This window comes from Streptomyces sp. NPDC094034 (genome assembly GCF_040303865.1).
Lineage (GTDB): Bacteria > Actinomycetota > Actinomycetes > Streptomycetales > Streptomycetaceae > Streptomyces.
The window spans coordinates 1-115,343 of the sequence record NZ_JBEOUD010000003.1; the positions used below are offsets into that span (position 1 = coordinate 1).

At 70.3% G+C, this 115,343-nt stretch carries 85 protein-coding genes, 1 tRNA gene, 2 pseudogenes and 1 riboswitch (1 of these 89 running past the window's edge); of the genes and pseudogenes, 32 read left to right on the plus strand and 56 right to left on the minus strand.

The features are described 5' to 3' along the window. Window positions 1-136: 136 nt before the first annotated feature. A complete protein-coding gene (hemE, locus tag ABTZ59_RS04280) occupies window positions 137-1,201 on the minus strand; it encodes a uroporphyrinogen decarboxylase (protein ID WP_503002007.1) in 1,065 nt (354 codons plus the stop codon). Between the two features lie 91 nt (window positions 1,202-1,292). Here hemE and ABTZ59_RS04285 point away from each other — a divergent pair, with 91 nt between their 5' ends. From ABTZ59_RS04285 to ABTZ59_RS04305, 5 genes are all read left to right on the plus strand, one after another. Next, window positions 1,293-1,982 carry a DUF3000 domain-containing protein gene (locus tag ABTZ59_RS04285; RefSeq protein ID WP_351390282.1) on the plus strand — a complete coding sequence of 230 codons (690 nt, stop codon included), beginning with the start codon at window positions 1,293-1,295 and terminating at the stop codon, window positions 1,980-1,982. Between the two features lie 272 nt (window positions 1,983-2,254). Beyond that, window positions 2,255-2,914 (plus strand): helix-turn-helix transcriptional regulator, encoded by a 660-nt coding sequence (locus tag ABTZ59_RS04290; RefSeq protein ID WP_030350743.1) that lies wholly within the window; start codon window positions 2,255-2,257, stop codon window positions 2,912-2,914. Window positions 2,915-2,990: 76 nt separating this feature from the next. After that, entirely contained in the window at window positions 2,991-4,289 is a 1,299-nt protein-coding gene (locus tag ABTZ59_RS04295) for an HRDC domain-containing protein (RefSeq protein WP_351390289.1), read from the plus strand. Between the two features lie 302 nt (window positions 4,290-4,591). Beyond that, window positions 4,592-5,812: a thiolase family protein gene (locus tag ABTZ59_RS04300; RefSeq protein ID WP_351390292.1), complete on the plus strand. Its 1,221-nt coding sequence runs from the start codon at window positions 4,592-4,594 to the stop codon at window positions 5,810-5,812. Continuing rightward, window positions 5,809-7,950: a 3-hydroxyacyl-CoA dehydrogenase NAD-binding domain-containing protein gene (locus ABTZ59_RS04305; RefSeq protein ID WP_351390295.1), complete on the plus strand. Its 2,142-nt coding sequence runs from the start codon at window positions 5,809-5,811 to the stop codon at window positions 7,948-7,950. Before ABTZ59_RS04300 ends, ABTZ59_RS04305 begins: the two co-directional genes overlap by 4 nt. Before the next feature lie 124 nt (window positions 7,951-8,074). Here the strand turns inward: ABTZ59_RS04305 and ABTZ59_RS04310 are convergent, their stop codons facing one another. Then, window positions 8,075-9,235 (minus strand): PLL family lectin, encoded by a 1,161-nt coding sequence (locus ABTZ59_RS04310; RefSeq protein ID WP_351390298.1) that lies wholly within the window; start codon window positions 9,233-9,235, stop codon window positions 8,075-8,077. Window positions 9,236-9,352: 117 nt separating this feature from the next. On the opposite strand from ABTZ59_RS04310, the pseudogene ABTZ59_RS04315 reads away from it, so the two are divergent. After that, window positions 9,353-9,724 (plus strand): annotated as a pseudogene (locus tag ABTZ59_RS04315) (PIN domain-containing protein); the annotation flags it as partial. A gap of 20 nt (window positions 9,725-9,744) precedes the next feature. On the opposite strand, the gene ABTZ59_RS04320 reads toward ABTZ59_RS04315, so the two are convergent. From ABTZ59_RS04320 to ngcE, 10 genes are all read right to left on the minus strand, one after another. Next, window positions 9,745-11,379, minus strand: coding sequence for a glycosyltransferase family 39 protein (locus ABTZ59_RS04320; protein ID WP_351390301.1), 1,635 nt, complete (start codon window positions 11,377-11,379; stop codon window positions 9,745-9,747). 92 nt (window positions 11,380-11,471) lie between these two features. After that, complete coding sequence (locus tag ABTZ59_RS04325; protein WP_351390304.1) at window positions 11,472-12,971, minus strand: amino acid permease; 1,500 nt, start codon at window positions 12,969-12,971, stop codon at window positions 11,472-11,474. Window positions 12,972-13,124: 153 nt separating this feature from the next. After that, window positions 13,125-15,038 carry a 1-deoxy-D-xylulose-5-phosphate synthase gene (gene dxs / locus ABTZ59_RS04330; RefSeq protein ID WP_351390309.1) on the minus strand — a complete coding sequence of 638 codons (1,914 nt, stop codon included), beginning with the start codon at window positions 15,036-15,038 and terminating at the stop codon, window positions 13,125-13,127. Window positions 15,039-15,228: 190 nt separating this feature from the next. After that, a complete protein-coding gene (locus ABTZ59_RS04335) occupies window positions 15,229-16,554 on the minus strand; it encodes a sugar ABC transporter permease (protein WP_503002013.1) in 1,326 nt (441 codons plus the stop codon). Beyond that, entirely contained in the window at window positions 16,551-17,339 is a 789-nt protein-coding gene (locus tag ABTZ59_RS04340) for an ATP-binding cassette domain-containing protein (RefSeq protein ID WP_351390314.1), read from the minus strand. Before ABTZ59_RS04340 ends, ABTZ59_RS04335 begins: the two co-directional genes overlap by 4 nt. Before the next feature lie 244 nt (window positions 17,340-17,583). Next, on the minus strand, window positions 17,584-18,684 hold the full coding sequence (locus ABTZ59_RS04345) for a substrate-binding domain-containing protein (protein ID WP_351390946.1): 1,101 nt from the start codon (window positions 18,682-18,684) through the stop codon (window positions 17,584-17,586). Window positions 18,685-18,817: 133 nt separating this feature from the next. Beyond that, window positions 18,818-20,017: an ROK family transcriptional regulator gene (locus tag ABTZ59_RS04350; RefSeq protein WP_351390317.1), complete on the minus strand. Its 1,200-nt coding sequence runs from the start codon at window positions 20,015-20,017 to the stop codon at window positions 18,818-18,820. Between the two features lie 201 nt (window positions 20,018-20,218). Further along, on the minus strand, window positions 20,219-21,154 hold the full coding sequence (locus ABTZ59_RS04355; RefSeq protein WP_351390320.1) for a carbohydrate ABC transporter permease: 936 nt from the start codon (window positions 21,152-21,154) through the stop codon (window positions 20,219-20,221). Next, on the minus strand, window positions 21,154-22,077 hold the full coding sequence (locus ABTZ59_RS04360) for a carbohydrate ABC transporter permease (RefSeq protein ID WP_351390323.1): 924 nt from the start codon (window positions 22,075-22,077) through the stop codon (window positions 21,154-21,156). Before ABTZ59_RS04360 ends, ABTZ59_RS04355 begins: the two co-directional genes overlap by 1 nt. A 105-nt stretch (window positions 22,078-22,182) precedes the next feature. Beyond that, window positions 22,183-23,628: an N-acetylglucosamine/diacetylchitobiose ABC transporter substrate-binding protein gene (ngcE, locus tag ABTZ59_RS04365; RefSeq protein WP_351390327.1), complete on the minus strand. Its 1,446-nt coding sequence runs from the start codon at window positions 23,626-23,628 to the stop codon at window positions 22,183-22,185. A 422-nt stretch (window positions 23,629-24,050) separates the two neighbouring features. On the opposite strand from ngcE, the gene ABTZ59_RS04370 reads away from it, so the two are divergent. Further along, a complete protein-coding gene (locus ABTZ59_RS04370) occupies window positions 24,051-27,896 on the plus strand; it encodes a GH92 family glycosyl hydrolase (protein ID WP_351390330.1) in 3,846 nt (1,281 codons plus the stop codon). Window positions 27,897-27,980: 84 nt separating this feature from the next. Here ABTZ59_RS04370 and acnA read toward each other — a convergent pair whose 3' ends face one another. Beyond that, the gene (gene acnA, locus ABTZ59_RS04375) at window positions 27,981-30,695 is read right to left on the minus strand and encodes an aconitate hydratase AcnA (protein ID WP_351390333.1); all 2,715 of its coding nucleotides are present in this window, start codon (window positions 30,693-30,695) and stop codon (window positions 27,981-27,983) included. A 488-nt stretch (window positions 30,696-31,183) separates the two neighbouring features. Continuing rightward, the gene (locus ABTZ59_RS04380) at window positions 31,184-32,101 is read right to left on the minus strand and encodes an NADP-dependent oxidoreductase (RefSeq protein ID WP_351390338.1); all 918 of its coding nucleotides are present in this window, start codon (window positions 32,099-32,101) and stop codon (window positions 31,184-31,186) included. Window positions 32,102-32,252: 151 nt separating this feature from the next. Here ABTZ59_RS04380 and ABTZ59_RS04385 point away from each other — a divergent pair, with 151 nt between their 5' ends. Further along, a complete protein-coding gene (locus ABTZ59_RS04385; protein WP_351390341.1) occupies window positions 32,253-33,116 on the plus strand; it encodes an oxidoreductase in 864 nt (287 codons plus the stop codon). Window positions 33,117-33,146: 30 nt separating this feature from the next. Here the strand turns inward: ABTZ59_RS04385 and ABTZ59_RS04390 are convergent, their stop codons facing one another. The 3 genes from ABTZ59_RS04390 to ABTZ59_RS04400 form a co-directional block, all read right to left on the minus strand. After that, a complete protein-coding gene (locus tag ABTZ59_RS04390) occupies window positions 33,147-33,764 on the minus strand; it encodes a TetR/AcrR family transcriptional regulator (RefSeq protein WP_351390344.1) in 618 nt (205 codons plus the stop codon). 142 nt (window positions 33,765-33,906) lie between these two features. Further along, window positions 33,907-34,539 (minus strand): histidine phosphatase family protein, encoded by a 633-nt coding sequence (locus ABTZ59_RS04395; protein ID WP_351390349.1) that lies wholly within the window; start codon window positions 34,537-34,539, stop codon window positions 33,907-33,909. Then, window positions 34,536-36,014 (minus strand): FGGY-family carbohydrate kinase, encoded by a 1,479-nt coding sequence (locus ABTZ59_RS04400; protein WP_351390354.1) that lies wholly within the window; start codon window positions 36,012-36,014, stop codon window positions 34,536-34,538. The genes ABTZ59_RS04395 and ABTZ59_RS04400 overlap by 4 nt, the downstream gene beginning before the upstream one ends. 310 nt (window positions 36,015-36,324) lie before the next feature. Here ABTZ59_RS04400 and ABTZ59_RS04405 point away from each other — a divergent pair, with 310 nt between their 5' ends. The 3 genes from ABTZ59_RS04405 to ABTZ59_RS04415 all read left to right on the plus strand — a co-directional run bounded on the left by ABTZ59_RS04405 (window position 36,325) and on the right by ABTZ59_RS04415 (window position 39,773). After that, window positions 36,325-37,110: a DeoR/GlpR family DNA-binding transcription regulator gene (locus ABTZ59_RS04405; protein ID WP_351390357.1), complete on the plus strand. Its 786-nt coding sequence runs from the start codon at window positions 36,325-36,327 to the stop codon at window positions 37,108-37,110. Between the two features lie 130 nt (window positions 37,111-37,240). Then, window positions 37,241-38,257 carry a 2-hydroxyacid dehydrogenase gene (locus ABTZ59_RS04410; protein WP_351390360.1) on the plus strand — a complete coding sequence of 339 codons (1,017 nt, stop codon included), beginning with the start codon at window positions 37,241-37,243 and terminating at the stop codon, window positions 38,255-38,257. Window positions 38,258-38,270: 13 nt separating this feature from the next. After that, window positions 38,271-39,773: an FGGY family carbohydrate kinase gene (locus tag ABTZ59_RS04415; protein WP_351390367.1), complete on the plus strand. Its 1,503-nt coding sequence runs from the start codon at window positions 38,271-38,273 to the stop codon at window positions 39,771-39,773. 36 nt (window positions 39,774-39,809) lie between these two features. Here ABTZ59_RS04415 and ABTZ59_RS04420 read toward each other — a convergent pair whose 3' ends face one another. The 5 genes from ABTZ59_RS04420 to ABTZ59_RS04440 all read right to left on the minus strand — a co-directional run bounded on the left by ABTZ59_RS04420 (window position 39,810) and on the right by ABTZ59_RS04440 (window position 50,349). Continuing rightward, window positions 39,810-43,979: a glycosyl hydrolase gene (locus ABTZ59_RS04420; RefSeq protein WP_351390372.1), complete on the minus strand. Its 4,170-nt coding sequence runs from the start codon at window positions 43,977-43,979 to the stop codon at window positions 39,810-39,812. Between the two features lie 121 nt (window positions 43,980-44,100). Next, entirely contained in the window at window positions 44,101-44,967 is an 867-nt protein-coding gene (locus ABTZ59_RS04425; RefSeq protein ID WP_351390376.1) for a carbohydrate ABC transporter permease, read from the minus strand. Next, a complete protein-coding gene (locus tag ABTZ59_RS04430; RefSeq protein ID WP_351390382.1) occupies window positions 44,964-45,983 on the minus strand; it encodes a carbohydrate ABC transporter permease in 1,020 nt (339 codons plus the stop codon). The genes ABTZ59_RS04425 and ABTZ59_RS04430 overlap by 4 nt, the downstream gene beginning before the upstream one ends. Continuing rightward, entirely contained in the window at window positions 45,980-47,290 is a 1,311-nt protein-coding gene (locus tag ABTZ59_RS04435; protein ID WP_351390386.1) for an extracellular solute-binding protein, read from the minus strand. The genes ABTZ59_RS04430 and ABTZ59_RS04435 overlap by 4 nt, the downstream gene beginning before the upstream one ends. Next, a complete protein-coding gene (locus ABTZ59_RS04440; protein ID WP_351390389.1) occupies window positions 47,287-50,349 on the minus strand; it encodes an alpha-L-rhamnosidase in 3,063 nt (1,020 codons plus the stop codon). Before ABTZ59_RS04440 ends, ABTZ59_RS04435 begins: the two co-directional genes overlap by 4 nt. Before the next feature lie 404 nt (window positions 50,350-50,753). On the opposite strand from ABTZ59_RS04440, the gene ABTZ59_RS04445 reads away from it, so the two are divergent. Both ABTZ59_RS04445 and ABTZ59_RS04450 read left to right on the plus strand, forming a co-directional pair. Continuing rightward, window positions 50,754-52,364 carry an alkaline phosphatase D family protein gene (locus tag ABTZ59_RS04445; RefSeq protein WP_351390392.1) on the plus strand — a complete coding sequence of 537 codons (1,611 nt, stop codon included), beginning with the start codon at window positions 50,754-50,756 and terminating at the stop codon, window positions 52,362-52,364. Window positions 52,365-52,591: 227 nt separating this feature from the next. Next, on the plus strand, window positions 52,592-54,121 hold the full coding sequence (locus ABTZ59_RS04450; RefSeq protein ID WP_351390396.1) for a helix-turn-helix domain-containing protein: 1,530 nt from the start codon (window positions 52,592-52,594) through the stop codon (window positions 54,119-54,121). A 292-nt stretch (window positions 54,122-54,413) separates the two neighbouring features. Here the strand turns inward: ABTZ59_RS04450 and ABTZ59_RS04455 are convergent, their stop codons facing one another. Beyond that, window positions 54,414-55,139, minus strand: coding sequence for an alpha/beta fold hydrolase (locus ABTZ59_RS04455; RefSeq protein ID WP_351390399.1), 726 nt, complete (start codon window positions 55,137-55,139; stop codon window positions 54,414-54,416). A gap of 182 nt (window positions 55,140-55,321) precedes the next feature. Here ABTZ59_RS04455 and ABTZ59_RS04460 point away from each other — a divergent pair, with 182 nt between their 5' ends. After that, window positions 55,322-55,720 (plus strand): winged helix-turn-helix transcriptional regulator, encoded by a 399-nt coding sequence (locus ABTZ59_RS04460; RefSeq protein ID WP_351390403.1) that lies wholly within the window; start codon window positions 55,322-55,324, stop codon window positions 55,718-55,720. A gap of 98 nt (window positions 55,721-55,818) precedes the next feature. Here ABTZ59_RS04460 and ABTZ59_RS04465 read toward each other — a convergent pair whose 3' ends face one another. The 3 genes from ABTZ59_RS04465 to ABTZ59_RS04475 all read right to left on the minus strand — a co-directional run bounded on the left by ABTZ59_RS04465 (window position 55,819) and on the right by ABTZ59_RS04475 (window position 58,715). Next, complete coding sequence (locus tag ABTZ59_RS04465; protein ID WP_351390949.1) at window positions 55,819-56,745, minus strand: RNA polymerase sigma-70 factor; 927 nt, start codon at window positions 56,743-56,745, stop codon at window positions 55,819-55,821. Window positions 56,746-56,774: 29 nt separating this feature from the next. Then, a complete protein-coding gene (locus ABTZ59_RS04470) occupies window positions 56,775-57,248 on the minus strand; it encodes a carboxymuconolactone decarboxylase family protein (RefSeq protein ID WP_351390405.1) in 474 nt (157 codons plus the stop codon). A gap of 261 nt (window positions 57,249-57,509) precedes the next feature. Next, window positions 57,510-58,715, minus strand: coding sequence for a glycosyltransferase (locus ABTZ59_RS04475; RefSeq protein ID WP_351390409.1), 1,206 nt, complete (start codon window positions 58,713-58,715; stop codon window positions 57,510-57,512). A gap of 557 nt (window positions 58,716-59,272) precedes the next feature. Here ABTZ59_RS04475 and ABTZ59_RS04480 point away from each other — a divergent pair. The 3 genes from ABTZ59_RS04480 to ABTZ59_RS04490 all read left to right on the plus strand — a co-directional run bounded on the left by ABTZ59_RS04480 (window position 59,273) and on the right by ABTZ59_RS04490 (window position 63,647). After that, complete coding sequence (locus ABTZ59_RS04480) at window positions 59,273-60,154, plus strand: GNAT family N-acetyltransferase (RefSeq protein WP_351390414.1); 882 nt, start codon at window positions 59,273-59,275, stop codon at window positions 60,152-60,154. A 346-nt stretch (window positions 60,155-60,500) separates the two neighbouring features. Beyond that, window positions 60,501-61,829: an L-seryl-tRNA(Sec) selenium transferase gene (gene selA, locus ABTZ59_RS04485; protein WP_351390419.1), complete on the plus strand. Its 1,329-nt coding sequence runs from the start codon at window positions 60,501-60,503 to the stop codon at window positions 61,827-61,829. A 6-nt stretch (window positions 61,830-61,835) separates the two neighbouring features. Beyond that, on the plus strand, window positions 61,836-63,647 hold the full coding sequence (locus ABTZ59_RS04490; protein WP_351390422.1) for a SelB domain-containing protein: 1,812 nt from the start codon (window positions 61,836-61,838) through the stop codon (window positions 63,645-63,647). Between the two features lie 39 nt (window positions 63,648-63,686). Here ABTZ59_RS04490 and ABTZ59_RS04495 read toward each other — a convergent pair. Next, window positions 63,687-63,780 (minus strand) — tRNA-Sec (locus tag ABTZ59_RS04495). 182 nt (window positions 63,781-63,962) lie between these two features. Here ABTZ59_RS04495 and selD point away from each other — a divergent pair. Continuing rightward, window positions 63,963-64,991 (plus strand): selenide, water dikinase SelD, encoded by a 1,029-nt coding sequence (gene selD, locus ABTZ59_RS04500; RefSeq protein WP_351390426.1) that lies wholly within the window; start codon window positions 63,963-63,965, stop codon window positions 64,989-64,991. A gap of 72 nt (window positions 64,992-65,063) precedes the next feature. Here selD and nrfD read toward each other — a convergent pair whose 3' ends face one another. The 4 genes from nrfD to ABTZ59_RS04520 form a co-directional block, all read right to left on the minus strand. Next, a complete protein-coding gene (gene nrfD, locus ABTZ59_RS04505) occupies window positions 65,064-66,116 on the minus strand; it encodes an NrfD/PsrC family molybdoenzyme membrane anchor subunit (protein ID WP_351390430.1) in 1,053 nt (350 codons plus the stop codon). After that, window positions 66,113-67,132 (minus strand): 4Fe-4S dicluster domain-containing protein, encoded by a 1,020-nt coding sequence (locus tag ABTZ59_RS04510; protein ID WP_351390433.1) that lies wholly within the window; start codon window positions 67,130-67,132, stop codon window positions 66,113-66,115. The genes nrfD and ABTZ59_RS04510 overlap by 4 nt, the downstream gene beginning before the upstream one ends. Continuing rightward, complete coding sequence (gene fdh, locus ABTZ59_RS04515) at window positions 67,129-70,464, minus strand: formate dehydrogenase (protein WP_351390436.1); 3,336 nt, start codon at window positions 70,462-70,464, stop codon at window positions 67,129-67,131. The genes ABTZ59_RS04510 and fdh overlap by 4 nt, the downstream gene beginning before the upstream one ends. 256 nt (window positions 70,465-70,720) lie before the next feature. Continuing rightward, window positions 70,721-71,101, minus strand: a complete 381-nt coding sequence (locus tag ABTZ59_RS04520; RefSeq protein ID WP_351390439.1) for a hypothetical protein — start codon at window positions 71,099-71,101, stop codon at window positions 70,721-70,723. Window positions 71,102-71,294: 193 nt separating this feature from the next. Here ABTZ59_RS04520 and ABTZ59_RS04525 point away from each other — a divergent pair, with 193 nt between their 5' ends. Further along, window positions 71,295-72,005, plus strand: coding sequence for an ABC transporter ATP-binding protein (locus ABTZ59_RS04525; RefSeq protein ID WP_351390442.1), 711 nt, complete (start codon window positions 71,295-71,297; stop codon window positions 72,003-72,005). A 248-nt stretch (window positions 72,006-72,253) separates the two neighbouring features. Here ABTZ59_RS04525 and ABTZ59_RS04530 read toward each other — a convergent pair whose 3' ends face one another. Both ABTZ59_RS04530 and ABTZ59_RS04535 read right to left on the minus strand, forming a co-directional pair. Next, window positions 72,254-72,454: a hypothetical protein gene (locus tag ABTZ59_RS04530; RefSeq protein WP_351390445.1), complete on the minus strand. Its 201-nt coding sequence runs from the start codon at window positions 72,452-72,454 to the stop codon at window positions 72,254-72,256. 414 nt (window positions 72,455-72,868) lie between these two features. Then, a complete protein-coding gene (locus tag ABTZ59_RS04535) occupies window positions 72,869-76,231 on the minus strand; it encodes a S8 family peptidase (RefSeq protein ID WP_351390449.1) in 3,363 nt (1,120 codons plus the stop codon). A gap of 386 nt (window positions 76,232-76,617) precedes the next feature. Here ABTZ59_RS04535 and ABTZ59_RS04540 point away from each other — a divergent pair, with 386 nt between their 5' ends. Next, a complete protein-coding gene (locus tag ABTZ59_RS04540; RefSeq protein ID WP_351390452.1) occupies window positions 76,618-78,222 on the plus strand; it encodes a hypothetical protein in 1,605 nt (534 codons plus the stop codon). A gap of 91 nt (window positions 78,223-78,313) precedes the next feature. Here ABTZ59_RS04540 and ABTZ59_RS04545 read toward each other — a convergent pair whose 3' ends face one another. Then, a complete protein-coding gene (locus ABTZ59_RS04545) occupies window positions 78,314-78,712 on the minus strand; it encodes a RidA family protein (protein WP_351390457.1) in 399 nt (132 codons plus the stop codon). Continuing rightward, window positions 78,709-79,902 (minus strand): acyl-CoA dehydrogenase family protein, encoded by a 1,194-nt coding sequence (locus ABTZ59_RS04550; RefSeq protein WP_351390460.1) that lies wholly within the window; start codon window positions 79,900-79,902, stop codon window positions 78,709-78,711. The genes ABTZ59_RS04545 and ABTZ59_RS04550 overlap by 4 nt, the downstream gene beginning before the upstream one ends. A gap of 125 nt (window positions 79,903-80,027) precedes the next feature. Between ABTZ59_RS04550 and ABTZ59_RS04555 the strand changes: the two genes are divergently transcribed. Further along, window positions 80,028-81,737, plus strand: a complete 1,710-nt coding sequence (locus ABTZ59_RS04555; RefSeq protein ID WP_351390463.1) for an AMP-binding protein — start codon at window positions 80,028-80,030, stop codon at window positions 81,735-81,737. A gap of 9 nt (window positions 81,738-81,746) precedes the next feature. Then, entirely contained in the window at window positions 81,747-82,595 is an 849-nt protein-coding gene (locus ABTZ59_RS04560; protein ID WP_351390466.1) for a PaaX family transcriptional regulator, read from the plus strand. Here ABTZ59_RS04560 and ABTZ59_RS04565 read toward each other — a convergent pair. Both ABTZ59_RS04565 and ABTZ59_RS04570 read right to left on the minus strand, forming a co-directional pair. Then, window positions 82,582-84,873, minus strand: coding sequence for a bifunctional salicylyl-CoA 5-hydroxylase/oxidoreductase (locus ABTZ59_RS04565; protein ID WP_351390954.1), 2,292 nt, complete (start codon window positions 84,871-84,873; stop codon window positions 82,582-82,584). The genes ABTZ59_RS04560 and ABTZ59_RS04565 overlap by 14 nt on opposite strands. Further along, window positions 84,873-85,706 carry an enoyl-CoA hydratase family protein gene (locus ABTZ59_RS04570; RefSeq protein WP_351390469.1) on the minus strand — a complete coding sequence of 278 codons (834 nt, stop codon included), beginning with the start codon at window positions 85,704-85,706 and terminating at the stop codon, window positions 84,873-84,875. The genes ABTZ59_RS04565 and ABTZ59_RS04570 overlap by 1 nt, the downstream gene beginning before the upstream one ends. Before the next feature lie 328 nt (window positions 85,707-86,034). On the opposite strand from ABTZ59_RS04570, the gene ABTZ59_RS04575 reads away from it, so the two are divergent. Continuing rightward, window positions 86,035-86,442 (plus strand): ATP-binding protein, encoded by a 408-nt coding sequence (locus tag ABTZ59_RS04575; RefSeq protein WP_351390472.1) that lies wholly within the window; start codon window positions 86,035-86,037, stop codon window positions 86,440-86,442. Between the two features lie 96 nt (window positions 86,443-86,538). Here ABTZ59_RS04575 and argF read toward each other — a convergent pair whose 3' ends face one another. From argF to ABTZ59_RS04620, 9 genes and pseudogenes are all read right to left on the minus strand, one after another. Then, window positions 86,539-87,555 carry an ornithine carbamoyltransferase gene (gene argF, locus ABTZ59_RS04580; RefSeq protein WP_351390475.1) on the minus strand — a complete coding sequence of 339 codons (1,017 nt, stop codon included), beginning with the start codon at window positions 87,553-87,555 and terminating at the stop codon, window positions 86,539-86,541. Between the two features lie 131 nt (window positions 87,556-87,686). Further along, the gene (locus ABTZ59_RS04585) at window positions 87,687-88,919 is read right to left on the minus strand and encodes an arginine deiminase (RefSeq protein WP_351390478.1); all 1,233 of its coding nucleotides are present in this window, start codon (window positions 88,917-88,919) and stop codon (window positions 87,687-87,689) included. A 123-nt stretch (window positions 88,920-89,042) separates the two neighbouring features. After that, complete coding sequence (gene mmuM, locus ABTZ59_RS04590; protein ID WP_351390480.1) at window positions 89,043-89,957, minus strand: homocysteine S-methyltransferase; 915 nt, start codon at window positions 89,955-89,957, stop codon at window positions 89,043-89,045. Window positions 89,958-90,040: 83 nt separating this feature from the next. Beyond that, a complete protein-coding gene (locus ABTZ59_RS04595) occupies window positions 90,041-90,964 on the minus strand; it encodes an LLM class F420-dependent oxidoreductase (RefSeq protein ID WP_351390483.1) in 924 nt (307 codons plus the stop codon). Between the two features lie 145 nt (window positions 90,965-91,109). Beyond that, window positions 91,110-91,595: pseudogene (locus ABTZ59_RS04600) on the minus strand (DUF6099 family protein); the annotation flags it as partial. Window positions 91,596-91,739: 144 nt separating this feature from the next. Further along, window positions 91,740-92,090 (minus strand): nucleotide pyrophosphohydrolase, encoded by a 351-nt coding sequence (locus ABTZ59_RS04605; RefSeq protein ID WP_249952969.1) that lies wholly within the window; start codon window positions 92,088-92,090, stop codon window positions 91,740-91,742. Beyond that, a complete protein-coding gene (locus ABTZ59_RS04610) occupies window positions 92,087-93,232 on the minus strand; it encodes an AAA family ATPase (RefSeq protein ID WP_351390487.1) in 1,146 nt (381 codons plus the stop codon). Before ABTZ59_RS04610 ends, ABTZ59_RS04605 begins: the two co-directional genes overlap by 4 nt. Window positions 93,233-93,287: 55 nt before the next feature. Further along, on the minus strand, window positions 93,288-93,692 hold the full coding sequence (locus ABTZ59_RS04615) for a cell division protein SepF (protein ID WP_351390491.1): 405 nt from the start codon (window positions 93,690-93,692) through the stop codon (window positions 93,288-93,290). A 234-nt stretch (window positions 93,693-93,926) separates the two neighbouring features. Beyond that, complete coding sequence (locus ABTZ59_RS04620) at window positions 93,927-96,020, minus strand: amylo-alpha-1,6-glucosidase (RefSeq protein WP_351390494.1); 2,094 nt, start codon at window positions 96,018-96,020, stop codon at window positions 93,927-93,929. Window positions 96,021-96,176: 156 nt separating this feature from the next. Here ABTZ59_RS04620 and ABTZ59_RS04625 point away from each other — a divergent pair, with 156 nt between their 5' ends. From ABTZ59_RS04625 to ABTZ59_RS04655, 7 genes are all read left to right on the plus strand, one after another. After that, window positions 96,177-97,226, plus strand: coding sequence for a LacI family DNA-binding transcriptional regulator (locus tag ABTZ59_RS04625; protein ID WP_351390497.1), 1,050 nt, complete (start codon window positions 96,177-96,179; stop codon window positions 97,224-97,226). Window positions 97,227-97,333: 107 nt separating this feature from the next. Then, window positions 97,334-98,581 carry a sugar ABC transporter substrate-binding protein gene (locus ABTZ59_RS04630; protein WP_351390500.1) on the plus strand — a complete coding sequence of 416 codons (1,248 nt, stop codon included), beginning with the start codon at window positions 97,334-97,336 and terminating at the stop codon, window positions 98,579-98,581. A 5-nt stretch (window positions 98,582-98,586) separates the two neighbouring features. Continuing rightward, complete coding sequence (locus ABTZ59_RS04635) at window positions 98,587-99,750, plus strand: carbohydrate ABC transporter permease (RefSeq protein ID WP_351390504.1); 1,164 nt, start codon at window positions 98,587-98,589, stop codon at window positions 99,748-99,750. Continuing rightward, window positions 99,747-100,688, plus strand: a complete 942-nt coding sequence (locus tag ABTZ59_RS04640; protein ID WP_351390507.1) for a carbohydrate ABC transporter permease — start codon at window positions 99,747-99,749, stop codon at window positions 100,686-100,688. Before ABTZ59_RS04635 ends, ABTZ59_RS04640 begins: the two co-directional genes overlap by 4 nt. Before the next feature lie 218 nt (window positions 100,689-100,906). Continuing rightward, a complete protein-coding gene (locus ABTZ59_RS04645; RefSeq protein WP_351390509.1) occupies window positions 100,907-101,518 on the plus strand; it encodes a ferritin-like domain-containing protein in 612 nt (203 codons plus the stop codon). Next, entirely contained in the window at window positions 101,515-102,246 is a 732-nt protein-coding gene (locus ABTZ59_RS04650) for a ferritin-like domain-containing protein (RefSeq protein WP_351390511.1), read from the plus strand. Before ABTZ59_RS04645 ends, ABTZ59_RS04650 begins: the two co-directional genes overlap by 4 nt. A gap of 125 nt (window positions 102,247-102,371) precedes the next feature. Further along, window positions 102,372-103,241 (plus strand): endo alpha-1,4 polygalactosaminidase, encoded by an 870-nt coding sequence (locus tag ABTZ59_RS04655; protein WP_351390514.1) that lies wholly within the window; start codon window positions 102,372-102,374, stop codon window positions 103,239-103,241. 39 nt (window positions 103,242-103,280) lie between these two features. On the opposite strand, the gene ABTZ59_RS04660 is transcribed toward ABTZ59_RS04655, so the two are convergent. From ABTZ59_RS04660 to ABTZ59_RS04675, 4 genes are all read right to left on the minus strand, one after another. Next, window positions 103,281-104,417 (minus strand): DUF5954 family protein, encoded by a 1,137-nt coding sequence (locus ABTZ59_RS04660; RefSeq protein WP_351390518.1) that lies wholly within the window; start codon window positions 104,415-104,417, stop codon window positions 103,281-103,283. 134 nt (window positions 104,418-104,551) lie between these two features. Continuing rightward, window positions 104,552-104,992, minus strand: a complete 441-nt coding sequence (locus tag ABTZ59_RS04665) for a hypothetical protein (protein ID WP_351390521.1) — start codon at window positions 104,990-104,992, stop codon at window positions 104,552-104,554. 246 nt (window positions 104,993-105,238) lie between these two features. Then, window positions 105,239-105,931: an HAD family hydrolase gene (locus ABTZ59_RS04670; RefSeq protein ID WP_351390524.1), complete on the minus strand. Its 693-nt coding sequence runs from the start codon at window positions 105,929-105,931 to the stop codon at window positions 105,239-105,241. Between the two features lie 227 nt (window positions 105,932-106,158). Continuing rightward, a complete protein-coding gene (locus tag ABTZ59_RS04675) occupies window positions 106,159-107,079 on the minus strand; it encodes a ScbA/BarX family gamma-butyrolactone biosynthesis protein (protein ID WP_351390527.1) in 921 nt (306 codons plus the stop codon). A 128-nt stretch (window positions 107,080-107,207) separates the two neighbouring features. Here ABTZ59_RS04675 and ABTZ59_RS04680 point away from each other — a divergent pair, with 128 nt between their 5' ends. Further along, entirely contained in the window at window positions 107,208-107,921 is a 714-nt protein-coding gene (locus tag ABTZ59_RS04680) for a ScbR family autoregulator-binding transcription factor (RefSeq protein WP_351390532.1), read from the plus strand. Between the two features lie 184 nt (window positions 107,922-108,105). Here the strand turns inward: ABTZ59_RS04680 and ABTZ59_RS04685 are convergent, their stop codons facing one another. Then, window positions 108,106-108,690 (minus strand): prolipoprotein diacylglyceryl transferase, encoded by a 585-nt coding sequence (locus ABTZ59_RS04685; protein ID WP_351390535.1) that lies wholly within the window; start codon window positions 108,688-108,690, stop codon window positions 108,106-108,108. 227 nt (window positions 108,691-108,917) lie between these two features. Here ABTZ59_RS04685 and ABTZ59_RS04690 point away from each other — a divergent pair, with 227 nt between their 5' ends. Continuing rightward, window positions 108,918-109,718, plus strand: a complete 801-nt coding sequence (locus ABTZ59_RS04690; protein WP_351390540.1) for an SAM-dependent methyltransferase — start codon at window positions 108,918-108,920, stop codon at window positions 109,716-109,718. A 138-nt stretch (window positions 109,719-109,856) separates the two neighbouring features. Here the strand turns inward: ABTZ59_RS04690 and ABTZ59_RS04695 are convergent, their stop codons facing one another. The 5 genes from ABTZ59_RS04695 to ABTZ59_RS04715 all read right to left on the minus strand — a co-directional run. Beyond that, complete coding sequence (locus ABTZ59_RS04695) at window positions 109,857-110,675, minus strand: LysM peptidoglycan-binding domain-containing protein (RefSeq protein ID WP_351390543.1); 819 nt, start codon at window positions 110,673-110,675, stop codon at window positions 109,857-109,859. 4 nt (window positions 110,676-110,679) lie between these two features. Beyond that, window positions 110,680-110,834, minus strand: a riboswitch (cyclic di-AMP (ydaO/yuaA leader). A gap of 803 nt (window positions 110,835-111,637) precedes the next feature. After that, window positions 111,638-112,552, minus strand: coding sequence for an NAD-dependent epimerase/dehydratase family protein (locus ABTZ59_RS04700; RefSeq protein ID WP_351390547.1), 915 nt, complete (start codon window positions 112,550-112,552; stop codon window positions 111,638-111,640). Next, window positions 112,549-113,457, minus strand: a complete 909-nt coding sequence (locus ABTZ59_RS04705) for a carbohydrate ABC transporter permease (protein ID WP_351390551.1) — start codon at window positions 113,455-113,457, stop codon at window positions 112,549-112,551. Before ABTZ59_RS04705 ends, ABTZ59_RS04700 begins: the two co-directional genes overlap by 4 nt. Further along, on the minus strand, window positions 113,454-114,467 hold the full coding sequence (locus ABTZ59_RS04710) for a carbohydrate ABC transporter permease (protein ID WP_351390554.1): 1,014 nt from the start codon (window positions 114,465-114,467) through the stop codon (window positions 113,454-113,456). Before ABTZ59_RS04710 ends, ABTZ59_RS04705 begins: the two co-directional genes overlap by 4 nt. Further along, window positions 114,464-115,343, minus strand: partial view of an ABC transporter substrate-binding protein gene (locus tag ABTZ59_RS04715; protein ID WP_351390557.1) — the 3' portion only. The gene runs 446 nt beyond the window's last position; 880 of the gene's 1,326 nt are visible here — the last part of the coding sequence; its start codon lies beyond the right edge, outside the window; it ends in the stop codon at window positions 114,464-114,466. The genes ABTZ59_RS04710 and ABTZ59_RS04715 overlap by 4 nt, the downstream gene beginning before the upstream one ends.

The window sequence follows — 115,343 nt, forward strand, 5'->3', positions numbered from 1 at the left end:
CGGGGTGGAACGCCGCCGCACCCATCCCTCCAGCGCAGCCCGTTCCTCGTCCGACAGGATCAACTCGGCCTTCGGCCGCCCAGTACGCGCCACCCCACAACCCTACACATCTGAACAGAATTCCAGACTCAGAAGACTAGCGGGCGGTCTGGGTGTGTACGTACTCCACGAGCCGGGTCAGGGCGTCCGGGTCCATGGTCGGCAGCACCCCATGGCCCAGATTGAAGACATGGCCCTCCAGACCGGCCGCCGCGTCCAGTACCTCGCGGGTCTTGGTCTCCACCGCCGCCGTCGGGGCGAAGAGCACCGCCGGGTCGAGGTTGCCCTGGAGCGCCTTGCCGGGACCGACCCGGCGGGCGGCCTCGTCCAGCGGGACCCGCCAGTCGACGCCGACGACATCCGCGCCCGCCTCGCCCAGCAGACCGAGCAGTTCGCCCGTACCGACCCCGAAGTGGATGCGCGGGACGTCGTACGGCGCGATGGCCTCGAAGACCTTCGCCGAGGCGGGCAGGACGGAATGGCGGTAGTCGACCGGTGCCAGGGCGCCCACCCATGAGTCGAAGAGCTGTACGGCGCTCGCGCCCGCCTCGATCTGCACCTTGAGGAAGGCGGAGGTGATGTCCGCGAGCCGGTCAAGCAGATCGGCCCACAGCTCCGGGTCGCCGTACATCATCGCCTTGGTGTGCTCGTGGTTTCGGGACGGGCCGCCCTCCACGAGATAGCTGGCGAGCGTGAACGGCGCGCCGGCGAAGCCGATGAGCGGGGTGGCGCCCAGCTCGCCCGTGAGCATGCCGATCGCTTCGGTCACATACGAGACGTCGTCCGGGGTGAGGTCGCGCAGCCGGGCGAGATCGGCGCGGGTCCGGATCGGCTCGGCGACGACGGGGCCGACCCCGGGCTTGATGTCGAGGTCGAGGCCGATGGCCTTGAGGGGGACGACGATGTCGCTGAAGTAGATCGCGGCGTCGACCTTGTGGCGCCGTACCGGCTGGAGGGTGATCTCGGTGACCAGTTCGGGCCGCATGCAGGATTCCAGCATGGGAATCCCCTCACGCACCTTCAGATACTCCGGCAGCGAGCGCCCCGCCTGTCGCATGAACCAGACCGGTGTGTGGGGCACCGGTTCACGCCTGCACGCCTTCATAAAGGGCGATTCGTACGGCTTCGTCTGCTGGCCCGAGGGGCGGTCAATGGCGCTCACGACCAGAATCTTCGCATGTACGGGGAAGCCGCTGCCCCGGGCCGGGTGTCCTTCCCTGCGCGAGACGCGCGTTCCGCCTACTCTTCCCCGCATGGCTGCGGCTCAGGGACAGTTTTCCGATCATTCCAACGGCACCGAGGGAACGGGGGGCGCGGAGGGGGATTCCGGTCCGGCCACGTTCCGTTCGGCGGTCGAAGCACTGCGAACGGCACGGCCGCGTCCCGAGATCGAGGTCGACCCGACCCCGCCGCCCAAGCGGCTGGCACCGTACGCGTACGCCCTGGAAGCGGCGGTCGTCGACGGTGACGACGATCTGGCGGACGGCCGGCTCATCCTGCTCCACGACCCGGCCGGACATGACGCCTGGCAGGGCGCCTTCCGGCTGGTGACGCTCGTACGGGCGGAGCTGGAGCCGGAGATGGCGGCGGACCCGCTGCTGCCCGAGGTGTGCTGGTCCTGGCTGACCGGTGCGCTGGAGGCGCGCGGACTGTCGTACGGGGAGGCCAGCGGCACCGTCACGCGCGCCGGGTCGCACTACTTCGGCGGTCTCGCCGAGCGCAGACCGGCCACCCAGATCGAGATCCGCGCGTCCTGGACTCCGCGCGAGGGCCGGGGCGGGGTGCCCGACGCGGCGGCACATCTGGCGGCCTGGTGCGATCTGCTCTGCCAGATCGCGGGGCTGCCACCGGCCACGACGGGACCGGTCGCCGGCGGGACGGACCCGGGCGCCGGCGCGGGTGTGGTGTCACTGCCCCAGCGGCGCGGGCCGCAGGTGTCCTGACCGCCCGCACCACGCCGCCTCGGGTGGGGCCGGCCGTCGCGTCCGGCCATGGCGTCCGGCCGTGGGATCCAGTCGTCGGGTCCAGTCGTGGGGGCACAACAGGGAATGATCGATCACTCGTCCGAATTGCCCGAATTGTTACTCACCAAATCGTGATCTTTCTCTAAAGGCGGGCGGGATTGCTGCCGAAGAGGTCAATGACCCTTCAAGCACGGATCGCCCCGGCTTCATCCCCAGAGCCGGCCCCGTCCCGCACCTTCCCAGGAGGCCTGGTGTCCGTTCTCCTAGAGCAGCCCGCAAGCCTGGTCGCCTACCGCCCGAACAAGCCGACGGCCATGGTCGTCGTGGCCGACCCACGCGTCCGCTCCACCGTCACCCGCCACTTGTGGGCCCTTGGAGTACGTGACGTCATCGAGGCGTCGTCCATCGCGGAGGCCCGCCCCCGCGTCGGCAACCCGCGCGACATCTGCGTTGCCGACGTCCATCTGCCCGACGGTTCCGGGCTGACCCTGCTGTCCGAGACCCGAGCCGCCGGCTGGCCCAACGGCCTCGCCCTCTCCGCCGCCGATGACATCGGCGCGGTGCGCAATGCCCTCGCGGGCGGTGTCAAGGGCTATGTCGTCACCGGCACCCGTACGAACATCGGCCACCCGGGCCGTCCCGGCGCCGCCCCCATCGGCGCCGGCCAGCGGATGCACCGCCGTCCTCCGGGGGCCCCGAGCCACCCGGGCGGTTACCGCGAGCTCTCCGGCCGTGAGGTCGAGGTGCTCCGGCTGGTCGCCGAAGGACAGTCCAACAAGGCCATCGGTGTCTCGATGGGCCTGTCCGCACTCACCGTCAAGAGCCATCTCGCCCGGATCGCGCGCAAGCTCGGCACGGGCGACCGGGCGGGGATGGTCGCCGTGGCCCTCCGTACCGGAATCATCCACTGACCACTTCTCGCCCCCACCGCCCGTCGACGGAACGTTCCGTCGACGGGCGCCTTCCGTTCACGGATACCCTTGACAGGTGACCGACGCCCAAGAGACCGCAGCAGAGCCAGCACTGCGAACCACCGGGGGCCAGGAGCGGCAGCCGCTCATGTCGCTGCCCCCGGACGACGTCGAAACGGCGCCGATCCCCTTGCTGGAGCCCCGCGAGGGCATTCCGCCGGTAGTCGCCACCGACAAGGCGCTCGCCGAGGTGATCGCGGCCTTCGCCGCGGGCACCGGCCCCGTGGCCGTCGACGCCGAGCGGGCGTCGGGTTACCGCTACGGCCAGCGCGCCTATCTCGTCCAGCTGCGCCGCGAGGGCGCGGGCACGGCGCTGATCGACCCCGTCGGCTGCCCCGATCTCTCCGGTCTCGGCGAGGCGCTCGCCGGGACCGAGTGGATCCTGCACGCGGCGACTCAGGATCTTCCCTGTCTGCGCGAAATAGGCATGACGCCCACCCGGCTGTTCGACACGGAACTGGCAGGCCGGCTGGCGGGCTTTCCCCGGGTCGGCCTCGGCGCGATGGTCGAGAACGTCCTCGGCTACGCCCTGGAGAAGGGCCACTCCGCCGTCGACTGGTCGACCCGTCCGCTCCCCGAGCCGTGGCTGCGCTACGCCGCGCTCGATGTGGAGCTGCTCGTCGATCTCCGGGACGCGCTGGAGAAGGAGCTGGACCGCCAGTCCAAGCTGGACTGGGCGCACCAGGAGTTCGACGCGATCGCCACGGCCCCGCCGCCGCCCCCGCGCAAGGACCCGTGGCGCCGTACGTCGGGGATGCACAAGGTGCGCCGCCGCCGTCAGATGGCGGTCGTACGGGAGCTGTGGACCACCCGCGACCGGGTCGCGCAGCGGCGTGACGTCTCCCCCGGCAAGGTGCTGAGCGATGCCGCGATCATCGAGGCGGCGCTGGCGCTGCCGGTGAACGTGCACGCGCTGACCGCGCTGACCGGCTTCGGCCACCGGATGGGACGCCGCCAGCTGGAGCAGTGGCAGACGGCGGTCGACCGGGCGAGGGCGCTGCCCGACGTGGAGCTGCCCCAGCCGGGGCAGCAGGTGGCGGGGCCACCGCCGCCGCGCTCCTGGGCGGACAAGGACCCGGAGGCGGCGGCCCGGCTGTCGGCCGCGCGCGCGGCGGTCTCGGAGCTGGCCGAGCGGCTGAACATGCCGCAGGAGAACCTGATCACGCCGGACACGGTGCGCCGGGTCTGCTGGGAGCCGCCGCACGAGCCGACGGTGGCGAAGGTGGCGGACGCGCTCGCGGGCCATGGGGCGCGCGCCTGGCAGGTCGAGCAGGTGGCGCCGCTGCTGACGCGCGCGCTGACGGTGTCCGACTGACCGGCGGCCGTGCCGTACTGACGCTGCGCCTCGCCTTCCGGCGGGGGCCGGGGGCGGTCGGCCGGCGAGTGAGCCGAAGGGGCGCGTCGACGTCGAAAGGGAGAGCGCGCGGAGGTTCGTGAGGAACGAGCGAATCGAGCACGGTCGACTGTCGACGTCGGCGGAAAGCGCCCCGGAGGCGAACCGAGCCCTAAAAACTTCAGCCCGGGCTGGGCAGCATGGTTACCCGCAAGTAGCATAGATGCGGTAGCGCGCCTCAGCGCGCCCCGCAGTGCCACCCCGCACCCTGGAGGAGAGCCATCGTGCCTCGTACCGTCAGGGATGTCGTCTTCGTCGACGGCGTCCGTACCCCGTTCGGCAAGGCGGGCCCGAAGGGCATGTACCACGAGACCCGTGCCGACGATCTCGTCGTGAAGGCGATCCGGGAGCTGCTGCGCCGCAACCCGGACCTCGACCCGGCCCGGATCGACGAGGTCGCCATCGCGGCCACCACCCAGATCGGTGACCAGGGCCTCACACTCGGCCGTACCGCGGGGATCCTCGCCGGGCTGCCGCAGTCCGTGCCCGGCTACTCGATCGACCGGATGTGCGCGGGCGCGCTGACCGCGGTGACCAGCACCGCGGGCTCCATCGCGTTCGGCGCGTACGACATCGTCGTGGCCGGCGGCGTCGAGCACATGGGCCGCCATCCCATGGGCGAGGGCGTCGACCCGAACCCGCGCTTCGTCTCCGAGAAGCTCGTGGACGACTCCGCGCTCTTCATGGGGATGACCGCCGAGAATCTGCACGACCGCTTCCCACATCTGACGAAGGCACGCGCCGACGAGTACGCGGTGCGCTCGCAGGAGAAGGCCGCCAAGGCGTACGCCAACGGCACGATCCAGCAGGACCTGGTGCCGATCTCCATCCGCCGCACCAACCCCGAGACGGGCGAGACCGGCTGGGGGCTCGCCACCGCCGACGAGCCGATGCGCCCGGGGACGACGCTGGAGACGCTGGCCGGGCTGAAGACCCCGTTCCGGCCGCACGGCCGAGTCACCGCGGGCAACGCGGCGGGGCTCAACGACGGAGCGACCGCCTCGCTGATCGCCGCCGAGGACTTCGCGCGCGAGCAGGGCCTGCCGGTCAGGATGCGGCTGGTCTCGTACGCGTTCGCGGGCGTCGAGCCGGAGGTCATGGGGTACGGCCCGATCCCCTCGACCCAGAAGGCGCTCGCCAAGGCGGGGCTGTCGATCTCCGACATCGGTCTGTTCGAGATCAACGAGGCCTTCGCCGTACAGGTGCTGGCCTTCCTGGACCACTACGGCATCGCGGACGACGACGAGCGTGTCAACCAGTACGGCGGCGCCATCGCGTTCGGCCACCCGCTGGCCTCCTCCGGTGTCCGGCTGATGACCCAGCTCGCGCGGCAGTTCGAGTCGCACCCGCACGTCCGCTACGGGCTGACCACCATGTGCGTCGGCTTCGGCATGGGCGCGTCGGTCATCTGGGAGAACCCGCACTTCGACGGAGGCACCAAGTGAGCACCAGCACCGCCGAACTCCTGAAGGGCGCGGCCGAACTGTTCCCCGGCGAGGTCGTCACACAGGCGCACGTACGCCATCTCGATCTCCCCGCGGGTGCCGGGCGCTTCGCGCTCATCACGCTGGACAACGGCCTGGACCACACCAAGCCGACCACCTTCGGACCGCAGTCGCTGGCGAACCTCAGCGCCGCGATCGACCAGGTCGACAAGGAAGCGACCGACGGTACGGTCGTCGGCGTCGGGATCACCGGCAAGCCGTTCATCTTCGCGGTCGGCGCCGACCTCAAGGGTGTGGAGCTGCTGACGCGCCACGAGGACGCGCTCGCGATCGGCAAGGGCGGTCACGAGGTCTTCAAGCGGCTCGCCACGCTGGCCGTGCCGACGTTCGCGTACTACAACGGCGCGGCGATGGGCGGCGGTGTCGAGGTCGGGCTGCACTGTCAGTACCGCACCGTCTCGGCCGCGCTGCCCGCGTTCTCGCTGCCCGAGGTCTTCCTCGGCCTCGTCCCTGGCTGGGGCGGCTGCACGCTGCTGCCGAACCTGATCGGCGCGGACCGCGCGGTCTCGGTCGTCATCGAGAACTCGCTCAACCAGAACAAGCAGCTCAAGGGCGCCCAGGTGCGTGAACTGGGCATCGCAGACGCGATCTTCGAGGGCGCCGACTTCCTGGAGCGGTCGCTGAGCTGGACCGCGTCGGTGCTGAAGGGCGAACTGACCGTCGAGCGCGCCGAGGTGGACCGCGGCGAGGCCTGGGACCGCGCGGTGGAGCGCGGCAGGCAGATCGCCGACTCCAAGGTGCACGGCGCCGCCCCGGCGGCCTATCGCGCGCTGGACATCATCGCCGCCGCCAAGGACGGCGACCTCCAGGCCGGCTTCGACGCCGAGGACCAGGCCCTCGCGGATCTGATCATGGGCGGCGAACTGCGCGCCGGTATCTACGCGTTCAACCTGGTGCAGCGGCGCGCCAAGCGGCCGGCCGGGGCCCCCGACAAGGCGCTGGCGCGCCCGGTCACCAAGGTCGGCGTCGTCGGCGCGGGTCTGATGGCCTCGCAGTTGGCGCTGCTCTTCCTGCGCCGGCTCGAAGTCCCGGTCGTTCTCACGGACATCGACCAGGAGCGGGTCGACAAGGGCGTCGGGTATGTCCACGGCGAGATCGACAAGCTGCTGCTGAAGTCCCGTATCAACCAGGACAAGGCCAACCGTCTCAAGGGCCTCGTCTCGGGTGTGCTGGACAAGGCCGAGGGCTTCTCGGACGCGGACTTCATCATCGAGGCCGTCTTCGAGGAGATGGGCGTCAAGCAGAAGGTGTTCGCGGAGGTCGAGGCGGTCGCCCCGGCGCACGCGATCCTCGCCACCAACACCTCGTCGCTGTCCGTCTCCGAGATGGCCTCGAAACTGAAGAACCCCGAGCGGGTCGTGGGCTTCCACTTCTTCAACCCGGTCGCGATCCTTCCGCTGCTGGAGATCGTGCGCGGGGAGCGGACCGACGACGCCGCGCTGGCGACGGCGTTCGGGGTGGCGAAGAAGCTCAAGAAGAGCGCGGTACTGGTGAAGGACGCCCCGGCGTTCGTCGTCAACCGCATCCTCACCCGCTTCATGGGCGAGATCCAGAACGTCATCGACGAGGGCACTCCGGTCGCGGTGGCGGAGCGCGCGGTCGAGCCGCTGGGGCTGCCGATGTCCCCGCTGGTGCTGCTCGAACTGGTCGGGCCCGCCATCGGTCTGCATGTCTCGCAGACCCTGCACGGCGCGTTCCCTGACCGCTTCAAGGTCTCCGCGAACCTCGCGGCGGTCGTCGAGGCGGGCAAGCGCGGCTTCTACGTCCATGCCACCGACGGTGCGGCAAAGCCGGAGCTGGACCCGGAGGTGGCCGCGCTTCTCCAGCAGGGCGACATCGTCCTCACCGAGGAGCGGACGCGCGAGCGGGTGCTGGACGCGGTGGCCCAGGAGATCGGTCTGATGCTGGCCGAGGGTGTCGTGGCCGAGGCCCAGGACATCGACCTCTGTCTGCTCACGGGCGCGGGCTGGCCCTTCCATCTGGGCGGCATCACCCCGTACCTGGACAGGGAGGGCGTCTCGGAGCGGGTGAACGGCAAGCGGTTCCTGGCGCCGGGTGTGGCGAGCGTCCCGGCGTAGCGTTCACGGGTGGACGGCCACCGGGCCGGTACGGAAGGGGACTTCCGTACCGGCCCGGTCCGTTGTGCCCGCCACGCGCGCCCGTACGACATGGCTTCCGTACGACGTGGTTTCCGTACGGCGCTCAGTTCCGGGTCCACGCCTCCAGCGCCAGGCCCGGCTCCGCCTTCTGACGGGCCGTCCGCAGGGCGCCGTCCTCACCGATCACCGCGAGGATCACCCGCCCCCGGCCGTCCAGCGCCAGCGCGGGCGCGCCGGAGCAACGCTCGCCGGTCGGGGTCCAGTGGAGGCCCGCCGCCTCGTTCTCCGTCGGGTAGGCGGCGATGTGCGGGCGGCCGTCGGCGCCGCGCTGGGCGAGGATCGTGCAGTCGTGGCCGTCCACGGGGGTACGCAGCAGGGCGAGTGGGCCGGTGCCGGGACCGCCCAGCCGCGCCGGTCTCATCCCGGGGCGCCAGGCGTGGACGGTGCCGTCGCCCGCGTCGCGCCAGAAGTGGGTGAGCCGTCCGCCCCCGGTGGGCCAGGCGGTGATGGTGCCTTGTTCGACCCTGCCGTCCGGTTCGTCCTCGGCGCGCTCCAGTTTCGCGTCGGGTTTCGGGCGCAGCCAGCGGACCACGGTGTCCCCGGCCGGGACGAGGACATCGATCAGTCCGTGGTCGGTGACGGCGGCGGCCGTCTCACCGGTCAGCGCCGTGTCCTCGGCGTTGGCGCCGCCCCAGGGCTGCCAGCGGCCGGTGGGCGACTGGTGCTTGGCCGAGAGTCCGCCGTTGGTGTTGCGGAGGAACAGATGCACCGAGCCGGTGGCGTCCAGGACCGCGGACGGCAGGCCGATGTCCACGGCTTTCTCACGGTCCTTCCCGTGCGGGTTGCCCAGTGACTGCCAGTCCCGCAGCGGGCGGCCCGTCTGGTACTGCACGGCGTGGACGAGATCGGTGTCGGCGGGTCCTTCGGCGCGCGGGCGTTTCCGTACCCCCACGAGATGGACGAAGCCCTCGGCGCTGCGCGCGACCGACAGATACGGCAGCAGGCCCCGGGCGGCCAGTCGCTCGGGGCCCGACCAGTCGGGGCCGCCGGGGCGGGTCTCCGTCCAGCGGAGCACCGCGTCGGTGGTCGGCGCGTACGCCGTGAGCCTGCCGTCCTTGCCGCGCAGCAGCCAGCCGGTGGTCGCGGGGAGGGCGTCGTCCCCGAGGGGCGCGGGCGGCGTGCGGAGTGGCCTCGTGCCAGGGTCGGGGGCCTGGCTCGCGCTGTCCCCCGATCGCTTGGACGTCCGTCCGGACCGCGGTGTCATGGCCCACTGCCACCTTCCCGAGCGCGGAAAACCCAGAGCTCGATAGTACTCAGGGGCGTCGGCGGGGGCTCCGGAAGGCGGTACGGCCCGGCGCTGTGCGAGGCTGCGGCTGTGCTGATGCGGTTGATCGTCGACGCGGCGAATGTGGTCGGATCCGTTCCCGACGGGTGGTGGCGTGACCGGCGGGGTGCCACCGAGCGGCTGCGTGACTCCCTGGTGCCGTACGCCGCGCGAGGAGCGGCGGGGCATCCGGGGCCCGTTGAGGTCGTGCTCGTCGTGGAGGGCGCCGCGCGGGGCGTGGAGTCCGTACCGGGGGTACGGGTGGCGGCGGCGGCCGGTGGCGGGGACGACCTGATCGTGGAGCTGGCCGCGCGGGCGGCGGCGGACGGCGCGGGCTGTGTCGTCGTCACGGCCGACCGCGAACTGCGCCGGCGGGTGGCCGCGCACGGGGCGGAGTGCGCCGGGCCCAGGACCGTACGCCGGGCACCGGATCGCCGGGCGCCGGAGGGTCAGCCTCCGGCCCCTGACACGGCCCCGGACCAGACCGGGGACCGGACGACGGACCTGAGTACGGGCGCGCCGCCGGACGGGCCCCCGGACAGGCCGTCGGGCGGCTCGCCGGGCGCGGGTACGTAGAGCACCGCCCCGTCGACCGTCCCCGGCAGTGGCTCGTAGTGCCGGGCGAGCAGTCCGCGCAGGGTGGGCAGCCGGTCGGGGGCGAAGGGTTTGCCACGTGAGTCGTCGACGACCAGTGCGGGCGGGTTCGCGCTCAGTTCGTCGACGAGGACCGGCCAGGTGCCCGCCATCGCGTACTTCTCGCCGACCCGGGGCCCGTCCCGGCCGCCGCTGTAGTTGGTCAGCAGACCGGCCGTCAGATAGCGGCTGGCCGGGGCGCGGTCGGCGAGCCAGTAGACCTCCGGGTGTATCCCCCAGACCAGGACCCGGTCCGTGGGCGCTGTACGGGCCCGTACGGCGTCCGCGAGGCGCTGGGCGTGGGCGAGTTCCGGCCGGGGCGCCAGCACGCCCCAGGTGAGGAACAGCGCGCAGGCGCAGGCAGAGGGGAGCAGCGCGGAGGCGAGCCGGTCGCGGGGCAGCAGCCGCAGCGCGGCGGTCGCCAGGAGCACCAGCGGTGGCAGGAGTTGCAGGAAGTAGTGGCCGAAGAAGTGGAAGCCGAGCAGGACGGCGGCGGACGAGGACGCGAGCCACACCCAGAGGTCGGCGCCCGGTCCGCGGGTGCCGCCGCGGACGCGCAGGGCGCGGACGACGGGGGGCAGCAGTCCCGCGCAGGCGAGGCAGAGCAGCGAGGTGTTGGCCAAGGCCCTCAGGAGCACATGGAGTTCGGAGCCGGTCAGGGTGGCGTACGCGCCCGATCCGGTCACCGCCCAGAAGAGGAAGCCGGAGGGGGTGGTGAGCAGGGCCACCGCGAGTACGGGCGGCACGAGCCCGGCGGCGAGCCGCCCGAGGGCGGCCCGGAAGAGGGGGGCGGCAGTGGTGCGCGCGGTGTTCCAGAGCAGCCACAGGACCGGGGCGAGTACCGCGCCGCCGGTCTGTTTGGTCAGCAGCGCCCCGGCGACGGCGAGTCCGGCGGCGCCCCAGCGGCCCCGGCCCGCGCACCATACCGCCGCGACGGTGAACGGCAGTATGAAGACCTCGAAGGTGGCCGACTGGGTGTCCTCGGGGTTGAGTCCGATGGAGACCAGCGGGTAGAGGACCCCGGCGGTGCGGCCCGCGCGGTCGCCCCAGCGTTCCCTGGCGACGGCGGCGAGCAGCGCGGCGGTGGTCAGTTGGGCGAGGACGGCGAGCGCCTTCATCGCGTACAGGGATTGGTCGCCGAAGAGCGCGAAGGCCGATTCGTAGAGCCAGGGCAGTAGCGGCGGCTTCCGGTCGACGACGGTGTCGTACAGCGCTCCCCCGGCGGCCAGTATCCGTGCCTGGACGGCGAGATAGCCCTCGTCGGGGCTCCACAGGGGCGGGCGGAAGGAGGGCAGCCGGGTGACGAGCGTCAGCAGCGCGAGAACGGGGAGCAGCCGCCGCCAGTAGCCGGCGGTGGGGCGCACCGGCGGCCGGGCGGGGGCCGGTACGGGGTGCGGGGCGAAACGTCGCGGGGGCGTGACGTACCGGAGGGCGGGCGGCTCGACGACCATGCGCGGCACAGTAACCGGCGCCGCGGTCCGTGCCGGAGCAGGACATACGGGGCCGGGCCGCGTGGCGGGCCTCCGCGCGGGATGACGGACCGTCAGCGGGACAGCCCGAGACGGCTGTGCGCGCGTCCGTACACGACGTACACGACGACGCCGATGGCCATCCAGACACCGAAGCGGAGCCAGGTCTCGGCGGGCAGGTTGAGCATCAGCCACAAGGAGGCGAGCACGGACGCGATCGGCAGATACGGCACCAGCGGGGTGCGGAACGAGCGCGGCAGGTCGGGGCGCCGTCTGCGCAGGATGACAACGCCGACGGCGACCACGACGAAGGCGAACAGCGTTCCGATGTTGACCAGTTCGGCCAGTTCCTCGATGGAGGTGAAGCCGGCGACGATCGCGACGATCACCCCGAGCAGGACGGTGGAGCGGTACGGCGTGCCGAACCGGTGGTGGACATGGGAGAAGGTACGCGGCAGCAGTCCGTCGCGGCTCATCGCGAAGAACACCCGGGTCTGGCCGAGCAGCAGGATCATGCAGACCGAGGTGAGTCCGACGGCGGCGCCGAAGCTGATCAGTCCGGCCCAGAAGGGATGGCCGACCGACTTGAAGGCGTCGGCGAGCGGTGCGACCACCGTCAGCTCGGTGTAGTGCTGCATTCCGGTGACGACGAGCGAGACGGCGACATAGAGCACGGTGCAGATGAAGAGGGAGCCGAGGATGCCACGGGGGACGTCGCGCTGCGGGTTGACGGTCTCCTCGGCGGCGGTCGCGACGATGTCGAAGCCGATGAAGGCGAAGAACACGACGGCCGCGGCGGTGAAGATGCCGAGGATCCCGAAGTTGGTGGGGGTGTAGCCGGCCATCAGCTGGATGATCGGGGCCCTGAGCCCGCCGCCGCCGGCGGCCGGCTCCGACGGCGGGATGAACGGCCGGTAGTTGGCCCCGTTGACGAAGAACGCCCCGACGATGATCACGAGCAGGACGACGGTGACCTTGACGCCGACGATGACGCTGGTGACGCGCGAGGAGAGCTTGACACCGACGACGAGGACGCAGGTCAGGGCGAGGACGAGCAGGAACGCGAGCAGATCGAAGCCGAACCTCCCGTTCTGCGTGCCGGAGAGGAAGTCCGGCAGACTCGCCCCTGCGTTGCCCAGCAGGGAGCGCACATAGCCGGACCAGCCGACCGCGACGACCGCGCAGCCAAGCGCCAGTTCCAGGACGAGATCCCAGCCGATGATCCAGGCGGGCAGTTCGCCGAGCGAGGCGTACGAGAAGGTGTACGCGGATCCGGCGACCGGCACCGTCGAGGCGAACTCGGCGTAGCAGAGGCCGGCCAGCGCGCAGACGATCCCGGCGACGACGAAGGCGATGGCGGTGGCGGGCCCCGCCGTCTGTCTGGCCACCACACCGGTCAGGACGAAGATGCCGGTACCGATGATCACACCGACGCCGAAGACCGTCAGATCCAGCGCGGAGAGGGACTTCCTGAGCGCGAACTCGGGGTCTTCGGTGTCACGGATCGACTGTTCGACATCCTTGGTGCGAAACAGACCGTTTCCGGCTGGCCCCGAGTCCTGCTGCGTACTCACCGGCGTACCTCCGTGTGCGCGTTCATCGGGCCATGATCGGGAGGCGCCCCAATTCCGGGCACCCGATATGGGCGAATTTCACACGGATGAGCCGATTGGTCCACCCTTACAGGGCGGCCCCACCGGCCCATCGGTACCGCGCGATACGGAGGATCAGTCGCGGGCGGCCTCGGTGGGCGAGTCCACCAGCCGGCCGTCCAGCCTCGCGACCAGACCGGTGACCTGGCGCGCGATGTCCGGTGCGGTCAGCCCGATCTCGGCCATGACCTCCTTGCGGGAGGCATGGTCGAGGAAACGCGGCGGAATGCCGAAGTCCCGCAGTGGTACGTCGACCCCGGCGTCACGCAGCGCCTGGGCGATCGCCGAACCGACGCCACCGACCCGGCTGTTGTCCTCGACGGTGACCACCACGCGGTGCTGCTCGGCGAGCGGGGCGAGTGCCTCGTCCACCGGCTTGACCCAGCGCGGGTCGACCACCGTGGCCGAGATGCCCTGTTTGTCGAGAAGGTCGGCGATGTCCAGGCACATCGGGGCGAGCGCGCCGACGGAGACCAGCAGGACGTCCGCCGTACCCTCCTCGGTCCTGCGCAGGACGTCCATCCCGCCGACCCTTCCGACGGCGGCGACCGCCGGGCCGACCGCGCCCTTGGAGTAACGGACCACGGTCGGGGCGTTCTCCACCGCCACGGCCTCGCGCAGCTGAGCGCGGACCTGGTCGGCGTCGCGCGGGGCCGCGATCCGCAGCCCCGGCACGCACTGGAGCATCGACATGTCCCACATGCCGTTGTGCGAGGCACCGTCGGTGCCGGTGATGCCGGCCCGGTCCAGGACGAACGTCACACCGCAGCGGTGCAGGGCGACATCCATCAGCAGCTGGTCGAAGGCGCGGTTGAGGAAGGTCGCGTAGAGGGCGAACACCGGGTGCACACCGCCGGTGGCCAGGCCCGCGGCGGAGACCGCGCCGTGCTGCTCCGCGATCCCGACGTCGTACACCCGGTCCGGGAACGCCTTGGCGAACTTCTCCAGGCCGACGGGCTGGAGCATGGCGGCCGTGATGGCGACGATGTCCTCGCGCTCATGGCCGAGCTTGACCATCTCCTCGCCGAACACGGAGGTCCAGTCCATGCCGGCGGCGGCGATGGGCAGTCCGGTGTCGGGGTGGATGGGGCCGATGCCGTGGAAGTGGTCGGCCTCGTCCTGCTCGGCCGGCTTGTAGCCGCGGCCCTTCTCGGTGATGCAGTGCACGATGACCGGGCCGCCGAATCGCTTCGCCCGCTGGAGCGCGGACTCCAGGGCCTCGATGTCATGACCGTCGATCGGGCCCACGTACTTCAGCCCGAGGTCCTCGAACATCCCCTGAGGCGCGATGAAGTCCTTCAGGCCCTTCTTGGCGCCGTGCAGGGTGTCGTAGAGGGGCCTGCCGACGACCGGTGTGCGGTCCAGGATCTCCTTGCCGCGGGCCAGGAAGCGTTCATAGCCGTCGGTGATCCGCAGGGTCGCGAGATGGTTCGCCAGACCGCCGATGGTCGGCGCGTACGAACGCTCGTTGTCGTTGACGACGATGACGAGCGGACGGTCCTTGGCGGCGGCGATGTTGTTCAGCGCCTCCCAGGCCATACCACCGGTCAGCGCGCCGTCACCGATCACCGCGACCACATGATCGTCCTTCTTCAGGACCTCGTTGGCCTTGGCCAGACCGTCGGCCCAGCCGAGCACGGTGGAGGCGTGGGAGTTCTCGATGATGTCGTGGTCGGACTCGGCGCGGGACGGGTAGCCGGAGAGTCCGTTCCTGTTCCTGAGCCTGGAGAAGTCCTGACGGCCGGTGAGCAGCTTGTGGACGTACGACTGGTGGCCCGTGTCGAAGAGGACCTTGTCCTTGGGGGAGTCGTACACACGGTGCAGGGCGATGGTCAGCTCGACGACACCGAGGTTGGGACCGAGGTGGCCGCCGGTCTTGGAGACCGCCTCCACGAGGAAGGACCGGATCTCTCCGGCCAGCTGCCTCAGCTGCTCCGGGGCGAGCCGGTCCAGATCGCGTGGTCCCCTGATGCGGGTCAGCAACGCCACCCGTGCCTCCTTGGGTATGAGCTGTCGAGCATGCCGATCTGGCGAGTCTAATGTTCCACTCGCGCGAGTGGTCGGCGGGCGGTACATCCCACGTCACCCGATCGACGGTATGTACGTCATATCGGCTGCCTCCGGAACGCGGCCGTGCCCGGCACCGCGAGGGTGCCGGGCACGGCGTGCGGGACCGCGGTCAGGCGCGACCCGCGGTCTTCTGGGTCTTGCGGGTGACGGAGTCGATGACGACGGTGGCCAGCAGCACACCACCGGTGATCATGTACTGGATCGGGGTGGCGATGCCCTCCAGCGCCAGTCCGTACTGGATCGAGGTGATGACCATGACACCGAGCAGCGCGTTCCATGTGCGGCCCCGGCCACCGAAGAGGCTGGTGCCACCGATCACGGCCGCCGCGATCGCGTTCATCAGCAGGTCGCCGGTGCCGGCGCCCTGGTTGGCCGCGGCGATCTTGGAGGCGATGAAGAGACCGCCGATGGCCGCGAACGTACCGGCGATCGAGTAGACCGAGACCCGGATCAGCGTGACGTTGATACCCGCGCGGCGGGACGCCTCGACACTGCCGCCGAGCGCGAAGACCTTGCGGCCGTAGGTGGTGCGCCGCAGTACGAAGTCGGTCGCCACCAGGACCAGCAGGAAGATGACCGGTGCCAGGGGCAGGCCCTTGTACTGGTTGAACATGAACGCCGCGGCGAAGGCCACGACCGCGAGGACGGCCGTGCGCAGCGCGGTCTCGCTGACCGGCCTCGACGGGACCCCGGCCGCCTCACGGCGGCGGTTCTCCAGGAAGGAGGTCAGGAAGAACGCCACGACCGCGACGAGGGCGAGACCGTAGGCGGCCGCGACATCGGTGAAGTAGTAGGTGGTGAGCTTGGCCACCAGACCGTCGGAGTTCAGGTTGATGGTGCCGTTGTCGCCCAGGATCTGGAGCATGAAGCCGAGCCAGAAGAGCAGACCGGCCAGGGTGACGGCGAACGCGGGCGCGCCGACGCGGGCGAAGAAGAAGCCGTGGATCGCGCCGATGACCGCGCCGCTGAGGATGGCGACCACCAGGGCCAGCCATTCGTTCATGCCGTGGGTGACGCTCAGTACGGCGACGATGGCGCCGGACACACCACTGACCGAGCCGACCGACAGGTCGATCTCACCGAGCAGCAGGACGAAGACGATACCGACGGCGATCATGCCGGTGCCGACCATGGCCACGGAGATGTTGCTCAGGTTCTCCGCGGACAGGAAATTGGAGTTCAGGCTCTGGAAGACCACGCAGATGATGAGCAGCCCGACGACGACCGGGAGTGAGCCCAGATCACCGGCGCGTATCTTGCGCTTGAACTCGGAGACATAGCCCGCGAACCCCTGCTCGCGCACCAGCAGTCGGGGGTCCACCGCGGTGACCGCGCCGTCCGCCGCGGCGGGGGCGTCGACCTGGGCGGGGATCGTCTCTCCCGGGGTCTCGCCCGGGGTCTTCTCAAGAGACGTGGAGGTGTTGTCCGTACTCACTTCTGAACCTCCACGGTGCGCGACGCGCGGCGGGTCACGGCGTTGTCCGTGGCGCCGGTGATGGCGGCGATGATCTCTTCCTGAGAGGTGGACGCGACGTCGAAGACGCCGTTGTTGCTGCCCAGCCTGAGCACCGCCACCTTGTCCGCGACGGCCTTGACATCGGCCATGTTGTGGCTGATGAGCAGCACGGCGAGACCGCGCTCGCGCAGCCGCTCGACGAGGTCGAGCACCTGCGCCGTCTGCTCGACGCCGAGGGCCGCCGTCGGCTCGTCGAGGATGACGAGCTTGGGGTCGCCGAGCATCGACCGGGCGATGGCCACGGTCTGGCGCTGACCGCCGGAGAGCGAGGCGATCGGGATACGGACACTGGGAATCCGGATCGACAGTGTGGTGAGCAGCTCGCGCGAGCGGCGCTCCATCTCGACCTCGTTGAGGACGCCCCAGCTGCGGAGTTCCCTGCCGAGATAGAGATTGCCGACGACGTCGATGTTGTCGCAGAGCGCCAGGTCCTGGTAGACGGTCGCGATGCCCAGGCTCTGGGCGTCGTGCGGCCGGTTGATCGAGACGGGCCTGCCCTCCCACTCGATGACGCCGTCATCGATGGGGTGGACGCCGGCGATGGTCTTCACCAGCGTCGATTTCCCGGCGCCGTTGTCGCCCACGAGGGCGACCACCTCACCGGAGTGGACCTCAAGCTCTACGTCGGTGAGCGCTTGGACGGCACCGAATCGCTTGGAGACCCCTCGCAACGCCAGCACGGGCGTAGCGGTCACGTGAACCATCTCCTTCGCCGCCTGACCGGCGGGGATGCCGCGCCGGGGGGAGGCGCGGAGGTCGAGCAGAAGAGACGAGCAAGGGGCCGGCCGCGCGGGTCCTGATCACGGACGCCGCGCGACACGGCACGCGGGGCGCACCGGCGGGCCGGGGTGGTTCCATCCGGCACCCCGCCCCGCTCGCGGGGCGTTGACGGGCGGGGTGCCGGACAGGCTTTCACCGGGGGCGGTCACCGGACGGTCCCTGGGCGGACTACTTCAGACCGATCGCGTCACAGCCGGCCTTGTACTTGTCGGTGCAGATCTCACCGGCGGTGTAGATGCCTTCCTTGATGACCGTGTCGTTGATGTTGTCCTTGGTCAGCGACACGACCGGGACGAGCACGGAGGGGACGCCCTTGGTGGTCGGGCTGTCCACGGTGCTCTTGGCGATGGAGTCGAGCTTCTCGCCCTTGGCGAGCGCGACGGCCATCTCGGCGGCCACGGCCGCCTCCTGCGGGTAGGACTTGTAGACGCTCATGAACTGCTCGCCCGTGACGATGCGCTGCACACCGGCGAGTTCCGCGTCCTGGCCGGTGACCGGCGGGAGCTTGCTGAAGCCGGCGCCCTTGAGCGCGGTGATGATGCCGCCCGCCATGCTGTCATTGGCGGAGTAGACGCCGATGATCTTGTCCTTGCCGAGGGCGGAGATGGCGCCTTCCATGTTGGCGTTGGCGTTCTCCGGCTTCCACTCCTTGGTGTCGTACTCCTTGCCGATGTTCACCTTGCCGTCGAGCTCGGAGTGCGCGCCCTTCTTGAACAGGGCGGCGTTCGGGTCGGTGACCGCGCCGTTCATCATCACGATCTGACCCGACTTGGCCTTGTCGCCGAGCGCTTCGAGGAGCGCCTTGCCCTGGACCCGGCCGACCTCTTCGTTGTCGAAGGAGGTGTAGGCGTCGATCGGCCCCTCGGCGAGACGGTCGTACGCCACGACCGGTATGCCCGCGTCCTTGGCCTTCTTCACCGAGCTGGCGATGGCCTTGGAGTCGACGGCGTCCACGACCAGCACATCGACCTTGTTGGTGACCATGGTGTCGGCCTGCTGGTTCTGGAGCGTCGCGTCCTGCTTGGCGTTCGCGTAGACGACCTTGCCCGTGCCGTCGGTCAGCTCGCTGACCTTCTTCTCGATCAGCGGCTTGTCGAACTTCTCGTACCGCGCCGTCTGGTTCTCCGGCAGAAGCAGGCCGACCGTGATCGGGCCCTTCTTGTCCGACGCGGACGCTTCGGCCTTGTCGCCGGACTCCTTGGCGCTGCCACAGGCGGCGAGGGAGACGGCCATAGCGGTAGCGGCGGTGGCCACGGCAGCACGACGCATCTTTGCGCTCACTTCAAAAACCTCCCTGACGAGGCCGCGTCGTTGCGGCCGAGGTGGCAGGAAGTCAACTCCGGCGCGAGGCCAGCGTCAAGGAGTAAATCCTTAACGAGATGACAACGGTGCCATTCGTTATCTAAGTGAAGGCAGGGGTCCCTGCCGGGAGGGCGCTCTCCAAAAGAGTCGAATCACCCATCTCGCTCAGGACGAGGGCGAGCGCGCCAAGCACCTCGGCGCGGCCCCCGAGCGCCCCGGGGAGCACCGACAACTGCCGTGCCGCGCTGGGGATCGCGTACCGGGAGACGGACTCGCGTATGGGCCCGAGCACCAGTTCCCCAGCCTCCGCCAGATCCCCGCCGAGCACCACCCGGCTGGGGTTGAGCAGATTGCAGAGATTGGCCACGCCGCTGCCGATGTGCCTGCCGACATCGGCGATCACCCGGCGGCAGCCCGGATCGCCCTCCCTGGCGAGCTGGACGACACGCTCCATGGTGAGATCCACGCCATGGCTGGGCCGGAGCAGTGGCAGTACGTAACGGGCCGATGTGAAGGTCTCCAGGCAGCCGCGGTTGCCGCAGCGGCAGACGGGGCCCGACTCGTCGAGCGTGATGTGGCCGATCTCACCGGCCGTACCGCCGGGGCCGCGGTAGATCTGGCCGTCTATCACCAGCCCGGAGCCGACCCCGCTGGCGACCTTGATGTAGGCGAGGTCCCTGACCCCGCGACCGCTCCCCCAGACCAGCTCGCCGAGGGCGCCGAGGTTGGCGTCGTTGTCGACGTACACCGGTACGCCGAGCCGCCCGGCCAGCTCGTCGCTCGGGTTGATGCCGGTCCAGCCGGGGAGGATCGAGGTGGAGCCGAGCGTGCCCGACTCGACGTCTATCGGCCCGGGGACACCGAGGCCGACTCCGATCACCTTCTGGCGGCTGACCCCGGTGGTGACGATCAGCCGCTCGACCAGTTCCTCGGCCCGGCCGAAACCCTGCGCGGACGAGGCGTCCACATCAAGGGGCTCCGACTCCTCCGCGAGCACCTGATGGGCCAGATTGCCGACCGCCACCCGCAGATGCGTATGACCGAAATCCACCCCGATGACGATGCCCGCGTCCCCGCTGAGCGAGACGCTGCGGGCCCGGCGGCCCCCCGCCGAGGTGGGCGTGACCTGGACAGTCCCGCCCTCCTTCAGCTCACGGACGATATTGGAGACCGTGGCCGCCGACAGTCCCGTGCTTCTGGCGATCTCCGCCTGGGTGAGCGAACCGGCCATGCGCACCGCGCGCACGACCCGTTCGAGGTTGGCTCGGTGCAGAGACGACTGCGACCCCGGAGTCTCCACGACTCATCCACTCCTGCCCTTGGCGGACGGCACGACCACCGCCCCCGGCCGGGGCCGCGCCAATGAGACCCCGACGTATCTCCAACTTGTGAACCCTAAGCTCAGCCTTTGGGGCGCCTCCCCGTCAAGACCTTGAGCGATCGGAACACGCCGAACCGCCCGCCGGCCGAGGCCGACGGGCGGGTTCGTCCGGTTGGGGCGCTACTTCAGCGCCCCCGCCGTCAGCCCGGCGACCACCTGACGCTGGAAGATGATGTACGCGGCGAGCACGGGCAGCATCGCCATCACCAGCCCGGCGAAGAGACCTGACCAGTCCCCCTTGTACCCCTGGCTGACGGCGAGCTGGACCAGCCCCTGGGAGAGGACCTTGCGGTCCGGGTCGGTGTTGAGCACCGTGGGCAGCAGGTACTGGTTCCACTGCCCGAGGAAGTTGAAGATGCCGACGCTGATCAGACCCGGCTTGGCCATCGGCAGCATCACCTGGAAGAAGGTCCTGGTGTGCGAGGCCCCGTCGATGATCGCCGCTTCCGCCACCGAGGTCGGCAGCGTTCTGAAGAACGAGGTCAGGAAGAAGACCGTGAACGGCAGCGAGTACGCGATGTAGACCAGGATCAGACCGTGGATCGTGTTCAGCAGGGCCATATTGTTCATGACATAAAACAACGGGACCAGCGCGAGGATGATCGGGAAGCTCATCCCGCCGATGAACAGGTAGTAGATGAGCCGGTTGCCGGGGAACTCGAAGCGGGCCAGCACATACGCCGCCATCGAACCGAGCAGCAGCGTGCCGAACAGTGAACCCGCCACCACCAGAACGGTGTTGAGGAAGTAGTCGCTCATATGCGCCTGGGTCCAGGCGCGCGACCAGTTCTCGAAGTGCAGCGTGTCCGGCAGCGACCACGGCGAGGTGAAGATCGACTTGTCGTCCTTGAAGGACGTCATCACCGCCCACAGCAGCGGCATCGCGACCAGGAAGGCCCAGATGACGAGCACGCCGTGGGAGAAGACATTGAGCACGCCGCCGGTCTTCGACTCCTTGTCGGGCGGGGCGGCCGCCTTGGTCACGGGGGGCCGATTCCGTACGGCGTCCGCCGGCGGAGGCGTGTCGGCGGGGGGAGGGGTCTCAGTGGTCTTCATCAGAACTCCAGCCGCTCACGTCGACCCAGCCGCATCACGATGGCGGCGAAGGCCAGCGTGACGACGAGGAGGGCGACACCGATCGTGGTCGCATAGGCCGCCTGACCGTCACGGAACGCCTTCTGGTAGACGAGCAACGTCAGCACATTGGTGGAATCGGCGGGACCGCCCGGCCCCACGGTCATGATCTGGACGACCGCGAACGACTCCGCGCCCAGGGCGAGAATGCCCATATAGACCCAGCCGGACTGCACGGTGTCCCACAGCAGCGGCAGGGTGATCCGGAAGAAGGTGGTGACCCGGCTCGCGCCGTCCAGCAGCGCCGCCTCGTAGAAGTCCTTCGGAATGGAGGCCATTCCGGCGGAGAAGAGGACCACGAAGAAGCCCGTCGTACTCCACACCAGGACGGCCATCACACACCACAGCGCGAGGTTCGGATCGCCCAGCCAGTCCGGCTTCACGCTGTCCAGACCGATCGCGCTGAACGCGGAGTTGATGGCGCCGCTGTTCGGGTTGTACGCGAACTGGAAAAGCAGGGCGACGATCGCGATCGAGAGCACTTGCGGGAAGAAGTAGACGATCTTGTAGAACGAGGATCCACGGACCCCCGCGACGGCCGCCCCCTTCCGGCCGCGCCCGCCGACATTCAGCATGAAGGCGAAGAACAGCGCGAGACCGAGTACCACCACGGGCAGCAGGAGCGCGAAGATCAGACTGTGCTGGAGAGAACTCCAGAAGGTGTCGTCGTCGAGCATCCGGACGTAGTTGTCGAAGCCCACCATCGTGAAGTCAGGGCTGAGACCGGTCCAGTCCGTGAACGAGTAATAGATGGACTGGATGAATGGCCATACGACGAAGAGCGCGTATATCGCCAGGGGGAATACCAGAAACCCCACGATGAACCGGTACTTGCCGTGTTGCATGTCTCCCGACCCCGAATCTCCGGCGGGTGCCGCCGTGCTGCCTTGGGGGCCCGTGCGACGGGCCGGAACCGGAAGCCCCGGCGGGGCCTCCGGTCACTTCCACTCCTACTGGTGCTTGTAGTGCTTGATGGAGGTGTCCTTGGCGGCCGCGTCGGCGTACTCCTGGCACTTGTTGATGGCCTCGACGGGGGTGAGACGTCCGGCCATCATCTCGCCGAGCGCGCCCACGCCGATCTTCTCCTTCTGGAGTGCCACGTACCAGTCCTGGAGCCGGGGGTTGAGCACATTGGTACCGGCCTTGGCCAGCGCGTCCACCCCGGCCTGCAGCGCGCTGGAGAGGGTGAGTCCGTCGGTGCCGCCGTTGAAGGAGCTCAGCGACTTCACCTTGGACGTGAAGTTCTTCGACGAGGCTTCGCTGAGCATGATGCGCAGCTGCTCCATGCCGCCGTCGGGGTTCTTGGCGTTCGCCGGTACGACGAAGGGCTCGCCGCCGGACGCCCAGAGCGTGCCGAAGGGGAGCTTGTCCGAGCTGTCCAGGCTGGACGGCGCGGCCACCTTCATCTGGAAGTCCTTCGGCGTGGTCTTCGCCGCCTCGTTCTCCACCCAGGAGCCGTTCGGGATGAACAGCGCCTTGCCCTCGGTCCACGCGGTCTGCGACTGGATGTGGTCCAGACCCGGGGTGCCCTGGAGGATGTAGCCCTTCTTGAAGAGCTCGAAGTACGCCTCGAAGGCGGACTTCACCGCCGCGTGCTTCCAGGCGTTGGGCTCCAGGTTGTCAATGGCGTCGAGGACCTCGCGGCCGCCGATCTTGCCGATGAACGGGTAGAGCGAGAAGGGGAGGTAGTACGGGTACTTGCCGGCGTACGTCCAGCCCGCGATGCCCTGCTTCTTGGCCTTCGCGCAGAGGGCCAGCATGGCGTCCCAGTCCTCGGGGTACTCCGCGTCGAGCTTGTCCAGCGCGGTCTGCGAGTACCACACACCGTAGACGGTGTAGGCGTAGTAGAGGATCCAGACCGGGTCGCCGTCGAACTGGCCCATCTCCAGGACACCCGGGCGCAGCGTCTCGCGGACCTTCTTGGCCGGGTCGTCTATGGAGGGGGCGTCCAGCAGCGGGGTGAGGTCGGCGAGCTGCTTCTTGCCGACGAGAACGCCCATGTCCATCTGCTCGGCGCCCGAGTTGTCGATCAGGTCGGGCGGGGTGCCGCCGTTGAAGCGCGGCTGGAGCTCGGACTGGATCTTCTGGGTCGGGGTGAACTTCACCTTGGCCTCGGGGAACGCCTTCTCGTACTCCTTGACGGCGTCCGTGGCGTACTCCGTACCGAATCCGCCGTCGAACAGGACGAAGTCGAGAGGCGCGCTCGCGTTCACCCCGAGCGGATTCTTCTCGGTCGCCTCGCCTTTCTCGACCTTCTTGTCGCTCCCGCTGTCGCCACTGGCACAAGAGGCCAGGAAGCTCATCGTCGGGACGGTGATCAGACCGATCGCGGCGGACCGCTTGATCACATCGCGACGGCCGAGGCCCTCGCTGTTCTGAGCGGAGGTGGATCCCATGCTCAAGTCCTCGCCTTCTCCAGGACTCAGGCGGTGTACCGGTCGCCCGTCCTTCTCTTCTGAGGCGAAGGGCCCCGCCACCGCGGTCAAATGAAGCTGGGTCGTGCGGAATTGCCGTGCTTGATCGTGCTGGGTCGTGCTCGATCGCAACGCTTGGGCGGACGCGACAGGTATAGTCCACTTCCCGTCGACGGGGCAAGATCGAAAGCAGGTTTGGACGGCAGTCTTTCCCGAGTTGAGACCTCGTGGATATCTGAGCCGGGTGTGTACTCATTCGACCACCTCGGTCTCTCAGGAATGAGCCATTCCGATCGCGCGATCCCGGCAACACCCTTGACACCACACGACACTTGGCCCCTACTGGACCCTGCGCTTCGTTTGACAACGTTGTCCAACTTGGTACGCAGGATGAAAGGCTCCGTATGCGGCAGAGAACCGGACCCCGGCGCAGACAATGGCATACGGCCGCCCTGGTGGCGGCCGCCTCACTGCTCGTCGTCACAGCACAGTCGGCGGCTATCGCACAACCCGCTCAACCAAAGTCGGCGGAAAGTGAATTCACCTCCTCCTTCGAGGCGGATGAACCCCAGCCGGACTGGCGCAATACCGTCGAAGTGGGCCCTGACGGAGCGAAGCGGGCATCCGGCGTCGACGGCGGCTTCACCCATGGGATTCCGGGCAATGTCACCGACCGGGTCGTGGAGCTGCGCGCGAGCGGGGAGAACACGGGCGGCGGTGAGACCAAGGAGAATCTCGTCGACGTCCAGTCGGCCACGAAGTGGCTGGCGTTCGAGCCGACGGCCTGGATCGAGTTCGATCTCGACGCGCCGGTCAAGGTCGTCACATACGCGTTGACCTCGGCGAACGACCACGCCGAGCGCGACCCCAAGGACTGGACGCTCCAAGGATCCACCGACGGCAAGGAGTGGAAGGAGCTGGACTCCCGCGAGGGCGAGACCTTCACGGAGCGGTTCCAGACCAAGTCCTACGACATCGCCGTCCCGGGCCAGGCCGCCTACCAGCACTTCCGGCTGGACATCACGGCGAACAACGGCGCCTCCGACGCGACCCAGCTGGCCGACGTGCAGTTCTCCAACGGGGACACGAGCACACCCGCGCCCCAGGACATGCGCACCCAGGTGGACCGCGGCCCCTCCGGCTCCCCCACCGCCAAGGCCGGCGCCGGATTCACCGGTACGAAGGCGCTGAAGTACGCCGGTACGCACCAGCCGGACGGCCGGGCGTACTCGTACAACAAGGTCTTCGACGTCCACACGGCCATACGGCGCGACACCGCGCTCTCGTACCGGATCTATCCCTCCCTCCCGCAGACGGATCTGAACTATCCGGCCACGAACGTCTCGGTCGATCTCGCCTTCACCGACGGCACCTATCTGAGTGATCTGAAGGCCACCGACGCCCACGGCGGGCTGCTGACGCCGCAGGGCCAGGGCGACGCCAAGCGGCTCTATGTCAACCAGTGGAACCAGGTGGACGCCCGGATCGGCGCCGTGGCGGCGGGCAAGACCGTCGACCGGATCCTGGTGGCATACGACTCCCGCAAGGGCCCGGCGAAGTTCCAGGGCTGGATCGACGACATCAGCCTGGCGCCCAAGGCCCCCGAGAAGCGGCTCGCGCATCTGTCGGACTACGCCTCCACCACTCGCGGCACCAACTCCAGCGGCTCGTTCTCGCGTGGAAACACCTTCCCCGCGACCGCCGTGCCCCATGGCTTCAACTTCTGGACGCCGGTGACCAACGCCGGTTCCACCAGCTGGCTCTACGAGTACAGCCGAGCCAACAACGCCGACAATCTGCCGACCGTGCAGGCCTTCAGCGCCAGTCATGAGCCGAGCCCCTGGATGGGTGACCGGCAGACCTTCCAGGTGATGCCGTCGGTGGCCGCCGGGACGCCCGAGGCATCCCGTACCGCGCGGGCGCTGCCCTTCCGGCACGAGAACGAGATCGCGAAGCCGCACTACTACGGCGTGACGTTCGAGAACGGTCTCAAGACCGAGATGACCCCGACCGATCACGCGGCGATGATGCGGTTCACCTATCCCGGCGATAACGCCGCCATGGTGTTCGACAACATCTCCAACGCGGGGGGACTCACCCTCGACCCGGCGACCCGTTCCTTCTCCGGCTTCTCCGATGTGAAGAGCGGACTGTCGACCGGCGCGACCCGGCTCTTCGTATACGGCGTCTTCGACGCGCCGGTCACCGCGAGCGGCAAGCTCTCCGGCGGCGGTGGCGCCGATGTCTCCGGCTATCTGCGCTTCGACGCCGGCCAGGACCGTACCGTCACCCTGCGGCTGGCGACCTCGCTGATCAGCCTCGACCAGGCGAAGAAGAACCTCGCCGACGAGATCCCCGCCACCACCCGCTTCGAGCGGGTCAAGGACCGGGCGCAGAGCGCCTGGGACGACATCCTGGGGCGGGTGGAGGTGGAGGGCGCGGACCACGACCAGCTGACCACGCTCTACTCCAGCCTCTACCGGCTGTATCTGTATCCCAACTCCGGTTTCGAGAACACCGGTACGAAGTCCCGCCCGAAGCAGCAGTACGCCAGCCCGTTCTCGCCGCAGACCGGGCCCGACACCCCGACCCACACCGGCGCGAAGATCGTCGACGGCGAGGTGTATGTCAACAACGGCTTCTGGGACACCTATCGGACGACCTGGCCCGCGTACTCCCTCCTCACCCCGAAGAAGGCGGGCGAGCTGGTGGACGGCTTCGTCCAGCAGTACAAGGACGGCGGCTGGATCTCCCGCTGGTCCTCCCCCGGCTACGCGGATCTGATGACCGGCACCAGCTCGGACGTGGCCTTCGCCGACGCCTACGTCAAGGGTGTCGACTTCGACGCGGAGGCGGCGTACGAGGCGGCGCTGAAGAACGCGACGGTGGTACCGCCCGGCCCGGGTGTGGGCCGCAAGGGCATGGAGACGTCGCCGTTCCTCCGCTATGCCTCCACGGAGACCCATGAGGGTCTGTCTTGGTCGCTGGAGGGCTACCTCAACGACTACGGCCTGTCGAAGATGGGCGAGGCGCTCTACAAGAAGACCAAGAAGGAGCGCTACAAGGAGGAGTCCGAGTACTTCCGCAACCGCGCCCAGAACTATGTCTCGCTCTTCGACTCGAAGGCTGGCTTCTTCCAGGGCCGTAACCTCAAGGGCGACTGGCGGGTGCCCTCCGACTCGTTCGACCCGAGGGTGTGGGGCTATGACTACACCGAGACCAACGCGTGGGGCTACGCGTTCACGGCGGTCCAGGACAGCCGCGGGCTCGCCAACCTCTACGGCGGCCGCTCCGGTCTCGCGGACAAGCTGGACACGTACTTCTCGACCCCCGAGACGGCCGGGCCCGAGTTCGTCGGCTCGTACGGCGGCGTCATCCATGAGATGACGGAGGCGCGCGACGTACGGATGGGGATGTACGGCCACTCCAACCAGGTCGCCCACCACGCCGCCTACATGTACAACGCGGCCTCGCAGCCCTGGAAGACCCAGGAGAAGGTGCGCGAGGTGCTGGGGCGGCTGTACGTCGGCAGCGAGATCGGCCAGGGCTACCACGGCGACGAGGACAACGGCGAGCAGTCCGGGTGGTTCCTCTTCTCCGCGCTCGGCTTCTATCCGCTCGTGATGGGCAGCGGGGAGTACGCGATCGGCTCGCCGCTCTTCACCAAGGCGACCGTCCATCTGGACAACGGCCGCACGCTGGTCGTCAAGGCGCCGAAGAACAGCGACAAGAACATCTACGTCCAGGGTCTGAAGGTCAACGGCAAGTCCTGGAACTCCACGGCGCTCCCGCACGATGTGCTGGCGCGCGGCGGGCAGCTGGAGTTCGCGATGGGCCCGAAGCCGTCGTCCTGGGGCACCGGCGCGAACGCGGCGCCGGTCTCGATCCAGCAGGACGACAAGGCGCCGTCACCGCGCACCGACGCGCTCACCGCGTCGGGCCCGCTCTTCGACGACTCCTCCCGCACCTCGGCGCCGGTCGAGTCCGTGGAACTGCCGGTGACGTCGGCGACGAAGGCGGTCCAGTACACCTTGACCTCCGCCACCGCGGCGAAGGCCCCGGCCGGCTGGACACTCCAGGGCTCGGCGGACGGCACGACCTGGCGCGACCTGGACACCCGCTCGGGCCAGTCCTTCGGCTGGGACCGGCAGACCCGGGTCTTCACCATCGGCGAGCCGGGTACGTACGCGAAGTACCGCCTGGTGAGCGACGCCCCGTCGACCCTGGCGGAGGTGGAGCTGCTGCGCTAGCGACGTGGCTCGCGCGCTGAACGGCGAGGGCCGTGCCCCGTACTTCCGTACGGGGCACGGCCCTCGTTTCCGTCGCGGCGCCGGCTACTTGCGGATCAGGCTGCGCAGCACGTACTGCATGATGCCGCCGTTGCGGTAGTAGTCCGCCTCACCGGGGGTGTCGATACGGACGACCGCGTCGAACTCGACGCCCGTGTCCGTCGTCACCTTGACCGTGCGCGGGGTGGTGCCGTTGTTCAGCTCCGTCACGCCGGTGAAGGAGAAGGTCTCCTCGCCGGTCAGGCCCAGGGCCTGCGCCGAGGCGCCTTCCGGGTACTGGAGCGGCAGTACGCCCATGCCGATCAGGTTCGAGCGGTGGATGCGCTCGTACGACTCGGCGATGACGGCCTTCACGCCGAGCAGCGCGGTGCCCTTGGCGGCCCAGTCGCGGGACGAGCCCGAGCCGTACTCCTTGCCCGCCAGGACGACCAGCGGGGTGCCGGCGGCCTGGTAGTTCTGGGAGGCGTCGTAGATGAAGGCGACCGGGGCGCCCTCGACGGTGAAGTCGCGGGTGAAGCCGCCCTCCGTGCCCGGCGCGATCTGGTTGCGCAGCCGGATGTTGGCGAACGTGCCGCGGATCATGACCTCGTGGTTGCCGCGGCGGGAACCGTACGAGTTGAAGTCGCGGCGCTCGACGCCGTGCTCCGTCAGATACTTCCCGGCCGGGGTGTCGGCCTTGATCGCACCCGCCGGGGAGATGTGGTCGGTGGTGACCGAGTCGCCGAGCTTCGCCAGCACGCGCGCGCCGGTGATGTCCTCGACCGGGGAGGTCTCCATCGTCATGCCCTCGAAGTACGGGGGCTTACGGACGTAGGTGGACCGCGGGTCCCACTCGAAGGTGTTGCCGGTCGGGATCGGCAGCGCCTGCCACTGCGCGTCGCCCGCGAAGACGTCCGAGTAGGACTTGTTGAACATGTCCTCGCCGATGGCGTTGGCGACGACATCGTTGACCTCGGCCTCGGTCGGCCAGATGTCGGCGAGGTGGACCGGCTTGCCGTCCTGGTCGATACCGAGGGCGTCCTTGGTGATGTCCACCTTCATGGAACCGGCCAGGGCGTACGCGACGACCAGCGGCGGCGACGCCAGGTAGTTCATCTTGACGTCCGGGTTGATCCGGCCCTCGAAGTTGCGGTTGCCGGAGAGCACCGAGGTGACGGCGAGGTCGTGCTCGTTGACGGCCTTGGAGACCTCCTCGGGCAGCGGGCCCGAGTTGCCGATGCAGGTGGTGCAGCCGTAACCGACGAGGTTGAAGCCGACCTTGTCGAGGTACGGGGTGAGGCCCGCCTTGTCGAAGTAGTCGGTGACGACCTTCGAGCCCGGGGCGAGCGTGGTCTTGACCCACGGCTTGCGGGTCAGGCCCTTCTCGACCGCCTTCTTGGCCACCAGCGCGGCGGCGACCATGACATACGGGTTCGAGGTGTTGGTGCAGGAGGTGATCGCGGCGACGGTGACGGCGCCGTGGTCGATCTCGTACGTCGTCCCGTCGGGGGCCGTCACCAGGGTCGGGCGGGTCGGCACGCCGTTGGCGGAGGCCGGGGCGTCGGAGGCCGGGAAGGACTCCTTGCCCGCCTCCTCGTCCTCGGAGACGTAGTTGCGTACGTCCTCGGCGAACTTCTCCTTGGCCTCGGCCAGGATGATGCGGTCCTGGGGGCGCTTCGGGCCCGCGATGGAGGGGACGACCGTGGCGAGGTCCAGCTCCAGCTTCTCGGAGAAGTCGGGCTCGGCGGCCGGGTCGAGCCAGAGGCCCTGTTCCTTGGCGTACGCCTCGACGAGGGCGACCTGCTGGTCGCTGCGGCCGGTCAGGCGCAGATACTTCAGCGTCTCGTCGTCGATCGGGAAGATCGCGGCGGTGGAGCCGAACTCCGGCGACATGTTGCCGATGGTGGCGCGGTTCGCGAGGGAGGTGGCGGCGACGCCCTCACCGTAGAACTCGACGAACTTGCCGACGACGCCGTGCTTGCGCAGCATCTCGGTGATCGTCAGGACCAGGTCGGTGGCGGTGGTGCCGGCCGGCAGCTCGCCGGTCAGCTTGAAGCCGACGACGCGCGGGATGAGCATGGAGACGGGCTGGCCGAGCATCGCGGCCTCGGCCTCGATACCGCCGACGCCCCAGCCCAGCACACCGAGGCCGTTGACCATGGTGGTGTGCGAGTCGGTCCCGACGAGGGTGTCGGGGTACGCCTGGCCGTTCCGGACCATGACCGTACGGGCCAGGTGCTCGATATTGACCTGGTGGACGATGCCGGTGCCCGGCGGGACGACCTTGAACTCGTCGAACGCGGTCTGGCCCCAGCGCAGGAACTGGTAGCGCTCCTTGTTCCGGCCGTACTCCAGCTCCACGTTCTGCGTGAAGGACTCCGGCGTGCCGAACTTGTCGGCGATGACGGAGTGGTCGATGACCAGCTCGGCGGGGGCCAGCGGGTTGATCTTCGCCGGATCGCCGCCCAGCTCCTTCACGGCCTCACGCATGGTGGCGAGGTCCACGACACAGGGCACACCGGTGAAGTCCTGCATGATCACCCGGGCCGGGGTGAACTGGATCTCCTGGCTCGGCTGCGCCTGGGAGTCCCAGGAGCCGATGGAGCGGATGTGGTCGGCGGTGATGTTCGCGCCGTCCTCGGTGCGGAGCAGATTCTCCAGCAGCACCTTCAGGCTGTAAGGGAGGCGGGCGGAGCCCTCGACCTTGTCCAGCCTGAAGATCTCGTACGACTCGTCGCCCACGCGCAGCGTGCTGCGGGCGTCGAAGCTGTTCGCCGACACGACAGTCTCCTTCATCAATGTGCGCGTACTACCGTCATGCTGCCGCCACGACTCCTCGCCGATCCGCTAAGGTAAGCCTTAATAAGGTAAGCCTTACCAGCCGGGCGGCCGCGGTACGCCTTCGGCAGATATCTCGATGTCGAGATAACTCTAGTACATGACCGCTGCTCGGTCATGCGTGGGTACGACTGTCCTTTGTCATCCCATCGAGGCGTACGTCGAGGTGTCGTGCGTGGACGGCAGGCGCGAGCGTCGACGGCGTCCGCTGTTGGACTGTGTGCCGGTCAGGTTCGAGGACGCGGTTCCGGTACGGCCGGAGGCGCCGCACGGTCTGCCACCGGAGGCACCCCAAGGGGCAGTGCCACGAGCGGATTTCGCCCCCAGACGGCATTCGCCGGCCGAACGCGAGCGCCCAGCGGTGGTCGAGGCAATGCGGCAGGCAATCGCCGAGACGGCCGACACCTCCGCCCTCATGACCCGCGGCATCCTCAGTGGTCTTGCCAGGGGAGGAGGACGACCTTGCCCCGGTTGTGGCCGGCCTCGATCTCGGCGTGGGCCTTGGCGGCCTCGCTGAGGGGGAAGGTGCGCCAGACCGGCACCGAGAGGCGGCCGTCGGCCACGAGGTCGGCGAGCAGGGGCAGGGCCTGCGGGAACCGGTCGGCCGGGTCGAGTCCGGTGAAGCGCACTCCGTGCTCGGCGGAGGTCATGTCGGCGATGGTGATGACGCGCGCGGCATCGCCGGTGAGGGCGACGGAGTCGGCGAGGACGCCGACGCCGGCGGTGTCGAGCACGTGGTCCACCGCCGGTACGGCGGCCCGGACCCGCTCGGCCCAGCCCTCGCCGTAGCGGACGGCCGTGGCCCCGAGGCCGCGGACCCGGTCGAGGTCGTGGTCACCGGCGGTGCCGACCACCGTGATGCCGCGGGCGACGGCCAGCTGCACGGCGACGGCGCCGACGGCGCCACCCGCGGCATGGACCAGCAGGGTCTGCCCGGGCGCGACGGCGAGGTGTTCGAGCACCCGGTAGGCGGTCTCACCGACCGTGACCAGGGCCGCCGCGTCCTCGAAGGACAGGTCCCGCGGCTTGGCGAACGGCTGGTCCAGCAGGACGCACTCGCTGTAGCCGCCGCCGTGAACCGACCCGAAGACCTCGTCACCGCGCGAGAAGCCGGAGCCCTCGCCCGCCTCGTCGACCACGCCGGCGACGTCGTGGCCGGGGATCACCGGGAACTGGACCGGGAAGACCCCCGCCATCCCGCCGGAGCGGACCCGGAGGTCGATGGGGTTGACGGCGACGGCGCGGACCCGGACGCGGACCTGTCCCGGACCGGGCTGCGGCGTGGGGACGTCGGACAAGGTCAGCACCTCGGGCGCGCCATAGCGGGAGTAGGTGATCGCAGCAGACATCGAAAGCTCCTGGAAACAAGACGGGTGGGCGATCCCACCACCGAATCATTCAGCGTGTGTGATTACCTCTCGTGTATCACACAGGCTGTATGATTACCAAGCGAGGTCGCCGGCCCGACGGCGGTGGCCCGGACATCCTGAGAGGTACGAGATGAACACCCAGCTCGCCGGCACCATCACCCCGGCCAACGGCCTGACCCTGACCCGTGTGGGCTACGGCGCCATGCAGCTCGCCGGACCCGGCGTCTTCGGCCCCCCGAAGGACCGCACCCGGGCGCTCGCGGTGCTCCGCGCGGTGGTCGAGGCAGGCATCACCCACATCGACACCTCCGACTACTACGGACCCGTCGTCGTCAACGAACTCATCCGGGAGGCCCTGCACCCCTACCCCGAGGGCCTGCACATCGTCACCAAGGTCGGCGCCCGCCGCGCCGCCGACGGCAGCTGGATGGTGTCCCGCCATCCCGAGGACCTCAAGGCGCAGGTCCACGACAACCTTCGCAACCTCGCCCTGGATGCCCTGGACGTCGTCAACCTGCGGCTGGGCACCACGGACGCCCCGAACGACGACTCGCTGGCCGACCAGTTCGGCGCGCTGGCCGAGCTGCGCGAACAGGGACTGATCCGGCACCTGGGGCTCAGCACGGTGACCCCGGCACAGCTGGACGAAGCCCTGGCGATCGCGCCCGTCGTCAGCGTGCAGAACCTGTACAACCTGGCCAACCGGCAGGACGACGCCCTCGTAGACCGCACGGCCACCGACAACATCGCCTTCGTGCCCTACTTCCCCCTCGGCGGCTTCTCCCCGCTACAGTCCGGGACACTGGCCAAGGTCGCCGCCCGCCTGGAGACCTCACCCCAGAAGGTGGCACTGGCCTGGCTGCTGCACCGGTCACCCAACATCGCGCTCATCCCCGGCACCTCCTCCCCGGAGCACCTGCGGGACAACATCAGCGCCGCCGGCCTCGCCCTGCCGGACGACGCGGTCGCCGACCTGGACGCCATCGCCGGCTGACCGGCCCGGCCCCGGACCACCAGCCTGGACTCAGGATCCCGCGGCGGCGTGCGACCGGGACGCCGCCCCCGCACGATCCAAAAGGGCGAGCCACTGCGTGACGACAACGTTCACGAAGGCGTCGGTGACCTGCTCGCGGTCGATGAGAAGCCGCGCCAGGACGGGCCCGTAGAGCAGGGTGAACTCGTCGTCGTCGACATGGACACCCGCGGGCTCCAACAGCACGTTCAGGGCCGCACGCCGGTCCTGGATCAGACGGGCAAGGGCCTGCGCACTGTCGGAGTCATGGTCGGCGTGGGCAGTGACCGCCAGGACAGCGGACCGGGTGGCAGGATCGCTGGTGCCATTGCGCAGACTCTTCAGCCATGCGGTGGCCACGACCCGCACATCACTGCCCGGCTCGGGATAATCACCGAGATCCGGCCCTTCGAGGATGAGATCGAGAAGCAGAGCGGCACGACTGGGCCAGTGCCGGTACACCGTCTGACGCGTGACCTCGGCCCGCTCCGCCAACAGCGCGTAGCTCAGCCCCGTGGGCCCGACCTCGGGCAGCAACTCCCGCGCGATCGCCATGATGCGGGCCCGGGTGCGCTGGACACGCGGGTTGCTCAGGGCCGGCCGGCGGCGGTGCACGGGCGTCGAGGACATGGGTCCACCCTAGCCAAAACATACGAATTGTGTGATCCATCGAGGTTCCCTCGCCGCACGGCCGGGCGGTGCCGGTTCCGTTCGCGCGGCTGCCGCGGCTGCCGGGGCTGCTGCGGCTGCCGGGGCTGCCCGTCGGCTGACGTCAGGAGGTCGGCACGTTGTACGACATGAGGGCGACCTGCCGTGGTTGCCCGGCCGGGGCCGCCGGCACCCGCAGTTCGGTGATCGCGCAATTGCGCATCGCCGGGAACACGCGTCGGTACTCGCTCCCGGGGATACCGAGCAGGCGGCACAGGACCAGCCGGAACAACGTGTTGTGAGCGACCGTCAGCACACGCTCTCCCCGGTGGGTGTCCACGAGACGGAACAGGGCCCCGGCACCGCGCGCGGCGGCGGCGGCCGGGTCCTCGCCGTCCGGCAGCGGATGGGCGGCCGGGTCGCGCCGGAACGCCGCCACCTCGCCGGGATGGGTCGCTTCGAGTTCGGCGATGGTCCGGCCCTCGGCGATCCCGAAGTCGACTTCGAGCAGATCCGGTTCGACCACCGCCGTCAGCCCCGTCAGCCGGACCGCGGGCTCTGCCGTGCGCCGGGCGCGGGAGAGGGGCGAGGTCACGATCGCGTCGAGTCCTGCGCCCGCGGCCCACACGCCGAGCGCCTCCGCCTGCACCAGGCCGCGCGGGGTCAGCTCGATGTCGCTGATGCCGGTGTAGCGGTTCTCGTCGTGCCAGACGGTCTCGCCGTGGCGGGCGAGAAAGAGGGTGGTGCTGGTCGTCATCCGTGCTCCCGTGCGTAGGTGGCGGTCTCCGAGGGCAGCCAGCCGCGCCGTTCGAGCGCGTCGACCAGGGCGACGAAGGGCCCCACGAAGCGCCGGCCGGCCTCGGGCCGCGGTTCCAGGATCGTACGGATACGCACCATGCGGCGGGCCGCGTCGTCACCGGTCACCGCGTGGGCGGCGAGCACGGCCATGCCGAGGGCGGAGTCGGCCTGTTCGGGGAGGGCGGCGGGGCGGCCCAGGATGTCCGCGCGCAGTTGGTTCCAGTAGCCGCTGCGGGTCGCGCCGCCGGTGAAGGTGACCGGCCCCTCGATCGGGGCGCCCAGGAACCGTACATACGCCAGACAGAGCCGTTCGGCGAGCGCGACGCCCTGGAGCAGCGCGGCGTACCGATCGGCCTCGTCGGTGGGGCGGCCGAGTGTGAAGGGCTCGGCGTCGGGGGCCAGGAACGGAAAGCGTTCGCCTCGGGAGACGAGGGGGTACGCGACAACGCTCGCCGGCTCCCGGTCCGCCGCGAGACGGTCGAGGCGCGCGAGATCGGCGCCGGGGAACGCGTGGGTCAGGGCGCCCGCGCCGACGCTGGAGGCTCCGCCGGGCAGCCAGTGCCCGTCCGGGGACCGGTGGTTGTAGAGGACACCGGCGGGATCACGGAGCGGGGTGGCGGTGACGCCCTTGAGGACGAGCGTGGTGCCCAGGACGGTGTTCCACCGGCCCACTTCCCAGGCCCCCGAGCCGAGTTGGGCCGCGCAGCCGTCGGTCATGCCCGCGATGACCGGGGTGCCTTCGGCGAGCCCCGTGTCGGCCGCCGCCTCGGCGCACACCGTACCGAGCGGGGTGCCGGGGGCCACCACGGCGGGGAAGTCGAGCCCGGAAAGACCGAGCCGGTCGTGCACGGCGGTGGGCCAGGAGCGGGTGTGGAGGTCGTAGCCGGTCTTGAGGGCATGGCTGGAGTCGGTCGGTACGGGCCGCCCGACCAGGCGCCCGGTGATGAAGTCCGGCTGGTGGCAGACGCGGGCGCCGTCAAGGCCGCCCCGGGCGTTCCTCGCGCCCGCGCCGATCAGCCAGAGCAGTTTGGCCAGGGCCCAACTCGGCTGGATGCGGAGCCCGAGCGCGTCCCACACGTCGGCGCCGGTCTCCTGCGCGTGCCGCGCCTCGGCCCCGGCCCGGCCGTCGTCGTACATCAGCGCGGGGGTCAGGGGCACCCCGCGCGCGTCGGTCAGCAGGACCGTGCCCGACGTACCGCACACCGCCAATCCCCGTACGCGCGCGTGTCCCCGCGCGGGCGGGGCGGAAGCGGACAGGGCGTTCAGTGTCCGGCGGATGGCGTCGGCGGCGCCCCGCCACCAGTCGGCGGGCTGCTGTTCATGACGGTCCCCCTCGCGGTGACCGGTGAGTGGTGCGGAGCCGCGGCCGAGTACCCGCCCGTCGTCGGTGACAGCCAGAGCGCGTACGCTCTGCGTCCCCAGGTCGACTCCCATCCACACGTCCTCATGGCGTGTGTCCGTCAGGGGCTCGCGCACAGGCTCCCGCCTTCTCGTCGTCGTCCGGTGTTCTCACGAATGTTGATCTCACGACGCATTTCACATCGCGGGTGCGGATTCCGTCGAGGGCGTCGGCACAGCTCAGCGCCCCGGGCTCCGCGTCCCACCTGGTAGGGAAGGGGCTGACGTGGCGTCGGACGGGTTGACCAGGCCATCGACCGTGCGAAACACTGCCGAACGGTACCTCAACAATCTATGTTATAACCTCAGAGCTTCATGTTATTCATGAGGTGAACAGGACCGAGGAATGTCACAGGACAAGAGCCAGCGGGGCCCCATAGAGCGCCGCCGGGAGATCTCCGATCATGTACTGACCGAGGGATCGGTATCGGCGTCGGACCTGGCGGAGCGGTTCGGCGTCAGCGTGATGACGATCTACCGCGATATCGACGAGCTTGAGAGCGAGGGCGTCCTGCGGAAGTTCCGCGGGGGTGTCACCGCACAGCCCTCCGGGGTGTTCGAAAGCAATGTCGCCTACCGCAAGAAATCCATGCGGCCGGAGAAGGAGGCACTCGCCGCCAAGGCCGCGACACTGATCGATCCGGGTATGTCGGTGATGATCGACGACTCGACCACCGTGCTGGAACTGGCCAGGCTCCTTCCCCGTATCGAACCGCTGACCGTCGTCACCAACTTTCGGGAAGCGCTGAATCTGCTGGCAGGTGAACGCGGGATCCATCTGATGGCCCTGGGCGGCGACTACGACCCCCTGCACGACTCCTTTCTCGGGGTGCCCTGTGTGGAGGCCGTCGAGGCACTGCGGGTCGACATGTGTTTCGTGTCCACCTCGTCCGTCTACGACGACTTCGCCTTCCACCAGGAGCAGCGCATCGTCGCCGTCAAGCGCGCGATGCTCAAGGCCGCGGGCCACAAGGTGCTGATGATCGACCACTCCAAACTCGGCCGCACCGCGCTGCACCGGCTGACCCCGCTGTCGACCTTCGACCTGATACTGATCGACGACCGCACGCCGCCCGAGATGCGGCGCTCGCTCGACGAGAGCGGTGTCCACTACGAGGTCGCCGAGACCTGAGCCCGGCGCCGGGCCCACCGCCCGTTCTGGATGTCCCGCACGTTCCGCCTGTCCCGCCCGTTGTGGATGTCCGGCTCGTTGTGGATGTCCCGCCCGTTCCGCCGTTCTGACCGTCAAGGAGACCTCGACGATGAGAATCCTCGCCGCCGGTGACCACTTCGTCGCCCCCGATCTGTTCGCCCGGGAGCTGACGGCCGAGATCGGCACGGACCACACCATCGACCAACTGCGCCTCCCCTGGCCGCTGACGCCCTTCGGGCCGGTCTCCGAGGTCGATGAGGCGTCCGGTGACGAGGACACCCTCCTCACCGCCCTGCGCGGGGCGCGGGTGTGTGTCACCCAGATGGCTCCGGTGACCCGCAAGGTGCTGGACGGTTCGCCCGACCTCCGGCTGGTGGTCGTCGGCAGGGGCGGCCCCGTCAACGTCAACCTGGACGCGGCGAAGGAGCGCGGCGTCCAGGTGTGCAACACCCCCGGACGCAACGCGGCGGCCACCGCCGAGTACACCGTCGGGCTGCTGCTGGCCACGATGCGCCGGATCCCGGAGACCTCGGCGGCGCTCGCGGCGGGCCGCTGGGCGGGCGAGTTCTATACGTACGACAACTGCGGTCCCGGTCTGGACGGGGCGACCGTCGGGCTGATCGGCTGCGGCGCGGTCGGCAGCCGGGTGGCCCGCGCGCTCGGCGCCCTCGGCGCGCATGTCTGTCTCTACGACCCGTACGCGGACCAGGAGGCGCTGCGCGAGTGGGGCACCCCCGTCGCCGACCTGGACGAACTGCTGCGCCGCTCCGATGTCGTCTCGCTGCACGCGCGGCTCACGCCCGAGACCCGCGGGCTGCTCGGCGCCCGCGAACTCGCCCTGCTCCCCGAGGGCGCGGTCGTGGTCAACTGCGCGCGTGGCGCGCTCCTGGACGAGGACGCGCTCTGCGACGCCCTGGAGTCGGGCCGGCTCGCCGCGGCGGGGCTCGATGTGTTCGCCGTGGAGCCGCCGCCCGCGGACTCCCGGCTGCGTGGAGCTCCCCGTCTCGTCATGACGCCCCATCTGGCCGGGGCGAACATCTCGGTCGCGCACAACGCGGCGCGCATCGCCGCCGCCGAGGTGGGCCGGTTCCTGCGCGGGGAACCGCTCGCCCATCGCGTCATCTGAACGCTCGTCACGCTTGTCACGCTCGTCGCTCGTCACGCTCGCCGTACCGACCGGAGGAGACAGGGTGTTCGTCGGACTGGACATGGGAACCTCGATCGTCAAAGCCGCGGCCTTCGCCGAGGACGGCACGGCGCTGCGGGTGGAATCGAAGCCGATCTCGCTCGGCGGCCACGGTGACGGTGTCGAGCAGGACGTCGAGGAGGTGGTCGCGGCCGCCACCGACGTCCTCGGCTCGGTGACCGGCGGACGCGCGCCCGCCCTGGTCGCGATCACCGGTCAGGGCGACGGCCTGTGGCTGCTCGACGCCGAGGGGCGCGCCGTACGTCCCGCGCTGTCGTGGATGGACGGCAGGGCCGGCGAGCTCGTCGCCGGATGGATGGACGACGGCACCGCGGAGAAGATGTACCGGCGTACGGGGAACGTGCTCTTCCCCGGCTCCCCGGGGCCTCTGCTGGCGTGGCTCGACCGTCACGAGCCGGCCTCCCTGGACGCGGCCACGACCGCCGCGAGCTGCAAGGACGTCGTTCAGCTGCGTCTCACCGGCGAGCGCGCCACCGATCTCTCCGACGCGTCGGTCCCCTTCCTCGATCCCCGCACCCGGGCCTACTCCCCCGAGGCGCTCGCGGCCCTGGGGGTGGAGCATCGCGCGGGGCTGCTGCCGCCCATCGCGGCGACCCTGCCGTACGGGGAGGCCGATGGCCGTAGCCCAGGGCTGTCGCGCGGCACCCCCGTCACCTCCGGTCCCTACGACCTTCCCGCGAGCGCGATCGGCGCGGGCGTGACCGAGCCCGGTGACGGACTGCTGATCGTCGGTACGACCCTGGCCTGTCAAGTAGTGGTCGAGCGGGTCGCGTTCGACGACGACCCCGTCGGGTTCCATCTCGCGCTGGCCCGGCCCGACCGCCATATGCGGGCGCTGCCCGCGATGACCGGTACGGTCGCGCTCGACTGGGTGCTCGACCTCACCGGCACCACCCACGACCAGGTCTCCGGCATGCTGGACGCGACCCCGCGCGGCGCCCGGGGGGTCGCCGCGCTGCCCTATCTCTCCCCGTCCGGCGAACGCGCCCCGTTCGTCGACCCGACCGCGCGCGCGGAGTTCACCGGTCTCGATCTGCGGGCCTCGCGCGAGGATCTGGTACGGGGCATGTGCGAGGCGATCGCGTTCGCCGCCCGGCACTGTCTGGAGGCCGCGGGGCTCACCGGCGAGTTGGCCGTGTGCGGCGGCGGCGCGCGCAACCTCGCCTGGCTGCGGCTGTTCGCGGATGTACTCGGCCGCCCGCTCCGGGTCGCGCGGGGTCCGGAACCGGGCGCGCGCGGCGCCGTGCTGGCCGCGGTCGATGCCCGGGGAGCGGAGCTGGGACAGAGCCTGGACGTCGCGGCGTGGACCGCGCCGGACGCCGTGGTGGACCCGGATCCGGCGGGCGTCGCGTTCTACGAACAGGCCTACGCCGACTATCTGTTCCGGGTCGGCGGCGCGCGGGCCCGGTGGCGGGGGCCGGCCGCCACCCACTGAGCGGCGCGGCCCGCGGTCGGCCGTATGGGCGGGTGATCAGCTGAGCGGGCCGGTGATCAGCCGTACGGGGCCCATCAGACCGGTGACGCGCTGCCCGGGGAAGACGAAGTGGGTCGGGCTGACGGCGTCCAAGTACGGCGCGAGCGTGCCGAAGACGGTGATCTCGACCGTACGGTCCCCGGGCCCGGCCAGTCCCGTCACATCGAAGACGTACGGGGAGCACACCCGCACCCCGGCGGCGACGCCGTCGACCCGTACCTCGGCCGTGCCCCGCACCCGCCCCAGGTCGAGGGTGACCCGCCCGGTGCCGGCGTCCGCGGGCAGGGTCAGCACGCGGCTGTAGCGCACGCCGCCGCTGTACTCGGCGAGGCCGCGTGACTCCCAGTCCCCGGTACGGATCCGCCCGGGACCGACCTCGCACCGTACGGGGCCCGCCAGCGCGGCGCCGCCCTGGTGGCCGGGTCGGGTCTCCACACGGAGGGCGACGGTCCGGGTCCCGGAGGGGCCGTCGGCGGTCAGATCGACGGTCACGGTATGTGGCCCGGTCACACCGCCGCCGCGACCGCTGCCGGAGCCGCTGCCGTTGCCGCTGCCGGAGCCGGAGCCGCTGTCAGCGGTCGTCGTCGCGGTGCGCTCGTGACCGTCGACGAACACGGTGGTCGCGCCCTCGATGTCCACCGTCAACCGCCTTGTGCCCGGCGGGAGTTCGCACCGGAACCACTCCACTCCCGGCCGTGCTCCCGGGACGGCGAAGCCGACCGGTACGACAGTGCCGTCATCGGCGTCCGGGTCCAGCCAGGCGGCGCCGGGGAGCGGATGGGGCCGACGCCGCAAGTACAGCGCGGCCGGGTCCCCCACCTGTTCCCTCCGGACCACGACCGGCACCGGCTCACCGGCGCGCTCGGCCCGCCATGTGCCGTCGCTGTGCACGGTCGTCACGCACCGGCCATCGACGTCATAGAGGGCCGCGTCCACCAGAACGGCGGGGTCCTCGCCGTCGTCCGTCCCCACCGCCAGCTCATTGACGCCGATCCGCAGCGCCGACGCGATGTCGTGCCGTCGCACGCGCGGCACGGAATGCTCGGCGTACGGGTCGAATCCGCCCTGTATCCCGACCACCTGACCGTTGACCCGCAGCACACACCGTCCCCGGGACGCGATCTGGACGATCGCACGGGCCGGGAGGTCCACCACGGTCAGTGTCGTCGCCACGGAGGCCCGGCCACCGGGTGCGAGGATCCACTCCGGACGGCGGTAGCGCTCCGGATCGCGTACGAGCGCCACATGTGCGCGCAGGTCGACGTCCTGCTCGGGGGTCAGATCCAGTTCGAGGAGATGGCCCCCCGGTGCGAGCCGTACGGGCCCCAGGGCGAGATGGCCGCCGTCGTCCAGCGCCACGGGCACGCCCCCGAGCCGTACCGTCTTCCGTGCGGCGGCCCCGACCGCCAGATGTCCGTCGAACGCTTCGTCCAGGAGCAGTTCGGTCCGGACGCGCGCCACCGTCCCGGCGGCGATCGGGCCGATCCGGACGAACTCCTCCGGCACATGCCCCTTGGGCCCGAGGACATCACGGTGGATCGGGTCCTTGTGAACGCCCAGGGTGTCGGACCATTCGAGCGGCGAGCCGCCGGCACTCCCGCCGTCGCCGTCGAGGAGGAGCGCGTGCGGGCCGAAGGTGGCATGCGCCCGGGGCCGCGCCGGATCACCCGCGCGGCCCCGCCGCACCGTACGGCACTCGACGACGGCACAGCCCTCACGGTCGTCGCCGCCCGCCGGACGCTCGGGGGAGCCGTACGGGCCGGGCCGCGCGAAGTCGCCCCAGCTGTTGTCCAGGGTCGGTACCAGCGTCATGTCCCACTCGGCGTCCGGTGGGACCTCGATCGTCGTACGGGCCGGATCCGCCACGACCGGACCGTCCGCGCATCCGGTACGCTCCGCCGCCCGCCCCGGAAAGACCAGCACCGCCGCGGGCCCCCGGTCGAACGGCACCTCGGCCTCGACCGCCCGATCGTCATCCTCGGCGCGCCGGACCGGTACCGTACGCGGCTCTCCGCCGAAGGGATCGAGCAGTACGGCCGGCCCCTCCACATCCCTGACCCGTACGTGTGCGTGACGCACATAGCGGTCGGGGTCGAAGTCGTAACGGGCGTCGAGCCAGCCCTGTGCGGCGCCACGTTCGTCGGGAGCGGCGACCGCGGCGCGGGTCGCGCGCGGCACGTCGAACGAGGCCGCGGTCAGGAACACCACCGTCGCGTCCGCCACCCGGCGCGCGAGCGCGGGTACCGACGCCCGTACGACCGGCTGCGTCCCGGTCCGCGCCCGGACCCGCCCCAGCGCCTCGCCCAGACCGTCCGCCGTGCCGACGAGAACCGCGCGGCCATCGGCGAAGCAGGCGCGCAACTCGTCCCGTACCTTGTCCGGGCCGGCGGCCCCGTCCCGCCCTATGACCTCTTCGGGGAGCGCGCCGATCGCGATCAACTCTCCGCCCGCCGAGGCGAATTCGACGAGCCGGAGCGCGGTGTCCTCTTCGAGCGCCGTGCACGCGGGCAGCACGAGCGTCGCATAGCTCTCACCCGCCACGCACAGCCGCGTCCCGTCGCCCGAATCCCTGACCAGGGCGCGGGCGAGGGAGTCGTCATCGATCACATCGGCGTCGAGACCGAGCCGGTCGGTCACCCCGGGCCGGGTCCTGAACCAGGTCATGTCCCCGACGAGGTCGAGATAGACCGCCTGGGCACGGCGCGCGTCGGCGGAGACGCCGTCGAGTGCGGCGCCGGTCTGGGCGGTGGTCGTGGGCAGCAGGATCGCGGTGTCGCACAGATGGCTGCCGAGGCTGAGGATCGCGCACAGCCGGGTGACGGCGTCGGCGAAGACGCGATGGTGTGTCCAGTACGGCTGGCGCCAGTCGGTGCCCGGCGGCGCCCACTCCCACCAGCCGCCCTTGGTCGTGTAGTAGACGGCGTGCGGGTTGTAGAGGGTCGCGCCGGCGCGCAGCCAGGGCAGGAGCCAGTCGTAGGTCTCCTCCAGCGTGCCGCCCCAGCCGGTGGAGTGGAATGCCTCGATCCAGGTCCGGGGCCTGCCGTACAGATGGGCGAGGGAGGAGTGGATCCGGGCGTCCCCGTGGTGGTCCGAGCCTGGCGCGGAGAACCAGCGGTGGGTACGGGCGTAGTCCGCGTACAACTCCACGCCGGCGACCGGGTGTCCGGCGCGGGCCGGGTCCTGCTGGTCGCAGCCGACGACCAGCCCGTGCCGCTCGTGCCAGGCGGCGAGGGGGCGGAAGAAGGCCGCTTCGGCGAGTTCCGCGCGGGTCAGATGGTAGTCGTGGCGGATCCGGTGGACTTCGGGCCGGTGCGCGCCGTCCTCGTACAGGGCGTCCAGATGAGGTACGAGGTCGTAGCCGCGCAATCGCCGGAAGGCGTCGGCGAACCCAGCTGACCAGGTGGGCAGCGCCGGCAGTTCGTCCTGGAACGACCCGACGACGACGGTCCCGAGACGGTCGCCGAGCCGTCGCTCGAACTCGCCGTGCACCCCCGCGAGCAGCGCCGCACAGGCGTCGGCGCCGAGGTAGTCGAAGCCGAGGGCGGTGTGGTGATGGAGCGTCAGCCGCCACCGTCCGGGGCCGGGTGCCCGTACGGACACGCGTCCGGGGCCCGGGGCCCGTACGGACGCGGTCCCCGCGCCTGCGACAAGAGGCAGCGGGATCGCCGGACCGACAGGGGATCCGTCGCCGTCGACCGGCTCCGCGCTTCCCGCCAGCGGCTGCCCGCCGTCCGGGCAGCACAGCTCGCCGGGGCCGTCGACCAGGGCGTGTACGCGTTCGAGCCGACGGCCCGCGTATCCGGGCCGCTCGTCGACCAGACGCGCCTGGAGATCTGCTCCGGAGAATCCGAGCTGGTCGTAGAACCAGAGCCCGATGCCCAGTGCGCGCGCGTCGTCACAGACCCCTTCGAGCAGGGCCCACCAGTCGTCGGAGAGGAACGGTGGATCGTCGGCGTCGGAGCCGAACAGCGGCCCCGACGGCGCGAGGTTGAGCAGGACCAGATTGAACACCCCGCCCCGCGCGAAGCGTTGGAGCTGGTCGCGCAGGCGCGCGCGGTCGAGCCGTTCCCCGCTCCACCACCAGATGGCGGTGGGCGAGAACGCGCGCGGCGGTTCGGTCAGGACCTCCGCGATGCTCGTGGGGAGGGAAGGTCCTTCGTGCGTCATGAACTGTTCCTAGTTTCTGGAGCCTTGTGCCTTTGGAACCTTGTGCCGTTGGGGCCTTCAGTCTTTGGAGCCTTGCGCCGTTGAGGTCTTCAGTCTTTGGAGCCTTGCGCCGTTGGGACGTTCAGCCTTTGAGTCCGCCCGCGAAGCCCTTGATCACATAACGCTGGAGCAGCAGGAACACCACGAGGATCGGCAGGGCGGCCAGCGCCAGACCGGCGAAGACGAGGCCGTAGTCGGAGACGTACTGGCCCACGAACGAGAACACGCCCACGGGGACGGTCTCCTTGCCGGATCCGCCGAGATACAGCAGCGGGGTGAAGAAGTCGTTCCAGATGAAGACCGCGTTGAGGATGATCACGGTGCCGGTGATCGGCCGCAGCAGGGGGAAGACGACGCGGGTGAACGCCTGGCGGTGGTTACAGCCGTCGATGAGCGCGGCCTGCGCGTAGTCCTGGGGCAGGGCGCGGATGAACCCCGTGTAGAGGAAGACCGTGAACGGCAGTTGGATGCCCGTGTAGAAGAGGACCATGCCGTGGTACGTACCGAGCCAGCCGAGGTCGTCGACGAGTTTGTACAGCGGGATCATGCCGAGTTGGAACGGCAGCACGATGCCCAGCAGGAAGAGGATGTAGAGCCCGTAGCCGAGTCCCCGGGCGCGGCGCGCGAGGTAGTAGGCGCCGGTGGAGCCGAGGACGATCAGCAGCAGCAGACTGACGGCGGTGATGATCGCGCTGTTGAGCAGGGCGGGTCCGAGGGAGGCGGCGGACCACGCGTTGCCGAAGTTGGCGAAGGTGGGTGGCGCGGGCGGCGACAGGGGCGAGTCCGCGATCTGCGCCGGGTCCTTCATCGCCAGCGTGACCAGCGCGTACACCGGGAACAGAAACACCACGGCGGCGGCGGCCATGACGAGTTCCAGCGCGTAACCCCCGTACCGGGCGCGGCGCCTGCCGGGCCTACTGCGGGCGGTCGTGGCGGTGGCGGTGCTCACGCGGTGACCTCCCGGGCACGCAGATAACGGAGTTGGACGAGGGAGACGGCGGCGACGAACAGCGCGAGGACGAGCGCGACGGCGGTGCTGTAGCCGAACTTCCCGAAGACGAAGGCTTCTTTGTACAGCACGGTCGAGAGCGTCTCGCTCGATGTGCCGGGGCCGCCGTTGGTGGCCGCGTAGACCTGGTCGAAGAGCTTGAGGCCGCCGATGGTCGACAGCATGAGGTTGATGGTCAGTGCCGGGGCCAGCAGCGGCCAGGTGACATAGCGGAAGCGCTGCCAGGTGCCCGCGCCGTCGATACGGGCGGCCTCGTGGAGTTCGACGGGTACGCCCTGGAGGCCGGCGAGGAAGATGACCATCGAGTATCCGGCGTACTGCCAGACGACCATGGCGGCGACGGACCAGAGCGCGAGCGAGGGGTTACCGAGCCAGTCCTGCCGCAGTCCGCCGAGGCCGAGGGCGCCGAGGATTCCGTTGAGCCCCGCGCCGTTGTCCGGGTTGTAGACGTACTTCCACAGGAAGGCGACCATGACGGGGCTGACGACGGCGGGCGCGAAGAAGATCACCCGCAGCAGCGAGCGGGATCTGATGTTGGCGTTCACGCCGAGCGCGAGCAGCAGCCCGATGCCGTTCTGGACAATGACCACCGCGAGCGTGAGCAGCAGGGTGTTGCTGACGGACTCCAGGGCGCGGTCGTCGTCCAGCAGGGTACGGAAGTTGTCCAGGCCGACGAAGGCGAAGTCGCCGACGCCGGACCAGTCGGTGAAGGCGTACACCACCCCGGCGAGGCTCGGATAGAGGACGACGACGGCGTACACGAGGAGCGCGGGGACGACGAAGGCCCAGGGCGGGAGGGTGGTGTCACGATGGCGCCGGGTCCGCCCCGCCGGAGCAGGCGCGCCGCCCTTCGCGGGCGCCTCGCCTGCCGCCGCGCCTCCCGCCGCGTCGGCCGCCCCGCCGGGTCGCTCAGGGTCGGAAGCGTCGGAAGCGGCCGTGTCCGGCAGGGAGTTCACGAGGACTTCCCGTACGCCTGGTCCATCTTCCCCAGCGCGCCCGCGACATCCGTCTTCCCCGCGAGCAGTTCCTGCACGGCGGCGAAGTGGGCGGGCTGGACCTCGGCGTTGGGCCAGCTCTGGTCCATGAAGGGGACGGCGCGATTGGCGTCGATGATGGGCAGGAAGCCGGCGAGGGCGGGATCGATCTTGGTGGTGGCGTCGCGGGTGAAGGGGATCGCCGAGACGGCCGTCGCCCAGCGGTTGATGTTCTGTTGCTGTCCCAGGAATTCGATGAACGCCTTCGCCTCGGCCGGGTTCTTGGCGTGCGCGGCGACGCCGAGGCCGACGACGATGCCCGCCGGAATCCACGACTCGGCGGCATTGTCACCGCCGGGGAAGGGGAACATGCCCAGATCGTCGGGGGTGGGGGTGGCCTGCCGGAAGTTGGCGAGTACGGCCGAGACCTGGACGGCCATGGCGGCCTTCCCGCTCGCGACCAGCGAGGTCTGCTGCTCGTAGGTGGTGCCGTTGGGGTTGTCGTTGAAGAAGCCCTTGCGCTGGAGCTCCTGGTACTTGCCCAGGGCGTCGGCCCAGCCGGAGCCGACGAACTTCGCGCGGCCGGCGGCCATGTCGGCGTCGAAGCCCGGGTTCTTGGCGTAGACGGCGTTGGGGACCAGCGCGTAGCTGATCAGCTGGGTGACCCAGGGGGTCTGGGCACCGAGCGCGATGGGCACTATGCCCTTGGCCTTGAGCTTGGCGCAGACGTCGAGCAGTTCGCTCCATGTCCTGGGCGGCTGGACGCCCGCCGTGGCGAAGGCCTTCTTGTTGTAGATGGCGCCGATGACACTGCTGCCCGCGGAGTACAGATAGGTCTTGCCGTCGTGGCGGTAGGCGGGGTCGAAGTTCTTGGGGATGCGCCGGGTCCACCGCTGCTCGCCCAGGTCGGTGAGGAGCCCGGCCTTGGCCAGCTCGACCATGGACATCGCGCTGCCACTGCCGGGGAACAGCACATGCACATCGGGGGCGTTGCCGCCGGCGAGCTGAGTGCGTACGACCGTCTGCACCTGGTCGGTGGGGGCGAAGGAAGTGGAGAAGGCGGCATCGGGGTGGCTCTCGCGGTAGAGCGCGAGCAGTTCCTCGATAGGTTTCTGCTGGTCGGCGACGCCGACGACACGTACCTTGCCCGAGCCGCCGGAGCCGGAGCACGCGGTGAGCAGCGGGGGAAGCGCGGCCAGGGCCGCGACTGCGCCGCCGGCGCGCAGGAACCCCCGCCGGCTGACCGTGCCCGGGACAGACTCTGGCAGGCCGCGGGAACCGGTGGTCATGGTGTGTCCTCCTCGTGGGATCCGGCGAGCGACGCCGCCGGGCTTGGAGCACGTCGGGGCGCGGGGCTCACGACGGGCGCCGTCGGGTACCCGCCCGTGGGACGCGAGGGGTACGTGGGACGCGAGGGGTACGACGCGGTGAAGCGGTAGACGCCCGAGCCGACGCGGTAGACCGAGTGGCCGGTGCCGGTGCCGGTGCCGGTGTGGGTGTGGGTGTCGGTGTCGGTGTCGGTGTCGGTGTCGGAGCAAGTATCGGTATCGGTGCGAGTGTCGGTGTGGGCGGCGGGAATGGTCGCGAGGAGCGTCAGGTGCTCGCTGTCCACCGGTACCGCGCCCGACTCGCGGACCGAGTCGTGGTCGTCGGTGGGCACATGCACCTCGGCGCTCGCGCCCGGTGGGACGTGGACGCGCAGGCCGATGGTGCGGTCGTGGCGTTCCCAGCGCACCGTGACGGTGCCCCGGGCCGATTCGTAACCGGCGCTCGCGTGGCTGAGTTCGCCGGGCCTTGGCCGGATCAGCAGCCGCCGGTATCCGGTGGAGTCCGGGCTCTGGTCGAGTCCGGCGACGCCCCGGTAGAGCCATTCGCCGATCGAGCCGAGCGCGTAGTGGTTGAAGGAGTTCATCGAGGGGGCGCGGAACCCCGTACCAGGTGTCCAGCCGTCCCAGCGTTCCCAGATGGTGGTGGCGCCGTGGCGCAGCGGGAACAGCCAGGACGGCACGTCGGTACGGCGCAGCAGGGCGTGCGCCAGGTCCGCGCGGCCGTACGCGTCCAGCACGGGCGCGGCGAGCGCGACGCCGAGGAAGCCGGTCTGGAGGGCGGGTCCGGCCGCCTCGATGAGTTCGGCGAGCCGCCGGGCGGCGGGGTCGGTGGCGTCCTCGGGCAGCAGGCCGAAGGCGAGGGCGACGAGATAGCCGGTCTGGGTGTCGCCGGCGATCCGTACGGTGGGCTCGCCTGCCGCGTTCTTGTCGGTCGTCACGAACTGCTCATTGAAGGCGGTACGGATGTCGGTGGCCAGCCGGTGACAGTCCCGCGCCACGTCCGGGAGCCCCAGCACCTCGGCGGCGCTCGCGGTCAGGCGTGTGCTGTGCGCGAAGTAGGCGGTGGCGATGACCTCGCGCGGGGTCGGGACCCCCGGGGCGAGCCAGTCGGAGAAGTGCGGACCGACATGCCCGCGCCAGATCAGGTCCGGGTTGTGACGGTGGATCAGATCGACCCAGGCGCGCATGGCGGGCAGCGCGCGGGCGAGGAAGCGCGGATCGTCGTAGGTGCGGTACAGATGCCAGGGGATGATCACACCCGCGTCGCCCCAGCCGGGGGCGCCCTCGTCGGCGACACCGATGAGACGCGGCGCGACATTGGTGAAGCCGCCTTCTGGGGTGCGGGCGTCCTCGATGTCGCGGAGCCACTTGGTGAAGAACGCGGCGACATCGGCGTTGAGCGCGGCGGTCGGCAGGAAGACCTGCGCGTCGGCGAGCCAGCCGAGCCGTTCGTCGCGCTGTGGGCAGTCCGTGGGCACACTGACGAAGTTCGAGCGCTGTCCCCAGACCACACAGTCGTGGAGCCGGCGGATCTCGGGGTCGGAGCAGTCGAACGCGCCGGACCATGGTGTGTCGCTGTGCAGCGCCACGGCGACGACATCGGAGTCGTACACCTGCGGGATTCCGCTGATCTCCGCGAAACGGAACCCGTGGTAGGTGAAGCGCGGCTCGAAGACGACGTGTTCACGGCCGTCACCGATCAGTACGTCGGTGGCGGCGGCGGTGCGCAGGTTCGCGGTGTAGAGGCGGCCCGTCTCGTCCAGCGCCTCGGCGTGGCGTACCACCACCCGCGCGCCGGCGGCGAGTCCGGCGACGCGGAGCCGTACCCGGCCGGCGAGGTTCTGTCCGAAGTCGACGATATGGGTGTCGTGTCCGCCGTCGCCCCGCTCCCCTTCGCCTCGTTCTCCATCAACCCGTTCTCCTGCGCCCCGCTCCCCTTCGCCCTCCTGGCGGGGGACGCGGGTGATCGAGCGGGGGCGCAAGGCGGTCGTGGCCCGTACCGGTTCGTCGACGGACGCCACGAGCACACGATGGTCGGTGTCCGTGATCAGCGCCGGTGACCACTCCGTGTCGTCGAAGCCGGGCAGTTCCCAGCCGTTGGCGGCGTGCCGCAGATCATGGCACTCCCCCATGAGCAGATCGGCGTGGCGGATCGCGCCGGTGTGAGTACGCCAGGTGTCGTCGGTGACGATCGTGGTGGTACGGCCCTCGGCGTCCTCGATATGCAGCTCCGCTAGGAACTGCGGGTACGCGCCGTAGTGGGCGCCGGCCCTGCGGGGCTCGAAGCCGACGAAACCGCTCCACCAGCCATCGGCGACGGTCGCGGCGAGGACGTTCTCGCCGTCGCGGACCAGTTCGGTCACGTCGTACGTCTGGTACTGCACGCGACGGGTGTAGTCGGTCCAGCCGGGCGCGAGTTCCGCGTCGCCGACCCGGGTGCCGTTGAGGCGGACCTCGTACAGACCGCGCGCGCTGACATAGAGCCGGGCGCGGACGGCCGCGGGGCCGGTGAAGGCGCGCCGGAGCAGGGGGCAGGGGGCGAGACCGTGGTCGTCCAGGGCGCGTTCGCCCTCGGTCGGCGCGTCCATGACCGGGATCGGGCGGGGGTCGTGGCCGATCCATGAGGCGCGCCACTCGTCCGTGCCGCGGAACGCGGTCTCGAACCAGGACGTCGCCTCGACGGCGGCAGCCGAACCGGCCCCGGCCTCCGTGCCGTTGGGGCCGGGCCGCTCGGCCGGCCAGACGGCGACCCGCCAGTGGTAGCGCGTACGGGACTTCAGCGCGGGTCCGGCGTAGACGGCGCCGATGGCGTCGGGGTCCTCGATCCGGCCGGTGTCCCAGAGGGGTTGGCCGCCCTCGTCCAATTCCTCGGCCCGGTCGGCGACCCGCACGCGGTACGCGAGGGGCGCGTCGCCCCGGCGCGCGGACGCGAGCCGCCAGGAGAGCAGGGGCGCGGCCTCGTCGATGCCCAGCGGGGTGGCGCGGTGGTCGCATCGCAGGGCGTAGGGCCGCAGGGACACGAGCACGTCCTTCCTTCGCGCCGGGAGCGGCGCGTCAGCGTCGACTGTTCGTCAGTTCGTCCGCTCGTCGTCACTTGCACGGCGTGAAGACGACCATCTTCGAATGTGAAATCTAACGTGAATTCTGTGGCGTGGAGACTATGAGCCCCTCGCGAGAGGTGTCAAGAGTGTTACCGAGGTGCGCGTTGGCCATCTCATGCCGCGGTCGATCTTCGCTGAGGAGCCGCTTACAGTCGCCTACGACAAGCGTTGTAGCCCCCACAGCGGGTGCTCTTGTACCCCGTGATTCTCATGTGATATTCACCGTGTGATTACAACACGAACGGACGTTAAATAAAGCGCCGGTACCCCTTCGAGTACCTCGGCTCGGGCGGGATCCCGCACGACGGAACGGACCAGCATCCATGCCACTGAACAGTGGGATCGACAGATCCAGAGGGTTGGGGCGACGCGCGATGCTCGGCGCCTCGGGAACGCTCGCGTTGGCGTTCGCCGCCGGCAACCTGTCGGCCGGCCGGGCCGCAGCCGCCGAGCGATTCACTGAGGACCCCTTCACCCTGGGGGTCGCGTCCGGCGACCCCTGGCCGGACGGATTCGTCCTGTGGACCCGCCTCGCGCCTCACCCCCTCGCCCCCGACGGCAACGGCGGCATGCCGCCCCACTCGGTCACGGTCCGGTGGGAAGTCGCCGAGGACGAACGCTTCCGGCGTGTCGTACGCCGGGGACGGACCAAGGCGGTGGCGGAGCTCGCCCACTCGGTCCATGTCGAACTGACGGGCCTTCAGTCCGATCGGCAGTACTACTACCGGTTCAGCGCCGGCGGTGTGATCAGCCCCGTCGGCCGCACCCGTACCGCGCCCTCGCCGTACAGCCGGCCCAGGGAGCTGAACTTCGCCTTCGTCTCCTGCCAGGCGTGGTTCGAGGGCTTCTACACCGCCTATCGCCATCTCGCGCAGGAGGACATCGATCTCATCCTGCATCTCGGCGACTACATCTACGAGAACCCCATCGACGCGATGGGCGGGGTGCGCCAGGTCCCCGTCGCCGCCGAGCTGCGTCCCGAGCCGATGGACCTCGCCCAGTACCGCAACCGGCACGCGCTGCACCGCTTCGACCAGGACCTGATCGCCGCCCACCAGGCCCACCCGTTCGCCGTCGTCTGGGACGACCACGAGGTGGAGGACAACTGGGCGGGCGACCACTCCAAGCTCGACAACGAGCCCGACCAGGACCCGGCGGTCTTCCGCCTGCGCGCCGCGGCCGCGTTCCAGGCGTACTACGAGCATCTGCCGCTGCGCCTGCCCAACAAGCCGAGGGGCTTCGAGGCCCGGCTGTACCGCAAGCTGGGCTACGGGCGGATGGCCTCGTTCCATATCCTTGACACCCGGCTGTTCCGTGACGACCAACCCTGCGGTGACGGTACGAAGAGCGGCTGCGACGAGCGCCTCGACCCCGACCGCAGCATCCTCGGCGCCGAGCAGGAGAGCTGGCTCTACAACAGCCTCGGCCGCTCCGGGACGACCTGGAACTTCATCCCGCAGCAGATCCCCATGAACCAGGTCGACACCGACCCCGGCCCCGGCCAGTCGTTCGTGATGGACTTCTGGGACGGATACGCGTCCTCGCGGCAACGGCTGTTCGACCAGATCGCCGCGCGTCGGGTGAGCAACCCCGTGGTGCTCACCGGCGACATGCACCGCCATCTCGCCGCCAACCTCAAGCGGGACTTCGACGATCCTGACTCGGCCACCGTCGGCGTCGAATTCGTCGGCACCTCCGTCTCCACCAAGATGGACGGCATGGACCTCGACCCCTCAGGGGCGAGCCTGCTCGCGGCCAACTCGCATATCGAGTTCACCAACTACCAGCGCGGCTATGTCCGCTGCACGGCCACACAGGAGTTCTGCCGGGCCGACTTCAAGGTGCTCCCGTACGTCACCCGGCCCGGTGCGCCCGTGTCGACCCGTATCTCCTATCTCACCGAGGCGGGACGGCCGGGGCTGCAACGCGCCTGATGGTACGTCAGCCGCCCTGACCCGTACGGCGGCGCTACGGTTGCCGGGGCGGCCCCGGGCTCTCACCATCGGAGCGTGGGTGGCCGCCCTCGGACCGTTCCTCCGACCCTCGGACCGTTCCTCGGACCGGCTCGCGAGAGCCGCCCTCGGGGATCCGCCCGGGTGGCCGTCACCCCGACAGCGCACCTCGCCAGGCGCTTATCTCACACCTGAGATAATCTTCCCCTATGGCAGACGACTACCTCGTACGCATCGGCAAGCTCATCCGTGACGCACGTCAGCATCGTGGCTGGACACAGAGTCAGCTCGCCGAAGCTCTGGCCACCAGCCAGAGCGCCGTGAACCGCATCGAGCGCGGCAACCAGAACATCAGCCTTGAGATGATCGCGCGCATCGGTGAGGCGCTCGACAGTGAGATCGTGTCCCTCGGCTATGCCGGGCCCATGCATCTGCGGGTGGTCGGCGGACGCCGGCTCTCCGGCTCCATCGACGTCAAGACGAGCAAGAACGCGTGCGTGGCACTGCTCTGCGGCTCTCTGCTCAACAAGGGGCGCACGGTGCTGCGCCGGGTCGCGCGGATCGAGGAGGTGTTCCGGCTCCTGGAGGTGCTCAACTCCATCGGCGTACGGACCCGCTGGATCAACGACGGCGTGGACCTGGAGATCGTGCCGCCCGCCGAGCTCGACATGGAGGCCATCGACGCGGAGGCCGCCCGCCGAACCCGCTCCATCATCATGTTCCTCGGCCCGCTGCTGCACCGGATGGACACCTTCCGGCTGCCGTACGCGGGCGGCTGCGACCTCGGTACGCGCACGATCGAGCCGCATATGATCGCGCTGCGCCGGTTCGGTCTGGACATCGCCGCGACCGAGGGCCTGTACCACGCCCAGGTGGACCACACGATCTCGCCGGACCGCCCGATCGTACTGACCGAGCGCGGGGACACCGTCACCGAGAACGCCCTGCTGGCCGCCGCCCGCCATGACGGCACCACCGTCATCCGCAACGCCTCGTCGAACTACATGGTCCAGGACCTGTGCTTCTTCCTCGAAGCATTGGGCGTCCGGGTCGACGGCATCGGCTCGACCACCCTGACCGTGCACGGAGTGCCGTCCATCGATGTGGACGTCGACTACTCCCCCTCCGAGGACCCGGTCGAGGCGATGAGCCTGATCGCCGCCGCCGTGGTCACCGAGTCCCAGCTGACGATCCGCCGCGTCCCGATCGAGTTCCTGGAGATCGAGCTCGCGGTGCTGGAGGAGATGGGGCTCGACCACGACCGCACCACCGAGTACTCCGCCGACAACGGCCGTACCCGGCTGGTGGATCTGACGGTACGGCCCTCCAAGCTGGAAGCGCCGATCGACAAGATCCACCCGATGCCGTTCCCCGGGCTGAACATCGACAACGTGCCGTTCTTCGCGGCCATCGCGGCGGTGGCGCAGGGCCAGACCCTGATCCACGACTGGGTCTACGACAACCGCGCCATCTACCTCACGGACCTCAACCGCCTCGGCGGCCGGCTCCAACTCCTCGACCCCCACCGCGTCCTGGTCGAGGGCCCCACCCGCTGGCGCGCGGCCGAGATGATGTGCCCGCCGGCGCTGCGACCCGCCGTGGTCGTGCTGCTGGCGATGATGGCGGCGGAGGGTACGTCCGTACTCCGCAATGTCTATGTCATCAACCGCGGTTACGAAGATCTGGCGGAGCGTCTGAACTCGGTGGGCGCGCAGATCGAGATCTTCCGCGACATCTGATACGACGCCGCCGCACCCCGTCTGACCTGCTGCTCAGCGGGTGGAGAAGGGGTGCGGCGGCATCTCTGGGACTGCCCTGGGACGTAGCTCACTGTTGGTGCGGAACTTCCACCCGACGCCGTTGAGTACCCGGCGCCGTTGAGTATCCCGCGGTCGTCCAGCCGCTTCCGACCCCGCGGTGACACCGGCGGCAGCGGTCCGGCGAACTCCCCCTCGGCGTCTTGCGGTTCATGGCGACGCATCACCCGGCCATGAACCATTCCTCAAGATCTTCTGAAGCGGCCCTCGGTGCTCAGGCGAGCTTGAGGAGCAGTTGGCTGAGTTCGGCCGGCATGGTGATCATGCAATCGTGGCCGGTCGGCAGTTCCCAGACCCGCGCGGCAGTGCCGTTGGGCTGCACCGGGGGGACGGGGCGGCGGGTGACGCCGGCCGGCCTGGGGCCGACATTATGGATGTGCGTACGCGGGATCGCGTTCACGTCCGGGTTGTCCAGCCGCACCGGCTGCCGCAGGCAGCGCACCGGCTGGTCCGAGAGCATCCCGCGCAGCCAGGCGATGTCGGCCGGGTCCGTGACGCCGAACAGGCCGAAGGGCGCGGGCTGCTCGGGCATCGGCGGCACGCGCCAGCCACTCTCGGACTGCTCGGCGAGTTCGATCAGCCGCCGGGTCATGGGCTGGACGTCGACCGCGGACTCACCGTCCTCCGGGACCATCGCGTCGAGGTAGACCAGGTGCGCGATGCGTCGCGGAATCCGGTTGGCCGCGGAGGAGATCACCAGCCCCGCGTAGCTGTGGCCGACGAGTACGACATCATCGAGGTTCTCCTCGGTGATCAGCCTGACCACGTCGTCCACGTGCGTGTCGAGCCCCACCTTGGGCCCCGCCAGGTGCACCTTGTCGCCGTAGCCGGTCAGGGACGGCGCGAACACCCGGTGCCCGGTGGCCTCCAGCAGCGGCACCACCCGCTCCCAGCTCCGCCCGCTGTGCCAGGCGCCGTGTACCAGCAGATATGTGGTCATGAGTGAATCAGCCTTCCTTCGCGGCGGCGGTAGGACACGGTCACGCGGATGCCGCCGGGCCACTGCCCTGGTGGTTACTAGAGGTACCTCGGTACTGTTTTATTACTGCAAACACTCTGGTTCATTCGATGTATTCATCGCAATAAGGCACTTTTCGGTGCCTCGGTTCTCTGGAGGTAACCATGGACGCGGGACGCGTCGGTTCGCAGCGGACAGCAAGCCCCAGCGACGCGTGCCGGACGCGGGTGGTGCTCGACATCGTCGGGGACAAGTGGTCCCTGCTGGTCGTGCGCAACCTCAGGGACGGACCTCGCCGGTTCACCGAGCTCAAGAAGGCCATCGACGGAATCAGCCAGCGCATGCTCACTGTGACGTTGCGCAGCCTGGAGCGGGACGGAATCCTCACCCGCACCGTCTACGGCGTCATGCCGCCGCATGTCAGCTACGAGCTCACCGAGATGGGCGTCACCTTGCGTGAGGCCGCCGCGCCCCTGCTCGAATGGAGCGTTGCGCACCTGGCCCGGATCGACGATGCCCGCGACGCCTACGACGCCCGCGCGGACAACTCGGCGGCCTTGTAGCGGACGCAAGGGGAGTCCTCCGGGACTTCCGGCCCCATCAAGCGGCATGAAGAAAACAACGGACGCCGGGAGCGGCCGCGTTCTCGGTGCCGCACCCGTCACCGTCGTGTCTGTCGGCGGGCCCGCTTCACCTCGCGGTCGATGGCCCAGGCGTCGGCGACCGGACCGATATGACGGAGCTTGTCGGGATTGATCACCCCGCGGATGGTTTGAATCCGCCCGTCGAGCACGTCGAGGGCCAAGGTGTGCAGCACCTTGCCGTCCCGGTCGCGGAAGATCGCGCCGGGCTGGCCGTTGACCTCGTGCGGCTCGAACGTCACATCGATCCGGCTCATCAAGGGGAAGACCGTGCCCAGCAGGCGGGCCACCTGCTCCGCGCCCATCACGGCCCTGGCCAGCTGCGGGGCCTTGCCGCCGCCGTCCCCGACCATCGACACGTCGGCGGCGAGCAGGTTCCGCAGCCCGCCCACATCACCGTTCTTCAACGCGTCGAAGAACCGCGTCGCCAGCTCCTGGCGCTCCTGCCGGTCCGCTTCGAACCGCGGACGTCCCGCTTCCATGTGCCGCCGCGCCCGTACCAGCAACTGCCGGCACGCCGCCTCCGAACGCCCCACCGCCGCGGCGACCTCGTCGAACCCGAAGGCGAACACCTCCCGCAGCACGAACACCGAGCGTTCCAGCGGGCTGAGGCGCTCCAGGAGCAGCAGCGCCGCCATGGACACCGAGTCGGCCAGCTCCGCCGAACGCGCCGGATCCTGGTACGGATCGCTGAGCAGCGGTTCGGGAAACCAGGGGCCCACGTACTCCTCGCGCCGCACCCGCGCGGAGCGCAGCACGTCGATCGAGATCCGCGTCACCGTGGTGGACAGGAACGCCTTGGTGGACACGGGCCGGGTCGACGAGGCGTCGTAGCGCAGCCAGGTCTCCTGCACCGCGTCCTCGGCCTCGGCCACACTGCCCAGAATCCGGTAGGCGATCGAGAACAGCAGCGGCCGCAGCTCCTCGAACTCCTCGACCTTGCTCACGCCGACCCCTGGCATCTCCCCTCCACCTCTCAGTGGAACTGCCCGACCTTGTAGTCCCCGGCCGGCTGCTGGGTGATGATGTTCAGCCGGTTCACCGTGTTCATGAAGGAGACCATGACCACCAGGGCGGTGAGCTGCTCCTCGTCGTAGTGCTCGGCAGCGTGCGCCCACACCTCGTCGCTGACACCACGGGCCGCGTCCGCGACCCGGGTGCCCTCTTCCGCCAGTTCCAGCGCGGCACGCTCGGCCTCGGTGAAGACCGTGGCCTCCCGCCAGGCCGCGACGAGGTTCAGCCGCACGGAGGTCTCACCGGCGGCGGCGGCCTCCTTGGTGTGCATGTCGACGCAGACGGCGCAGCCGTTGATCTGGCTCACGCGCAGCGCCACCAGTTCCTGCGTCACGGCCGGCAGCGGCGACTCCTTGAGCGCCTTGCCCGCCGACATGAAGTACTTGAGAGCCTTGCCCGCGGTCGGGCTGGTGAAGTAGTTCAGTCGCGCGTCCATGATGTGTTCCTCCGCGGTCGTCGTGGCTACACCCCCTGAGACGAGGCGGCCCGACCTCCTGTGACATGGACGGATGTGACCCACGTCTCCTCGCCGCCGACGGCTGATCCGGCGCAGGAGCGGCCAGTCCGCGCTTCGCGGCGTTCTCCCGGCCCCGCGCGATATCGGGGCCGCGGACGTCGATCCCCACCCCGCGCACACCTGGATCTCCTCACGTGGTGGTCCTGGCGGCCGGGAACGCGGCACGCCGGGCGGCCCGTCTCAACCGATCGCGTCGACCAGCAGCTTCGCGGCCACGGCGGTCCCATCGGTACGGATCTCACCGGCCACGGCCTTCGCCCGGTCGTGGGTCCCGGCGGCCAAGGCCGTCCCGAGCGCCGCCGACAGGGACTCGACGGTCGGAGTCGGACCGTCATGTGCCACACCGATGCCCAGGTCGGCCACTCGGCCGGCCCAGTAAGGCTGGTCCGCCGCCTGGGGTACCACCACCTGCGGCGCGCCCGCCCGGGTAGCGGTTGTCGTCGTACCAGCGCCGCCATGGTGGACGACGGCGGCCATCCGGGGAAACAGCGCCTGCTGGTTGATCTCGCCGATGACGAAGCAGTCGTCACCGTCGTCGATGAGGTCCAGATCCGCCCAGCCGCGGGCCACGACCACGCGGCGGCCCTGTGCCCGGACCGCGTCGACGGCCACCCTGGCGATATCGGCCGAGGCGAGCATGGGCATGCTGCCGAAGCCCACGTACACCGGTGGTGTGCCGACGTCCAGGAACGCGAGCAGACCGGCCGGGAGCGGGTTGTGGTCGGGCACGATCCACGCGCCGGTCTGTACGACGTCGAAGTCCGGCGTCGGCCGCCACGGGTCCAGGACCGGATCGGTGGCCAGCCACGGCCGGCCGCCGATGACATAGTCACGGACGTTGTCCACCGGCGGCAGTCCGATCGAGGCCCGGTTCGTGTTGAGCGCCGCGCCGAAGAGCGCGTTGTTGCTCTCGGCGTCCAGGTCCCACAACACCTTGTTGTCGGTCACCTCCGGCGGGAACGGCCTGCCCGGGTAGGCCAGCGGCCGGTGGTGCGGCGAGGGCAGGGTGAGCTGCTGGAAGGTCACGGACACCGAGCGGATACCCAGCTTCTCGGCCACCGACAGCCCCCCGGCGGCGGCCGGCATCATCCCGGTCGCCACCACCACGTCACATCCTTCGGCGGCCGCGGTGACCACCTCGAACTGGCTGGCGATCACCTCCGCCGCGCGCTCCGGCAGCGAAGACGCCGGCGGCGCCCCGGCCGCCAGCGCACGCGCCGACCGACCGACGGGCACGAGCGTCACACCGACACCCGCGAGCCGCTGCGCGAAGTCCTCGTCCGGTGGCGCGCACACCCGCACCTCCGCGCCGAGTTCCCGCAGCCGCGCCGTGAGCCCCACCAGCGGTTCAACATCCCCACGCGACCCATACGTCGACAAAAGCACACGCACTTCGTGAATCTCCCAATCCCCTGGATTTCTGTGCAACTTCCTGCCTTGGCCGACGATTTTGCAGCACAACCCGGCTCTTGCCGCAAGGCCCCCCATGCGCTATAAGTTGAGCACGGCGAGGAGTTGATCTCCTCGCCATTGTCGGCTGAGCCCGCTTCGCGGCCAGAGCGCCGGAAGCCCTGATGTCCTCGTGCGGATCACACGCGGCGCGGCTCCGGCGACACACTGACGACACACTCCGTCGGGGAGTGTGTGTTCTTCGCCCTCAGCCCGCCCCGGGACTGTCTCAACACGTCGTTCCACTTCGAGCAGGCCCCCTCACAGGGACATCAAGGGAGTTCACGGCAGCTCACGGGAGGTCACGGGAGATCAACCGCCCGCCCGACAAGGGAGTTATCGGTTGCGGCCCACGACACACAACGGATAGCTTCGCCCGGCCGCCCAGATGTGGACCGGCACCGTCGACAAGGAGGTGTGCAGCACATGCGCAGGAGCCGTCAGCACCGGACACCGTGTTCTGCCACCCACGACTTCCCCACGACGGAGACACCTTGTCGATTCGCCTCACCAAGCTGACCGACCCCGACCACACCGCGTCCAGCCACCGCCTGGCCTGGCTGGCGTCCGGACCCGGCGGAACTCCCGTCGGATCGGCCTTCCTTCGCCTGTTCAGCTCGCCCGGCCAGGATCACCTGGCCGAACTCGAACTCGCCGTCCATCCGGCCGAGCGGCGCAACGGCACCGGCTCCCAACTGCTGGCGGCGGCTGTGGCCGCCGCCGGGGCCGAGGGCCGACGCCGTGTCACCGCCCAGGCCGAGGCGGACTCATCCGGCGACCTGTTCCTCTCGGCACTGGGCTTTCGCAAGGTCCAGACGATGATCTTCAGCCGACTCGCCCTGACGCGGGTGGACACCGTTGCCCTCAAGGAGATCATCCGGCAGCGGCATCCCGGCTTCCGGCTGGAGTGGTGGGACGGCATCGTCCCCGACGAACGCGCCCAGACCTTCGCGGACTCGCGGCGAGCCATGGACGACATGCCCATGGATGACGCCGACTACGGCAAGGTGATCTGGAGTGTGGACCGGGTTCGATCGGTGGCCAGGACCGTCGAGGAGCGCGGCGACCTCCTGCACACCGTCACGGCCGTCAGAGAGGCGGACGGTGCGATCGTCGGATTCACCGAGCTTGTCGTGCCCGGTAGCCGCACGGGTGACGGCCAGCACTACGGCACCGGCGTCCTGCCCGAACATCGCGGGCTCGGCCTCGGCCGCTGGATGAAGGCGGAGGCGATCCGGCAGGCCATCGAGTACCACCCGCTTCTCGAAGGACTGCTGACGGACACCGCCGCGAGTAATCGGCCCATGCGCGCCATCAACGACGAGTTCGGCTACTCGCCCACACACATATCGCTGCGGTACCAACTCGATCTGTAGACGCGTCGGCCGCGGGCCGGGGACACACCGTCATCCCGGTTGGTGCAGGGCGAGGGCTCGGCCGGGCGAGGACCCGGCCGGGCAAGCGGCTCGGCGCTCCCCGGTTCCGCCCGCGGTCCCGCCCCCGGTCCGCCTCCGATCCCGCCCGGGGTCCCGCCCGGGGTCCCGTACCGCGGTGCGGACCGCGGCGGGCCGGCCCGCGCCGCACCCTCGGTGTGGCTCCGCCGCCGGGTCTCGCGCCGACCGTACGCTGACCCCGGCCGGACACCAGGGGCCGGCCCCGCTCTCCTTCCGGCCGTGCCGGACCGCAAGGGCGCAGGAGATGGAAGGCGACCACATTCCCACCATGCCTGACGACGCACGCCGTTCCCTGTCGCCGACCGACGCCGTCCTCTCCGACCCCCGATTGGCCGCCGCGACGGACCGGTTGGGGCGGAAGCTGGTGAAGTCCGTGGTGGTCGGCGTACAGAAGCGGGCCCGGGCCGGTGAGATCCCTCCCTCCGAGGTCACCGAGCGGGCCGTGGCCGCGCTGCCCGCCACGGCCTCCGGGCTCCGGCAGGTGATCAACGCGACCGGCGTGCTGCTCCACACCAACCTGGGCCGGGCGCCCCTGTCCGCGGCGGCGTGTGAGGCCCTGCTCGCCGCCAGCGGCACCACGGACGTCGAACTCAACCTGGTCACGGGCGTGCGGTCCCCACGCGGCGGATCGGTGATCGAGGCACTGCTCCAGCAGGTGCCGGACGCGGAAGCCGCCCAGGTGGTCAACAACGGAGCCGCCGCGCTGGTGCTGGCGGCGACCGCGCTGGCGAAGGGCGGGGACATCGTCGTCAGCCGGGGCGAGATGGTGGAGATCGGGGACGGCTTCCGGCTGCCGGACCTGCTCGTGTGCACCGGCGCCCGGCTCCGGGAAGTCGGTACGACCAACCGCACCGCCCTCGCGGACTACGCCTCGGCCGTGGGACCCGGGACCGGGTTCATCCTCAAGATCCACCCCTCCAACTTCCGTATCACCGGCTTCACCCGGGATGTCGGCGTCGCTGATCTGAGCGGGCTGGGGGTACCCGTGGTCGCGGACATCGGCTCCGGTCTGCTGGCCCCCGAACCCACGCTTCCCGACGAGCCGGACGCGACCAGTTGGCTGCGCGCCGGTGCCTCGCTGGTGACCGCCAGCGGCGACAAGCTGCTGGGCGGTCCGCAGTGCGGCCTCCTGCTGGGACGCGCCGACCTGGTGCGGCGGCTCGCCCGCCACCCCCTCGCGCGTGCGCTGCGCGTGGACAAGCTGACCCTCGCCGCGCTGGAAGCCACCCTGCGGGGCCCCGCGACCCCGGTCCACACCGCGCTTCACACGGACCGCGAACGGCTTCGGGAGCGTGCCGAACGCCTCGCGGCGGAGCTGCGCCGACACGGTCTTGACAGCCGGGCGGTCGACAGCGAGGCGGTGATCGGCGGCGGCGGCGCACCCGGTGTCACCTTGCCGAGCGCGGCGGTGTCGCTGCCCGCGCACTGCGCGGGCCCGCTGCGCCGAGCGGTGCCCGCGGTGATGGGCAGGGTGGAGTCCGGGCGCTGTCTGCTGGACCTTCGAGCGGTCCCGGAGGCGGCGGACCCCGCGTTGGCGGCCGCCGTGCGGCAGGCGTGCCCCGTACCGCCCGGCGGGCGCGACCAGCGGGGGAGGTGACAGCGCGTGCATGTCGTCGCCACCGCCGGACACGTCGACCACGGAAAGTCCGCCCTGCTGCGGGCTTTGACCGGGATGGAGCCCGACCGGTGGGCGGAGGAGCGGCGCCGGGGCATGACCCTGGACCTGGGATTCGTGTGGACCCGGCTGCCTGGCGCCGGGGAACTGGCCTTCGTCGACGTACCGGGACACGAGCGGCTGGTGGGCAACATGCTCGCCGGTGTGGGACCGGTCCCCGCCGTGCTGTTCGTGGTCGCCGCGGACCAGGGCTGGCAACCGCAGTCGGAGGAGCACCTGGCGGTCCTGGACGCGCTCGGCGTGCGCCACGGGGTGCTCGCCGTCTCCCGCGGCGATCTGGCGGACCCGGCGGCCGCGCGCGAAGAGGCGCTGGCCCGGATCGCGAAGTCCTCGCTGGGAGCCGTGGCGTCCGTGGCCCTGAGCTCGGTGACCGGCGCCGGTCTGGACGAGCTGCGTACGGCGCTGACCGAACTGGTCCGCGCGCTCCCCGCTCCCGATCCCGTCGCGGACGTACGGCTGTGGATCGACCGCGTCTTCACGGTGCGCGGCCGGGGCACGGTCGTCACCGGCACACTCGGCGCGGGCGCGATCCGGGTGGGCGACCATCTCGAACTGGCCAGGGACGGCAGGCCGTTGCGGGTACGGGGCCTGGAGACGCTGAAGGAGCCCCGGCAGGAGGTGAGCGCGGTCGCCCGGGTGGCGGTCAACCTGCACGGGCCCGGCGCCGGGGCGCCGCGCCGCGGGGACGCGCTGCTCACCCCGGGGCGCTGGCTCACCACCGACATGGTGGACGTACGGCTGGGCGGCGCTCTCCGCGGCGATCTGCCACGGCATCCGACCCTGCATGTCGGCTCCGCGGCCGTCCCCGTGACGCTCCGTCCGCTGGGCGAGGACACCGCCCGGCTGAGGCTCGCCGTACCTCTGCCGCTCCGGATCGGCGATGTCGCGTTGCTGCGCGACCCTGGGCGGCACCATGTCCCGGCCGGGGTCACGGTGCTGGACGTCCGCCCGCCACCGCTCACCCGGCGTGGCGCCGCCGCCGCCCGGGCCCGTGAACTCCACGCGGTGACCGGACCGCCGGACGGAGCCGTGGAGCTGCGCCGCCGGGGGCTGGCGCGCCGCACGGAACTGGTCGCGATGGGGGTACGTCCGCCGTCCGACCCGGTGGCCGGAGAGTGGCTGGCCGACCCCGCCCACTGGGCCGGACTGCGCGACAGGCTCCGTCAGGCCGTCGAGGAGCACGCCGTCCGCCATCCGCTGGATCCCGGCCTCCCGTTGGAGGCGGCCCGTCAGACGCTCGGCCTGCCCGAGCGCGGTCTGGTCGAGGCGCTGCTGAAGGCCGGCCCCGGGCTGCGGCAGCGCGACGGCCGGCTCTACGGCGACCGGGCCCGTCCGGCGCTTCCGCCGCCGGTCGAGGCGGCCGTCGAGGCGGTACGAGCCGACTTGGCCCGAGCCCCGTTCCGCGCCCCCGAGGCCGAGCGGCTGGAGCGGCTCGGTCTGACGTCCCGTATGCTCGCGGCGGCCGCGGCGGCCGGGGCCCTGCTGCGTATCGGAGACGGGATCGTGCTGCTGCCGGGCGCGGACGCGCGGGCCGCGACGGTCCTCTCCCGGCTGGAGCAGCCGTTCACCGCGAGCCAGGCGCGCCGGGCCCTGGACACCACTCGCCGCGTCGCCATCCCCCTGCTGGAACACCTCGACCGGCGGAACTACACGATCCGCCTCGACGGCGCTCTGCGCCGCTGCGTGGCGGGCGCGGCGGGCGGTCCCCGGGACGGGAGAGGCCCGACCGATGCGGGCTGAGGGCGCCGGACCTCCCGCGCGCCCTGACACTGCCGCTGAGCGGAGACGGACGGGAATCGAACCCGCCTGCCCGAGTTGCTCGGGCACCTCGGTTTTGAAGACCGGGAGGGCCACCAGGCACCTCTACGCCTCCCTGCCGGACCTTCAGCCGCGCGGCCCGACCGAGGGCCCATCGAATCTCCCGGTCGGGCGGGTGTCAACGCGCCGCGCTGGGACCGCGGTCCCGTACCGGCCGCGGTACGGGGCCGGTACGGGAGCCGACGCGAGAGCCCAATCGAGAACCGACGTGAGAGCCCACGTGAGAAGGGAATCGTGATGACGACGACAGCGGCCCGGCGGGGCGGCGTCCGGCTGACCCAGTACGCCCATGGCGGCGGCTGCGCCTGCAAGATCCCCCCGGGCGAGCTGGAGGAGGTCGTCGCCGGACTGACCGGCCGCACACCTCTCCCGGGCCGCGGCGCGGACCTTCTCGTCGGCCTGGACAGCGGGGACGACGCCGCCGTGGTGCGGCTGCCGGGCGGGGCCGGCGCACAAGCCGTCGTCGCCACCGCCGACTTCTTCACCCCGGTGGTCGACGATCCCTACGACTGGGGCCGGATCGCCGCCGCCAACGCGCTGTCCGACGTCTACGCCATGGGCGGCTCCCCCCTGGTGGCCGTGAATCTGCTGGCGTGGCCCCGGGACGTCCTCCCTCTCGCACTGGTACGGGAGGTGCTGCGCGGCGGGCTGGACATCGCGGCCGAGGCGGGCTGCCATGTGGCGGGCGGCCACAGCGTGGACGACCCGGAACCCAAGTACGGCATGGCGGTCACCGGCGTCGCCGATCCCGCGCGTCTGCTGCGCAACGACACCGGGCGACCGGGGATGCCGCTGTCACTGACCAAGCCGCTGGGCCTCGGTGTCCTCAACAACCGGCACAAGACCACCGGCGAGGTCTTCCCCGAGGCCGTGCGGACCATGGTGACGCTCAACCGCGACGCCGCGGCAGCCGCCCTGGCGGGGTCGGCGGTCTGCGCGACCGATGTCACCGGATTCGGCCTGCTCGGGCACCTGTACAAGCTGGCGCGTGCCTCAGGGGTGACCGCCGTGGTCCACGCCTCGGCGGTCCCCGTCCTCGACGGGGCGAGGGAGGCCGCCAGGGACGGATATGTGAGCGGCGGCACCCGCCGCAATCTCGACTGGGTCGCTCCGCACACCGACTTCGGCGGTACGGACGAGCTGACCCGGCTGCTGCTGGCCGACGCCCAGACGTCCGGCGGACTGCTGGTGGCCGGGGAGGTGCCCGGGGCGCCGGTCATCGGGGAACTCGTCCCCGAAGGCGAACACCGGCTGGTCATCCGCTGATCCGGCGTCGGACCGCGCGGGCAGCGGGTCCCGTACGGTCGCCGTCGGGGCCCGTGACCGTACCCCGCGATGTCACGATCCGTGTCGCCCGGCGTCTCGCTCGCTCAGGCGTTCCCGCTGCGGCACCACGACATAGGCGGGATCCTCCGTGGACGCGACGCCCGCCTCGAACGTGCCGAAGCGTTGCAGGGCGCTGCCGGCGAGCAGGGCCAGCCCGGCCGCGGCCGCGGCCGGGCGGTTGCGCCGGGCGACGGTCAGCGCGGCGAGCGCCCCGCCCAGCGTGAGGTATTCCGACGCCCGACGCAGCCGGTGCGCCCGCCCGGTGGTGTACGCCTTGGTCACCAGGCCGGGACGCCGCTCGATCAGCCGGGAGGCGACGAGTTCCGCCGCCGCCCCGGCCGCGCCGAGCCGACGGGCGGGACCGGCCTCGGCCACCGGCGCCAGCAGCATCCCGAGGCCGCCTCCGCTCGCCGCCGCGGACCCGGTGAACACGAACGGCATCTCCCGGCGGGCGTCGTGCCAGGCCGGCACGGCCGTCTGGGAGAGCAGCACGGCCGTGTAGGAGGCGAGCCCGGGGGCGAAGACGGCCGCGGACAACCCGGCCGGGCGCGCGGCCATCCGCAGCAGCCGTCCGGGCAAGGTGGCGCGCGAGGACGCGGGCAGCAGCTCGGCCGTGGCCGCCACGGCGCTGCCGGGCCCGAAGGCCACGAGGATCCAGGTGCCGACGGACATCGGGGAGGTCGGCTTCGCGACCCGCAGCATGTGGTGGAACCGCTCGGGCCGGCCCAGGTCCGCGACCAGCAGATACGTGCTGGCCACCAGGGCGCAGAAGCTGCCGAGCCGGCTCGCCCGGCGCAGCGCCGGACGCCCGGTCAGATCGGCACCCGCCCCGAGCAGGGCCGAACTGGCCGCCAGCCCACCGGTGAACAGGTACGCCGGGATCTTCCACTCCCACACGGGTGGCTTCAGCACGGGCCGGCCGTAGTAGGAGCGGAATTCCGTGCTCGGTACGACCGACCGCTCACCGCTCCCGTCACCGCCCGGGCCCGCGCCGCCTGTGCGCGCCCGGACGCCGGTCGAGCCGGCCCGGCCGCGCGGCCCGCGCGGGCTTCCGTCGTCGGTCATCGCGGGCCTCCGCCCAGGAAGACGGCGGCCGAGGCGGCCAGCAGGGCCGAGGCGGCCACGCCCGCGTATCTCCACATCGCGGGCAGGTCGCGCGTGGGCACGACCGGGTCCGGTGGCAGTCCGTACACCTCGGGCTCGTCCAGCAGCAGGAAGAACGCGCCGTCGCCGCCCACCCCGTCGTCGGGGTCGCGGCCGTACAGCCGGGCCTCGGCGACTCCGGCCTCGTGCAGCCGCGCCAGTCGCCGGTCGGCCCGCTCCCGCAGCTCGTCGAGCGGGCCGAACTGGATGGAGTCCGTCGGGCACGCTTTCGCGCAGGCCGGTTCCAAGTCGCCGCGCAACCGGTCGTAGCACAGGGTGCACTTCCAGGCCCGTCCGTCGTCGGGCCGTCGGTCGATCACCCCGTAGGGGCAGGCGGACACGCAGTAGCCGCAGCCGTTGCAGATGTCGTCCTGCACGACCACGGTGCCGAATTCGGTACGGAACAGGGCCCCGGTGGGGCACACGTCGAGGCATCCGGCGTGGGTGCAGTGTTTGCACACGTCGGAGGACATCAGCCAGCGGAAGGCCGTGCGGCTCTCCGCGCCCGTGCCGGCGCCCGGCAGTTCGAAGGAGGGGAATCCGAGGTGGACCGGGGCGGTGCCGAGATCACCGCCGCCTCGTTCGGCATGAGCGAGCGCGTCGGCCACCGCTGCCTCGGCGCCATCGGTGCTGGAGGGGCCGGTAGGAAGGGCGGCCAGGCCCGCGTCCTGCCGGCCCAGCGGACGTTCCTGCTCGATGAAGGCGACGTGCCGCCAGGAACTCGCCCCGAGCATGCCGGTGTTGTCGAACGACATGCCCAGCAGGTCGAGGCCGTCCTCGGGCACGTTGTTCCATTCCTTGCAGGCCACCTCGCAGGCCTTGCAGCCGATGCAGACGGAGGTGTCGGTGAAGAAGCCCACCCGGGGCGGGTGGTCGCGGTGGCCGGCGTCCGCCGCGGGATCCGCGAGCGCCCCGTACAAGCTGTGCTCGTGCGTCATGCTGGTCCCTCCGATGGGCCCGGTTCGGTGTGGGGCGGCCGGGGGCCGTCGCCGACCGTCACGATGCGGGTGCCGGTCTCCCGCGTGATCCCGGCCCGGCCGCGGTAGCCGTCGACGTACGTCAGCAGGGCCGGTCCCCGGGGGCGGCGCCCGGGCCGGATATCGCAGGTGAGCACCTTGCTCTCCTGGATGAACACATTCGGCTCCGCCACCACGCCGATCAGGTCGTTGACCACGTCCCCGGTGGTCAGTCCGCGCTGCCCCCAGTGGTAGGGCATCCAGACCTGGTGGACGATCCGGCCGTCGATCCGCAGCGGCGCCATCCGGTCGGTGACGACGACCCGGGCCTCCACCGCGGTCCTGCTGGTGATCACATGTCCCCAGTCCAGATGGCGCAGGCCGCGTTCGGCCGCCAGTTCCGGTGACACCTCCACGAACAGCTCCGGCTGAAGCTCCGACAGATACGGGAGCTGCCGGCTCATGCCGCCCGCGGTGTGGTGCTCGGTGAGCCGCGCCGCGGTGAAGACATAGGGGAACACCGCGCTGTGCGCCTCGGGCGGGGCGGGGTTGGACGGGTTGTCGGGACGCCCGTACACCTTCCGCACGGGGTTGGCCTGCTGACCGTAGAGGAGGTTGCGCGTGGGCGACTCGTGCGGCTCGTAGTGGGTGGGCAGCGGACCGTCCGCGAGTCCGGCCGGGGCGAACAGCCACGCCTTCCCGTCGGACATCATGATGAACGCGTCGTCGCCGCGCAGCGCCTCGGTACCCGACGCCCCCTCGGGCGGCCGGTAATCGGGCGGCTTGCCCTTCTCGAAGTCCGGTGTGTCGCGCCCGGTCCACTCACGCCGCTGCTCGTCCCACCAGACGAGGGCCTTCCGCTCGCTCCACGGCCTGCCCTGCGGGTCGGCGGAGGCGCGGTTGTAGAGCACGCGCCGGTTCATCGGCCAGGTCCAGCCCCACTCCGCGTCGTACGGCCCCTGCTCGAACCGGGACTTACGGCGCCGGGCCTGGTTGATCTCGTCGGCGTACACCCCGCTGTAGATCCAGCAGCCGCAGGCTGTGCTGCCGTCGGCCCTGAGGTCGGCGTAACCGCTGACCGTCCGCCCGGTGCGCAGGTCGATCCCGTTGATGTGGCGCAGCACGTCCGCGGCGGACGGCTCGTCGCCCTCGGCCAGATAGTCCCAGGCCAGATCGAGGACGGGGCGATCGCGCTCGTCGGCGGAGCCGGCCAGCCTCGCCTTGAGCCGCCGGCCCAGCTGGTAGAAGAACCACAGCTCCGACCGCTGGTCACCGGCCGGCTCGACGGCCTGGTCCCGCCATTGCAGCATCCGCTGGGTCTGGGTGAAGGTGCCGGACTTCTCCACGTGCGAGGCCGCGGGGAAGAAGAACACCTCCGTGCGGCAGCGCTCGGTGACGATCTCGCCGGTCTCGGTCTCGGGGGCGTCCTTCCAGAACGTGGCGCTCTCGATCATGGCGAGGTCGCGCACGACCAGCCAGTCGAGGTTGGCCATGCCCAGGCGCTGGAGCCGGCCGTGGGCGGAGCCGACGGCGGGGTTCTGGCCGAGCAGGAAGTAGCCGAAGACCTTCCCGTCGATCATGTCCATCGCGGTGCGGTACGTACCGTGGTCGCCGTTGATCCGTGGCAGGTAGTCGAAGCAGTAGTCGTTCTCCGCCGTCGCCGCGTCGCCCCAGTACTCCTTGAGCAGCGAGATCATGTAGGCGTCGGCGTCGCCCCAGAATCCCTTCTGGTCGCGGGGGCGGACGGTGTCCAGATAGGCGGCCAGGTTCCCGTGGGTGACGTCCGGCATGGGCAGATAGCCGGGCAGCAGATTGAACAGGGTCGGGATGTCCGTGGACCCCTGGATGCTGGCGTGGCCGCGCAGCGCGAAGATCCCGCCGCCGGGACGGCCGATGTTGCCCAGCAGAAGCTGGATGATCGCCCCGGCCCGGATGTACTGGGCGCCGACGGAGTGCTGGGTCCAGCCGACGCTGTACACCAGGGCGGCGGTGCGCTCCCGGCCGGAGTTCGCCGTCCAGTCGCGGCAGACTCCCAGGAACAGCTCTTGGGGTACCCCGCAGATCCGCTCCACCATCTCGGGGGTGTAGCGGGAGAAGTGCCGCTTGAGCACCTGGAACACGCAGCGGGGATGCTCCAGGGTGGGGTCGGAGGCGATCTCGCCGGCGGCCCCTTCGACGGCCGGACCGCTGGCGCCGTGCCGGTACGGCGCGGACTGCTCCTTGTCGTGGCAGCCGGGTCCCGCGTGGGGGCCCGGTCCCTCCTCCGCCTCGGGGCGGCTCGGTCGCCGCGCCGCCTCGGTGCTCTCGTACAGCCAGCTCGACGGGTCGTACGACGCGGTGTGCGGGTCGTACCCGCTGAACAGCCCGTCCAGGTCCTCGGTGTCCTGGTACCGCTCGCTCAGCAGGAACGGCGCGTTGGTGTACGACCGCACGTACTCCCGGAAGTCCAGACCGTTGGACAGGATGTAATGGATCACGCCGCCGAGGAAGGCCATGTCGGTACCGGCCCGCAGCGAGACGTACTGGTCCGCCAGTGCGCTGGTACGGGTGAACCGCGGGTCGATGTGGATGACCCGGGCACCGCGAGCCTTGGCCTCCATCACCCACTGGAACCCGACCGGATGGGCTTCGGCCATGTTCGAGCCCATGATGATGACGCAATCGGAGTTGGCCAGGTCCTGCTGGTAATCGGTCGCGCCGCCGCGCCCGAACGAGGTTCCCAGACCGGGAACCGTGGCGGAGTGTCAAATACGCGCCTGGTTCTCGACCTGTAGTGCTCCCAGGGCCGTGAACAACTTCTTGATCAGGTGGTTTTCCTCGTTGTCCAGTGTCGCGCCGCCGAGGCTGGCGATGCCCATGGTGCGCCGTAGCGTCTTCCCGGCCTCGTCGGTGTCCTGCCAGCCCCTGCGCCGCGCGTCCAGCACCCGGTCGGCCACCATGTCCATGGCCGTGTCCAGGTCGAGGTCCTGCCACTCGGTTCCGTAGGGCGGCCGGTAACGCACCTTCAGCTCGCGCTGGGGGCCGGTGACGAGCTGCTTGCCGGCCGAGCCCTTCGGGCAGAGACGACCGCGCGAGATCGGGCTGTCCGGGTTGCCCTCGATCTGGATGACCTGTTCGTCCTTCACATAGACGCGCTGCGCGCAGCCCACCGCGCAGTAGGGGCAGATCGAGTCGGCCACGCGGTCGGCGCTCGCCGTCCGGGGCGCGAGGCCGACGGAGCGTCCGGACTGCGCCGCCTTGCCCCGCCCCAGCGGGTCCGTCCCCACGAGCTGCCGGTATACGGGCCATGCGCCGAGCCACCGTTTCGCGCCCATCCGCCTGCTCCTTCGTGCGGTGGTGTTCACCTGGTCCGGACTGTACGCCTCAGCTCTTCGTCCGCAATTTCAGGAACGCTCCGGGAAGCCCGGACATCGCGTCCAGGGCTGGTGAGTCCCGGCCTGATCAGGCTGGGCCATCCGGGCTGACCGGCGGTGCGGGTTCGGCGCCGGTCGCTTCGGGAGGTCCGCGGTCCGCGGTCGGGCAGGAGCCGACGCCGTCTCTCACCCCCCGCGGGGTCCGGTCGGCGGCTGGTCAGACGATCTCGCCGGCGCAGGATCCGTGGGCGTCGCAGGCGTAGCAGGTGTACCGCATGCATCCGGTGCACAGCCCGATGTTCTCCAGCCGGTAGGTGTCCCAACAGCTCTCGCACGCGGCACGCTCACGCAGCATGGCGTGCCAGCCGTCGCCGCCGCCGATGGCGTCGTACGAGGCGGCGACGTACTGAGCGCACGCGGCGTCGTGGTCGGCTCCCTGCCGGGAGGACCACAGGTACCAGGAGTACACGGCGAAGAACGCCCTGCCGGTCAGCAGTTGATCGCCGGCACGATCGTCACGGAGCCATGTCTCGGCGAGCTGCCTGACGCGCTCCCCGATCGGTGGTCCGTGGCCGGGAACGACATGGTTGATACTCATCGCCGCATTATGCGGGCGGGCACGCCCTCGTGGACAGGCCCGGCGACGTCTTCGCGCCCGGCCTCATCCCGATCCGCGTCCGCCCCGTGTCACGCTCCGGATCCAGGTCCCCTACATCCCCGGGATGACCCGCGGGGCCGGTTACATCCGGGGAGGGACGTCGCCGCCGTACCGCGGCTTCTAGGTTCTTGCCATGACTACTGATCTGGACAGCTCCCCGCAGATCGTCGTGCGCCTGGACGACGTCCACAAGGAGTACGGCGACGCGAAGGCCCTGGACGGCGTCCGCCTGGAGATCCGTGCCGGGGAGGCGGTCGCGGTGATGGGGCCCTCGGGGTGCGGGAAGTCGACCCTGCTCAGCATGGTCGCGGGCCTGGACCGCCCGACGTCGGGGACGGTGCGGGTCCACGGCCAGGATCTGGGGCAGTTGGACGAGACCGGGCTGGCGCTGTTCCGGCGGCGGCACATCGGCATGATCTTCCAGTTCTTCAATCTGATCGACGATCTGCCGGCACTGGACAATGTCGCGCTGGCCGCCCAGCTGACCGGTACGTCCGCCCGCCAGGCGCGCCGCCGGGCGCTGGAGCTCCTCGACGAGCTGGGCGTCGCCGGCCGCAAGGACACCTATCCGGCCGCGTTGAGCGGCGGGGAGCGTCAACGAGTGGCCGTGGCACGGGCGCTGATGAACCGTCCGGCCCTGCTGCTGGCCGATGAGCCGACCGGCGCGCTCGACAGCCGCTCGGGCGAGCAGGTCATGGACCTGCTGATCGACCTCAATCAGATCGGGCAGACCCTGCTGATCGTCACGCACGACCCGCGTCTCGCCACCCGGTGTGCCAGTCGTCTGATCGAGGTCGCCGACGGCAGAGTGGCCCGCGAAAGCACACTGGAGTCGACCGGGTGAGCGCCATGTGGCGGGCCTCCTCCGGGATTTCCCGATGTGTTGACGCACCTGAGCGCGAAACGCCCGAAAGGTAATTCACGCGCGGACATCCGGCAGCCGGGCGTTCCCTTCCGTGGCACTCCGCGCATCCAGCGCCATCCAGCGCCATTCAGCCGGAATATACGGACGAATATGCGGACACAAACGGACCCGCCGGGCCGGAAATCATCTCCGGCCCGGCGGGGTTTCTCTCGTATGGTGCGGAATTGCTAGCGCGACAGGCCCGCGGGCTGAGCGGAACCGACGACCTTGCCGACGGCGTAGGCGCCCGTGACGAGAGCCGCGCCACCCGCGAAGGCGAGGGCAGGCGTGGCCAGAACCGGAGACGTCTCATGCGCCAGCCAGCCGGGGGTCTCCTCGGAGAGCCCACCGAGGCCCTCCATCTGTGCGTTGAACTTGTCTTCGATCATTTGTCCCTCCCCAATGAGGAATGTGCGGTGGACGGTGGACATACGGAAGGCGGCCGGGGAAAGGGATGGATGCGCAGCCCTTTACCTGCTCGGACTCACCCGGGATGAGATACAAGCAGCTATTCGAACTGGACGAGTATGACGTGGATCACACCGCAAATGGAATGGATAATTCCAACGCCATGTGGGCGCCATGACATTTATCAGACATGCGCATGACATACGTCAGTCGAAGCCATGAGGAACCTCACCTTGGGGGCACCGGCTCCGCGGTGGTGGTGTCTACACGTATCCGCCCATCACTGTGACAGAGGTCACAGATCCATAAGCGGTCGGCCGGCAGCGCGACGCCGCGCCCGGGGAAGGACGTTCATCCCCCGGGCGCGGCCGACTACGGGTCAGACACCTGGCGCACTACTTCAGCAGGTACGCCTTCACGATGGTCGTCTCGTACGTGTTGCCGTTCTTGTCGGTGAGCTTCGCCTTGAACGAGACCGACTTGGCCGTCTTCGGGTGGCTCAGCGACAGGCTCTTCTCGCCGTCCTTGCCGGTGGTGACCGGGGCCTTGGCCCACTTGGTCCCACCGTCGTAGGAGACCTGCACGGACAGGGACTTGAAGCCCTTGCCCGCCGCCGGGCCCTGGAGGGTCAGCGGAACGGTGAGCTTCTTGCCGGCCGCCGCGGCGCTGCCCAGATCCAGCTTCGGGGCGAAGCGGACGGTGGAGAGCGGAAGGGTGGCGATGGTGTCATCGGCGGGCTTCTTCGAGGCGAACGCCCACTCCGCGGTGATACGGGTGCTGACGCCTGCGACCTTGGTGGAGCGCGACGCGTCCGTGCTGATGCGGTACGCGGCCGACTTCGCGGGCAGACCCTCGATGAACTGGCAGAGACCGTCCTTCTCGTCCAGGACGTTCTTGCCGTCGATGGTGATCAGCGTGCGCTGCTTGGACACCTCCGACTGGCCGAAGTGGCCGGCTCCGTCGGTGAACACGGGGATACAGACGGCCAGTTCGTTCCCCAGGCGCAGCGCGGTGTTGTCCTTGTCCACCTTCGGGCTGAAGACACCGACGTTGTACGTCTTCTCGTAGGTCTTCTTCGCCTGGTACGCGCGGGGCGGATCGGACTGGAGGTACACGCCGCCCTCCTCGCCCGTGCCGTCCTGGCCGATGCCGAACTCCCATGTGAAGCCCTTGGGAGCGGTGACATACGTCTTGGCCGTGGCGGGCAGGGCGAACGGCTGGGTGATCGTGCCGACGCCGAAGGACCCCTGGGCGGTCCAGAACGGGTTGATCGTGCCCTTGCGGCCCTTGGCCGAGGCGCCGGTCGTGATGTTCACCAGGGCCAGTTCACTCTTGGACGCGGTGTGGCTGAAGCCGGTGTACAGCGAACCGGTGCGGTTGTAGAGGAGGCTGTAGCTGGTACTGCCCTTCTGCCAGGTACCGCCCACCTGGCTGCTGAACTCCTCGGCGGGCAGCGCCGCGCCGAGCTGCGCGGTGCGGAAGCCCTGGAACGAGTCCAGGAACCAGGTGCTGCCGTAGCCGCTGTCCCCCGTCTGAAGGGAGTAGTTGACGTACGCGTCGCCCGGCTTCGCGGAGTCCGGCGCCGTGATGGAGATGGGTTTGGCCTTGCGGGCGTCGAAGGTGACCGTGGTGTCCTTGGTGACCGAGTACTTCGGCCGCACCATCAGCGCGATGTCCGGGGGCGTCTCGCCGCCGTTGGGGGTCTGCACCGGCGCGTCGAGCGCGTACACGCCCTTGGGGACCCGGATCTTGGCGATGCCGTCGCCGTCGGTGTCGTACGGGTTCTGCCAGAAGTCGGCGGTGAGACCGTAGACGGTGGTCTCGGCCTGGGCGGGCTTGCCCTTGGTGTCGATGAACTTCATCGTGAGGTCGTACGACTCGACCTCGCGGGTCACGGCGAACGACGTACGGGCCTGCTGACCGCCCTCGGTCGCCTTGGCCGTGACCGCGCCGGTGTATGTACCGTCCAGGGTGCCGACGCCGGTGTTCGCGGTGAGGTCGACGTCGGCCGTGCCGCCCGCGGGTACGGTGACGCGCTGCGCGCCGAGCGCGAAGAAGCCGGCCGGGGCGGGCTTGCCCTGGGGGCCGACCGTCGCCACCGACAGGTCGAGCGTCACCGGCTTCGCACCGCTGTTGCGGTAGGTGAGCCGCTTGGTCACCGGCTTGTCGTCGGTGTGCGGCCACTGCTGGACGCCGAAGCCCAGCGACGTCTGCTCGCTCACCACCGTCTGGGTGATCGCCCTGGCCACATCGGCGCGGCCGGTGCCCTGCTGATGGGCCGTCAGTCCGTTGCTGGGCTTGGCGGACGCGGTCAGCGTCTGCTTGATCCGCTGGCCGGTCCAGTCCGGGTGCTGCTGGGCGAGGAGCGCGGCGGCGCCCGCGACATGCGGGGTCGCCATCGAGGTGCCCGACATCGACACATAGCCGTCGGCCGCCGGGCCACCGATCTGCCCCTGGGCCGCCTTCGCCGCGACGATGTCCACGCCGGGCGCGGTGATGTCCGGCTTCAGCGAGCCGTCGGCCGTCGGACCCACGCTGGAGAAGTCGGCGATGTTGTCGGCGCGGTCGACCGCGCCGACGGTGAGCGCGGACGCCGCGCTGCCGGGCGAACCGATCGTGGCGGCGCCGGGACCGTCGTTGCCCGCGGCGATGACGAAGAGGACGCCCTTCTCGGCGGAGAGCTTGTCGACCGCCGCCTCCAGCGGGTCCGTCTCCGTGGTGTCGCCGCCGCCGAGACTGAGGTTGGCCACCTTCGCGCCCTGGTCGGCGGCCCACTGCATACCCGCGATGATGCCGGAGTCGTCACCGAATCCGGAATCGTCGAGCACCTTGCCGTCGAGGATCTTCGCACCGGGCGCCACGCCCTTGTACGTGCCGCCCGACTTGGCGCCGGAACCCGCGGCGGTGGACGCGACATGCGTGCCATGGCCGAAGTGGTCGATCACGTTGCCCGAGCCCGAGAAGTCCTTCTGGGCCAGCTCCACGCCCTTGAGGTCGGGGTGGGTCTCGTCCACGCCGGTGTCCAGGACGGCGATCTTCACGCCCTTGCCGTCGTATCCGGCCTGCCAGGCGGCGGGCGCGCCGATCTGCGGAACGCTCTTGTCCAGGCTCGCCCGGCGCTTGCCGTCCAGCCATACGCGCTCGATGCCCGGCGCGACCGTACGCTCCCCGCTCCGCCGCTCGCCGGTCGCGGTGAGGGCGCGCCACACCTCGGACGTACCGGTCTTGGGCGCGGTCACCGCCTCGCCCTTGACCGCGGGCAGGACGCGACGTACCGAGACGTCCGCGGCCGAGATGGCCGACTTCGCCCGCGCCTTGTCCTCGGCGGCCTTGGCGTACGACACGATCAGCGGGAGCGTCCCGCGGTGCGCGTCGTCGTAGCGGTCCTCGATCAGCCGGCTGACATTGAACAGTCGCCGGTCCAGCTTGCCCTGGGCCACCAGCCGGGACGCGTCCGAGGGCAGCACATAGGTGGCGCCCGCTATGCGGTTGACGGCTATTCGGACACCCTCGCGGCCCTTGGCCGGCTCCACCCGGGTCACCCGGCCCTTGGCGTCCACATGGACACGGTCGCCGGTGATCAGGGTGACCACGGACGGCTCGCCCTTCGCCTGCCGCGCCTTCGCGGCGAAGGTCTCCGCGCGCTCGCCGGCCGAAGCACCCCCGGACGTGGCCCCCGAGGCGGCACCCGTCGTGAGCCCCGCGGTGAGCAGCGCCGCCACCATGGCCGCGCCCGCCCTGCTTGTCTTTCTGAGCAACTCTCCCCCAAAGGTGAGGTGTTGTGTGAAACGAGCCCGAAGCGACGCCTGCCGGGATGCGTGCTGATCAACCGGATCCAACGTCGGCACGGAAGACGGCGGGCGGGCCCGAGGGGTTCCTTCGCACAACCGTCGAATTGACGCCACGTTTCCGACCGCCTTCGGCCATGTCCCGATGGCAGTGGGCCCCCAACTGGGCCCGGGGGCCCTCCGCTTGGGCCCGGACCCATCCTTAGGCTGCGGTCACTTGGGGGAACGGGAGACGACGCGGGCGAGGAGAACCGATGAAGGGCGCGGAAAGGTTCCACAGATGGCATGCGCATGACCTCCCACTCGTTCCCCCGTCGCGACGCGACCGGGGACAGGGAGGGGCCGAATACGCCGCGATGGTCGGTGTCGTCTCACTGGTCGTCGCGGCGATCGTCGGGCTGAGCGTGCCCGCCGACACGGCGACCGGGCTGAAGAGCGCGGTGTGCCGAATACTCCACCCGCTCAGCGGCGCCGAGGCGTGCTCCTCCGGCGACTACGCGGGCGACGAGGGCGGCGGAGGCGACGGCGGGGGCGGAGGTGGCCCCGACGATCCCTTCGTACCCAACGGCGACCCCTTCGAGCCCGCGAAGTGTCTGCTGTCCCAGGACCAGACCAAGACCACCGTCGTCATCCAGATCCTCTTCATCAAGATCAGCAACTCGGAGACGGTCAAGCTCCAGCAGTGGTCCGACGGCACCGTCACCCTGGAGCGCGTGACCGAGAGCGGAGGCGGTGTCACGGCGAGCATCTCCGCGGGCATCCCCGGCCTGAAGGACTGGGGCGGCAGCGCCTCGCTGAGCGGCAGCTATGTGAAGGGCAGTGGCAGCGGCGGGCAGTGGCTCTTCAACGGGAACAAGACCGGCGACACCCAGGCGGATCTGGCGGCCAACCTGGAGGACGCGCAGCAGTTCGCCGAATACCTCAAGGCGATGGACGACTGCAACAGCCGGCCCGCGGGACCACGCTCCTCGGAACTGGGCATGATCTGCGGCTACCACGCGAACAAGAAGAAGCCCGACCTCGATCCCGAGAAGGCGCCCGACGTCGACATCACCAAGACGTCCGTCGAGGCGTCCGGCGGAGTGAGCTTCGGAAAGTCCTTCAAGGGCAACGGCAAGAGCGGGAAGGACACCAAGGGCGGCAAGGACGGCAAGGGCGCCGACGGCCCCAAGGACCTCGGCAGCATCTCCTTCGAGGGGCTGTCGGGTTCGATGACCGAGGACGTGGTGGTCATGCGCGCCAAGACCGGTCCGGACGCCGGCAAGATCACGTTCGTCTACACCTTCACCGTCAGCGGTACGGCCGGTGCGGTGGGCCAGGCCAAGGGCAGCAGGATGCAGCAGGTGGCGGTCACCTATGACGCGGCGGCCTACGACCAGGAGGAGAAGGACGGCAAACCGCACCACCCGCAGAAACTGACGATCACCACCAGCCAGGAGTCCGGCGACGGACCCGGCATCCAGACCGGCGCGGGGGCCAACGCCGGTCCCGTGACGATCGACGTCGGTGGCGGCGGCGGAACCATCAACTCACGGATCCACACCGAGTCGGCCGAGGTCACACTCGACAACGACACCGACAGCACCGCCGTCGAGGACTGGCTGCGCGGACGCGGCGACGCCCCCGCGAGCAACCCGCTGCCCACCCCCTCGGACGCCGCCGAGGCGCTGGACGACGACGCGGGGCCGATCGAGCGCCTTCTGCACGACAAGGGAAAGCTCACGCGCCTCGACTACGAGGCCAACACCGACTGGTGGAACGCCTCACTCGGCATCGGCTTCGGCATCTCCGCCGGACAGCTCACCCTCGGATTCAAGCTCTTCGGGATCGACATCACCCACGAGGAGAAGAACCAGACGATCACCGGCGACCCGACCTACGCCAAGGGCCCGCAGAGCGGCGGCGCCCGGCCCTGGGTCGAATGGAAGAACTGCACCCGGACCAAGCCCATCCCCACCTGACCGGCCGTCGCCGCGAGGGGGCTGTCCATGGGGCCGGGCCACCGGTTCCCGGCTACGAGAGGCGGGCGGCCCCCGCCAACGGCCGTGCCGGTCAGGGCAGTACGGCGATACCGTCCAGCTCGACCAGCGCCTGTTCGTCCCAGAGCCGTACGACCCCGATGACCGCCATCGCGGGATAGTCACGCCCGGCCAGCCGACGCCATATCCGGCCGAGTTCCGCGGCATGGGCGCGGTAGTCCGCGACATCGGTCGCATACACGGTCACCCGGGCGAGATCGGCCGGCCCGCCGCCCGCCGCCGCCAGCGCGGTGAGGAGATTGCCGAGCGCGGTCTCGAACTGGGCGGGAAGCGTCCCCCCCACCACGGCGCCGCTCCCGTCGAGCGCGGTCTGCCCGGCCAGCAGGACCAGGCGCCCGCCGGTGGCCGTGACGGCGTGCGAGAAGCCGGTGGCGGGCGAGAGCCCGGCGGGGTTGAGGCGTTCCAGACTCATCGCGCCCGCCCCCGCTCCCGCGCCTGCTCCCGCCCTCGCTCCCGGTCTTGGCGCGAGGGTCGGTACAACTCCCCGGCGATGATGGTGCGCTGGACCTCGGTGGCGCCCTCGTAGATCCGCGGCGCCCGGACCTCGCGGTAGAGATGCTCCAGCGGATGGCCGCGCTGGAGGGCGCGGGCGCCGTGCAACTGGACGGCGGCGTCGACGACATACTGCGCGGTCTCGGTGGCGAACAGCTTCGCCATGGCCGAGCGCCGCGGCACGTCGGGGTCGCCGGTGTCGTACGCCGTGGCCGCCGCGTACACCAGCAGCCGCGCCGCCTCGGTACGGGTCGCCATCTCCGCGATCTGGTGTGCCACGGACTGGAGTTGGCTGAGCGGGCCGCCGAACGCCCGGCGCTCCGCGGTGTGTTCCAGGGCCGCGTCCAGCGCCGCCTGCGCCATGCCGACGGCGAAGGCGCCGACGCTGGGACGGAACAGGTTCAGGGTGCCCATGGCCACCCGGAAGCCGTGGTCCACCTCGCCCAGGACGTCGTCACGGGTCACGGGTACGGCGTCGAAGGCGAGGGCGCCGACGGGGTGCGGGGAGAGCATCTCGATCGGGGTGCCGGTGAGCCCGGGACGGTCGGCGGGGACGAGAAAGGCCGTGACGCCACGGGCTCCGCTGCCGGTCCCGGTACGGTTGCCGGCTGCCGTGTCCGTGCGGGCGAAGACGGTGTAGAAGTCGGCGTCGGGGGCGTTCGAGATCCAGCGTTTCTCGCCGGTCAGCAGCCAGCCCTCGCCGTCCGGAACGGCCCGCAGGGCCAGCGCGGCGGCATCGGATCCGGCGCCCGGCTCGCTGAGCGCGAAGGCCGCCACGGCGCGGCCCGCGCGCACCTCGGGCAGCCAGCGTGCGCGCTGCCCGCCGGTGCCCGCGAGGACGAGCGGATACGCGCCGAGGCCCTGGAGCGCGAGCGCGGTCTCGGCCTCCGTACAACCTTGGGCGAGGGATTCGCGCAGCAGACAGAGTTCCAGTGCCCCGGTTCCGAACAGCCTCTCCAACAGGCCGAGTTCCCCCAGGGCGGCGATCAACGGACGGTTCACCGCGCCGGGTTCGCCCTTCTCCGCGATCGGGCGCAGCCGTTCCACGGCGAGGGCGCGCAGCCGTGCGCACCAGTCGTTCTGTTCCGGATCGAGCGAGAATACGGGCATCCGGGCCCCCACTTCCAGCGCGTCTATCGCGGACCGTTGACTGTCGTCACCTTCACGATACGCTCGATGGGCGAGCCCGCCACAGCACCTCGATGGACGACCCCACCACCGCAAGGGGGCGCACCATGGAGCTGACACCGTCGGCCCACCGGGACACCTTCGCGCGCGACCATCTGCCGCCCGCGGACCAGTGGCCCCGGCTCCTTCCCCTCCCGTCCACATCGGACTCCCCGTCCGCGCCGGACTCTCCCGGCCGCCCCGTCTCTCCCGGCTATCCCGGCCGGTTGAACTGCGCGGCCGAGCTGCTGGACCGTACGGTCGAACGCTTCGGCGCGGACCGGCCCGCCTTCCGCGGGCCCGGCGGGGAGGTCTGGACGTACGGGGAGTTACGCGGGCGCGTCGACCGGATCGCCCATGTCCTCACCACCGATCTGGGCGTGGTGCCGGGAAACCGGGTGCTGTTGCGCGGGCCGACCACGCCCTGGCTGGCGGCCTGCTGGCTGGCGGTGCTCAAGGCGGGCGCGGTGGCCGTGACGGTGCTGGCCCAGCAGCGCGCGGCGGAGCTGGCCACCATGGGCGAGATGGCGCGGATCGGCCATGCCCTGTGTGACATCAGGTCGGTGGACGAACTGATCAGGGCGGAGATCCCGGGGCTGCGGATCACGACCTATGGCGCGGATTCCCCGGACGATCTGCTGCGGCTGACGGACGGCAAGCCGACGCGATACACCGCGGTGGAGACGGCGGCGGACGATGTGGCGCTGATCGCCTTCACTTCGGGGACGACGGGCCGGCCCAAGGGGTGCATGCACTTCCACCGTGACGTTCTCGCCATCGCGGACACCTTCTCGCGACAGGTGCTGCGCCCCGGGCCCGACGACCTCTTCGCGGGCAGCCCGCCGCTCGGGTTCACCTTCGGCCTCGGCGGTCTGCTGGTCTTCCCGATGCGGGCGGGGGCCTGCGCGCTGCTGCTCGAACAGGCGCGGCCCGCCCAGTTGTTGGCGGCGATCGCCCGGCACCGGGTGTCGGTCCTGTTCACCGCGCCGACCGCCTATCGCCTGATGCTGGACGAGCTGACCGCGCACCCGTACGACATCTCCTCCCTGCGCCGCTGTGTCTCGGCGGGCGAGAATCTGCCGGCGGCCACCTGGCAGGCGTGGCGGGAGCACACCGGGCTGCGGGTCATCAACGGCATCGGGGCGACCGAGCTGCTCCATATCTTCATCTCCGCGGCGGACGAGGCGATCCGGCCGGGCACCACGGGGGTCCCCGTGCCGGGGTGGCAGGCGTGCGTCCTGGACGGCTCGGGTGCGCCGGTGCCGGACGGCGAGCCGGGTCTGCTGGCCGTACGCGGCCCGGTGGGCTGCCGGTATCTGGCGGATCCACGCCAGCGCGAGTATGTGCGGGGCGGCTGGAATCTGACCGGCGACACCTACGTAAGGGAGCCTGACGGCTACTTCCGCTATGTGGCCCGCGCGGACGACATGATCATCTCGGCCGGGTACAACATCGCGGGCCCACAGGTCGAGGACGCGTTGCTGGCCCATCCCGATGTCGTGGAGGCGGCGGTGGTCGGTCTGCCCGACGAACTGCGCGGCCAGATCGTCGCGGCGTATGTCGTGGTGCGCGACGGCGTGGAGCGCGGCGAGACAACCGCGGCGGCGCTGCGGGAGTTCGTCAGGGGGCGGCTGGTCCCGTACAAGTGCCCCCGCGCGGTGGTCTTCCTGGACGCGCTCCCCCGTACCCCCACCGGCAAACTCCAGCGCTTCCGGCTGCGGATTCCCGGCCCCGGAGGGGCCGTCGACGGAGCCGGGGCCCTGTCGGAGAGGCTCTAAAGTGATCACGTGGCCGAGCAGCACACCCCCCGATCCCTGATCGTCACTCTGTACGGCGCGTACGGGCGCACACCGGAGGACACCCCACTCGCCGTGGCGGAGCTGATCCGTCTGCTGGGGGTCCTCGATGTGGACGCGCCGTCCGTACGTTCCTCGGTCTCCCGGCTCAAACGCCGTGGCCTGCTGGTCCCGGAGCGTACGGCGCGGGGCGCGGCCGGATACGCGCTGTCGGCCGAGGCCCGCCAGCTGCTCGACGACGGGGACCGCAGGATCTACGCCGGGCCCGCGCCCGCGTTGTCCGACGGCTGGGTCCTGGCGGTCTTCACCGTCCCCGAGTCCGAGCGCCACAAGCGCCATCTGCTGCGCTCCCGGCTGGGCAAACTGGGCTTCGGAACGGCGGCGCCCGGGGTCTGGATCGCGCCGGGCCGGCTGTACGAGGAGACCCGGCACACCCTGCGGCGACTGCGGCTCGACTCGTATGTCGATCTGTTCAGCGGGCACCATCTCGGCTTCGAGGCGACGGCCGACGCCGTGGCCCGCTGGTGGGATCTGGACGCGATCGCCACGCAGCACGAGGAGTTCCTCGACGCGCACGAGCCGGTGCTGCGCGCCTGGGAGAGCCGGGGCTCGGGCTCGCACCGGCCCGGGGGCTCCGGCTCGGCGCGGGACGCGTACCGCGACTATCTGCTGGCCCTGGACTCCTGGCGGCATCTGCCCTACGCGGATCCCGGTCTGCCCGCCGAACTCCTTCCGGAGAACTGGCCGGGAGAGCGGTCCGCGGAGGTCTTCACCCGTCTGCACACCCGGTTGCGGGACAGGGGTCTGGCGTTCGTGGAGGGACCGGTCAGCGAAGAGTGAGGCGCGGCTTCGGGTCGTCGGCGCGGCCTGCCGGGGGTGTGCGGCTGCCCGCGCGGTACGGCGCCGGCCATGGCGCGGCCGGGCCCTCGTAGCCCTGGGCCGCGGCGGCGTGCAGTGTCCACTGCGGATCGTGGAGATGGGGGCGGGCGAGCGCGCACAGATCGGTACGGCCCGCGAGCAGCAGGGAGTTGACGTCGTCCCAGGACGAGATGGCCCCCACGGCGATGACCGGTACGGACAGGGTGTTACGGATCAGATCGGCGAACGGGGTCTGGTACGAGCGGCCGAACTCGGGCCGTTCGTCGGCGACGACCTGGCCGGTCGACACATCGATCGCGTCGGCGCCGTGTGCGACGAAGGCACGGGCGATCTCGACGGCGTCCTCGGGGGTGGTACCGCCCGGCGCCCAGTCGGTGGCGGAGATCCGGACCGTCATGGGCCGGTCGTCGGGCCAGTCGGCGCGGATGGCGTCGAAGACTTCGAGCGGAAAGCGCAGCCGGGCGGTGAGCGAACCGCCGTAGGCGTCGGTACGCCGGTTGGTCAGCGGGGAGAGGAAGCCGGAGAGCAAGTAGCCGTGGGCGCAGTGCAGTTCCAGCAGATCGAAGCCGCAGCGCTGGGCCCGTCGGGCGGCGGCCGTGAACTGTTCGCGGATCGTGTCGAGTTGACGACGGTCGAGCTGGTGCGGGACCTCGCTGACGCCTGGCCGGTACGGCAGCGGTGAGGCGGCGACGAGTGGCCAGCCGCCCACGGGCAGCGGCTCGTCCATGCCCTCCCACATCACACGTGTGGCGCCCTTGCGCCCGGCGTGTCCGAGTTGGACACCGATGGCAGTGCCGGGTGACCGCGCGTGCACGAAGTCGGTGACCCGGCGCCAGCCGTCGCCCTGCTCCCGGTTGTAGAGGCCGGCGCAGCCGGGGGTGATGCGGCCCTCCGGACCGACACACACCATCTCGGTCATGACAAGCCCGGCACCGCCCAGGGCACGGGCCCCGAGATGGACGAGATGGAAGTCGCCCGGGACACCGTCCACGGCGGAGTACATGTCCATCGGCGAGACGACGACGCGGTTGCGCAGGGTCAGTCCGCGCAGCCGGAAGGGCGTGAACATCGGCGGGGTGCCGGGCGGGCAGCCGAAGTCCCGCTCCACCGCCCGGGTGAACGCGGGGTCGCGCAGCCGCAGATTGTCATGCGTGACCCGGCGGCTGCGGGTGAGCAGTCCGAAGGCGAACTGGCGCGGCGGCTGGTCGGTGTAGGTGGCCAGCTCCTCGAACCAGCGCAGGCTGGCGGCGGCGGCACGCTGGGTGGACTCGACGACCGGACGACGCTCGTTCTCGTACGCCGCGAGCGCGTCCGGCAGCTCCGAGCGCTCCTCGATACAGGCGGCGAGCGCGAGGGCGTCCTCGACGGCGAGCTTGGTGCCGGAGCCGACGGAGAAGTGGGCGGTGTGGGCGGCGTCGCCGATCAGGACCGTATTGCCGTGACTCCAGCGTTCGTTGACCACGGTGCGGAACGCGCTCCAGGACGAGGCGTTGGCGCGCAGCGGACGTCCGCCGAGCGCGTCGGCGAAGATCCCGGCGCAGCGTTCCGCCGACTGCCGCTCGTCGAGGTCGCCGAATCCGGCCGCTCGCCAGACCTCTTCGCGCATCTCGACGATGACCGTGCTCCGTGCGCCCGCGGCGCCGTTCGCGTAGGGGTAGCCGTGGAGTTGCATCACGCCGTGCTCGGTCTCGGCGATCTCGAAGCGGAACGCGTCGAGGGCGAAGTCGGCGGCGAGCCAGACATAGCGGCAGCGATGGGTGGTGATCGTGGGGGCGAAGACCTCGGCGTGGGCCTCGCGGGTGAGGCTGTGGATCCCGTCGGCGGCGATCACCAGGTCGTGGGTGGTGGCGAGTTCGGCGGCGGGCGGGGACTCGGTGCGAAATCGCAGCCGTACGCCGAGGGACGCGCAGCGCTTGTGCAGGATCTCCAGCAGCCGGCGCCGCCCGAGCGCCGCGAAGCCGTGGCCGCCGGAGGTGAGCGTCCGGCCGCGGTGCACGATGTCGATCGTGTCCCAGCGTACGAACTCGGCCTGGAGCGCCCGGTGGACGACGGGATCGGCGTGCTCGATACCGCCGAGCGTCTCGTCGGAGAGCACGACACCGAAGCCGAAGGTGTCGTCGGGCGCGTTGCGTTCCCAGACGGTGATCTCGCGGCCGGGGTCGAGCCGTTTGAGCAGGGCGGCGGCGTAGAGCCCGCCCGGTCCGCCGCCGATGACCGCGACGCGTGGGACGCGGGCCATCAGCGGCCCTGCCACATCGGTGGCCGCTTCTCGGTGAAGGCGGCGTGGAACTCCCGGTAGTCCGCGCCGTTCATCAGCAGCGCCTGGGTGGCGGCGTCCAGTTCCACGGCGGCGGCGAGCGGCATGTCGAGCTCGGCGGTCAGCAGGGCCTTGGTCTGCGCGTGGGCGAGCGCCGGGCCTTCCGCGAGCCGGCGGGCCAGCTCGGCGGCGCGCGCGTCGGCCCCGCCCTCGTCGGTGAGTTCGCTGATCAGCCCGATCCGTTCGGCCTCGGCCGCGGCCACCGGCTCGCCGAGCATCAGCAGCCGGGTGGCGTGCCCGAGCCCGACCACGCGGGGCAGCAGATAGGCCGCGCCCATGTCGCCCCCGGAGAGGCCGACCCGGGTGAAGAGGAAGGCGAAGCGGGCGGAGGGGTCGGCGATCCGGAAGTCGGCGGCGAGCGCGAGGACGGCGCCGGCGCCCGCGGCGACCCCGTGCACAGCGGCGATCACCGGGAAGGGGCACTCCCGGATCGCCCGGACCACCTGGCCGGTCATCCGGTTGAAGTCCAGGAGCCGGGCCGTGTCCAGGGCGAGCGTGGCGCCGATGATCTCGTCGACATCGCCGCCGGAGCAGAAGCCGCGGCCCTCACCCGCCAGGACAAGGGCGCGCACGGAGCGTTCCCGGGACAGTTCGGCGAGGAGATCGCGCAGATCGGCGTAAGCGCCGAAGGTGAGCGCGTTGAGTTTTTCTGGGCGGGCGAGGGTGACGGTCGCGACCCCGATGTCCGGGTCGCGGGTCAGGCGCAGATGGCGCCACTCCTCGGTGCGGGGCACGGAGCCGGTGAACGGGCTCATGGAGTGCGACCTCCTTCAGCGAACCTCGACGAACCTCGGCGGCCTTGGCGAGCTTCCGCGCCACGAAAAAAATATCACCTAAATCTGACTCCCGTCACGGGTGCGCGATACGTCCGTGACGGGCCCGCGACGCGTTCGCGCCCCTTTCGTAACAATTCCGCGAGATACCACCCGTACGCCGTCAAAGGTCCTGATGGGCAAGGGCCATTGGTCCCGTGTCAGGCGGGCCGGCGCCTCTTGTTAACCCGCTCACGCTCCGTATGGTTGAACGTGATAGCAATTGCCCCCGCACCCCTGCCGTACGTGTGCCCTGATCGGATCGCCCGCCATGCCAGAAGCCGGGGACTCCCCCTGGAGAGTCACGCTGCCCCACACTGTCGAAGCCGTGCCGATCGCGCGCGCCCTCGTCCGTGACGCTCTGGCACATCTGGAGGAGCCGGTACACAGCGACACGGCGGAGCTGCTCACCGCCGAGCTCGTCGCCAACGCCATACAGCACACCCCGGGGAGCGATCCGATCGAGCTGGTCGTGGAGCTGCTGCCGACCGGTTGCCAGGTCGAGGTGCACGACTGCGACCCGGAGCCGCCGGGCAATCTGTCGCACCCCGGGACGATGCCGGATCCATGGCAGGAGGGCGGCCGGGGCCTGCCGCTGATCAGTACGCTCAGTGCCGCCTGCGGCCACCGCGCCACGGATCAGGGCAAGGCGGTCTGGTTCACGCTTCCGGCGTTCTGAATCCAGCCCGCCCTCTGTGGCCGCTCCACTGGGGCCGTCCGCCGCTCCACTGGGGCCGTCCGCCGCCCCACTGGGCCGTCCGCCGCACCGGCCGCCCTACTGGGCGGCGCCACTCCCGGACAGCGTCGCGACCAGCACGGCCTTGATGGTGTGCATCCGGTTCTCCGCCTCGTCGAAGACGACCGAGTACGGCGACTCGAAGACCTCGTCGGTGACTTCCAGCTCCGTCAGGCCGTGCCGCTCATGGATCTCCCGGCCCACCGCCGTACCGAGATCATGGAAGGCCGGCAGGCAGTGCAGGAACTTCACGTCGGGATTGCCCGTCGCGCGCAGCACGTCCATCGTCACGGCGTACGGACCGAGCGCCTTGATCCGCTCGTCCCAGACCTCCTTGGCCTCCCCCATCGACACCCAGACATCGGTGGCCACGAAGTCCGCGCCCGCCACGCCCTCGGAGATCTCCTCGGTGAGTGTGAGCCGCGCCCCGCTGCTCGCGGCGGCCTCGCGGGCCAGGGCGAGGATGTCGTCCGAGGGCCAGTAGGCGCGCGGCGCGACGATCCGTACGTCCATGCCGAGCAGGGCACCGGTGACCAGATACGAGTTGCCCATGTTGAAGCGGGCATCCCCGAGATAGGCGAAGGCGATCTCCGTCAGCGGCTTGTCGGTGTGCTCGGTCATCGTCAGCACATCGGCGAGCATCTGCGTGGGGTGCCAGGCGTCCGTGAGGCCGTTGAAGACCGGGACGCCGGCGTACGCGGCCAGCTCCTCCACGGTCTCCTGGGCGTCCCCGCGGAACTCGATACCGTCGAACATCCGCCCGAGCACCCGTGCGGTGTCCTTCGCCGACTCCTTTTTCCCGATGTGCGAGCCGGCCGGGTCGATATAGGTGGTGGAGGCACCCTGGTCCGCCGCCGCCACCTCGAAGGCGCACCGGGTGCGGGTCGAGGCCTTCTCGAAGATCAGGGCGATGTTCCTGCCGCGCAGTCGCTGGACCTCGGCGCCCGCCTTCTTCGCGGCCTTCAGTTCCGCGGCCAGATCGAGCAGACCGCGGAACTCCCCGGCCGTGAAGTCCAGCTCCTTGAGGAAGTGGCGGCCTTCGAGGTGTATGGCCATGATGGCTGCTCCTGGGGCGCGAGTCGCGAAGGGGGGCGAAGATACCGGACACTGGAACTATATACGACAACCTGCATCGCTATACAGCCCAGCGCCCCGTTGTCGCCGCACCGCGTCCCCACACCGCATGCCTACACCGCGTCGCGTTCCACCGGGCAGCTCATACAGCGCGGCCCGCCCCGCCCCCGGCCCAGCTCGCCGCCCGGGATCTCGATCACCTCGATGCCCTGTTTGCGCAGATGGGTGTTGGTGGTGACATTGCGCTCGTAGGCGACGACGACCCCGGGCTCGACGGCGAGCACATTGCAGCCGTCGTCCCACTGCTCGCGCGCCGCCGAGTGCACATCCTGGGTGGCGGTCAGCACCCGGATGTCCGCCAGGCCGAGGGCCGCCGCGATGGCACGGTGCATATGCTCCGGCGGATGGTCGGTGACCTTCAGCTCCCGGCCGTCGGCGCCCGGTTCGATGGTGTACGAGCGGAGCATGCCGAGGCCCGCGTACTGCGTGAAGGTGTCGCCGTCGACCATCGTCATCACGGTGTCGAGATGCATGAACGCCCGTCGCTTGGGCATGTCGAGCGCCACGATCGTGGTGGCGGAGCCTGCCGCGAAGAGCCCGCGCGCCAGCATCTCGACCGCCTGCGGAGTGGTCCGTTCGCTCATCCCGATCAGTACGGCGCCCTTGCCGATGACCAGGACGTCTCCGCCCTCGATGGTGGACGGGTAGTCGTGCTGCCCCTCCGACCAGTGATGGAAGGCCCCGGCGGCGGGCCCGGTGAACAGCGGGTGGTGTGTGTAGATCGCCTCGAAGTGCACGGTCTCGCGCTGCCGGGCGGGCCAGCGCATCGCGTTGATGCTCACGCCGTCATAGATCCAGGCCGAGGTGTCCCTGGTGAAGAGATGGTTCGGCAGCGGGTCGAGCAGGAAGTCGTCCAGCTCCATCGCGTGGAAACGTACCGACACCGGCTCCGCGTGCTGCTCCAGGAACTCCCGCTTGGTCATCCCGCCGACCAGCGCCTCGACCAGATGGTCCGTGGGCAGTTCGTCGAAGATCGCCCGGAGATGGCCGGTGGCGAGCGGCCCGTACTCCTTCTCGTCGAAGACCCGGTCCAGGACCAGCCGCCGGGCCGCCGGGAGGTCCAGGGACTCCCGCAGCAGATCACCGAAGAGATGCACCTGAACCCCCCGCTCGCGCAGGAGCGCGGCGAACGCGTCGTGCTCCTCCTGGGCGCGGCGTACCCAGAGCACGTCGTCGAAGAGCAGTGTGTCCTTGTTACCGGGCGTGAGGCGTTTCAGCTCCAGATCCGGGCGGTGCAGTATGACGCGGCGCAGCCGCCCGGTCTCGGAGTCGACATGGAATCCCATGTCTCCCATCCTCACCGCATGGAGCGCGGCTCACCCGGTGAACGGCCGAGTCCGGCGTTCAACACGGCGAGCGTAGGGTGCGAGGAGTGGCCCAGAGCCCGGCGGCGGGAAGAAGCGCGCCGCTCAGCGTGCCCCGTCCGCGCCGGTGAGCGCGCTCAGCTCCGCGATCCGCTCCGGCCCGACCCGGCAGCAGCCCCCGACGAGCCGCGCCCCCGCCGCCTGCCAGGACCGTACCCTCGACGGGTCGAACGTGGCGTCCCCGCGCCAGCTCCGCGTCCCCGCGTCCCAGCGCTCCCCGCTGTTCGGATAGACGACGACCGGCTTGCCGGTCACCGAGGCGGCCGGCTCGACCGCGCCGTCCGTGTCCCCCGGCTCGCAGCAGTTGATCCCCACCGCGATCACCTGGTCGTCGCCGGACGCCAGGGCGAAGGCATCGGCGAGCGGCTGTCCGGCCCGGGTGCGCTCGCCCTCGATGGAGTACGAGAGCCAGACCGGCACCCCGCAGCCGGCGGCGGCCCGCAGCAGCGCCTCCGCCTCGTCGGTGTCCGGGACGGTCTCCAGGGCGAGCGCGTCGGGACCGGCCGAGGCGAGGGTCTCGATCCTCGGCCGGTGGAACCGTTCAAGCTCCCGCACCGACAGTCCGTACCGGCCCCGGTACTCACTGCCGTCGGCGAGCATCGCGCCGTACGGTCCGACCGAGGCCGCCACCCACACCTCGTCCCGCTCCGCCTCGCCCGCCCGGCGCGCCAGCTCCACGCTGCGCACCAGCAGCGCGCTCGCCGTGTCAGGCGACACCCCGCGCCACGCGAACCCCTCGTATGTCGCCTGATAGCTGGAGGTGATCAACACCCGCGCGCCCGCCCGTACATACGCCAGATGGGCCGCCTCGATCTGCTCGGGGCCCTCGACGAGCAGCCGCGCCGACCAGAGGGCGTCGGACAGATCGCAGCCCTGCGCGGCGAGCTGGTTGGAGAGACCGCCGTCGAGAACGACGGTCCCTTCGGCGAGGGCGGCGGCAAGGGTGCGGGTGGGTTTCACGGTCGCTCCAGTACGCGGTACGGCAGGTGCGGGGGCAGGGACCAGGCCCTGCCCCTGCCCCGCTCCCATCCAAACGAAAGACCCTAGTTCAGCTGGGACTGGACCTGTGAGGAGATCAGCTCCAGATGGTCGAGGTCGTCCAGATCCATCACCTGGAGATAGATCCGCGACGAGCCGACCGCGCCGTAGCGCCCGATCTTGTCGACCACCTCGTCGGGCGAGCCCGCGAGCCCGTTCACCTTCAGCTCCGCCACCTCCCGTCCGATGGCCGCGGCCCGGCGGGCCACCTCCGCGTCGTCCTTGCCGACACACACGATCAGCGCGTTCGAATACACGAGATCGTCCGCCTCGCGCCCCACGGCCTCGGCGGCCGCCCGCACCCTGGCGAACTGCGCCTCGGTGTCCTCGATGGAGGCGAACGGAAGATTGAACTCGTCCGCGTAACGCGCGGTCAGCCGCGGGGTGCGCTTCGCGCCGTGGCCGCCGATCAGGATCGGCACCTTGCGCTGCGCGGGCTTGGGCAGCGCGGGTGAGTCGGTCAGCTGGTAGTACGTGCCGTCGTAGGAGAAGGTCCGGCCGGTCTCCGTGGCCCAGAGGCCGGTCACGATCGCCAGCTGCTCCTCCAGCCGGGGGAACTTCTCCTTGGGGAACGGAATCCCGTACGCCTTGTGCTCCTCCTCGAACCAGCCCGCGCCCAGGCCCAGTTCGACCCGGCCGCCGGACATCTGGTCCACCTGGGCGACCTGGATGGCCAGCACACCCGGCAACCGGAACGTGCCGGCCGTCATCAGCGTGCCGAGGCGGATCCGCTTGGTCTCCCTGGCCAGCCCGGCCAGGGTGATCCAGGCGTCCGTCGGCCCGGGGAGCCCATCGGCGGACCCCATCTTCAGATAGTGATCGGAACGGAAAAAGGCGTCGAAGCCCAGGTCCTCAGAGGCCTTGGCCACGGTCAGCAGTGTCTCGTAGCTCGCCCCTTGCTGGGGCTCGGTGAAGATTCGAAGATCCATGTCCTCCATCCTGCACCTTCGGGCAGGGCTCTCCGTTGACGTCCCGGCCGATCCTGCTCTCCCGCTCCCCCTCCCGCTCCTTCTGCCGCTGCCGCTGCCATTCCAGCCCGAGCTGCCGCTCCTCGCGCTGACGCGCCCACTCCCGCTCCCGCTCGCGATCCCGCGCGACAAGCCGGCGCAGCATCACGCCCACCCGGTCATTGGACTCGTCGGCCGCGTCGATCGCGTCGATGCACTGCCAGTACAGCCCTTCCTCGTCCGTGGCGCACGCGACCGCCACCAGCGCGATCCCGACCTCGCCCAGCAGCGCGCCGAGCCCGGTCAGGGCCGCCCGGATATCGGCCACCCCGGAGAGCTGTCCGGCCCGTATCCGGCCGATGCGCGGCGCCGGACGGTCCGGTAACCCCGCCAGTCCTTCGAGCGGTCCGTCCGGCGGTCCGCAGTCCTGCCCGCCCCCCTCGGCCAGCTCCCGCGCCTCGCTCTTCAGCTCCTTCGGTCCGTTCAACGCCAACTGGACACCGATCGCCCGGGCCAGGCTCTGCGCCTGCCAGGCCTCCGCGATGACATCCCACTCGTCCGTGCTCCCGGCCAGGGCATGCCGGCTCACTCCGATGAGCCGTTCCGCATCCATCCGCAGCCCCCGTTCGTACGACAATCCTGCCCACGCGTTCCACTACCCAGAGTGATGCATTGGCGGCAGAAAGGCCAGAGCAATGCGGAAATCTCTGGACAGCAGGCTCGTTGTGCATAACTCGACGACTCCATAGAGTGACGATCAGGAAGAATCGCGGCCAACCGCCGGTCGCTTGGGCGGGTAGCGGACCTCATTCCGGTCCATCTTGTCGGCGAGCGCGACGAGCGGATCGATCCCCAGCACCTCGCAGAACTGGAGCAAGTAGGCGAGCACATCGGCGACCTCGTCCGAGACCCGGTGGGCGGAGTCCGGGTCCTCCATCACCCGTGCCGACTGCTCGGGCGTCAACCACTGGAAGATCTCCAGCAGTTCGGACGCCTCGACGCTCAGCGCCGCCACCAGATTCTTGGGGGTGTGGTACTGCTCCCAGTCGCGCGCCGCCGCGAACCGGGCCAGTCTGCGCTGCATTTCCGCTACATCGAGTTCCGTCACGGATCCAGGTCTACCACCGTCACCCCGGCGACCCCCCGCGCGCAGGAGGCGTCCGAGACCGCCCCGACCAGGGTGATGCGCCCCTCCGCGCAGACCGCCGAGGCCAGCGAGAGCAGTTCGCGCGCCTGCCGCCGGTCCAGGCTCCGGTCGAATCCGTCGGCGAGGACGGTGAGCGACCGCAGCGCCGTGGGCACCTCGGGGGTCTGGTCACCGGCCAGTACGCCCGGGCCGGTGACCAGTACGAGCGCGAGCGCCAGATATCTCAGCTCGCCCTCGCCGAGCCGGCCCACGGGGGTGGCGGCCCGGGCGCCCGAGGCGTCCCGGGCGAGCAGCGCGCGTACCGTACCGTCGGCGAGCTGCTCGACGGCGAGTTCCGTCACCGGCCCCGCGCAGCCGGCCCGCGCGGCGGCGGCCAGCCGGGCCCGTCGGCGGGCGCAGCCGTCGCGCGAGCGGTCCAGCGTCCGGTCGAGCACCGCCGCCAGATTCTCGCAGCCCCGGCGCAGCCGCCCCTGTCCCGCCGCCACCGGATACCGCATGAGCTGCGGCTGCGGGTCGCAGACGAAGACGGACCGCAGGGCCAGCACGGTCTGTTCGGCCGCGGCGAGCACCAGCGACTCGCCCTCCGTGCGGCCCCCCACCCGCAGCGGGAGCAGCGCCGTGCCCAGCCGGTCGTCGGGGAGCGGGGCCCGGGTCACCGGTACGGCGCCGGCCGTGTGCCAGGCCGCCTGCACCGTGGGCCGCCCCGGGTCGCGCAGCGCCGTGGTGAGCAGGGTCTGTCCACGACCGGTCAGCCGCTCGCCGACGATACGGAGTTCGGGCTCGGCCTGGACGGCGAGATCGAGCCGTACGGGACCGACCGGGCCGTCGACGGTGCAGCCGATCCGGAAGCCGCGCCGCCCTTGGGCGTCGGGCACGGCCCGTTCCGGAACGCAGGCCACCGGATCCGGGAAGACATCGGCCAGGAGCGCGCCCGCACCAAGCCTGGCGAGCGACTCGTAGGCCCGCAGCGCCGTGGACTTCCCGCTGCCGCTCGCTCCGGTGAACAGCGTCATGGGGCTCAGGGGAAAAGCCGCTCCGCGGTGCGAGGTGAAGGCGGAGAGCCGCAGTTCGGTGAGGGTGGGACGCGCGCGGGTTGCTTCCATGGCCGGACCGTATGCGGCTCAAAAGCTGGCGAACCGTTACGCCTTGGCCACCTTCCTACGATCGGGGGACGGCGTCGGCCGCGATCCCCTCCACCTCCGTGCCGATCGGGGCCAGCAGGAAGACGTTCTTGTCGACCCGGTGCATCCCGCTGCCGAGCCCGAAGACGACCCCGCTGCTGAAGTCCAGGATGCGTTTGGCCACATCGGGCTCCGCGCCGGTCAGATCCAGCAGTACCGGAATCCGCGCGATCAGATGGTCGGCGACCTCCCGCGCGTCAGCGAACACCTGCACCCGCAGCACGATGAAGCGCCGGTTCGCCGCCTTGAAGTCCTCGGGGACGGTGCGGTGATCGACCCGCGAGGGCCACTCGTTGCGACCGCGCAGCGGCACGACCTGGGCCAGGCCCTCCCACTGCTCGTCGGTCGCGTCGTATCCGTCGTACCTGCCGTAGCGGCTCATCGGACCACCCCGCCCGTACGCTGTGTCTGCATCCGGCCATCCTCCCGCGCCTCACCCGTTCGGCCCAATAGCGACACGGCCCGGCTGAGGACCGGCTTCGTCGGCCCTGACCGGAAACCGCCGCCGCACCGCCGAAGCGCCGAAGCGCCGACCGAGCGACGCCGGGACCCCGCCCCCCGAGACGGGTGAGTCCGTCTCGCCGGGGCCCCATCCTCACACCGCGCGCCCCTGGCCTCAACGGGGCGTCACGGACTCCCTCTTCACCTCCAGGCCCGCCGGCGCCTCGATGTGCGCCGTGCCGTCGGCGGCCACGGATATGTCCAGGCGCCCTCCCGCGACATCGAAGCCCGCCACCTTCAGCGGCCGGTAGGCCTCGGCGAACGCGGGCGCGACGGTGAGGGTGCCGCCGGGGACATCGGCCGAGAGCCCCAGCGCGGACTGGAGGACCAGGACGGACGAGGCCGCCGCCCACGCCTGCGGCCGGCAGGACGCCGGATAGGGCGAGGGCACCGGGTCGGTCGCCGAACCATGGCCGGCGAACAGCTCCGGCAGCCGCGCGTCGAAGCCCGCGGAGGCGGTCAGCAGCCCCGCGGCGAGCCCCGCCGCGGCGTCCGGGAAACCGGCCCTGGTCAGCCCGTGCACCGCGATCGCGGTGTCGTGCGGCCAGATGGAACCGATGTGGTAGCCGTACGGGTTGTAGCCCGCGGAGTCGCTGCTCAGGGTGCGCAGCCCATGGCCCGAGTCGAGGTCGGGCGCGCTGAGCCGGGCGGCCAGCAGGGCGCTCTCCTCGTGGTTGAGCAGGCCCGTGCCCAGCAGATGGCCGAAGCCCGAGGTGACCGAGTCCACCGGCCGCTTGTCCCGGTCGAGGGCGACGGCCGGGTAGGCGCCGCGCTCGTCCTCCACCCAGAAGTGGCTGCGGAACCGGTCGGAGAGCCGCTCCGCCCACTCCTCCCATTCGTCGGCGCCGGGCCGGCCGAAGGCGCGCAGCAGCGCGGCGCCGCCCCGGGCGGCCTCGTAGGCGTACGCCTGGACCTCGCACAGCGCGATCGGAGAGCTCGCGAGGCGTCCGTCGCGGTGCCGGATGGCGTCGCCGGAGTCCTTCCAGCCCTGGTTGGCCAGTCCGCGGCCGGTGCCGTCGATGTACTTCAGGAAGCCGTCACCGCCGGCGTCTCCGTAGTCCCGCATCCAGGCGAGGGCGGCCTCGGCGTTCGGCAGCAGCCGCTCGACCTGGTCGGGGGCGAGCCCCCAGCGCCAGGAGTCGTGCAGCAGCGTGATCCACAGCGGGGTGGCGTCGACCGTGCCGTAATAGGACGGCGGCAGCGAGAAGTTGTCGTGGAAGGTCTGGGTCCCGCGGCGCACCTCGTGCAGGATCTTGCCGGGCTGCTCCTCGGTGTCCTGGTCGGACCTGACACCTTGACGGCGCGCGAGCGTACGCAGCGTACCGGCGGCGAGTTCGGTGCCCAGCGGCAGCAGCATCCGGGCGGCCCACAGGGAGTCGCGGCCGAAGAGCGTGAGGAACCAGGGGGCTCCGGCGGCCAGGAACTGGTCGGCGGGCTCCTCGGGGTCGGTCAGCCGCAGCCGGTCGAGGTCGGCGGCCGACTGGCTGATCCAGTGGTCGAAGCGCCGGTCGGAGCTGCGCAGCACCGGGGTGCGCCAGGGCACGCTGTCCGCGGCCGGGGCGGGGAACTGGTCGCCGTCCTCGTGCGCCGCGTCACCGTGCAGGACGGCGGTCCAGGTCTCCCCGGGCGCCAGCTCGATCTCGTACTCCAGCCGCCCGGACACCGGGTCGGCGGCGGTGGGCACCGGGGTGGAGGAGAGACGTACCGCGAACCCCTGCCTGGACCAGCCGAGTCCGTCCGGGGTGGCGGTCGCGGGGACCGGGCTCTGCGCCTGCCCGGTCTTGACGCGCTCCATCTCGGCGAGGTCGGTGGCGGCGGTGACGATCAGCCGGACGCGGACATGCCGCCCTCCCTCGTTGGAGACCTCCAGCGTCTCCGCCAGCCGGCCGGGGGTGACCTGGCGCTTGCGGTGCAGGGTGACCGCGGGGTCCGCGGTGATCTCGCCGAGGCCGCGCAGCACTCCGCGGAAGGCCGCCCGGTCCGCACCGTCAAAGGCTCCGCGTACCGGCGCGATCGCGATCCCGTCGGCCTCGACCGTCAGCCGGGACAGCGCTCTGCTGTCGGCGTGGTAGAAGCCGTCGGCGCCGCCGTCGATCTGTCCGTCCGCGTGGGAAATCGCGAAGCTCGGCGCGTACAGGGTCACGCAGGCGTCGTGCAGGAACGGCTGGAGGCCCTCGGCCGAGGGGACCGCGGCTGCGACGGAGTTCATAGTGTCGTGGGTCTTGACAGTCGTGGACAACAGAGCAGAACCTCTCAGTCATTGGAGCGTTCCAAGAACCCTAACGACGAGTTCAGCTCGTTGACAATGGCATTGGAACGCTCCAAAAGAACTCATCGATTCGCACAAACCGTCCCGGAGACCGTCATGCCCCGCCCCGCCAACGCGCCCTCGCCCAAGGCCGGTTCAGTAACCCTGGCCATGGTCGCGCGACGCGCCGGGGTCTCCCCGCAGACGGTGTCAAATGCCCTCAATTCGCCCGAACTATTGCGCCCGGAGACGCTGGAGCGGGTTCAGCGCACCATCGACGAGATGGGATACCGCCCGCACCGGGCGGCGCAGACGCTGCGCACCCGCTCCAGCAAGCTGATCGGCTACGGCATACGTCCGAGCGCGCCCGGAATGTCCGCTCCGGTCATGGACCGCTTCCTGCACGCGCTGTCCCAGGCGGCCGACGAGGCCGGCTACCGGATCCTGTTGTTCGCCTCGCCGCCCGGCAGCGCCAGTCTGGACGGGCACGAGGAGCTCATCGATCTGCACAGCGTCGACGGGTTCGTGCTCAGCGGCACCGACCGCGGTGACCCCCGCCAGGCCTGGCTGGCCAAGCGCGGCATACCGTTCGTGGGCTTCGGCCGGATGTGGTCGGGCCGGCAGATAGGCGACTGGGCGGATGTCGACGGCGCCTCGGGCACGGACGCCGCGGTCGAGCATCTGGTGGCCCTCGGGCATCGCAGAATCGCGTTCCTCGGCTGGCCGCGCGGCTCCGGCGTCGGCGACGACCGGGCCGAGGGCTGGCAGCGCGCCATGCGCCGGCACGGTCTGCCGGTGCGCGGCCGACGCGCGCAGAGCGTCGACGACACCACCTCGGCACGGGCCGCCGTGGCACCGCTGCTCGACACGGGTGCGACGGCCGTGATCGCCGCCAGCGACATGCTCGCGATGGGCTGCTACCAGGCGCTGCGCGAGCGGCAGGCCACGCCGGGCAAGGACGTCGCCGTCATCGGCTTCGACGACTCCCCCACCGCCGCCCTGCTCTCCCCCGGTCTGTCCACCGTGGCCCAGCCGCTGGAGGCCGTCGGCCACGAGTGCGTACGTCTCCTGCTCGCCCGGATGTCGGAGCCCGGTGCCCCGCCCGAGCATGTCCTGCTCGAACCGTCCCTCGTCGTCCGCGACAGCACACCCGCTCCGGGAAGCTGACCGCGCCCACCATCGCCCCGGGGCGAAGCACGCACCCGGGCCATCGATTCATCACACGTCTCTCCCGGGCCACAGAGCCGCACGTTTCATCTCTACTGGAGGAATTCATGGTCACCCGCACGGCCGCCGCCGCCGCACTCGTCACCTGCGCGGCGCTCCTGGCCGCCACCGGCTGCTCGTCCAACTTCGACAGTGGCAAGGACCAGGCGCAGGACAAGGCAGAGAAGCAGAAGCTGACCGTCCTGATCGCCACCTCGGGTGACGCCGAGACCCAGGCGGTGAAGGCCGCCGCCGCCGCGTACGCGAAGAAGTCCGGCAACACGGTGACCGTCGAGGTCGCCAAGGACATGAACCAGCAGCTCGCGCAGTCCTTCGCCGGGCACAAGCCGCCGGACGTCTTCTACGTCAACTCCGACCAGTTCGCGAACTACGCCAAGGGCGGCTCGCTCTACGCGTACGGCGACCAGATATCCGACGCCTCGGACTTCTCCGAGCAGCTGCTCACGTCCTTCTCGTACAACGGGAAGCAGGTCTGCCTGCCCAAGGACACCTCCACCCTCGGCCTCGCCATCAACTCCGACCTGTGGCAGAAGGCCGGGCTGACGGAGAAGGACTACCCGAAGAGCTGGCAGGACCTCCAGAGCGTCGCGGACAAGCTCACCACGAACGGCGTCACCGGCCTGGTGACCAGCGACGAGTACCAGCGCCTCGGCGTCTTCATGAAGCAGGCGGGCGGCTGGCTCACCGACGCGGACCAGAAGAAGATGACCGCCGACACCCCGGAGAACGCCGAGGGTCTCGCCTTCGTCCAGTCGATGCTGAAGTCCGGCTCGATGAAGTTCGCCAAGCAGGTGGACACCAGCTGGGGCGGCGAGGCGCTCGGCAAGGGCAAGGCCGCGATGACCATCGAGGGCAACTGGCTCGACGGCGGCATGAAGCTCGACTACCCGGATGTGAAGTACGCCATCGCTCCGCTGCCGGCGGGTCCGAAGGGCGAGGGCACCCTCGCCTTCTCCACCTGCTGGGGCGTCGCCGCCGACAGCACCCACCAGGCCGCGAGCGTCGACCTCGTCAAGCACCTGGCCTCCGCCGAGCAGCAGCTCGCCTTCGCCGACGCGTTCGGTGTGATGCCGTCGCGGACGAGCGCGCTCACGACGTACGCCGAGAAGACGCCGCACGCCAAGGCGTGGGTGGACGGCAGCGCGTACGCGCAGGGCCCGGTCACCATCGCCGGCTTCGACAAGGTGGCGAGCCAGTTCAACACCGACCTCCAGTCGCTGCGTACGGCGGACCCGAAGAAGATCCTCGCCGACCTCCAGCGCAACGGCGAACAGGCGATCGCGAAGGGCAACTGAGCCCCATGCCCCTCCGCACTGTGCGCGCGCCCCGCGCGCACCGATCGACCGGCACACCGGGCGAACCTGACACGCCCGGTGTGACCGGTACGACCGCGACGGCCCGTGTCAGCGCCCCGCGCGCGGGCCGTCGCGGGGACCCGCGCCGGGAAACCGCCTGGGCCTGGCTGTTCGTCAGCCCCATGGTGCTGGTCCTCGGGCTCTTCCTGGTCCTGCCCATCCTCATGGCGCTCTGGGTGAGCCTGCTGAACTGGGACGGACAGTCGAACCCGTTCAGCGGCGAAGCCGACTTCGTGGGCCTGGACAACTACCGGACGCTGTTCACGCAGGACGGTCTCGACCGCACCCTCTTCGCGACCGCCCTGCGCAACAACGCCTACTACGTCCTGCTGACCGTTCCCCTCCAGACCGGGCTGGCGCTGGGCCTCGCCCTGATCGTCAACCAGAAGCTGCTGCGGGCGCGCAGCGCGCTCCGTACGACCTTCTTCTTCCCCTCGGTCACCAGCTCCATCGCCGTCTCCACGGTCTTCCTCTTCCTCTTCCAGGGCAGCGGGGCCGTCAACTCCCTGCTGTCGTGGGTCGGGGTGAAGGGTCCGAACTGGTTCGCGGACCCGCGCGGGGTGCTCTCGCTGATCCTGGGCGGACTGGGGATCGTCGATCCCGAACGGCCCTCCGGGGTGCTGGCGGACCACTCCTTCATGGGGCTCTCGTGGTTCGAGTGGCTGTCAGGACCCTCGATCGCGATGTGCACGATCATCCTGCTGGCCGTGTGGACCACCTCGGGCACCTTCATGCTGATCTTCCTCGCGGCGCTCCAGGACATCCCACGGGAGCTGGAGGAGTCGGCCGCGCTGGACGGGGTCAACCGCCGTCAGCTGCTGCGTCACGTGACGCTTCCCGCGCTGCGTCCCGTGCTGTTCCTGGTGCTCACCCTGGGGCTGATCTCCACCTGGCAGGTCTTCGACCAGGTGTATGTGATGGGCCAGGGCGCCCCGGGCAATACGACGCTCACGCCCGCGTTCCTGTCGTACTCCGCGGGCTTCGACAACGCGGACTTCGGCCAGGGTTCGGCGATCGCGTTCGTCCTGCTCGCCCTGATCCTCTGTCTGACCGGGTTCCAGCGCTGGGTCCTGCGGGAGCGCGGCGCACGTAAGGGGAGGAAGCGATGAGCGCCGGTGGTACGGCCGTACGCGACCGGGTCGGGCGGGCCCGGCTCCGGCGCGGCGCGCGCGACGCCGCCCGCCCGCCGGTCCTTGGGCGGTTCCCGGTCCCGCTGCGGGTGCTGGGGTACTGCCTGGTGGTGGGGGTGGCGCTGCTCTATCTGCTGCCGTTCCTCCTCCAGTTGGTGACCGGCTTCAAGACGGACCCGGACGCGGCGGCGAATCCGCTCTCCCTGCTGCCGACCACTCCGACGACGGCCGCCTACCAGCGGCTGTTCGGGCTGAGCGAGTCGGCGGACGGAGTGCCTTTCCTGCGCTGGCTCTCCAACTCGACGCTGGTCACGGTGATCGTGACCGCGGGCCGGGTGCTGTTCAACTCGATGGCCGGGTACGCGCTGGCGCGACTGCGCTTCCGGGGCCGCACGGTGCTGTTCGGCTTCGTGCTCGCGGTGATGGCGGTGCCCGGGGTGGCCCTGCTCATCCCGAAGTTCCTGGTGCTCAACACCTTCGGGATCTTCGACACGTACACCGCCATGATCCTGCCGCTGCTGGTGGACGCGGCGGGCATCTTCATCATGAAGCAGTTCTTCGAATCGGTGCCGCGCGAGGTCGAGGAGGCCGCGCGGGTCGACGGGGCGGGGGTGTTCCGGATCTTCTGGTCCGTCGTCCTGCCGATGGCCAGGCCCGCGCTGATCACGCTGACGATCCTGTCGTTCCAGGGATCGTGGAACGAGTTCACGCACTTCCTGGTCGCCACCCAGTCAGGTCAGTACGAGACGCTCACCACGGGGCTCGCCCGCTTCATCTCGGGCGGTCTCGGCGGCGGCACGCAGTATCCGCTGAAGCTGGCGGCGGCGCTGCTCTCCACCTTGCCGGTGGCCGCGCTGTTCTTCTGCTTCCAGCGCTACTTCGTCAACGGCGCCAACTCGGGCGCGGTCAAGGAGTAGCGGCCGTACGGCCGGAGAACGGCTCCCGCACCGCACCGCCCCGTCGCCGGGTATGGCGACGGGGCGGTCGCGTTCTCGCCATGGACACACACTGGGCCATAGAGGTGAAACCCCCCGTATGTCCCGGATGTCCTGCCTCTCGGCGGTGCCCGCGTCGCGAATGTGTCGGTGACAGAGAGCACCCGCGGTGGTGCGGGCGCCGAGGAAGGAGGGGCGTGATGGGCGCGGAGCACATCGACACCCGGCTGCTGGAACCCACGACGCGGGACGACATCATGGCGCTGCGGACGGCGGCGTCGCTGGAGAACCTCGCGGTGAGCGTCTACCGCACCGCCGCCGAGTTCCCGTTCATCAAGGACGGCAACGCGACGATCCAGGAGTTCATCGCCACGACCACCCGGCACCACGAGGAGCACGCCAAGGCGTTCAACACGGCGGCCGTCCAGGCGGGCGGCCAACCACAGACCGGGACCGACCCGAAGTACACGGCCGTCGTCCAGAAGGCGCTGCCCGCCGCCAAGACCCCGGAGGACGTGATCACGCTCGCTCTGTCGCTGGAGGACGTGGCCGCGCAGACGTACACCAAGAACGTGGGTCCGGCCGGCACCGCGCGACTGCGCCGGCTCTTCGCCTCCGTCGCCCCGGTCGAGGCACAGCACCGCGCCACCCTGCTGACCATTCAGTCGCTCCTCGGCTCGGGCGACACCGATCTGATCGCGATCCCGACGGACGCCGACACACTGCACGCCGCCGCGGGGACGGTCGGATTTCCCGACGCCTTCTATCCGACGGGCAGGGCATTGCCGAGCTCCGAAGGGGCCGTGCGGTGAGTGCCGTACCCGAACGGGGCCGCCGGGAACCGCCCCTCGCCGGTCCCGCCGGTCACGCCGGTCCCTGCGATGAGACCGAGACCCGTGGACCCGGCCGCCGGAGGTTCCTGCTGGGGGCGGGAGGCGCGGGGGCCGCGTTCCTGCTGCCGTCCTGCTCCGGTGAGAACGACCTGTCCTCGCGATCGCCCGTCGACGAGGCCAGCGTCATCGCGCGCCGCGTCACCTACCCCGGCGATCTGCGGACGGTCGCGCTGGCGGTCGCGCTGGAGAACCAGGCCGTCGGCGTCTATACGTCGGCCCTGGCCTCGGCCAGGTCGGGCAGGCTCGGGACCGTACCGCGCGCGCTGACGAGTTTCCTCGCCGAGGCGATGGCCCAGCACAGCGACCACGCCAAAGCGTGGAACGACGTACTGACCCGCGCCGGCAGGCCCGCCCTCACAGGGGTGCCGCTCTCCGACCAGAAGGAGATCACCACCACGCTGGCCAAGGCCACCAGCGCGGCCGACGCGGCGGCGCTCGCGTTGCAGCTGGAGGAACAGGCCGCGGGGACCTATCTGATGGCCACCTACGGCCTGAAAGGCGCCTCGGAGACGGAGACCGCGGCCACGATCGCCCCCGTCGAGGCGATGCACGCCTCGATCCTGCGCTTTCTCCTGGGCCAGTACCCGGTGCCCGACGCGTTCCTGCACATCGAGCGAGCGGCCAGGCCGAGTCTGCTGACGGTGTGATCCCGTCGCGACGTGCTCCGGGGGCATGCGCCGGGAGCGTGCCCCGGGGCCGGGCACGCCCCGCCCCCGCCCGCGGTGCGAGACTTGCGAGGTCCTTCACGCCGCTCCGGAATCGAGACACCGCCTTGCCGTTCGCCCCCACCGCCCGGATCTCAGTGGCCCCACTGCTCGCGCTGGCACTGGCCCTCTCCGGATGCGCCGCCACCGACACGGCCGACGACTCCGGCCCAACCGCCAAGGAGTCCAAGAACTCCGCCGCCCCCGGTCACGCGGTGCGCGAGCCTCGGGCGAACGATCCCTTCGACTACCAGCTCGGCGGAGCCTACGATCCGCCCGAGGGGGTGCGAACGGTCATCAGGGACCGTACGGCGGCCCCGGATCCGGACCCCGGCATCTACAACATCTGCTATGTCAACGCGTACCAGACCCAGCCGGACGCCGTGGTGTGGTGGCGGAAGAACCACCCCGACCTGTTGTTGCGCGACGCGGACGGCGCCGCCGTCATCGACGAGGACTGGGCGGAACCACTGCTGGACATCTCCTCCGACGAGCGTCGCGACCGGCTGGCCGGCATCGTCGGCGGCTGGATCGACGGATGCGCCGACCGGGGATTCGATGCCGTCGAGGCGGACAACCTGGACTCGTATCTGCGCTCGGACGGCCTGCTCGACCGCGCCGATTCAACCGCGTTCGCGAAACGGCTGGCCGAGCACGCCCACCGGGCCGGGCTGGCGATCGGCCAGAAGAACGCGGCGGAGATGACGGGGGTACGGGACGGGATCGGCTTCGATTTCGCCGTGGCCGAGGAGTGCGCGCGCTACGAGGAGTGCGACGCGTACGCGGACGCCTATGACGACAAGGTGCTGGTGATCGAGTACCGCCGGGCGGACTTCACCGTCGCGTGCCGGGAGTGGGGCGACCGGCTCTCGGTCGTCCTGCGGGACCGGGATGTCGTACCGGCCGGAGAGCCCGGCCATGTCAACGCGCGCTGCTGACAGGCTCGTTGGGCGCGTTCTCGCGCCGACGCCTCCCGGTCAGGCGTCGCGGCCCCGCTCCCGCCGCTGGGCCAGCAGTTCCTTGCGGCGCGCCTCCTCCTCGCTGAAGAGCGCCGCCAGCCGCTGTGTCCTCTCGTCGAGTTCGATGGGGGCGTCCTCGTCGTCGTCCTCGGAGATCAGCCCCTCCGCGACGGCCCGCTGGTGCTGCACCATCACGGGAGGCTGCGGGTCGGGGTCGGAGGGGCGCGGGCCCTCGGGGCCGTCCGGCCCGATACGGACCAGGCGTTCGATCCGTACCACCCTGAACCGTCGTCCCTCCACCTCCACTTCATTGCCGCGCTCCGCGTCCAGCCGGTCGGCCGCGGCCAAGTACGGTGCGCGCCGCTCCGGTTCGAGGCCGAGCTGCCACGGGATCATGACGCGCAGCGCGACGGCGAGGGTGTCCCGCGCGCCCTGCGGTGTGGTGCAGGTGCCGGTGGAGTCGGGCCGCCAGCGCCCGGAGTCCTTCTCCGCCGTCATAAAGGTCGGCGGCAGGAGGACACCTCCGGGGTGCGTGCGGGCCGCGATCCGGGAATCGTCGCGGATCTCGTCGGGTACGGTCCCCGACTTGCGTACGAGGGAGAGCAGTTCGACCTTGAGGATGCCCTGGGACATACCGGTGGCGATGACGGGATCGAAGACGAATCCGGCCGTGGGATCCGGGGCCTTGTGCGACTCGCCGGACGCCATGGGGTCCGGATCGCCCGGGCGCGGGGGCTCCGGTCCGTCGGGCCCCGAGCGTACGTAGCACTCCGCCCGCGCGACCCGGTGGCGGACACCGAGCACGGTCAGCTCGTCGAGGGTCTCCCACTCCATCCGCTCGGCGGCGCGCATGCACTCCTCGTACCCGGCCCGGTCACCGGCCTTCTCGCACTCCTCGGCCCGTCTGCGGAACTGGGAGCCCATGCTGTCGCGGCCGTCCTGCGGGGCCAGCCCCGAGAACGACGAGACCAGCTCCCAGCCGCCCGCCTCGCGTTCGCGCACCACTCCGAAGAGCGGCCCGCCCGCCGAGAGGATGTCCGGATAGCTCTCCCGGGCACGCCATGCCTCCACATCGGCCACCGCCTCGACCGGTCCCGCCGGTCCTGACACCCGGATCGTGCGGTAAGCGGGCACGTTCTCACCAAGCTCAGCCATGCCCCCGAGCATGCCCACACAGCCATGGCGCACGGGGCGATTCCGCGGAAAGAACCACCGACCGCGTGACAGCGCGCATACCCGCACATACGTACGCCCATCCGGCCGGGTGTCGAACCGAACCGGCGTACGAGTCATCTCGGCCGGCGAAGGCGCCAGGGAAGCCGGAACCGGCGGCGGCCGGCCCACCGCGGCAACGCGGGGCCGGAGAAGCGGCCCCCGTCCGGCCGGGCGCCCTCACCGTCCGCGCCGTCGGTGCCGTACGGTCCAATGCCGGTGTCCGCCGGCAGGCGCAGGCTCTCCTTGTCGTACCGAGTGGCGGCGATCGTCGCGACGAGTTGCTCCTCGGTGAAGGTCTCGGAGCCCCGCACATGCGGGACGAACCCCACGAGGACACCGTCCTCCACCACCTCGGCCCGTAGCCCCAGCACCCCGTCGATGTCCCAGATCGCCTCACCGCCCTCGGCGAGCACGATCTGCACCCCGCACTGGTAGACCCCCAGGTGCGCCAGATGGGCCATCACCCCACGGGCGCGCAGCGACGCCACGAGACGGCCGGCACGATCCTCATCCATCCGATGGCCATCTCCCTGTGCGGCAGCTTCTGGACGGATATGTCCTCTGGCACTCATGGTAGGCCGATTTCCGGACAGGGCGACTTCCGGAGGAGAAGGAGGACAGGGAGGTGAAGGTGGAGACGGTGGACAGGGAGGAGGGAGGAGGAGAGAAGAAAGGGAGACGAGAGGAGGAGCGGGAGCCGGGAAGCCTTCGATCCCGCCCCGCCGGACAGCCCATGGCGTGGCGACCGACGGGGCCGGCGGTCAGCGTGAGTACTGCGGCGGTACGCGCCCGGTGGCCCAGCCGGAGACTTCCGGCTCGTCCAGCGAGCGGACCCAGAGGTCGACCAGCGCCACGGTCCGCGCGTCGGGCCAGGGGCCCACGCCCATGATGCGCATACCGGCCTGGTCCGCGGCCTGGATGCCACAGTGGGAGTCCTCGATCGCCAGGGTGTCGGCCGGGTCGGCGCCGCAGAGCCTGGCCGCGGCGAGATAGACGTCCGGATGCGGCTTGGGCCGCATCTCGTCCTCGGGCACCACGACGTGCCCGAAGAGGTCGAGCATGCCCGCGGTGTCGAGGCTGGACTCGACGACCTCCCGCGGGCAGTTGCTGGCGACGGCGAGCGGCGCGAACTGAGCCGCCGTTTCGACCAGTTGGCGGGCGCCGGGCATGGTCATGGGGTTGTCGGCGACCAGGGCTCGGAAATGCGCGAGCAGTCGGTCGGTCATCTCCTCGCCGAGGTCCGGGCGCCCCGCCTCGTCCGCCATCAGGCGCCCGCATTCGCTGTAGTGGAGCCCTTTGGCCCGCTCCGCGAAGCCTGGAGCGGGGGTGAATCCGAACTCGCGCAACGCCAGAATGCGCGCGTCCTGCCAGTGGCATTCGGTGTCCATGAGGGTGCCGTCGCAGTCGAAGACGATGGCTGAGGGAGTCCAGGAAAGGATGCGTTGAGCTGTCATCCGCGTGCTTCCGTTCAGGAGTGCCCTAAAAGCGGCAGCGCTGGCCGCCGCAACGGTGCGAAACACCGCGGGCGTGTTGGTCACCCGTTGTCGGACGGGTGCGATCCCTGGCGGGCGCGGCCATAGGGAGAAGGCCTGTTCCGGCGTCCGCCAGGAACATAACGATCGCTACGCTAGAGAGAACTACTCTCGGCAGTCAAGTGATTGCATTTAGTGTCTAAATCTGTTTATTGGTAGCGGAGGACTCCAAAGGCCTTCTGTTCGCCGTCCTGGAGAAAGCGGAAGACGCAGGTCGCATGGTGCGCCACGCACAGAACGCGGGCGGGCGGGCGGTATTCGATGAAGCGCGCCGTTTTCAGCCGACCGGCGGTAGGCCGTAGCAGCCTTCCGCCACTTTCGAGGGCAGCCGCCTGCCGGGCGGCCTCCAGCACGATCATGCCCGGGACATGATCCGTCGCGTGGTCGAAGAAGAAGGGATGCCGCATATCGGCGGGATCCACCAGCAGCGTGGCGCCCTCGGAACCGATCACGACATCGTGCGCGCCGGTCACCCCCAGCCGCCGGGCGTCGGGGCGGAGGCCGCCGGCCGCGCGCACGACGGACGGAGCGGCGGCGCCCGAGCGGCCCGCCCGTACGGCGTCGTACTGTTCGGGTTCGAGAAAGCGCGCACCGCCGCCGGCCAGCGCGAAGAGCACCCCGTCGGCCTGGTAGGAGACCTGGAGACGCAGCCCGGTCGCGGACCCGTCGGGCCCGCGTCGCACCTGGGTCGCCCGTACCCCGCAGGTGACCCTGGTGGCGCCGGAGAGGGCGCGCGGCTCCGAGGCGGGGTCGAGTTCGAAGGAGAGATCGGTGATGATCAGGTTCGCGACGGACGAGACGCCGAAATACCGCAGTGGAATGTAGATCCCGAGCTGACGCAGTGTCTCCACGATCATCAACGGGCTGTGCAGATCGGCGCCGTCGCGCGGAAAAGTCGGATGGGATCGGGGCCAGGAGGCGGCGGCTTCGAAATCGCCGCTTTCGGTCTGCCGAACGTCGGTCAGCAGTACCTCCGCCACGGAGGCGCGATGCACCATCTCCCGGGCGACGGTGCGCGACCAGGACAGCGGCCGGACCTCCCCGGCGATGTCACCAACCGATGTATTCATGCGATAAGAACATCGCAATTCTCCGGCACGCGCACCCCAGCTCAACCCCGCCACACGCCGTCACACCCCGCGCGAAAAGCCGCTACATTGCGTGCTGTCATTTAACGGAACGGGAATCCGGGGTACACGTGCAGGTTCGGGCGGAGCAGGTTCGGGCGAAAGCGACGCGCAGGTTTCTGCTGGAGGCCGCGGCACATTTGTTCGATGAGCGTGGCTATGCCGGTACCAGTATCAGCGATATCAGCGCACGGTCCGGTCGTACGAGCGGGGCCATCTACTTCCACTACGCCAGCAAGGAGAATCTGGCCCTGGCCATTGTGGAGGAGCATTTCGCGACCTGGCCGGAGCTGATCGGCCGTTACAAGGCGGCCGACCGCCCGGCGCTGGAACGACTGGTCGCCCTGAGTTTCGATGTGGCCAGAGCCTTCCGCGACGATGTCGTCATCCGCGCCGGATCCCGGCTGTGGGCGGAACGCGCTGCCATCGACGTCACGTTGCCCCGGCCCTTCGTCGGCTGGCTGGAGACGGTCACCGGGCTGCTCGAAGAGGCGCGCGCCGAGGGATCGCTCGCCGAGGGCGTATGTCCCGAAGTGGCCGCGCACGGACTCGTCTGCGCCTTCTTCGGGCTGCACACGGTCTCCGACGCCCTGGAGGGGCGGCGGCAGATCGAGGAGGGGCTGTCGGATCTGTGGCTGCTGCTCCTGGCCGCGCTCCAGACCGACCCCGACCCGGCGCTGCTGCTCGCGCGGGTGCGGGAGGGTGAGCGCGAGCGCCGCCGGGAGAGCGCGGCGGACGGGCGCCGGGCGCGGCTCGGGGACCGGGTGCTCACGAAGAGCGGCTGACCGCGCGGCATGTCCTGGCGCGGCGGATACACCCTCAGCCGGTCGCCGTCCCCGCTCAGTTGAGATGTCCGGGACGTCGTCCGGATGCGATCAGGGACGGCGTACAGCCGTCGGCGGTCCGCCGTTCAGTGTCGGGGGACCGCCGCCGGCCGGGCCTCGTGGTCCCGGCCGGCGGATCGGCCGCTCAGGATTCCTCGAAGTAGGCGTCCAGGACGGCGTCGAGCTCTTCCGTCCATTCCTTGAGGCGGTTCCTGGTGTCGGCCTCGACCTCGGCGTCGAACCAGCGGCGCTCCGACACATGCACCGTGACGGTGAACCGGCGCCCGAAGCGAGGAGTCTTGATCTCGACCGCGCCGATCTCGCTCCACCAGAAGTCGGCCTCCTGGTCGTCCAGCCGGAACCGGACGCCCTTGCTGTCCGCGATGATCGCGCCACGGCGGTCGGTGACCTCGAAGACGGGGCCGTCCTCGGCGGAGGCGTCGTCCGCAGGGGTGCCCTCCTCGGAGGAAGCGTCGGAGGAAACCTCCTCGGCCGCTTCGGCCTTGTCGGTGGTGGTGCTGTTCGCGTCGAGGGCGGGTTCATCGGGAACGGCCTCCGGAAGGACGTCCGAGCGGGCGCCGCCTTCGGGCGCGCGCTCCTCGGTCTCCGCCTGCTCCGGGTCCGTCTCCGCTGTGCCCGCGGGGCGGGGGGCCATGAGGCCGGGAACGTACGCCGGGTCTTTCCCCACGGCACGCTCGGGCCAGATATTCGAGTCTATGCGCTGCTCCACGTCCGGAAGTATGGACGAGAATCCTGTGCGAGCCCAGCCCGGCTCGCATCCGGCCGTATGCCCGTGACATCCCGCCGCCCGTACATACACACCTGATTCGAACACCAACTCCCCTCATCGCATACCCTGTTACCGCTCGCCCCACCCGGATCACCCGAAACGGGTACATCGGCGATGCGGTCCCCTTCACCAGGTTCTTTCCCCGCCTCCACTCATGGGAGCGTTCAATGACGGCCGAGACGCCCAAACCGCAGATCGACACGAGCAAGCCCCATCCCGCACGTGTCTACGACTATCTCCTCGGCGGCAAGGACAACTACGCCGTCGACCAGGCGGTGGGGGCGAAGCTGCCGGCCGAGGCGAGGGTCGCCGCGCGGCAGAACCGTGCCTTCATGCGCCGCGCGACCGCCTGGCTGGCGCACAGCGGGATCGACCAGTTCCTCGACATAGGCACCGGCATCCCGACCGAGCCGAACCTGCACCAGATCGTCCAGCGGATCAACCCGAAGGCCCGGGTCGTCTACACCGACAACGACCCCATCGTCCTGCGGCATGCCGAGGCCCTGCTGATCAGCTCGCCGGAAGGCGCCACCGACTACATCCAGGCGGATGTCCGCGAACCGGGGGCGATCCTGGACCACGCCCGGGGCTTCCTGGATTTCAGCCGCCCGATCGCGCTCTCCCTCATCGCCCTGATGCACTTCATCCCGGAGGACGAGAAGCCGTACGACATCGTCGGCACCCTGGTGGAAGCCCTTCCCACGGGCAGTTGTCTGGTGCTCTCGCACGCGGCGTCCGATCTCTACCCCGAACTCGTGGAGCAGGTGGTCGCGCAGTACAAGCGGGGTGGCATCACGCTGGGCTTCCGTACTCGCGAGGGGGTGGCGCGGTTCTTCGAGGGCATGGACCTCGCCGAGCCGGGCCTGGTCACGGCCCCGCACTGGTACCGGGACACGGCCGCGCCGACGGAGGAGGAGAGCGGCGGATACGACAGCGGCATCTACGCCGCGGTCGGCCGCGTGCGCTGACCTTTCCGGCGGCCCGTCGCTCCGCCGGGATCGCGGAGCACGGGAACGAGGGAACGAACGAGCCCGGAACGCGGCAGGGCCGGACCAGCCCTGAGGGCTGTCCGGCCTGCCGCGAGCGGTGTGCGGTGTGCGGGCCTGTCAGTAGGGGCCGTTCACGTTGTCGATCGAACCGTAACGGTCGGCCGCGTAGTTGGACGCGGCGGTGATGTTGGCGACCGGGTCGTAGCTGTCCGTCGACGTACCGGGCACGTGGTAGGCCTCGAACGTGGGGTCGATGACCTGAAGGAGCCCCTTGGACGGGGTGCCGGCCGCGGCGTTGGAGTCCCAGTTGTTGATGGCCCACGGGTCGCCCGAGGACTCGCGCATGATGTTGCGGTGGATGCCCTCGTAGGAGCCGGGGATGCCGTTCGCCGCCATGACGTCCAGCGACTCCCGGATCCAGCCGTCCAGGTTGTCGGCGTACGTCGTCGTGGCGGTCTCGGTGGTCGCGGCGGCGGTGTCGGCCGAGGCGCTCTCGTCGGTGCTCTCCTCGGCCGCCGGCGCGGCCTCCTCGGCGGGGGCGGAGTCGGCGGCGGAGTCGGCGGGGGCCTCCGACGCGGACGCCGTTCCGAGCGTCAGCGTGAGACCGGGGTGGATCAGGCACGGGTCGCCGCCGATGACATCGCGGTTGTCCTCGTAGAGCTGCTGCCAGCCGCCGCTCAGGGAGAAGTCGTCGGCGATCTTGGACAGCGAGTCGCCCCAGACGACGGAGTAGGTCGTCGGGGTGTCCGTCTGGACGACGGCGGCCGGAGTCAGGGTCACCTTGGCGCTGGCGGCGGTGTGCGCTGCCGGGGCCGCCTGGGCGGTGGTGGCGGCCAGCAAGGGGAAGGCGAGTACGGCACCGCCCGTGCCCGCGGTGACGAGACCTCTGGCGACAGGGCTGTTCTTGGGACGACGGTGCTTAGCCTTTGAGGCCATGACGAATTCCTCTCCTGCGCCTGCGAGGTGAGCTGTCGGGTTCGGACTGGAGATGCCCGGCCGCATGGTGAATGCGGCTTAACCCCAAGCCGGTCCTGAGTACGGATCGGCGACTTACCTGGGTCCCCCGCTCCTGCCGGGCGTGGGTGGGTGTGTGTTTCCGGGCGGCGGCAGGATTCGGCGTTCCGTCCGGAGTAACGAGAACGTAAGCGAGGGCGCCCGAACGAAACAAGCCCTGAATTCACAACGGAATCCAATTCATGAATCCGACCCGAAATGATCTCGTTATCGGCCCGATACCGGGAAGCTCAACTCGCCTTCCACACAGGCGAAATGAACGAGAAGGCAGGCGGCGGGCCGGGCACTTACGTGACACACATCACGCGCATGACGGAAATGTCCAGGTCACAACGGGACACAGAGCGGAGAAAGTCGAGCGAACGACAAAGAATTGGACTTCAGGGAGAACTGAGATAAATCGCCCATAAAGGTGCGGGTGCGCGGCATCGGATCCGACCCGTGGACCCGACCTCCACAAGGGAGCCATACGCGCCGCTGACGCTCTCTCACATTCGAACAACCAGGGCCATGTGGCGGTTCTCCGACCGTCTTTCATCGAAGAGCGGATCACATTCGAAGAATTCCCTTTCCGCAAACGGCAGTTCACGACGGATGAAGGAGTGACGCCCACCTCGCGGTTTTCTGGCGATTGACCAACTCGGGCATTCTTCGGGCCCGTTCATCGCGTCGCCCGACGATGAACGGAAAGGCGATCAAGGAAAGATCAGGGGCTTCATCGGGGGCTTCATCGGGGCTTCGGAGAAGGCTCGGGGAGAGATATGACGTACCGGCCCGGAAACGTGCGACGGGTGGTGGCGCTGCCGGAGTCACCCTCCGGCAGCGCCACCACCCGTCGGTGGCCCGGCGCCCGATCGCCCGCTACCCGGGCGGCGGCGCGAAGCTCAGTCCGCCTCCGTGATCTCCTCCCGCCCCGCCGCGGTGAACCCGAGGAGCTCACGGCTGCGGGTGGTGTCGAACAGCGACGCGTGACCGTCGAGCGCGCCCCGGATCTCGCTGCTGGGGTGGTACGTCGCCAGCAGCTCCCGGGTGGGTTCCAGGGCCGCGCTGTCGGGCGCGGCCACGTTGACGACATGGTGGCCCGTGAGGTCCGCCGTCAGGGCGGCCCGTACGGCACGGGCGGCGTCCCGGGTGTGCAGCCACCCCCACAGTTCACGGCGGTTGGACGCGGGGTCGCCGTGCACCTGCGCCAGCCGCTCCCGCAGCCGGGCGCCCGCGCCGACGAACGGGAACCGCAGCATGACGGTGACCGTGCCATGGCGCCGGGTCGTGAACTGCGCGGCCTTCTCGGACATGACCTTCGACAGGCCGTAGGAGTCGACGGTGAGATCGGGGTGGTCCTCGTCCACGGGGACGTACACCGGGTGCAGATCCCGGTCGGCCCACGCGATGCCGACGGCCGCCGCGCTGGAGGCGCCGACGACACGCGGCACGCCGAGCCGGCCGGCCTCCTGGAACACCAGATAGGCGGCGAGGACGTTGGCGCGCAGGGTCTCGTCCTCCGACACGATGCCGGGCGCCGGGTACGCCGCGAGATGGACGACCCCGACGAACGCGCCGTCCTCTTCCGCCGCCGCCTTCTGTGCGGCGGCGAAGCACTCGGTGACCGTCTTCGCCTCGCTCAGATCGCCGGTGACGAACCGGACACAGCCGTCCTCGCCGTCACCCCGCGCCAGATCGGCGCCCACGACGCGGAAGCCCGCGCCGATGAGGTCCGCCACGACGGCCCGGCCGATCCCGCCGGCCGCCCCGGTCACCAGTACCGTCCGGGGGCTCTTCCGTACCGTCCGCCCGCTCATCCCTTGACCGCTCCCATCAATCCGTTGACGAAATAGCGCTGGGCGCACAGGAACAGGACGATCACCGGGACCACCATGATCAGAGCCGCCGCCATCAGCGAGTTGTACTGCACGACACTCTGCGACTGCATCGCCTGGAGCGCGATCGGCAGCGTGTACGTGTGCGGGTCGTTCAGCGAGATCCGGGTGAGCTGGTACTCGTTCCAGGTCGGGATGGCCGTGAGCAGCGCGATGGTGATGACCGCCGGCCGGGCCAGCGGCAGATAGATCCGGCTGAAGATCCGCAGCTCGCCCGCGCCGTCCATCCGAGCCGCCTCGCGCAGCTCCGCCGGCACCGCACTGAAGGCGTTGGTCAGCAGCAGGATCGCCAGTGGGGCGCTGCCGTTGACGAACGGCAGGATCAGGCCCCAGTGGGTGCCGAGGATGTCGAGCTTGCTCTCCAGCAGCACGATCGGCAGCAGCGTCACCACTCCGGGGACGAAGAGCAGTACCAGGAAGAGCCGGTACAGCCACTTCTTGCCGGGGAACGCCAGCACGGAGAAGGCGTAGGAGGCGGCCGAGTAGACCACCACGACCAGCACGGTCGTCAGGACGGTGACCTTGACGCTGTTGAGGAAGTAGTCGAAGAAGTCGAGCTTGCTCCAGGTGTCGGCGAAGGTACGGAGGGTCGGGTCGTGCGGTATGAGATGACCACCCTCCTGGACCTCCTTGTTGGTCTTGAAGGCCGCCGAGACCATCCACAGGAACGGATAGACGCTGACCGCCGCGTAGGCGGCGAGCACGATCCCGACGACGGTACGGACGACGGTCCTGCCGACAGGTTTCCGGCCGCCGGTGCGCGGTACGGTCCGGCCCTGGGCGCGGATGCCCGCCGGTCGCGGTGGGGAGAGGGTTTCGCCGCTCATCCCATCCTCCTCATCACCCGCTGGTTGATGAAGGCGACGACGAGGGCCGCCAGGAACAGGAGCCAGCCCAGAGCACTGGCGAGACCCAGCGTCGGGGACAGCTCGGAGAGAAAGGCGAGCCGATAGGTCTCCAGACCCAGGACGCTCGTGGAGTCGCCAGGACCGCCGTTGGTCATGATCAGGAAGGACTGGAAGCCCTGGAGGGAGTCACGCACATTGAGCAGGAGCACGACGACGGTGATGGGCTTCATGAGCGGCCATACGACCATCGTGGTGGAGCGCAGCCAGCCGGCGCCGTCGATCTGCGCGGCCTCCAGCAGGGAACTGTCCAGCGACTGGAGCCCGGTCAGATAGAGCAGCATCGCCACCGGCACGGCCGACCAGACCATGACGACGATCATCGTGGCGAGGGCGGTGTCCGGGTTGCCGAGCCAGCCCTGCGGCTGCTGGAGCGAGCCGAGGCCGAGGGACTTCAGCAGCAGGTTGATGGCGCCATTGGGCTCCAGGATGTAGTTCCAGGCGAAGTAGACGGCGATCCCGGTCGTCACGTACGGCACGAAGTAGACGGAGCGCAGGACGCCCTGGAAGCGCTTGACCTGGTTCAGTACGAGGGCGAGGGGGAACGCGACGAGCACGGTGAGCAGCGGGACCGCGATGACAACCCACAGGGTGTTGACCGCGGCCTTCTTCACGATCGGCCAGTACGTCGGGCTGCCGCCGAGCAGATCCGTGTAGTTCCGCAGGCCGCGCCAGTTCCATTCGGGCCAGAAGCCGTTCCACTGGGCGAAGCTCAGCGAGAATCCGTAGACGATCGTGTAGACGCCCATGACGGCGAACAGGGCGATCGCGGGAGCGACGAAGAGATAGCCCCAGGCGGCCTGCTTGCGCTTCTCGCGCGGTCCGCGGAAGGGGCCGCGGCGAGGTGCGCCGCCGCCCCGCTCTCCGGCGGAGGAGGGGAGCGCGCCCTTTCCGGTGCCGGCGGCCGTCGCCGTACCGGTTCCGGCGGTCATCTGTTCTGCTCCGCCCAGTAGGACTTGATCATGGAACTCATCTGCGCACCCGTACTTTCCGCGCTGCGTGACGTCAGCGGGGTGAACTGGGCCAGTACGGCTCCGACCTTTCCGGGGTCGTACAGGCTGGGACGGTAGGCGGTATAGCCGGCGTTGTAGGAGTTCTCGCCGGAGCCGAAGGCCGCCTCCATGGAATTCAGGACAGGGCCGAGCGCGGCGCTCTGGCTCTTGGCGAGATCATTCGGCGGCACGTCGAGCGCCTGTTTTCCGAAGCCGGCCGCGACATCGTCCCTGGACAGGAACTTCAGCCATTGCAGCGCTTCGTCCTTCTTCTCCGATTTCCGGGTGATGGAGAGACCCGTGAGCGAGAAGGGCGAGAGCTGGAGATCGGGGATGGCGGCGTCCTTCGGCGGCGGCACGGGGAACGTCATGAGATTGTCCGCGTCGTAGCCGTTCTCGGCGAGAAACGCCAGTGTGTAGGTGCCGCCGATGTCGAAGGACGCCTTGCCCTGGGCGAAGGCGAGATCCGCCTCGTCGATCCCCTTGGACTGGGTGCCGGGCATCCAGTACGGGGTCACCTGGTTGTAGGTGTTCAGCACTTTCTGGCCGTTCGGTGACGACCAGCCCTGAGCGGCGTCCGGGCCGAAGAGCGCCTCGAACTTCTGCTTTCCGAGCATCCCGAACGCCATCGGCTGCATCAGCCATTCCAGGGCCGTGGAGGGCTGCTTCACCCCGACGGTCACACCACCGGTGTCGGGGAATGCCTTCTTCACCTTGTCGAGGGCGTCGATGAATTCCTCCCAGGTGGCCGGCGCCCTGGTCACCCCGGCCTTCGCCGCGCGGCTCTTGTTCATATAGACAACGCCCTGAGTGCCG

Excerpts from the sequence above, each read along its gene's own strand:
- ABTZ59_RS04285 (WP_351390282.1), top strand. The coding sequence starts at position 1,293 with ATGGCTGCGGCTCAGGGACAGTTTTCCGATCATTCCAACGGCACCGAG.
- ABTZ59_RS04310 (WP_351390298.1), bottom strand. The coding sequence starts at position 9,235 with ATGACACCGCGGTCCGGACGGACGTCCAAGCGATCGGGGGACAGCGCG.
- ABTZ59_RS04320 (WP_351390301.1), bottom strand. The coding sequence starts at position 11,379 with ATGGTCGTCGAGCCGCCCGCCCTCCGGTACGTCACGCCCCCGCGACGT.
- ABTZ59_RS04340 (WP_351390314.1), bottom strand. The coding sequence starts at position 17,339 with ATGGTTCACGTGACCGCTACGCCCGTGCTGGCGTTGCGAGGGGTCTCC.
- ABTZ59_RS04345 (WP_351390946.1), bottom strand. The coding sequence starts at position 18,684 with ATGCGTCGTGCTGCCGTGGCCACCGCCGCTACCGCTATGGCCGTCTCC.
- ABTZ59_RS04355 (WP_351390320.1), bottom strand. The coding sequence starts at position 21,154 with ATGAAGACCACTGAGACCCCTCCCCCCGCCGACACGCCTCCGCCGGCG.
- ABTZ59_RS04360 (WP_351390323.1), bottom strand. The coding sequence starts at position 22,077 with ATGCAACACGGCAAGTACCGGTTCATCGTGGGGTTTCTGGTATTCCCC.
- ngcE (WP_351390327.1), bottom strand. The coding sequence starts at position 23,628 with ATGGGATCCACCTCCGCTCAGAACAGCGAGGGCCTCGGCCGTCGCGAT.
- ABTZ59_RS04370 (WP_351390330.1), top strand. The coding sequence starts at position 24,051 with ATGCGGCAGAGAACCGGACCCCGGCGCAGACAATGGCATACGGCCGCC.
- ABTZ59_RS04380 (WP_351390338.1), bottom strand. The coding sequence starts at position 32,101 with ATGTCTGCTGCGATCACCTACTCCCGCTATGGCGCGCCCGAGGTGCTG.
- ABTZ59_RS04385 (WP_351390341.1), top strand. The coding sequence starts at position 32,253 with ATGAACACCCAGCTCGCCGGCACCATCACCCCGGCCAACGGCCTGACC.
- ABTZ59_RS04390 (WP_351390344.1), bottom strand. The coding sequence starts at position 33,764 with ATGTCCTCGACGCCCGTGCACCGCCGCCGGCCGGCCCTGAGCAACCCG.
- ABTZ59_RS04395 (WP_351390349.1), bottom strand. The coding sequence starts at position 34,539 with ATGACGACCAGCACCACCCTCTTTCTCGCCCGCCACGGCGAGACCGTC.
- ABTZ59_RS04400 (WP_351390354.1), bottom strand. The coding sequence starts at position 36,014 with ATGGGAGTCGACCTGGGGACGCAGAGCGTACGCGCTCTGGCTGTCACC.
- ABTZ59_RS04405 (WP_351390357.1), top strand. The coding sequence starts at position 36,325 with ATGTCACAGGACAAGAGCCAGCGGGGCCCCATAGAGCGCCGCCGGGAG.
- ABTZ59_RS04410 (WP_351390360.1), top strand. The coding sequence starts at position 37,241 with ATGAGAATCCTCGCCGCCGGTGACCACTTCGTCGCCCCCGATCTGTTC.
- ABTZ59_RS04420 (WP_351390372.1), bottom strand. The coding sequence starts at position 43,979 with ATGACGCACGAAGGACCTTCCCTCCCCACGAGCATCGCGGAGGTCCTG.
- ABTZ59_RS04435 (WP_351390386.1), bottom strand. The coding sequence starts at position 47,290 with ATGACCACCGGTTCCCGCGGCCTGCCAGAGTCTGTCCCGGGCACGGTC.
- ABTZ59_RS04445 (WP_351390392.1), top strand. The coding sequence starts at position 50,754 with ATGCCACTGAACAGTGGGATCGACAGATCCAGAGGGTTGGGGCGACGC.
- ABTZ59_RS04450 (WP_351390396.1), top strand. The coding sequence starts at position 52,592 with ATGGCAGACGACTACCTCGTACGCATCGGCAAGCTCATCCGTGACGCA.
- ABTZ59_RS04455 (WP_351390399.1), bottom strand. The coding sequence starts at position 55,139 with ATGACCACATATCTGCTGGTACACGGCGCCTGGCACAGCGGGCGGAGC.
- ABTZ59_RS04460 (WP_351390403.1), top strand. The coding sequence starts at position 55,322 with ATGGACGCGGGACGCGTCGGTTCGCAGCGGACAGCAAGCCCCAGCGAC.
- ABTZ59_RS04470 (WP_351390405.1), bottom strand. The coding sequence starts at position 57,248 with ATGGACGCGCGACTGAACTACTTCACCAGCCCGACCGCGGGCAAGGCT.
- selA (WP_351390419.1), top strand. The coding sequence starts at position 60,501 with ATGCCTGACGACGCACGCCGTTCCCTGTCGCCGACCGACGCCGTCCTC.
- selD (WP_351390426.1), top strand. The coding sequence starts at position 63,963 with ATGACGACGACAGCGGCCCGGCGGGGCGGCGTCCGGCTGACCCAGTAC.
- nrfD (WP_351390430.1), bottom strand. The coding sequence starts at position 66,116 with ATGACCGACGACGGAAGCCCGCGCGGGCCGCGCGGCCGGGCCGGCTCG.
- ABTZ59_RS04510 (WP_351390433.1), bottom strand. The coding sequence starts at position 67,132 with ATGACGCACGAGCACAGCTTGTACGGGGCGCTCGCGGATCCCGCGGCG.
- ABTZ59_RS04520 (WP_351390439.1), bottom strand. The coding sequence starts at position 71,101 with ATGAGTATCAACCATGTCGTTCCCGGCCACGGACCACCGATCGGGGAG.
- ABTZ59_RS04525 (WP_351390442.1), top strand. The coding sequence starts at position 71,295 with ATGACTACTGATCTGGACAGCTCCCCGCAGATCGTCGTGCGCCTGGAC.
- ABTZ59_RS04530 (WP_351390445.1), bottom strand. The coding sequence starts at position 72,454 with ATGATCGAAGACAAGTTCAACGCACAGATGGAGGGCCTCGGTGGGCTC.
- ABTZ59_RS04540 (WP_351390452.1), top strand. The coding sequence starts at position 76,618 with ATGGTCGGTGTCGTCTCACTGGTCGTCGCGGCGATCGTCGGGCTGAGC.
- ABTZ59_RS04545 (WP_351390457.1), bottom strand. The coding sequence starts at position 78,712 with ATGAGTCTGGAACGCCTCAACCCCGCCGGGCTCTCGCCCGCCACCGGC.
- ABTZ59_RS04550 (WP_351390460.1), bottom strand. The coding sequence starts at position 79,902 with ATGCCCGTATTCTCGCTCGATCCGGAACAGAACGACTGGTGCGCACGG.
- ABTZ59_RS04555 (WP_351390463.1), top strand. The coding sequence starts at position 80,028 with ATGGAGCTGACACCGTCGGCCCACCGGGACACCTTCGCGCGCGACCAT.
- ABTZ59_RS04565 (WP_351390954.1), bottom strand. The coding sequence starts at position 84,873 with ATGGCCCGCGTCCCACGCGTCGCGGTCATCGGCGGCGGACCGGGCGGG.
- ABTZ59_RS04570 (WP_351390469.1), bottom strand. The coding sequence starts at position 85,706 with ATGAGCCCGTTCACCGGCTCCGTGCCCCGCACCGAGGAGTGGCGCCAT.
- ABTZ59_RS04575 (WP_351390472.1), top strand. The coding sequence starts at position 86,035 with ATGCCAGAAGCCGGGGACTCCCCCTGGAGAGTCACGCTGCCCCACACT.
- argF (WP_351390475.1), bottom strand. The coding sequence starts at position 87,555 with ATGGCCATACACCTCGAAGGCCGCCACTTCCTCAAGGAGCTGGACTTC.
- ABTZ59_RS04585 (WP_351390478.1), bottom strand. The coding sequence starts at position 88,919 with ATGGGATTCCATGTCGACTCCGAGACCGGGCGGCTGCGCCGCGTCATA.
- ABTZ59_RS04595 (WP_351390483.1), bottom strand. The coding sequence starts at position 90,964 with ATGGATCTTCGAATCTTCACCGAGCCCCAGCAAGGGGCGAGCTACGAG.
- ABTZ59_RS04610 (WP_351390487.1), bottom strand. The coding sequence starts at position 93,232 with ATGGAAGCAACCCGCGCGCGTCCCACCCTCACCGAACTGCGGCTCTCC.
- ABTZ59_RS04615 (WP_351390491.1), bottom strand. The coding sequence starts at position 93,692 with ATGAGCCGCTACGGCAGGTACGACGGATACGACGCGACCGACGAGCAG.
- ABTZ59_RS04620 (WP_351390494.1), bottom strand. The coding sequence starts at position 96,020 with ATGAACTCCGTCGCAGCCGCGGTCCCCTCGGCCGAGGGCCTCCAGCCG.
- ABTZ59_RS04625 (WP_351390497.1), top strand. The coding sequence starts at position 96,177 with ATGCCCCGCCCCGCCAACGCGCCCTCGCCCAAGGCCGGTTCAGTAACC.
- ABTZ59_RS04630 (WP_351390500.1), top strand. The coding sequence starts at position 97,334 with ATGGTCACCCGCACGGCCGCCGCCGCCGCACTCGTCACCTGCGCGGCG.
- ABTZ59_RS04635 (WP_351390504.1), top strand. The coding sequence starts at position 98,587 with ATGCCCCTCCGCACTGTGCGCGCGCCCCGCGCGCACCGATCGACCGGC.
- ABTZ59_RS04640 (WP_351390507.1), top strand. The coding sequence starts at position 99,747 with ATGAGCGCCGGTGGTACGGCCGTACGCGACCGGGTCGGGCGGGCCCGG.
- ABTZ59_RS04645 (WP_351390509.1), top strand. The coding sequence starts at position 100,907 with ATGGGCGCGGAGCACATCGACACCCGGCTGCTGGAACCCACGACGCGG.
- ABTZ59_RS04660 (WP_351390518.1), bottom strand. The coding sequence starts at position 104,417 with ATGGCTGAGCTTGGTGAGAACGTGCCCGCTTACCGCACGATCCGGGTG.
- ABTZ59_RS04665 (WP_351390521.1), bottom strand. The coding sequence starts at position 104,992 with ATGGATGAGGATCGTGCCGGCCGTCTCGTGGCGTCGCTGCGCGCCCGT.
- ABTZ59_RS04670 (WP_351390524.1), bottom strand. The coding sequence starts at position 105,931 with ATGACAGCTCAACGCATCCTTTCCTGGACTCCCTCAGCCATCGTCTTC.
- ABTZ59_RS04675 (WP_351390527.1), bottom strand. The coding sequence starts at position 107,079 with ATGAATACATCGGTTGGTGACATCGCCGGGGAGGTCCGGCCGCTGTCC.
- ABTZ59_RS04690 (WP_351390540.1), top strand. The coding sequence starts at position 108,918 with ATGACGGCCGAGACGCCCAAACCGCAGATCGACACGAGCAAGCCCCAT.
- ABTZ59_RS04695 (WP_351390543.1), bottom strand. The coding sequence starts at position 110,675 with ATGGCCTCAAAGGCTAAGCACCGTCGTCCCAAGAACAGCCCTGTCGCC.
- ABTZ59_RS04700 (WP_351390547.1), bottom strand. The coding sequence starts at position 112,552 with ATGAGCGGGCGGACGGTACGGAAGAGCCCCCGGACGGTACTGGTGACC.
- ABTZ59_RS04705 (WP_351390551.1), bottom strand. The coding sequence starts at position 113,457 with ATGAGCGGCGAAACCCTCTCCCCACCGCGACCGGCGGGCATCCGCGCC.
- ABTZ59_RS04710 (WP_351390554.1), bottom strand. The coding sequence starts at position 114,467 with ATGACCGCCGGAACCGGTACGGCGACGGCCGCCGGCACCGGAAAGGGC.